Raw genomic sequence first — 115,343 nt, 5'->3', positions numbered from 1 at the left:
CAGAACAGCTAGCTATCGCTACGACAAAGGCGCACGCTACCGCAAGCGCAACAAACAACGATATGGCAACCGAGCGACGGGGTCTTTTCATCGAGCTCCAGACGATCCTGTTTACAGACTGAAATGGTAGAAAATAATAGCAAACAAAACCACACGAGTGCCCAATGGTTACAGACGTTTTACCATGCGGGGCCTTCCAGCCGACTTGGCAGAAGGCCCCGCATGCAGTGCTCACTTACCGTGCATTAAAAACGTAGTGGTCCAGGCGGTCGCACGCCTCCCTTACGCGCGAAAGCGGCAGCGCCAGATTCACGCGAATGTGGCAGGGCCCGTGGAACGGACGGCCATCCTGGTAGCCAACGCCCACGCGCGCCCCCGCGTCGAGCAACCACTGAATATCGCGGCCATGCTCGCGGCACCACTCGGTGCAGTCCAGAAACACCATGTACGTGCCCTGCGGACGCGAATAGGACACGCCCTCAAAATGCTCGTCCACGTAATTGCAGAAGTACTCGATATTGTCGGCAAGCACCTGGTTGAGCTCGTCCACCCACTCGTAACCTTGCGGCTGGTAGGCACCGATAAGCGCATGCATGGAGAGGACGTTCATCTCGTTGTAGTGAGTCTTGTTGGACACGGCGCACACGCGGTCACGCAGCGTCCCGTTGTAGACAATGTGGTAGCTGCCGACCAGGCCCGCCAGGTTAAACGTCTTGCTCGGCGCATAGAGGGCGACCGTGCGCATGCGGGCATCCTCGCTCACCGACTGCGTCGGGATATGCTTGTGTCCCGGCAGGATGATATCGGACCAAATCTCGTCCGATATCACCACGCAATCGTGCTGGCGATAGATGTCCATGGCGCGCTCGATCTCGTCGCGCCCCCATACGCGGCCGCAGGGATTGTGCGGCGAGCAGAACACCGCAGCATGGATGTGGTTTTGGGCGAGCTTGTGCTCCATGTCCTCAAAGTCCATACGCCACACGCCCTGATCGTCGAGCTTAAGCGGGCTGTGGACAATGTGATAGCCAGCGGCCCCAATGGACTTGGTAAAGCCGATGTAGGTAGGGCTGTGGACCAGCACCGCATCGCCCGGCTGAACATACGCACGCAGCGTCGACACGACACCGCCCAGCACACCGTTTTCGTAGCCGATATGTTCAGGGCGCAGGCCCTCGACGCCATTGCGGCGGCTCTGCCATTCAATGATGCGGTCGAAGTACTCGGCACGCGGGTTAAAGTAGCCAAACATGGGATGCTGAGCGCGCTGAATGATGTGCCCCTGGACCGTGGGCACCGTGGCAAAATTCATGTCGGCCACCCACATGGGAATGCGGTCGAAGCCCTCGTCGGGTGCGTTCGGAGCCATACCGGGGATCTCGCCCCAGGAGTCAACGGCGATGGAGTCCATGCCGTGGCGGTCGATAAGCGAGCTAAAGTCGTATTTCATGCTGAGCCCCCGTGCAAAGTGATTGTTTTGGTAGGCGTTATTGTCCACCAGCGTGGGCGGTTTTGGCGCGGAGTTTGGCGCTTAATTTGACGGGTGCGGACGAATGGCTGGTTAGTCTTGCGCGTCGTTGACGGCGACTACGGTTAGCTGGGTTTCGTCGACCGTAAACGATATGTCGAGCCCGGCGTAGGCCAGATGGTAGACGCGGTTTGGCTCGTGCTTGCTGCCCGCGCGGCGCGGATCTTGGCGAAGGACCTCGACCAAGCCGGGGAGCTTTGTGGGCGGGACCATATCTTGCAGCGCTCGCGGAAACTCGACGTCGAGCTCTTGCCACGGAGCATCCTCAATCCAGCCGCCGGTCGCATCCGGGTGGCAGTCCGCAAACGGAATGTAGGGCTTAATGTCGTAGATGGGCGTGCCGTCGCGCAGATCGGCCCCCAGCACATGGATGATGGGACCATTGCCGGTGAGCTCGACGCGATCGAGCTTGACGCAGGTAAGCCCAATGGAATTAGGGCGAAACGGACTGCGCGTGGCAAAGACACCCACGCGCTCGGCTCCGCCCAGACGCGGCGGGCGCACGGTCTTCGACCACTTGACGTTGGTGCCGGACCTGTCCTGCGACTTGGCATCGGCAGCTATGTCCTTAGCCGTGCCGCCGGGCGTTCCGTTTTCGAAGCGCCAGAGCAGCCATAGGTGAGAGAAGGAATCCAGACCCTCAACTGCTGCGTTGGAGGCAAATTCCGGCTCAAAGACGATGCGTCCCTGCAGATGGGGCGCCAAAAAGCTGTTGCGCGGAATGCCGAATTTCTGCGGCAGGTCGGTATGTATGTGTGCAATAGGTTCCATGCCGGTCATTGTACGGCATGGGGCGTGGGGCGTTGCGCGCAATTCTTCGCCGCGGTCCCCCGTCGTGCAACCAACGGTTGCTTGGAAGGGCGCCTGCCGCCGCGTATGCTTAAGCCATCAACCAGCAGAAAGGAACCGTTATGGCCTTTGCAGAAAAGCTCATCGCTGTCCGTCGCGCCCATCACCTTACCCAGGAGCAGCTCGCCGCCAAGCTCTTTGTCACACGCCAAGCCGTCAGCCGTTGGGAACGCGGCGAAGTCACACCGGGCATCGACATGATGAAGCTCATCGCCGCTGTGACCGGCGAGCCCCTGTCTCATCTGCTCGAAATGCCCGAGCACTATTGCCAGAGCTGCGGCATGATACTCACGCCCGACGACTGCGGCACTGATACCACGGGCACCGCGACCGATCATTACTGCAAGTGGTGCTACGACCACGGCAAGTACACCTACGACACCACGATGGAGGCAATGATCGAGGATTGTGCCCCGCGGCTGGCACAAAACACCGGTATGTCGCTCGACGAAGCCGTCTCGCTCATGGGCGCCGTTCTGCCGCAACTGGAGCGCTGGCGCGCCGTGCAGGAAAACGAGGAGCGCTACGGTGCCGAGGCGCGGGCGCGCTATGGCGATGAGGCCATCGATGCAGCAAACGAAGCACTGCTGGATATGGATCCCGAGACATGGAACGACATGAAGGAACTTGAACGCGCGCTTCTGGGTCAGCTCTCGATTGCCATGGGCGACAGCGACCCAAAGAGCAACGAAGCCCGTAAACTTGTCGCAATGCACCGTCGATGGATTGGCCTTAACTGGGGACACCAGCCCCAAGACGAAGCATACCTGGGCCTCGCCCACGGTTATCTTGCCGACCAGCACTTTATTGACTACTACGACAAGCCCTGCGGCGCCGGAGCCACGGCTTTTCTGGTCCAGGCCATCGAGTCGTCGCTGACCCGCGCATAGACCGCGGCGGCTTTGGGTATTTCAATCGAAACCTCAACCGATTGGAGACCCATGGCTACTGATCACGAGCTCACGCTGTACGTTATGACCGGCTGCCCGTATTGCATAAAGGTCAAGCGCTTTTTGGCCGATAACGGTGTGACCATCCCTGAGCGCAATATCTCGACCGACCCCGATGCCGAGCAGACGCTCATCGCCGTCGGCGGAAAACGCCAGGTTCCCTGCCTATTCATCGACGGCAAGCCACTCTACGAGTCGAGCGACATCATCGCATGGGTACAGAAGAACCTGCTCTAGCACGCGCACTCTGTCCATCCAAGGAACCCCACCGACCCAAACATGTACGCCAGCATCCAAAGTCGACATTTTTCGACATCTTTGGATGCTGGTGTACAGCTTTTGCGGGTAGTCATGGACGCTCTTAACCGGCTAATTGTTTGAGGCGACCTTTGGATTATGGCTGTTTGACGCCTCTGGAAAGGGTTTCCGAGAGGGCTGTGGTCAAAAAAGGGCAAATATGAGTACTGCTACCTGTTTAGTAGCAGCGATTTTGATCACTTCAGGAGCTATTCAACGTTCCATACGTCCGTAGACGACGCTATTTCTCCTCATATGTTCAATAAAAGTAGCTCCTAATGGGAACAAATCTCATCAGGAGCTACTATTTATAGCAAAATAAATGCAACTATAATGGCAACAGTACTCATATTTGCCCTTTTTTGACCACGACCCTCCAGAATAGCCGCTGAGGACGACACTAAATGACAAAATCCGGCACTTGGACGTTCTTATATGATTAGCCATTGAAGGACACCTAACGACTACTCCCATCCGCGACACACTGTGTCGCGAATTAAGCTGGTCCCATTATCGAAGACCAGTGAGAGCTCCTGCCCAGAATCTCGATAGCTTAATAAAGCGCTCCCCTCCGGAAGTTCAATGAGCATCCAAATTCCAGGCTGAAAAGCAAAGGAGTATCGAAGCCGTCAATGCTCATTTTCTATCGAACACGCGGGTCAAAACAAGCTAATTAGCCTGATAAACTGTTTGTTTTTTTGTCTACAAGACTGTATACAAAAAGATTATCCGTTGACCTGTGCTCGACATTATGCCGATCGATAGGAGACGCTATGGACGCTAAGCAGCTCGAAAAAATGATGGGGTTTGCCCCCGGAGAGTTGGAGAAAGCCGCAGAGGCATACGAAAAAGATGAATGGCCGAAGGGTCGCACCATCAAGCTGGGAAGGCCGTCGATCTCCGATGAGCCAAGCGTTGTTTTATCGGCACGTGTGGGCGAATCGGTCCTTGAAGCCTTTGACGCAAAAGCAAAGCGCCATGGGCAAACACGCACGGAGCGACTCAGGGAGCTCATCACGCTCGATGCAATGATTGCCTAAACTCAACTCCCCCGCCGACCCAAACATATACGCCAGCATCCAAAGTCGACATCTTTCGACATCTTTGGATGCTGGTGTACAGTTTTTGCGGGTAGTCATCGGGGACGTTCTTAAATGACTAGTCGCTAAAGAACGTCCCCGATGTCTAACTAGCCGCGGAAGCGAGCTATGGGTGCGAGTGGCTGCTCGCGAAAGACCCGCTCGACGGCGGCGCGGTATTCGTCGACCTTTTTGGTCTTACGTACGAGCTTGTGAACGGTAGCGGGGTCGACGAAAGCGCACTTGGCGTAGAACCACCACTCCTTCATACGAAAGACCGCGTTACCGCCAATCTCTTCTGCATAGGCCGCAAACAGCGTGTCGTGGAAACGCTGCAGTTCGGCTGCCGTGGCAGCAGGGCCGCCCTTGACCATGCGAGCGAGAGCGGGATTCGCAAGCAAGCCACGCCCCAGCATCACATGGCGTGTCCCGGGATAGGCCTCCACCAGCGCATCCATATCCTCAAGATCAAAAATATCGCCGTTGTATGCCACCGGAAACGGCGCACGTTCCAGCGTCTCGCCATAGAACTCTTTGCGCGGTGAGCCTGTATAACGGTCCTTCTGTACGCGCGGATGCACGATCAGCTCTGTTAGCGGCATGCGGCAATACAGATCGAGCACGCGCTCATACTCGTCGTCGTCCTCGAGCCCCAGCCTAGTTTTGACCGATACCGGCAACGGCGACCGCTCGCACACATCGCTTAAGAACGCCTCGAGCTCGTCGAGATTGCGCAAGAAACCCGAGCCCTTGCCCTTGGCGACAACCGTTCCCGAAGGGCAACCCAAGTTGAGATTGACCTCGCGGTAGCCCATGTCAGCGAGCACCTGTGCCGCCCACACAAACTCGTCCGCGTTCTTGGACATCAGCTGAGGCACCACGTTGAGCCCCTGGTTATTGGCAGGATCGATCTCCTTAAACGCCTTGCCGCCAAAGCGGTTTCCCACCCGCGGCGGCGGCAAAAATGGCGTGTAATAGCAATCGAGCGCACCGAAGCACTCCGCATGCACGCGACGGAACACATGCCCGGTAATCCCCTCCATGGGGGCCAGCGAAAGGATCATCTACTCTTCTCTCATATCAACACAACAAAGGGGCCGTCCCTTTGTCACATGCATTATGCCTTGCGCTTCAGGCGATTCACAAGGAAGAGGTAGCTACTGAACGATGACCACCCTCCAGCCGCACCCCATACAACGAGGTCTAATACTTTTCCCGAGAAGTGAACGAGTGAAAACGGGCCCCGAAGCATCTGCACTTTCGAGATGCAATTTCCTGCGGTTTTGCCAGCCAAATCCTGCGGGTTTGACGTCTAAAAATGTCGATGCTTCGGAGGCCCAAGTATGGCCGTTCACTTCTCGGAAAAGTATTAGACCTCGATTTACATGCCACTCAATGTGACAAAGTGGCTGCTCCTTTGTCACATTCGATGAAAAAGGGCACCGATGTTAGTCGATGCCCCAAAGCGGCTGCAGGTTAAGCCCTACAGCGTATGTCTAAGACGAATCGAACTATTCGTCCCAGGAGAGGTTCTTACCAGTCTTTTTTGCCAGCAGCAAGAACAGGCCGATAATAACGTTGCATGCGATGCAGAAGATGAAGACGCCCTGGAAGGAGCCGACAAGCTCATAGACCTTCATCATAACGGGCATGCCAAAGGCGCCGACAATATAGCCCACGGAGCAGATCAGCGCGAAGATGCGACCGAAATCGCGGGAGCCAAAGACATCCATAACCAAAACGGTCAGGGCAGTGCCAGCGATGACGTACATTACGTCGTTCACGCCTGCTGCGAGGATGCTGAGCGTCGAGTTGCCGCTGCTCATCATGAGCATGACAAAGGAGAGGATGGAGACAGCGAGCCAGCCCAGAATGGCCTTCGTGCTGCCGAACCTATCGCAAGTGGTGCCGACGATCGGATTGAGGAACAGATCGAAGAGCGATGCAGCGGATACCATGAAGCCGCCCACCATGGGGCTAAAACCAACCTCGGAAGCATACGTCGGGAAGAGCTGGTTCATGCAGCAAGTGAGCTGAACGAGACAGAGGAAGCCGATGCAGAAGAAGAAGGCAGGCGACTTAATGGCGCGCGCATAGCTAACGCCACGCGTGCTATCCTCGGTCGTCTCCTCGGTCTCGGTGACCGTCTCGCCCTCGACGTAGCCATAGGGCAGCATGCCCTTGTCCTGAGGCTTGTAGCGGATGATCAGAATGGAAGCTGGGAGAATGAGCACTGCGGAAACACCGGCGAGCACCAGATAACCAGTTCTCCAGCCAGCGGCCTCGATGACAGAGGTGATGACGGGACTCATGATGAGCATGTAAATCGAGTTCACTGCCCAAGCGAGACCGATTGCCAGGCCACCAGATTTTTTGAACCACTGGTCAATAACGTCGGACATAGCGACGCCGGTGGTGAAGGCGAAGCAAACGCCAATCAGGGCGCCAGCGGCGATGAACATCCAGACTTCGGTGTAGAAGGCCATGCCTGCGCCGGCAGCGAGCAAAATAAGCTCGACAACGGGGAGCCAAACCTTGCCAACGACCTTGGGAATGAGTTTTCCGACAAACGGAAGAGCTGCCGCAAGACCAATGAGCGTTGCGGTGAAGTAATACGAGAAGATGGAATAGTCAAACCCGAACTCCTCGCACACGGGTGCGACGAAGGAGCCCGCGATGACGCTATAGGATCCGGTCGTGCCGGCAGACATAAGGCCGAGCGCGATTACGAGAACCCATGCGTAAACCTTGCTGCTCTTTAACTTTGCATTTTCCATTGACGCAGCTCCTAGAGACCCAGAAGGGCACACATAACGGCCTTGATGGTGTGCTGACGGTTCTCTGCCTCACGGAAGATGACCGAAGCGTTGGCCTCAAAGCACTCGTCGGCAATCTCGAAACCCTCGGTGATGATCTCGCGATGAAGGTCGTTCTTGCACTGGTCGAGGAGCATCTTGCCAACACGGTGATCCGCGTTGTGGACAGAGGGAAGCTCATGCATGCAGAAGATGTCAGGATTGTTGGTGCGCTTGCACAGCTCGCTGGTGACGCGATAGGGGTACAGAGACTCGGCATCGCCCAACCAGGAGTTGTAGTCGTCGGGATCCAGAACCTCTTCTCCGCACTCGGGGTTGATGTAGCGCCACTCCTCGGTAACGATAACGTCAACGCCATCCAGGGCATCGAGGTCAGAGGTGATGGTAAAGGTCCTATTGGGAGCGTACTTGGCGTAGCAGGCCTCCACCTCTTCGATCATTTCCTTGCACATCTGATGACGGAGGTCGTCGGGGCCGATGGCGAGGAAGTCCATGTCGAGCATAGCGCACAGACGGCCATACCACACTGGGGCGCCGGCGCAGTTGCCAACGAAAGCCATCTTCTTGCCGCGGCTCGTACGCAGACCGCCCCATTGCTCTTCCATCGTAAGAGCGTCAGCGAGCATCTGAGTCGGGTGATCGCCGAGAGTAAGGGCATTGATGACCGGGATGTCAACCAGGTCGGCGACGTCATAGAGGAACTGCTCGTCCTTCTGTGCGCGGTAGACGATGAGATCGTACATGCCGTTAAAGACGCGCATGGCATCCTTGACGGTCTCGCAGTCACCCATGTGGGAGTTGGTCAGATAAGTGAAGCCCATGCCCAAATCATTGCAGGAGGTCTCGAATGCGCAACGAGTACGGGTCGAGCCCCACTCAAAGTTGGCGAGGACGTTTTTGCCGGGGAAGTAGCGCTGGTCGACACCAGACTTCTTCTGAGCCTTAAGGTTCCAGGCAAGATCGATGAGATAGCGGAAATCCTCGGAGGAGAGATCATGGATGTTAATGTAGTCGCGACCGCGGAGGCTGTTGTTCATGCCTATTTCCTTTCGAATTATTATCAAAATTATTGTTGAATGTGTCCCCGAGGAAAACACGGATATCCCTCGGGGAGCGGTACATGTGGCGCCTAAGCCAAAGAGCGCAGGCTCTAAGGCTCACTAACGACTGGCCGCCACGTCCTTAGTCCAGCAGTGCACGCCGCCGCCGGACAGGTTAAGCGCGAGGGAATCAATCATGATGACTTTGCGATCGGGGAAGCAGCTCTCAAGAACTGCCTTGGCCTGCTCATCCTTCTCTTTCACGACCTCGCTCATGCCCTCGTGGTAATAACGCTGGCCAAGAACGACGCCGTTGCAAATCAGGAAGTTGCAGTAGCTCGCTGCGGCGTAGAAGTGGACGGGGCCCTCGGGCCAGGGGGTGCCATCCATAAACTTGCCGCCCATTTCGTCGATGAAGCCCTTATAGAGCTCGTAATCTTCATCGCCAGGGGCGATAACGACTTCAATAGGCTCGGCGGTGGGCATACGAACGATCTCGAAGGGCTTGCCCTCCCAGTCCGTTTCGTTGCTCAGGATCTCGTAGGCTGCCTCAATGCGGCGACGAGACTCTGCTCCAGCCTTGCTCGAGGCTGCCTCTTCATCGGACACCTCGGCAAGAAGAATCTTGTTCGGAGTGATAAAGCGACACATCTCATCAATGTGAGCTGCAAAGCTCATGCCAAAGACGGGAGTTCCGTCTTCCTTCTCGTCGAGGATGCCCAGTCGATAGTCGTCGTCCTCGAGCATAGGCTGCGGAAGCCAGATAACCTTGTTGAGGTTGTAGATGCGCTTATACTCGGCCTCTACTTCCTCTTTCGTGAACTCGGGATTACGCTTGCGGCATTCCGTGTCCTCGATGGCGATCAGAGTGCCGTGACCGTCAAACTCGCGGTCGCCGCCCTCCGAAACCATTTCGGAATTGACGATATCGAAGCAACCGAGCGCAACCGCCATGTGAACGGCTGCCTTACGTGCGGACTGGCACTCCGGGGAGTTCTTGTCCCACACGCCGTAATAGGTCCAAGCGGGGTTGACCATATAAGAATGGCCCTTGTCGTCGACCATGATGCTGGGACCGTTGTCGCGGACATAGAAGTTGGAGTCTTCGAACTGCGTGATCTCGATGCGATCGAGATCAACCCCCTCCTCCTTCAGGCGCGAGCAAGCCTCCTCATAGGAGCCGGGGGTGCCGCAATTGAGGTTGACCGTAACGTCGCCATACTCGAGCAGAGCCTTGATCACGTCAACGCAGGGCTGGCGGTTATCGTAGCCCTCTGCACGGATGTAATCGGGAAGCCATGTCACATAGACGTTGGAGCGCTTCTCGAACTCGCCCGGCATACGATAGTTCTCGTACATGGTTGGTCCTTCCGTCGGGTTTCCCGCGATGCTGTCCGGCCGCGACAATAGCGGGGTTTCACCTGCTATAGTACTACTATACCTACCGTTCGGTAGATAATTTTGAATAATTGCCGCTCGCCTACTGATACATACCGTTCGCCGTATATAGTGGTCATGTTTGGACACGAATTGATGTTCCGTTGCCATCCTTAATAATGTTGGTAGTGCGGAAGTGATTTGCAATGGAGAAATGCAGCGTGAGCACAAGAAAAAAAATATTGGACGCAATGTACGATCTTGTGGCAGAAGTCGGTTATGACAAAGCGTCTATCGGAAAGATTTGCGACTTTGTCGGTATATCCAAGCCGTCGGTGTACTACTACTTTCCCTCAAAAGAGGAGATTTTCACTACGCTCTTGGACAGCATGTTTCCGACCATTGACTATCAGCGCGACTACTCGCTAATAGTCGATAGGGACGGGTTCAAGGCCGCGCTTATCGAGCTCGGCAATTCAGTTATAGGTGGCTATCGAAGCGATGAAAAGCGCCGGCGCGTGCTGGCCGAGGTTAGCGTTCAAGCAAATCGAATTCCTGCAGTTCAGGAACGTCAAGCGACGGCGACCAAACGAACCATGGATGCGCTTAAAGACATCCTTCTTCATGGTGTAGAGATTGGCGCGTTTTCCGATAGCGCCGACGTAATGCTCTACGTACAAATTCTTTATACCGTTCTGGAGGGAGCAAGCAATACGGTCGCTCAAGGTGAGGATATTGATGAGAAAGCGGTTTGGGCGGGAATAGTCGAGCTTATGTTCAAATAAACCAGCCAAGCTGAAGCGCATGTTGGCACCCATGGTGCCTGCGGGCAACCTTTAAAACGAAAACAGGGGTCGACTCCAGTCTGGCTTGGAGTCGACCCCTGTTGCATGGCAATCTATGCCGATGCAAATCGGCGCTTATTACTTTTCAGCAGCCTTATTGAGAAAGCCGGAAACGATAGCAAACGCAGCAATCATAAGGTTGCAGGCAATGCAGAAGATAAATACTCCCTGGAATGACCCTGCCATGCCGTAAACCTTCATCATGACCGGCATTCCAAAAGCACCGACGACATAGCCCGCTGAGCAAACGATCGAATAGATCCTTCCAAAATCGCGTGATCCAAAGAGCGAGAGGAGAAGCATCGGCATTGCGGTTCCAACGATGGCGAACATGACATCGTTTACACCAGCTGCAATGATGGAAACGGTCTCATTGCTTCCGCCAATGATAAGAAGCAGGAATGAAAGAATGCTGACACCTGTCCATGCGACCGTTGCTTTAATAGCGCCAAGCTTGTCGCATGTTTTGCCCACGAAGGGATTTAGGAAGATATCGGAGAGTGAAGCTGCCGAGACCATTAAGCTTCCTACGATAGGATTGAAACCGACCTCGCTTGCATAGGTTGGAAACAGCTGGTTCATGCAGCAGGTGAGCTGCGCCACGCAAAGCAAGAGGACACAGAGAATAAAAGACGGCGTTTTCGCGGCATCGCGGAGTGCCATGCCCGAAAGGACATCTTCCTGCTCATCGGCGCTGCAGCTCTCATGGGTTTCGGAGGCGGTCTCTCCGTACGGAAGCATATTGCGATCAGAGGGGTTAAGGCGAATGATAAATGCGCTTGCAGGCAAAATCATAGCTGCAGAAACGGCCGCAAGCACGATGTATCCCGTACGCCAGCCTTGCTGCTCGATGACCAGTGTAATGACAGGACTCAATAACAGCGTGCAGAGAGAATTAACGCCCCAAGCGAGGCCGATGGCGAGACCGGACGATTTGCTGAACCATTGGTCAATGACATCGGACATGCAGACGCCCGTTGTAAACGAAAAGCAGATGCCGATCACTGCGGCGGAAACGGTGAACATCCAGACCTCGGTGTAGAACGCCATTGCGGCGCCGGCGGCAATAAGGACGAGTTCAATGCAAATATGCCATGGTTTGCCGATTACTTTTGGAATGAAGCGACTCAAAAGCGGAAGCCCAAGCGCAAGGCCAAGAAGAATCGCGGTGAAATAGAAAGAAAAAGAAGTGTAGTCAAAGCCCAGATCTTCACATACTGGAGCAACGAATGAGCCGGCAATAATGCTATATGTGCCAGTTGTTCCGGCGGACATTAAGCCGAGCGCAATAACGACGACCCAAGCAAATGCGCCGCTTTCACGGAGACAATCTTTTTTGGCTGGTGTGGTGAGAGTCATGGTTGCTCCATTTCTATCGGCAATACATCCTATATGCCTACCGATAGGTATATAAACCAGAGGACTCTTCGTCAAGCATTAAGCGGGGAGAGGGAGTTCTTAACCTGCCGAACGGTAATTAGACCCCGTTTTCGCAAGGGTCTCAATGTGACAAAGGGACTGCCCCTTTGTCACATTATTCGGAGCGCAGAGCTTCCACGGGGTCTTTTTTGGATGCGCTTCGGGCCGGCAGCAGACCGGCAACGACCGTCAGCAGCACCGAAATTGCGATGAGCACCAGCGCATCCTGCACGGGCAGGCTCATCAGGTTGGGGACCTGTTTGGCCGCAAGCGCCCAGGCATTAACCGGGAAGCTCACGAGTACCACAACGACAATAGCAAAGACGCCGGCAATGAGGCCCTCGATAAAGGTCTCGGCATTGAATACGTTGGCCACGTTGCGCTTTGACGCGCCGATCGCGCGCAGGATGCCGATCTCCTTTTTGCGCTCCAACACGCTGATGTAGGTGATGATGCCGATCATGATGGAGCTCACTACCAGGCTGATACTCACGAATGCGATGAGCACCAAACTGATGGTGTTCACGATGTCGGTCACCGAACCCATGATGATGCCCATGTAGTCGGTGTACGAGATTGCCTGTTCGTCGTGGCCGGCGGCTTTGACCTGCTTGTTGTACGCATCGATATGGTCGAGTACGCGCTCCTTTGCCTCAAAGTCACGCGGGAAAATCTTGACCGAGATGGGGTCGGCCTCATCCGCATAGCCCAACGTGGTCAGATTGTTGTCGTAGGTGAGCTTCGACGCCTTGGCGTAACTCATCATGAGCGAGCTCAGGTCCTCGGCGTCCATGTTGAAGTGAAAGGCATTGGCAAAGGCGCTCGCATCCACGTGCATCGCGCTCGCCAGGCTGGCGAAACTCGAAGACATCTGCGTCGCCATCTGGTCCATGAGCCCTGCCGCGCCCGCCTTGAGCTGGGACGATACCGTCGACGCTACCTGCTCGCTGATTGCCTTCATCACCTGATCCATAGCCTGCTGCAGATACGGAGCCAGCTGCTTTTGCACATAGTCGGTCATCGCCTGTTGCAGGCGCTCGGCCAGGGCATCGCCGCCGAGCGCTTTGAGCTGGGCCAGGATTTGCTGGGCTGCCGTATCACTCTCAAGATACGCCGAGAACGCGGCGGCAAGCTTTGACGTGTCCTTAAGATCTTCGGGTGTCAGCGCCCTAAACTGATCAGACTGCAAAAAGCCCTCAAACAGCTGGTTGGCAAGCATTCCCACCTGCTGCATTTGCTCGGGCGTAAGTTCCAGACCGTCAAAGATACCCGAGAAATCTGGGGCTGGCGCTTTGGCCATGATGTCGCTGAAGTCGATGTCCTTACCAACGCCCGAAAGGTCAATGTCCAGCCCGGACAAGTCAAGACCAGACAGGTCCATACCGCTGGCCGCACCCGAGAGCGCAGACGCATCGAACGAGAACGCGCTCTTCAGCGCTGCCTCGTCCACACTGAATATGCTACCAAGATCCACGCCTTGCTTGGCCTCGCCTTGCAGCTCATCGAAAGACTTGCCCGTAAAGACATCCGTCTCGGGGCGGGCGAGTTGCTCCTGCACAATCTGCGAATCGGCGGCGCGTTCCATAAGCTGGCGAGTCAGCGCATGCGTATAGGCAATGCCCGGGGTCAATGCGCTCGCGTTGGCCGTCTCGTTAGGTCGCACCACGCCCACAATGCGCACGTCAATACCGTCGGCAACCTTGGCCGTCATAAAGTCGGCATCGTCAGACATGTCAGTCCACATGCCAGTCTCTTCGTTTTTGCGATACGCATCAGCCGGCGACAGCACCTTAAACGTGGTAGACAGCGCATCGTCGTAGGTAAAGTCGGTGCCGGTCTCGGGCGTTTCGACCCCACCGTCAGCCGTCATAGCGCTGTTTACCAGATCGTTGAGCTCATCGATGTCCAGCGCACCGATGCTATAGAGCGTGTAGTCGCCCACCGTACCGCGGCTCGAAAGCACCATCACGGCTTCGTTGGCTGACGTGGGCCAATGACCGGCGACGACATCGTACTGGCTGTCGAGCAGGCTCTGGTCGTCAATCATCTCGTTAAAGACCGAGGTTCCCATGGATTCCATGCTCACCGTTGCCGCCGAGCTCGCGCCTCCGCTCATTGCCTCGGTCATAGCGTTGGGAACAAGCCGGACGGGCTTCTCATCGCCCTTGCCGGCACGATAGACAACCGGCGATACACCGTAGCCGTACTGAATGGCGTTGACCTCTTTATCGATGCCGTCGCCACCGGCATCGAGCCATGCCTTAAAGCTTGTCATGTCGTTAGACTTAACGCTTGCGAACATATCCTTTACGGCCGTGACCACAGGGATCCTATCGGTCCCCTGAGCCTTGCCGTCGGTGCCGTCGTCGGACGAACCCTCGTTCTTGGACGTATCGTCATCCGTGGCCCTCTGTCCGCCCATCATGGACGACAGGTCGTAATCCTGTTTGGAAATGGTGAGCGGGTAGCTCGAGAGCGTATCCTCCTCGACCTTTTTGATGTAGCCGTTTACGCCGTTGGACAGCGCCAGAATCGCCGCGATACCGATAATGCCAATCGAGCCCGCAAAGGCAGTCATGGCCGTACGGCCCTTTTTGGTCATAAGGTTTCGGGCAGAAAGCCCCAGCGCCGTCACAAAGCTCATCGAGGTTTTGCGCGTAGGCTTGGCCTCGCGGCGCGTGACGTCAGCGACATCGAAAGGATCGGAATCGTCGGTGATCTTGCCATCCGCCAGGTTGACGATGCGCGTGGCATATTGGTACGCCAGCTCGGGATTATGCGTGACCATGATGACCAGGCGGTCGCGCGCCACGTCCTTAAGCAAGTCCATGACCTGTACGGATGTCGTTGAATCCAAGGCGCCGGTCGGCTCGTCTGCCAGCACAATCTCGGGGTCGTTGATCAGGGCGCGGGCAATGGCCACGCGCTGCATCTGCCCGCCCGACAGCTGACTCGGACGCTTGTTAACGTGCTCGCCCAGGCCGACTTTCTCCAACGCCTCGCGCGCACGCTGGCGGCGCTCGGCATGCCCCACGCCCGTGAGCGTGAGCGCCAGCTCCACGTTTTCCAAAATGGTCTGATGTGGAATGAGGTTATAGCTCTGGAACACAAAGCCGATGCGGTTGTTGCGATAGGCATCCCAATCGCGATCGCGAAAGTCCTTGGTTGAAATGCCATCGATGAGCAGGTCGCCGGAATCGAAATGATCAAGCCCACCGATAACGTTGAGCATCGTGGTTTTACCCGACCCCGAAGGTCCCAGAATGGCCACGAACTCGTTATCGCGAAAAGACAGGCTCACGTTATCGAGCGCCACCTGCGTAAACGACTGCGTGACGTACCTTTTGCAAATACCTTTGAGCTCCAGCATGGACGGCAACCTCTCCTGCGCAGGCACCCTGCCCGCTCTCCCCCGCCGTTCGTATTCGACGCGTTTGTCCTACTCTATCCCCATTTTTTGCCGGCGCCAGTGAGGAATGTAACGAACCGCGCCAAAAAACGAACGGGACGGTGCTCAAAAGAAGAGGTCCCGAGCGGGACCTCTATATGGTGGAGCTTATCTTGAAAGGTAGCGGACTACTTCGCACAGCGACACACGATCCTCGCTATGCTTTACGCGTTTTTTACTGCTCGCTATTCGCAATCGCCTGGTCGATAAGTTTGTTGAGTGCTGCGCGCTGCTCGGCGGAGCTGATGGCTCCCACGATTGGATCCCCTACGATGTTGCCGTTCTGATCGATGACATACGTTGTCGGGAACGAGAACAAATTTGACGTGAACTTACCGGCCTCGCTATCTGACTTGAACCAGATGTTCTTATATGTCACGCCCTTCTTGCTCAGCACGTCCTTGGCATCTGTAATCTCGCCCTTGTTGCCATCGAGCGTAAAGGAATTGACGCCCACGACCTGGCCGCCCTTCTTGGCAAGCTCCTTATTCAGGTCCTCAAGGTCGCCCAACTCACCCACGCACGGCTTGCACGTGGTGAACCAGAAGTTCATGACGGTGACCTTGTTCTTAGCGAACAGCTCGTCGCTGCTCACGTCGTTGCCATCCAGGTCTTTGCCCGTAAAGCTGGGGAACTTCGTCGCCTCGCTCGAAGCATTGGCACCAGCCGTCATGCCAGCGGCCGAAGCGTCGACGCTCTCGCCTTCGCTCGGTGTGCTTCCACAGCCGGGGAACTCCTTCTCCAAGCTCTCGAGCTTGTCCTCGATCTCCTTGATCTGCTGCGCACCGGCCTTGAGCGTCTTGAGCTCATCCGCCGTGAACTCATCCTTGGCGCCGTCGATGGTCTTGAGCAGGAAATCGCCGTAATTGCTGCCGTCCTCAATCATTACCGAGTCTTTATTTGCCGCATTGAATACCTTTTCCCACAGCGCGTTATCACTCGAAAGGATATCGTTCTCCTTTTTCATGAGCTTCGCATACAGCTCGGCGGCCTCATCGGCATTGGTCGGCTTCTGCGCAGTGAGTTCTGCGATCTTAGGATCGGAGCTCGCAGATTCGCTCGCATTGCCACTGGGCGCCGAACACGCCACAAGGCACAAAGCCAATACTGGCACCATAAACAGGGCCGCAATCTTAGAAAGCTTCATGGTCATTCCTCCGTTTTGTCGAAGCTTGTTTACTTTTTATCGGCGGTCAAGGGGAGCTTTTCCGCCGACACATCCAGGCCATAGCGATAGCTGATGGCGTCGACGGGACAGGCCCCGATGCACTTTCCGCACCGGATACATTCGGCATGATTGGGCGCGCGGACCACATCAACGTCCATCTGACAAACCTTTGAGCACTTGCCGCACGAGACACATTTGCATGCGTCAACCCGAATCCCCAGTAGGGACACCCTATTCATGAGCGCATAGAATGCGCCGAGTGGACAAATCCATTTGCAGAAGGGGCGGTAGAACAAAACGCTCAGCACTACCACGGCAATGAGAACGGCAAGTTTCCAAGTAAAGAGATGTCCCAGCGCAGATCGAATTCCGGCATTGGCAGCCGCCAGCGGAATGGCGCCCTCGAGCACACCCTGGGGACAGATGTACTTGCAAAAGAACGGATCTCCCATCCCCAGATCGTTGACCACCAGCACAGGCAGCAATACCACGGCAAATAGCAGTACAACGTATTTGATATACGTAAGCGTCTTGACCCTTTTCGTCGAAAACTTTTTGCTGGGAATCTTATGAAGCAGCTCCTGCAGCCAGCCAAACGGACACAGAAAGCCGCATACAAAGCGTCCCAGCAGCACGCCGAGCAAAATGAGCGTACCGGTGACGTAGTAAGAAAAGTTGAACTTGGATGAACCTACCACCGACTGAAACGACCCGATGGGGCACGCACCCGATGCCGCGGGGCACGAATAGCAGTTAAGTCCAGGTACGCAGACTGTTTTTCCCGCGCCCTGATAGATGCCGCCTTTGGCAAAGTTTGGCAGGTGAATGTTGGTGACCAGCGTCGCCGCCGCCTGAATGAATCCGCGAAATCGGGCCAAAACATGCGACGCAGTGTTTTCTCTTTTATCCAATTCCGATACACTCCAAGCACAGCCTAATCGCTTTGGCCAGCACGGCATCCGCCTCGCCACGCATAACACCAAAGCACACCATGGTAATTCCGACGATCAACAAAGCGACCTGTACCACGGGTTTTACCGCTTTGAACAACCCAACCACTCCTTTCGTTACGCGACCATTGGACCATATCGACTATAAAATCCGTGTTAAGCGCGATTTGGAATGTGCAAGGAGACTGTTATGCGTATTTTGATCGTCGAAGACGAGCGAGCACTGTGCGATGCAATCGCGCGCAGCTTGCGAAACTTGGCGTACAGCGTCGACTGCTGTCACGATGGACGGGAGGCGCTCGACCTGCTGGGCGTCGAAGTCTTTGACCTCGTGGTGCTCGACCTCAACCTTCCCCGTATCGATGGCATGACCGTGCTCAGGGAACTTAGGAAAACCGACTGCGAGACCAAGGTGCTGATTCTGTCCGCACGTGGCGAAGTATCCGATAAAGTCGACGGACTCGATGCCGGCGCCAACGATTACCTCACCAAGCCGTTTCATCTGGACGAACTTGCGGCAAGGATCCGCAGCCTTACCCTCAGGCGCTTCGCACAAAGCGACATAGTATTAACCTGCGGAAAGCTCCGCTTTGACACCAAGGCGCGCATCGCTTCCGTGGACAGTGAGGCTTTATCTCTTACGCGCAAGGAAACGGGAATCTTGGAATACCTGATGCTTAATCAGGGGCGTCCGGTAAGTCAAGAGGAGCTTATCGAGCACGTTTGGGATAGCAGCGTGAACAGCTTTAGCAACGCAACCCGCGTTCACATCTCGTCACTCCGCAAAAAGCTACGCAGCGCTTTGGGATACGACCCGATTCGCAATCGGATTGGAGAGGGCTACGTTATGGAGGATGGCGAATGAAAAGGCTTTCGCTGCAATGGCGCATAACGATTATGACGGCACTGCTGACGTGTGCGGCGTGCGTGCTGACGAACTGCCTGGTCGGCTATACGGGCATGCGCTACATGGATGCCATCGGCAGCAACATCTCGGCCTTTAACGCAACCGGCGAAGATTCGCCCCAGGCGTTCGACCCAACGAAAGCGACCCCCGATGACAAGGTCACGATCGTCGTAAACGACGCACAGGAGTCTTTTGGCACGACAACCTGGTACATCACGGCTGGAGTCACACTCCTTGGCGGCGTGCTGGCATACTTTGTGAGCGGCCGTGCACTCAAACCGCTACGGGCTTTTGCAGCCCAGGTTGAGCGTGTGCAGCCTGACAACCTAAGCGAAATCCGACTCAGTGAAGATGTACCCACCGAGCTACAGCGATGCAGCGTCTCATTCAACGACATGATCGCCCGGCTTGGTGAAGGGTTCTCTGCACAGCGTCAGTTTACCGGCAACGCCGCACACGAGCTGCGCACCCCGCTTGCCCTTATGCAAGCACAGATTGAACTATTCATCTCCGAGCACTCCGGTTTGCAACCCGAAACAGCCGAGTTGCTTAGCCTGCTACAAGAACAAACCGAGCGCATGTCTCGAATGACCAAGGTATTGCTCGAGATGAGTGAGCTCCGCAGCGTTCCTTGCGAGGACGGTGTTGAACTTGGTCCCTTGTCCGAAGAGGTCCTCACCGACCTTGCGCCACTTGCCGAAAATAAGGGCATAGCCCTCAATTGTGCTGGAGACGCTTTAGTAATCGGGAGCGACACGCTCCTCTATCGGCTGGTGTTTAACCTGGCCGAAAACGCCATCCGTTACAGCCGCTCCGGCTCGACTGTCAACGTCTCCATCAGCGACAGCGACAGCCACGTGCTCCTGCGAGTCGAGGACCAGGGCCCGGGAATACCCAAGCAGTACCGTGAGAGCATCTTCCAACCGTTCTTTCGTCTAGACAAATCCCGCAGCAGGGCATACGGCGGCGCAGGGCTCGGGTTAGCGCTCGTTTGGGAGATTGCAGCGCTTCACGGTGGCGCTGTAGAGGTCGAAACAAGTTCCGAAAACGGAACCGTGATGCTCGTGACCCTCTCAAAGGGGGCCACCACGTGATCCGACTGTCCAGGGGTTCCACTCGGCATTGTGAAACGCGTCCCAAAACTTGGATATGAGGAATGGGAGGCAGTTCGCATCTATGCCGAGGACGAAGTCCTGGCGGGGATTCAGGATGCGCAGAGGAAGCTTACGGCAGAAAACCCCGACAGAGTCGTGACCGTCGGCGGCAACCGCATGGTGTCGCTTGCCCTCTTCGATTACCTGCACGGGAAATACGAGAACGTTGGAATCGTCTGGATCTATGCGCATCCGGATGTATCCACGCTGAATGATGGCTACCCCAACGCTCACGCCATGGTACTTGGCAGCCTTTTGGGAGAAAGTCATCCTGGTCTTCGGCGGCGAATAACGCGAATGTCCGCAGGCAGACTCCAACCTGTGCGCGGAGAAGCTGGGCGACGCAAACAAGATTCCTCGATTCGAGCATGGAGATAAATCCGTCTATCAGTCTCATCGCATACTCAGAGGAGGATGCCAGATATAGATCCCATTGGGTAAAGTCGCCGTTCATAAAGGGAATCACTGCATTGCGCTCGGCGACTCTCAAGGCACTCAGGCTTTGTTCTATTTTCTCAGCTTCTTGTTTGAACTGTTCGCTATCCAAAATGCCCCCAAATGCCGGCTTCTCAACAAATCAGAAAAAGCATTGGCTATACTGATGCGGACAGTTCCGGGAGGGGTGCAAGAGACGGAAGGGCCGTAATGGGTGAGAAGGGCGAGCGGCCGGAGCGGGTGTTCCCCGGCAGGACAGACCCGTGGTTCATAGCGGCCATGGTGATTGTGGCGGGCGGTTTATCCGCGGCGTGTATCGCGTGTTTCCTGAGCTCGAGTCCCGCGCTCCTATGGGGCTGGCTCGCGCTGCTGCCCATCCCGGCCCTCGTGGCCCTGGCTGCCCTTCCCGTCCGCAGCAATCGCCTCGAGCTCTACGGCGACCGCCTCGTCGTCGTGTACGCTGGGACGCGTTCGGTGATACCCTACGCCCACGTGCGGGGCGTCCGGCGCACCAGGACGCTCTGGGCGGGGACGGCCAACTCGCTCGACCGCGTCTACATCGAGGCGCCCTACGACGGCGACGCCATCGTCTCGGTCAGAGACAACGACGCCCTCGTGGCGGAGCTGGGGCGCAGGTGCGGCCTTGGGCCCGGCGCCTGACGCCCCGAAAGGAAGAGAGGATGGACGTCCCGCACTGGCCCTACTGGAGGAAGTATTCCCTCGGCGGCACACAGGTCTGGTACGCGGACTGGGGCGACTGCCCCTTCGACACTGGTCTACATGAGCCCAGTTGAGTTCAGGAACGCAGGGCTGTCCCTGTAAAAAATGTTTAAGCAACCGTTGCAAATCCATTCTCCCGCGCAGAGAGCCCCGGGTAGGCCGAGCTCGCGTCGGGCATGTAGCCCATACGCCTCCGGGCGGCGGCAAGCCCGCGCCCGCCGCGCTCGCCGAACAGCTCAACCGAGCCCGAGCTGGGGCTGGCGGTGCCAGTGACGATACAGATGAGCGTTGACTTCCCGGCGCCGTTTTCGCCGATGAGCCCGTAGACGCGCCCCGCCTCGAGGGCGAGGTCGATGGGGCCGAGGACGGTCCTCCCGCGGTACGCCTTCGTGACCCCGTGAAGGCGGAGGGGCATGGCTGTCGTCATTGCGTTCCTTTCTCCTCGGATGGATTTTGGGTATGCGTCATGGGCCCCCGCGCGGGACGGGGAGCGAATCGACGCAGGCTCGAGGCCGGTTGGGTTGGGGTTGAGGTCCGGGTTCCACAGGCTTGCACAGCCCGACGGACGGGGCGTCCGGGCACGCTATGCTTAGGGAGCGGTGGGCGCCTCCGGGGCAGCAGGGGACTCGGACGCGGTGATGCCGGAGGTGTCGACCTCGCCGATTCCGGCGAGCTGCTCGATGAGGGGGAGGCCCGTCGGGTCGTCCACCTCGACGCCGCCGAGCACGATGGTGCTGTCGCGCGTGTCGATTTGGGTTGTGAACACGGCCGGGTCGAAACCCGAAGCGATAAAGCCAATGCCCGCGAGGACAACACCCGCGGCAACGAGCCCGCCCGCCACGGCGAGGTAGATCTTCTTCGCGCTGGTCATGGTACTCACTCCTTTCTACGCCGCGAGATGCGCGGCAGCGCCGCCCTTCTCGCCCTTACCCTTCCAGAAGGGCGAGGCGGCCTTCCTCGCCCAGAGCGCCGAGAGGCGCGCAATTTGTTTTGAGGCGGCCCAAGCGCCAGCACCAACGAAGAGCGCCACGCCGACGAGGCCGAGCCCCACGCCCGCCGAGGCGAGGGCGTACGGGAAGTGGCCGATGGTGACGCCGCTTACGGCAAGCAGGAGCTCAACTACGCCCACGCCCCCGAGTGCCGCCGCGACGATCCACACGCAGAGCGCCAGCACCCAGATGCAGATATAGACCGTGACGGCCACGGCGGCGAAGGCGGCGAGCAGCGGCACCCACACCGGGGAGCCCACGATGGTCAGCACCCACAGCAGCGCGGTGCTGCGCCGGCGCGTCCTCGCGATCGCGCGCGGCACGGCGGGCAGGTCGTCGAGCGTGGCCTCGGCAACCTCGCCGGGGGCGCCCATGGCGGCCACGGCCTCCTCCTCGCTCATACCGTCCTCCATGCGGTCGGCGATGGCCTCCGCATAGAACGCCTTGGTCTCCTCCACCTGCTCGGCCGGCAGGCAGGCGAGCAGCTCGCCCAACCGGCCCAGAAACTCATCGCGCGTCATGGTGCGCCCCCTCAACGTATGCGTAAATCTCCCGTACGGACGGCCACTCGGCCAGGAACTCCTCGATGCGCGCACGCCCATCGTCCGTGATGCGGTAGTACCGGCGCAGCCGCCCGTTGTGCTCGGCAGAGCGCGCCGTGATGCACCCGGCCTTCTCCAGGCGCTTGAGCAGCGGGTAGAGCGTCGACTCCGTGAGCCCCATGCTCGCCGGCACGTCCTTCACGATCTGGTAGCCGTAGGACTCCTCGCCGGAGACGGCCGCGAGCACGCAGGCCTCCAGGAAGCCGCGCTTCATCTGGGCCTCCATCCGCACACCTCCTCTCGTCATATACTATGCTATACACACTATACGATGCAAGGTATTAGACGTCAACTCTCATCGCGAAGATTCTCCGGCCCCTGCGCGCTGCGAACGTGATGTCGCGGGGCGGTTGGCATTATGTATGAAACGTCAAGTAACGCTCTTTTGATCCACTTCCACTCGGCCCCATATGCCTTGTACAACGCCCCCTTCGACCTCGGGTTCAAGAGAGCCGCTAGTCTTCCTTTATACGTTCGGCATAATCGTCGGCGATACCCACAAATTCCAGTCCCGAGCAACAGGAGTACAATTGCTGCTATTGTTGCCAGCTGTTGGGAGATGGAAGATGGACTGCGATGGCTACCCATGCGTTCCCATGCCGTTGATGTGCACCGCCTTTGTGCCGGGGCAGATTGACGCTGCGGTTGCAGGCATTTCCGACCCCGATTCGCGCGCCATTGCCACAGCAGAAGCGCTGTACTTTCGCGGGCAGGCCACCCTCGCTGCCAAGACGGCGCGCCCCTATCTTGACGCCACCGATCCCGCACTGCGCTATTCCGCATGCTTTATCTGCGGATACGCCAGCCTGTCGCTCAACCGTATCGCCGACGCCCGCCGGTGCCTTGCTGGCATCCTCGATACGCCGGCCGACGAGGAATCATCCGCTATCCACGCCACGCATATCCTGTTCGCCTCGGCCGCAAGCGTCCTGCTGCACTTGCCTTCCCCGTATTCTGCCGAAGAGTTTTATCCACTTGCGGCGCATCTGCCCGAAGGCCTGCGCCTGTTCGCCAGCTACGTGATGGCGCACGCCTTGTATCTGCGCGGCGAATACGGCCGCAGCCTGGGCATGGCGGAAAACGCCCTGATCATGAAACAGGGAAGCTATCCGATCTCGGAACTGTTCCTGCACCTGGCAGCCTCCATGGCATGCATGAGCCTCAAGGACATCGACGCCGCAAAGGCACACTTCGGAGCCGCTTGGGGCATTGCGCGCCCCGACGGCCTTATCGAGCTCATTGGCGAGCACCACGGCCTTTTACAGGGGCTCATCGAGGCGTGCCTAAAAACGCAATACCCAGACGACTTCGCGCGCATCATCGAGATCACGTACCGCTTCAGCTACGGCTGGCGGCGCATCCACAACCCTGATTCGGGCGAGGACGTGGCCGACGATCTAACGACCACGGAATTCACCATGGCCATGCTCGCCTGTCGTGGGTGGACCAACGCCGAAATCGCACGCCATATGGGAGTATCGCCGGGCACCGTCAAAAACCGCCTATCCGGCGTATACGCAAAGCTTGGTATCGGCACACGCGCCGAGCTGGTCGCGCATATGTTGCGTTAACAACCGGGCTGCCAAGCGCATCGAACGCGTTCCGGAACCCGGCGCTTCGCTCGATCAATTTGGACATTTCGACCCTTGAACGGCACTACCACCACGGGGCACCTTCTCGCAAAATTGGATTATTTCCACCGATATCTGCGGGATGGGAGCCCAAAATGCTTGATCGCCGTTCGCTACTCGTTGCCGGAGCGTCCTCACTGGCGAGCATTATGTTGCCGCGCGCGCCGGGAAGCGCAAACGCCTTCATATTGCCGTTCGCGCCCACCGAAGCCTATGCCGACGAAAAAGACCCCTTCAGGGTGCTCGTTCTCTCGCGCACCATGTTCGGTGTGGTCGTGGTCGACGTCGCCAACAAGAATACGCCCATCACGGGTGCCCAGGTCACGCTCACATCGCGCTATGCCGCAGGCAAGCAGCTCACCGCCACGACCGATGACGAAGGCACGGCCATCTTTGAGGTCGCGCCGCTTTCGGAAGGCTACGTGGACGAGGCAACGCTTCTCGACGCGTACGACTTTAACGGCGGCATCTCCATTAGCGTGGCGGGCTACCGTGATGTCGAGATTCCCCTTGCGCGTATCCAGGGCGGCACCGCCATAACCGCGCCCACGCGTCCGCTTTCCGACGGCGAGCCGTACTTTCGCCAGCTCACATTCGACGAATGGGACATCCAGTACGCCGACGCCACGTTTATGGCACTGCCGAAGGACGACGCCGGAAACGACCAACCCGACACGCACGCCTTTACCGTGCAGGCACATCTGCCACAGGGTGGACAGGCAACGCTGCACATCAACAAGGTAATGCCCGCTGCGGGTAGCTCGCCCGAAACCGTCACGCAGATTGGCCAAGTCAAGGCCAGTGCATCGGGTTCGGACAATCTGGCAACGTTCACACTCGAAGACAAGTTTCTTGACGCGGCATCGGTCCTTCTGGAAGAAGGATGCAAGCTGCGCTTTGTCCTCGACTATCAGGGCAAAACCTACACGCTCTCCTCCCCCATGGCCGTTGTCACCGCACCGGCCGCAAAGGCGGAATCCGGATCGACCACTATCGTCCCCACTACCATGGACCAAGAGATCACTCCGTTTGATTTCCCAGCGGCGTTTCCCGGCATCGGCGGCAACAAGTTCACCTGCTGGATGCCCTCGTTCCCCATTCTGTTCGATTTCTCGTTTGCCGGATACGTGCTGTTTGGCGGAGGATACAAACCAGCCAGCTATATGAACGATTCGGGCAACCCTGATCCGGAATACTGGAAGAAATCGCCGCGCGAATCGGGCGCCAAGCAGGCAAACCGCTACCTCGACGAGATGGAGGGGAAGTGGAATCAGTACAAGAGTATGAGTGCCGGTTCGGGCACCGATCCAAGAAACACTAAGCTCCTTCGCCACCATTGCACGCCGCTGTTCACGATGGATATCGCCACACAGCTGTATGGCTCGCTCGCCTACGATTGGGTGGGCAAAACCTGGGGCAACAACAACGATCCCGCATACGGCAATATTAAGGCTCTCTTCCAGGTAAGAACCGACCTCAATTGGACCGAGCAGTTCACCTTGGGACCGGTGCCCTTTTTCCTAAACGTCAACCCCTGGGTGCTGGCGAAGCTGGCGCTCGCCGTGGGTGCCCACACGCACGGCAGCGGCGCGGCGTTTTTCAAGAACATTTCGCTCGACTATTCCAACACGTCGGGCTCGTTCACCATCCAGATCGGGCTTGCCGTCACCTTTGGCGCCGGCGTTGCAGGCGTCGCCTCGTCTGCCGTGCGCGGCGCCGCATCCCTCACGTTGTTCATTGGGTACGAGAAGGCGGATGGACACCAGCTTCCGCGACTGCGCGTAGGTGCAGACGTCGATGTCGATGTGATACTCCAGTTCGTAATGTTCAAGTGGACCACCAAAGCTTGGTCGGGATCGTGGCCCACACTCCTCGATTCGTGGAATATGTCGGTGAACAACGGCGACCAGTATGTACTCCAGTGCTCTGAGCTTGCATTGGGTGGGGATACGCCTTATACGCTGGATGCCTGCTTCGGCTCGGCCGGCAACGCCGAGGCAGGTGGTGTGCCGCAGTTTATCGCATCGGCCACCATCGTCACCAACGCCGAGCTGCTCGCACGCGCCGAGGTTAATGCCACTGCCGCAAACGTTGCGCCTGTCGTGCGCGATTGGGATCAAGCGGTCACGCGCATTGAGCTCGAGGCGGATGCAGAGAGCGACGACACGGGACAGGTCGAGCATTTCGTCCACGCACTGATAGAGAACGACGAAAACGCCGCGCCGATGTATGAGTATACCTACATCGTTCAGGCGACGAACGCCGTTGCGGACCCCAACGCCAATTCTGCCGGCGTGTCGGAGGACGAGCGTGGCGGCATAAAACCCTCGAGCGACAACGTGCTGTTTACTGGCGTGCTCAGCGAAGCTCACATGAAGCTGGCAATGATCGCCGGCGTAGAATGCCTGTTCCGTATCGCCTCGGTGCGCTACGGCGACAATGGCCGCTCGCGCCTGGTGGTGCACACAAAGGCAAACGGCACGTGGTCCGCTCCCACGCCCGTGGACTTCCCCCTTGGCTTTGGCGAGGGCGACGTGGAGCGCGACGGCCTATTCGATTACGACTTCGACGTAGTGGAATATACGGACGGAAGAGAAAACCAGGACGCTTACGTGCTGCTGGTCTCGGGCGAGCGCCCCGACGGCGACAACACCTTTTTCGATGCGGCGAGCACATCCGGCATACTGTCCGTTGTGCGCCTGCGCATAAGTAATAGCGAAGTTCGCGTGATATCGCACACGTCGTGGCGCAGCATCTCGCGCGGGCGCCTGCAGGAGGACGGTTACCATTGCCTGCAGTGCCCGCGTATCACAGCGGGTAAGACGCTGGTCGACGGCCGCCTGTCGGGCGCCTATCTCCATCGCCGCGGAGCCACCTCAGAAAAGGCGCTGGGCAATGAGGCAGAGGTTGCGCTGGAGTGCTTCACCCTGTGGTCGGACGTTTCGGGCGATAGCCTGACGTTCCGCCAAGTTCTCCGCTTTCCGCAGGCACCGTCGAGTATCGAGCTGGGCGCGCCCGAGAATATCAACGGCAAAATGGTGGTGCCCGTTGCGTACGAGACCGCAGACGGTTGTGGCTGTGCATCGTACGCCGTGATCGGCCAATCCATCGCGGGTTGGGGCGTTATGTCGCCAGATGCCGCAGTACCCCACGCGGTGCCGTGGCCGCAGCACACGGGCTTTTTGGCTACCGTCAACGAGCGACTGCAGCATATTACTTGGACGCGAGGCGCATCGGCATTTGCAACGCAGCCCGTGGGTGCCGCAGGCTGTGGCCCGGCATCGTTTAGCGTAAGCAACAACGGCAGGTGCGTGCTCTATGTAGAGAACACCGACGGCAAGGTGGGACAGACCTACGACGAAGAAGGCAACCCGGTAGCAGTGATGGGCAAGCACTTCCGCATCTTCGCCAGCACCTTGGCAGGCGATCTGTTCACGGAACCGTTCGTGATGTGCGAGCTGGACCATCCCGTCGATCAGATAACGACATTTTTGACGTCGGGAGGCATGCTCTCCGCGCTCGCCACGCACATTGTGAGCGCGGAGAAGAGCGAGGCAGAGCTGCACGGCATCGAAGTGCCCCTGGTGGCGTGTGCCACTCCGACGGGCGCGGTCGCTACCTCGGGTGCGGTGGTGCCCGGAGCAGCAGGCGAATCCTTTATGGTCACGGTGCGAAACGACGGCAACACCTTGCTGACCGCCGGCACGATCGATCTGTACCGAGAGGGCTCCAGCCAGCCGTTCTCCAGCGCATCCATCGGGTTCGGAGCGAATGCACGCATGGCATCAATCTACGATCCGGAGCTCGCCGAGGATGCTTCGGCCAACGACATGGCACGCGTGAAGTACGCGCTCGAGACGCTGGGCGCACGTTTTGCGACGCACCCGCTGGTTGCCGACAATGGCAACGCCGTGCTGGCACCAGGCTGCACGGCACAGTTCCGCATGAGCTTCGCCATCCCCGAGAGTTGGAGCGACGAAGTGGGCAAACGCGTAACGCTGTATGCGAAAGCGCGTGATCTGGTGGCGCTCGATCCCGTAACGCTCGAGGAAATTCGACCAGGCGCAAACTCGGCGCTGGGTGCCGTACTGCACGAGCTTCATGTGCCCGACGCGACATGCGAACGCTCAGAAGTTCAGGTCGGCGTATGCGACAGCGCGGATACGACAGGACTTCACGACGCCCCGATGACGGTCGACGGCGATGGCGGCACGAGTGGAGGTGGCTCCGGCGGAAGCAGCTCCGGAGGCGGCAGTGGATCTGGCAGCGGCAAGAATCACGGCAATAAAAAGCGCTCCGGAAAAGCGGGCGCGCTTGCGGGCACGGGCGATGTCAACGCTCCCCTTACGGCAGCCGCCGCAGCACTCGCCGCGGCAGGCGCCGGCCTCGTCGCCTACAGCGCCCGCCGCACGGCGCTCGAAACCGACACCGCCAATGAGGCCAATTCGGATGAGCCTCGCTAGCTCCTAGTTACTTTTGTGAGAGACGCCGACTCGGCTTATCGAGCACCAAAAAGGGCTGGCCCCGATAACTCGGAGCCAGCCCTGAGTCGCCTGACATGGGAATCACAGCGTTACTTGAGCTTCAGCGCCTCCATCATGGGCACGGCGGCGTCCCAATCGATCTTCCAGCCAATCGACACGCGGACGGTTTCACCCGTTGCGGGAGCCGTCGCAAACAGCGTATGGCCGTTGTCGGGACCGGTAAAGCGCAGCCACGTTATGCCGTTGTACTCGACCTGGTCGGTTGTTGTCTCCTTGCCTTCGTAGACCTGCTCTAGGCTTGCAACCTCTTCCTCCGGCGAGCGCGGGAAAATGCTAATGTTCAGGCGTCCTCCAGTCTCGTCGTGGAAGAAGTTTGCCTTTTCGCGCTCTTCGTCGGACGAATCCAGCGTGTACCCATCGGCGGCCTCGATGCTGTACGATGCGCAGTCGATGCCCGTTAAATCTGCCTTCTCGCCAGAATCGGCCACGCCGCCGGCCGCCTTGAACTCCTTGGTCTCGCAGTCCGTGGTGTCAAAGTGCATGGCCTCATGATTCTTGGCAGGGGCGTAAGCGTCTACGAACTCGACAGTGATGGGCCCGTAGTACGCCGTCTTGGGCGCCCAGAAGTAAACATACTCAACGGTCTCGCCCGGACCGATATCTGGCCTCTCGGAAAGGTCAATTCCCTTGTGCAGATCATCGGGAGCTTCGCTTGCGACGTAGTCGAGCACAGCCGCCTTGCCGGAAGTAAACAACGGGTCGCCTGCCTCAAGATCGCCCTGAGCAGCATGCACGTTAAAGGAACTGAACGTCCTGTTCTTTGTGTTGTTGTTGGTAATCTTGATGTGCAGGTAAAAGCCGTCCTGCTGCTTGGCATCACCGCGATAGAACGTACCGTGAGCCACCGACTCATAGGTAATGCCTGCCACCTCGACCGTCTGCGACTCATAGGCCTTGGGCTTTTCCTGCACAGGCGCGCTGCCGCCCGAACCGCCAGGCGAGCCGCTCGGAGCACTACCGCCACAGCCGGCCACTGTACACGCCAGCACGGCCGAAAGCGTCACGGTGGGAATTCCTAACAGCAGTTTCTTTGTCATGGGCCTCATCATTCTCACCGCTCCTTTCGGCTTGCAGCTCATCCATTGCCCAAGGCCTTCGTCGTCCCGTGGCATCGGCTTCCACTATGAGCGTATGACGAAACACGGCGCCGGCGAAGTGACCCGTGGCCCAAATAACGACCCACCAGCGTTCCTTATGGGCCAAAAGAACTCGCACATGCACGCCCCCGGCCCATAAAACGAGACGTCTGTCCCAATGTTCGATTCGATCCAACAATCCGCACGACACGTTTTCGACAACGTATCCAACCGCAAACGCAGCAAGACGCATTCGGCCGCCTTCAAATTTACTCGGGCAGAACCGACTCGGTTTTGTCCGAGTAAACTCGAGCATAAACTGATCCATGCGATACAATTAACTCGGACAAAACCGAGTCGGAAGGAACCGAGTAAGTGGAATTTATTGGCAGGGAGCGTGAGCTCGCCCGTATTAAGAAAACGCTCAAAGCACCCGAGCAGCGCAATGTTCTCATTTACGGCAGGCGTCGCGTCGGAAAAAGTGAGCTCATCAAGCAGGCGCTAACCGATTTGTCGGACGTCGCAACGGTCTATTACGAGTGCCGCCAAACCTCCGAGGCAGACAACCTCGAGAGTCTGTCCGTCCTTGTTGCTGAAGCGCTGAGCTTTCCTCCGCTCGCCTTCACAGGCATCCGCGAGCTCATCGAATTTCTGTTTGCCCAAGCTAAAGACAAGAACATTACCCTCGTTCTCGACGAATACCCCTACTTGAGAGATGCGGTTAAAGGCTTAGACAGCATTCTTCAGACCTCAATCGACGCCCACAGGGAAGACTCACGTTTAAACATTGTCCTGTGCGGCTCCTACGTTGAGATTATGAAATCCCTCATCGAGCATGAAAGCCCCCTCTACGGGCGAATTGATCTCACGCTTGAGCTTAAGCCCATGGATTACTTTGACGCTGCGAAGTTCTATCCCGCGTTCTCGCCCGAGGACAAGGTGCGGCTCTATAGCGTTTTTGGCGGTATCCCCTTTTACAATCGCCTCATCGAGCAATCCCAAAGCGTACGCGACAACATCATCGAGCTCGTCACGGAACCTGGCGCCCGCTTAGAAAGCGAGGTGCCGTCCTATCTCAACGCCGAGATCTCGAAGATGACCAACGCCAACGAAGTTTTCGGGGCTCTCGCACAAGGCTACTCCCGTTGGGGGGACGTGCTGGCACAGTCGCACGTCTCGAGCGGTCCGGCCATGGCAGACGTGCTCGACAAGCTCATGTCACTCGAAATCGTCCAAAAGCGTGCACCCATCAACGACCCTACGAACAAGCGCAAGTCTGGCTACTTTGTAGTGGATCCGCTTTCGCTATTTTACTATCGCTATGTTTTCCGCAATGCCTCAGCGCGTCAGCTGCTCGACCCGGAAGTCTTCTATGATCGTCACGTCTTCCAAGACTTCGAGGAAAACTACGTTCCTCATATGTTCGAGGAGATCTGCCGTCAATACCTCGTGCGGCAGAACAGGACCGGCAAGATCGAACCGGCTTTCGACGCCATAGGCAAGTACTGGTACGACGACCCCGCAAACAAAACGAGCGGCGAATTCGATGTGGTAACGCAAGACCCCGAGGGCTACGCATTCTACGAAGCAAAGTTCCGCAAATCCCCCATCACGCAAAAAATGGTCGACGAGGAAATCGCCCAAGTCGAGGCAACGGGACTCAAGTGCCATCGCTATGGATTCTTCTCCCGTTCGGGCTTCGAAGCTGGCGAAAGCGATCGAACCGTCTTCATCGACCTGCCGCAGATGTTTGGATAGGACAGGACAGGTCCCTCCCGCATTCCAAGCATTCATTATCTAATCGAACGATTGTTCGATGGATTTCGTGTTGGTTGGAATCGTCTGTGGGCTGGGCTATGCTACCTTGACTATCTATATGACTAAAACGCAGCAAAGGAGCACCGAGAGAGCGAGTATGGCAAAAAACACCGCAAACTATGGTAACGACAGTATCCGCCAGCTCAAGGACGAGGAGCGCGTACGCCTGCGCCCCGCCGTCATCTTTGGCTCGGACGGACTCGACGGCTGCGCGCATGCCGCCTTCGAGATCCTGTCCAACGCCGTTGACGAGGCGCGCCAGGGCTACGGCAAGCTCATCACCCTTACCGCCTTTCGCGATGGTTCCATTCAGGTAGAGGACAACGGCCGCGGCTGCCCGCTCGACTGGAACCCCTCCGAGAAGCGCTTTAACTGGGAACTCGTCTTTTGCGAGCTCTACGCCGGCGGCAAATACAACAATAACCAGGGCGGCGACTACGACTTCTCGCTCGGCACCAACGGCCTGGGCTCATGCGCAACCCAGTACGCCTCCGAATACATGGACGTCACGGTTTGGCGCGACGGCAACAAGTACTCCCTGCACTTTAAGAAGGGCAAGGTCGTCGGTGCCAAAAAGAAGGCACTCGAGATTGAGCCCAGCGACGAGGATCGCACCGGCACCACCATTAAGTGGCGTCCCGATCTTGAGGTCTTTACCTCCATCAGCATTCCCCACGATTGGTATCGCGAGACAATGCGCCGCCAGGCCGTGGTCAACGCCAACGTGACCTTCCGCCTGCGTATCGAGGGCGACGATGGCGAGTTTTCCGAAGAGGATTTTTGCTATCCCAAGGGCATCGAGGACTACGTGCTCGAGAAGGTCGGTACCGACTACCTCACCGAGCCCTTCTTTATCGAGGCCGACCGTCGCGGTCGCGATCGCGAGGACCTGCCCGACTACAACGTGAAGATTACCGCGTGCATGTGCTTCTCGCGCACCTTCATGATGCAGGAGTACTACCACAACTCATCGTGGCTCGAGAACGGCGGTTCGCCCGAGAAGGCCGCCCGCAGCGCTCTGACCAGTGCCATCGATGCTTACATTAAGCAACAGGGCAAGTACAACAAAAACGAGAGCGGCATTAAGTGGCAGGATGTCCAGGACTGTCTGGTGCTGGTGACCAACTGCTTCTCCACCCAGACGTCCTATGAAAACCAGACCAAGAAGGCCATCAATAACCGCTTTATCCAGCAGGCCATGACGGCATTCTTTAAGGAGCGCCTCTCGACCTACCTAATCGAGAACAAAGACGCTGCCAACAAGATCATGGAGCAGGTGCTCATCAACAAGCGTTCGCGCGAGAACGCCGAGAAGACGCGTCAGAGCATCAAGACCAACCTACAGCAGAAGACCGACATGGCCAACCGCGTGCAGAAGTTCATCGACTGCCGCTCCAAGGACAAGAGCCGCCGCGAGATCTACATCGTAGAGGGCGACTCGGCAGCAGGCGCCATTCGCACCTCGCGCGATGCCGAGTTCCAGGGCGTTATGCCCGTCCGCGGCAAGATCCTCAACTGCCTGAAGGAAGACTATCCGCGCATCTTTAAGTCCGACATCATCATGGATCTCATGCGCGTGCTGGGCTGCGGCGTGGAAATCAAGGACAAGCGCATCAAGAACCTCGGTGCCTTTGACCTGGATAACCTCAACTGGAACAAGGTCATCATCTGTACGGACGCCGACGTCGACGGTTATCACATCCGCACGCTCGTGCTCACCATGCTTTACCGCCTGGTGCCCACGCTTATCGACGAGGGCTACGTGTATATCGCCGAGTCACCGCTCTACGAGATCAACTGCAAAGAGAAGACCTACTTTGCCTACACCGAGCTCGAGAAGAACGGCATCCTCAAGGAGATTGGCGATCAGAAGTGCTCCATCAACCGCTCCAAGGGTCTTGGTGAGAACGACCCGGACATGATGTGGCTCACCACCATGAACCCCGAGACGCGCCGCCTGATCAAAGTGGAGCCCGAGGACGTCACCAAGATGGAAACCATGTTCAATCTGTTGCTGGGCAACGACGAGGCGGGCCGCAAGCGCCATATCTCGGAGCACGGCAAGGAATACCTGGACCAGCTGGACCTGCAGTAACAGCAAATCGATAACGACGGCCCATAAGAAGTTCAAGAGGAAATCGTGGCAAAGAAGAAGACGAAGAACCAGCCAAAGAAAAAGCAGGTCAACGCCGAGAACGTCATCGGCCTGCACTCCGAGGTCACCGACCAGCCGATCACGCAAACGCTCGAGGTCAACTACATGCCCTACGCCATGAGCGTCAACGTCTCGCGTGCGTTCCCCGAGATCGACGGCTTTAAGCCCTCGCACCGCAAGCTGCTCTACACCATGTACAAGATGGGTCTGCTCAAGGGCGAGCGCCAGAAGAGCGCCAACATTGTGGGCCAGACCATGAAGCTCAATCCGCACGGTGACGCCGCGATCTACGAAACGATGGTGCGTCTGGCCACCGGCAATGAGGCACTGCTCGCTCCCTTCGTGGAGTCGAAGGGCAACTTTGGCAAGTACTATTCGGGTGACCTGAGCTACGCCGCTTCGCGTTATACCGAGGCCAAGCTCTCCCCCATCAGCGCCGAGATCTTCAAGGACATCGACAAGGATCCGGTCGACTTCGTCGACAGCTACGACGGCGCCATGAAGGAGCCGCGCCTGCTGCCCACCACGTTTCCCAACATCCTTGTCTCGGCCAATAAGGGCATCGGCGTCGCCATGGCATCCGACATCTGCGGCTTCAACCTCAACGAGGTCTGCACTGCCACAATGCATTACCTGCAGGATCCCGACTGCGACCTGCTCGAATATATGCCCATGCCCGACTTCTCGACCGGCGGCGAAATTATCTACCGCCGCGAGGAGATGGAGAAGATCGTCGAGACCGGCCTTGGCAGCTTCCAGATTCGCTCCCGCTGGCGTTGGATCCCCGAAGAGCGCATCATCGAGGTGTACGAGATCCCCTACACCACCAAGACCGATGTCATCATCGAGCGCATCGTCAAGCTCTCCAAGGAGGGCAAGGTCAAAGAGATCGCCGACATCCGCGACGAGACCGACCTCTCGGGCTTGCGCATCGCCATCGACCTTAAACGCGGCGTCGACCCCGACAAGCTCATGGCCAAGCTCTATCGCTCGACCACGCTGCAGGATTCGTTCTCATGCAACTTCAACGTGCTCGTCGACGGCTATCCCCGTGTTATGGGCGTGCGCCAGATCCTGCACGAGTGGGTCAAGTGGCGTATTGAGTCCACGCGTCGCCGCATCAACTTTGACCTAGGCAAAAAGTCCGAGCGCCTGCACCTGCTGCACGGCCTCGAGGCTATCTTGCTCGACATCGACAAGGCGATCGCCATCATCCGTGGCACCAAGCTCGAGGCCGAGGTCGTGCCCAACCTTATGCGCGGCTTCGACATCGACGAGACCCAGGCCGAGTTTGTTGCCGAACTCAAGCTCCGCAACATTAACGAAGAGTACATTCTCAACCGCACCAAGGACATCGCTAAGCTCGAGGGTGAGATTGCCGAGCTTGAGGAGATCCTCTCCAGCGAGGAGAACATCAAGAAGGTCATCAGCGACGAGCTGGCCGCGGTCAACAAGAAATATGTGATGCCGCGCCGCACGGGCAGGATCGAGCCCCATGAGGTCGTCGAGGTAAGCCTGGAGCCCGAGGTCGAGGAGTACCCGGTGACCATCATGCTCTCGCGCGATGGCTACCTTAAGAAGATGACGGACCGCGTGCTCAAGAAGGCGACCACGCTCAAGTACAAGGACGGCGATAAGCCCTTTATCGAGTTCCCGTCCTCCAACACGCACGAGCTGCTCGTGTTTACCAACAAGAGTCAGGTATACAAGTGCAAGGTCGCGACGTTTGAGGATACCAAGTCGGCCCAGCTGGGCTCGTACCTGCCGACCGATCTTGAGATGGAACCCGACGAGAGTGTCATCTGGGTCATCGACCCCGAGGACTACAAGGCCGACGTGCTGTTTGTCTTTGAGAACGGCCGCGTGGTGCGCGTCGCGCTTTCTGGATACGTCACCAAGACCAACCGCAAACGCCTCAAGAACGCCATCTACGGTGGCAGCAAGCTGCTGTATGCCCAGGTGCTCAACACAGATCGTGACATCGCGCTGGTCTCGAGCGACTATCGTTTGATGAACTTCAACACGTCGCTGCTCAAGACCAAGACGACCACCAACACGCAGGGCGTCCAGGCCTTTACGGCCAAGAAGGGCCGCTCGGTCACCACCGTCGGCACGACCGAGGAGATTCTTGGCGCCGGCGTCTCGGCCGAGAAGTTCACCGCGCAGAGCCTCCCCTCAGCCGGTGCCCTCATGAAGGAAAACGACATGCCGAGCCTGTTTGACTAGGTACCACGGCAACGAGACCGTTAGATACTTCGCAAAGCGACGAGGCCCGGAGCGCAACGGCATTGCGCCCGGGACTCGTCGTTTTTCTTCTCAACTATTTCTTAACGCAGATTAATTGATTTCTGCTTATTTTTCTGCGTTAAAAAATGTCAGCGTCACTGCTTCGATGCCCTTTGGTCGGTCGTTAGCAAAACTTGCAAAAATTAGCAAAACTTGCAAAAATTAGCAAAACTTGCAAAGGAGACACCATGGAGTACAGCAAGAACCCCTTTACCCCGACGTTCGGAAGTATCCCTCCCTTTCTAGCGGGTCGCGAGCATATTCTGCGTGACATCAACCGTGGTTTTATCAACGGCCCGGGAGATCCAAACCTGTCGACTATTTTTACGGGCGCAAGGGGAACGGGCAAGACGGCGCTTCTCTCGCTCCTTTCAGAAACGGCGCTTGAACACGGTTGGATCGCAGCAAATGTCTCCGCCATGCCAGGCATGCTCGAAGATATTATCGAGCGAACCAAAGAAGCCGCAGATAGCTACCTCTCACAGCCTCATGCGCGCATAAACGGCGTTCAAATTGGTCCAGTGGGCATCGATTGGACATATGCTCAAGAGGTCCAGGGCAACTGGCGCACACGCATGAATGGCATCTTTAAGCAACTCGAAAAACATGACATCGGACTTCTCATTACCATCGATGAAGTCACCGTCGATCTCGAAGAAATGCTTCAATTTGCCTCTGTTTACCAGCACTTTGTACGCGAAGGTAAAAAAGTTGCCCTACTCATGGCAGGACTGCCCTACAAAGTATCGGCGTTGCTGCGTAACGATTCCGTCTCGTTCCTCAGGCGTTCCCAATATCATCAGTTAGGACGAATCACTGACGTTGAAATTGCAAACGCGTTTCGCAAAACCGTTGAGGCCGGAGGACGTTCAATCACACCAGAAGCGCTCGAGAATGCTGTGAAGGCCGTCGACGGATTCCCCTACATGATGCAGCTCGTCGGATATCGCACTTGGGATGTTTCGGAGAACTCGCCCCAAATCAGTGCATCCGATGTCCAGCAGGGTTCCCTACTCGCACGCATGGAGCTGCGTGATCGCATTCTCGAAACGACCTATCGAGAGCTTTCCGATAAAGACATTGAGTTTTTACTCGCGATGCTGCCCGATTCTGGCCCCAGCAGAGTCTCAGAAATTGCCAAGCGTATGGGCGTCGCCAGCAACTATGCAAGCCAATACAAGCGCCGCCTCCTCGAGGACGGCGTCATCGGAGAGCGTGGGCGTGGTCTCGTTGGCTTTGACATCCCCGCATTCAGGGAGTTCCTGAGCGAGAAAGTCTCCTAGCACGCGGAGATTGTCCATAAGGACATCAACGCATGGCAATCAGTAATCCTCTTGGTAAGGGAAGTAGGCTTTCCGCCAACGCTGATTGCCATGCGTTCTTCTTGTCCTTAGGCGAGCTTGCGAGCGAGCTCTCGCACCTCTTCCAACTTGGGCGACGATGCCATGCTGTCGCGCTCGGTCATACCGCTAACGGTGACAATGCCCTGGTCCTCCCACTTGCAGTACGCACAGGTTGACTTGTACATAGCGATCGCCGCATCATAGACGCCCTCGCTGTGGCTATCGAGCAAAAGGGCCGTCTTGGTGAACGGGAAGCCCGTGGCACCGAAGGCGTACAGGCGGTCGATGGCGGCCTTCTCCTGCGCGGTGATATCAAACCAGTAGATAGGCGAAGCGAAGACAACCATGTCGGCGTCTTTCAGCGACTCGATCACGTTGGCCATGTCATCCTTCTGCACGCAAGTGCCCTCGTGGGCGAAGCAATACTGACACCCCAGACAACCAGCGATTTTCTTACTAGCAACGCGGATGACCTCGACCGTATGGCCACCCTCACGCGCGGTCTCAGCAAACGCCTCGACCATGGTGTCGGTATTGGCGCCCTTGCGCGGGCTACCGCTCAATACAACGATATTCATAAGAATCTCCCTTCTTCATGCCGCAGGCGCGCGGCATACATTTCGTTGTAACCAAAACGGATGGAGCTATTCAGTCGTCTGTAGATCGCATCTCTCGTTCGTGTTCTCTAGACACAATCTCATTGCCTGATAACTCCTCGGCCACCTTGATTCTCTCTCCGAGAATTGAACAGCAAATCGTTGCTCGCAAAGTATCGACTGTGAGAAAATTAGCTTGAGCTTTCTCCCTACTCGCATAAGCGTTCGCGTGAAAGAGCCTAGCCGCATCGGCCAGGCGCAATATAGATCCGCGGAAACCGGCCTACGAACAAGGAGCGTCTTATGTATGGACAGCATGTTGCACCGCAGACCCATAACAAACGGACTGGCCTGTCTATCCGCGACGTCAAGCGTCATGCAGACGCCAGAATCGCCGCCTTCGGAGTAAGCATTCTTGTGGCAGGACTGCTTTTGCTACCCTGCGCAGCACTGGCGACAGAAATGCCCGAAACCGATGTCGCAGCACCCATTACCTGCGACGAAGCCAACGCAGAAGGCAGCCTCACAGCTACCACCGTTGTCGACCATAACTATGACCTGGAGCTCCCTCCTGCCTTTATGTTGGTCCAGAATGAGGCGTTTGTATACGATTTCCCCGACAAACCCGAAGACTTCATCTACGGGCTTAACGACACCGTCCTTCTCTTCAAGATCGACACCGATACCGAAGGCCTTATAAAAACCGAGAACCCCAAAGAGGCCAGCGTCTCTATTGCCCTGACCATGATCGACAATCACGTTAGAGCAACCGTAGTCTTTACAGGCAGTTACGCCGACGACCAAATCCCTTACAGGCTGAACCTCAACAGCTCAGCCCACCTTGGCACACACGTTGACCGTGACTTCGACAGCGGGCAAGGGATTATGCACGAGACGCGGCACGATTACTACATCCGTTACATCTTCGACAGTGACGTGCACTTGATTGCAACCGATACGAGCGGTTCCAAACCCGATCCAAGTGTTAAACCGAGCCCAGAGGTCAAACCAGAACCGGAAACCAAGCCCGAGCCCACACCGCAGCCCAAGGCAGAAAAGCCCGCGGCAAATCCCGTTTCCACTAAGGCAGTAGCGGCGGTTAAACCAGCCAGGACCACCCTACCCGCGACGGGCGACAACGGTGCGATGGCTGTCGCCCTGAGTGTTGCCGGTGGCGCAGTTGCAGCAGTTGGTATTTCCGCAACAAGGCGTCGCAACCGCTAGCTAAAACGAATACGCCATTCACACAGGCAAACAACCAAGGTCCAACGAAAACAGTCCAGTCATCCGACTGTACCGCACTCCAGTAGTTCGCAGAGGATATCAAGGAGGTGGCCCAAGCTTCCCTTGTCGCCCTCGAGCTGTGCGACAGGCAGATCAGGTTTGGGAAGTAGAACGGCCCTTGCGCGAGGCGTGGATCGGGCAAGTTTGACTTTTATTCCCAGGGCCAAGCAGGGCCGGAGGTTTTATTGGCGGCTCTTGCGGGCGGCGCGAGTTTTGGCGAGGACGTAGGCATCGGGGTCGTCTTTGAACCAGGGGCAACGGCGCACGCCGGAGACCATATGGCAGTGGGGGCAGCCGCCCATGCACATGGGCAGAATGTGGTGCGCGGATGATTGGGCGTCCGCAGGCTGAGTGAAGCCATAACAACACTTCGTGCATCGATCAGTTTGAGCCAGCGTGCGCATGTCGGCGCCATACCGGGAAAGGAGGGCCTTCTTGTAGGGCGGACGACCCCATTGCAGTCTCCTTCCGCTCTATAACTACGGAATCGACGGCAGCCGCAGGAGAATCGCTATCGTACTCGTAGCGGTTCTCCGCCCCCTAAGCAGCGTGTCCGCTACGAAACGACCGTCTTGTAATAAGCGCCGAAGTCTGCGAGCGAGTCCATGATGGGCATCATCTGGCGGCCGAGCTCGGTAAGGCCATACTCAACGCGGGGAGGATTCTCGCCATAGTCATGGCGAAAGACCAGCCCATCGTCCTCCATCTGCCGCAGGCTGTCGGTAAGCACCTTCTGAGAGATCCCCTCAAGGTTGCGGCGCAACTCGTTGAAACGCCAAGGGCGTACGCGCAAGTTACGGATAATGAGCAGCTTCCACTTGCCGCCAATGAGCGCTACCGCCGTTGCGACCGAACACTCCGGAAGCTCCTCTTTCGCCATCACGGGAGACCCAACCTCCTCGACCATACCGGTTTCACAAAAAGGTATGCAGTTACAAATATGTGCGTACTCGTATTTGCATGCGCCTTCGCGTTGAATATAACTCGCGCAGGAGATGCCTGCAAAGTAAATCAACCCAAAGAGAGGAACCATTATGGCTAATTATGCAAAGACCCACATCGGAAATGAGAGCCGTGTCGAGCTGCACGAGGTGCTCGGGCTTACCGGGGCAGAGGTGAGTGTCAGCAATCTTCCCGCCGGCGCTGGCGTTCCGTTCGTCCATGCACACAAGGAAAACGAGGAGATCTATGGCGTGCTCGAGGGCGCGGGCTCGGTCACGATCGACGGTGAGGAAATCGAGCTTGCAGCCGGCGACTGGCTGCGCATTTCCCCCGCCGCACACCGCCAGTTCCGCGCCGCGTCCGACTCGGGCATCACATACGTCTGCATCCAGGTCAAGCAGGGGTCCCTTAATACCTTCACGGCCGACGACGCTATCATGTTCTAATTCGCAATCGATGCGCAAGGGGCCAATGAAGCCCCGCCCGTTGGCCCCTTACGCTAATCTGTTGACGCAAAGCTACCCCACATCCCAGCCGTCTTCACGCAAAAGAGGCGGAGGCACGCTTTGTCGGTTCCGGGAATAAAAGCCAAGACAGTTACAATATAATCACTTCGAACTCAGGACGTTGAGCTTTCGTTTTGTCCCAAATCCTTGCCAGCTCTGTGGCGGATGCCGAAAGCTGCAGATCGATTATCTGCGGATTGCATTAATCCATGCCTGAATATCTTTCTCAGAAGTACGGAGCATGGATTCATCGAACTGTACATCGAGGCCCGGCTTCACGATTGCGCCCTTGCAGGCTTCCTCAAAGTCCTTCAGCGCGTGTCCCAGCCAGCCTCCATTGGTGGCAAACGGATACACGATCTTCCCGGTCAGGTCAGCCCGCTCCAGGAAACTGCGCATGGCGGGCGCAAAGGTGTACCACCAGACAGGAGAACCCAGGATGATGGCGTCGTAATCTCTCCAGCCAATGTGCAGCGGCTTCAGTTCCGGGCAATAACCCTCGGCAATCTCACGCTGCCCCTGATTGACGACTTCATCATAATCGCCATCGTAGGGAACAACCGTATCCATACGAGCAATATCCCCGCCGATTTCCCTCTGGATCATCTCGGCGATGCGCTTCGTGTTGCCTCCGTAGGAGTAGTACAGAATCAAGGTTTTCATTTCACGCTTTCTCCTCATGCAAGAGGCTTTCCGCTGAACACGGGAAATGCGCTGAATTCACCATAGTTGGCGATGCGCTCCATGTTCTTGAGAGTTTCCATGTCTTCCTCGGAGATCGCGAAATCCACGTCCGCGTTGCTTTCCATGTGGGCGGGATCTGCCGTCTTGGGAAGCGCGACGGCTCCAAGCTGAAGGACATAGCGGATGCAGAGCTGGGCGGCAGATACGCCGTACTTCTCTGCCATCTTAACGATCGCCGGATTCTTCAGCGCCTCACCGTGGGCAATGGGAGAGTATGCCTCCACCTGGATGCCCTGCGCCTTGCAGAAGTCCACCAATGCCGAATCGGTGCTGGTGATGTGCAGGAGGATCTGATTGACCATGGGCATCACGCGGCAAGAGCCCAGGAGGTTCTCAAGGTCATCTTGCAGGAAGTTGGACACGCCGATTACCTTGACCTTGCCCGCCGCCCGCGCATCCTCCAACGCACGCCAGACCTCCTTGTTCTCCTCGAAATAGCGCTTCTCCACACGGAACTCGCTCCACGGCTGGGGAGAGTGGATGATCATCTGGTCGAGGTAGCCGAGCCCCATCCTCTCCAGCGTCTCATCGATGGACTTCGCCGCATCCTCGTAGGTCTTCAGCTCTGCCGCGATCTTGCTGGCGACGAAAAGCTCTTCCCGGCGAACGCCGCAGGTGCGCACGCCCTCGCCGACGCCGCGTTCGTTTCCGTAGGCCTGTGCGGTGTCGATCAGGCGATAGCCCAGCTTTACCGCCTCGCGAACGGCTTCCGCCGCCTCTGCATCGTCGATAAACCAGGTGCCCAGTCCCAGCTTGGGAACCTGAACTCCGTTTGCCAACGGATAGGTTTCATTTAAGATCATCGTTCTACTCCTCGCCCCAGATATCCTTTGCCATGCGGAAAACCGCCCACGCCTTGGGCCAGCCGCAGTAGAAGGCTGCATGGGTCACGACCTCCGCGATTTCTTCTTTTGTAATACCGTTCTTCTTTGCCGTCGTCAGGTGATAGCGGAAGCTCTCATCGGTAAGCCCCTGAGCCATCAGAGCGACGACGGTCACGAGGGAGCGGTCGCGGAGGCTGAGCTGCCCCTCTCGGCTCCAGACCTCTCCGAAGAGCACGTCATCGTTCAGTTCCGCGAATTTCGGGGCGAATTCGCCCAGGGCATCTCTGCCTGCCGTCTGCTTGACTGCCATGTTTCGTTCCTCTCTACAGCCTTGCGTACTCTTCATGGGATACCGGCTCGCACCACTCGTTCTCGCAATTCTCGCCGGGAACCTCCACGGCGATATGGCTGAACCAGCTGTCCTTCTTCGCTCCGTGCCAGTGCTTGACGTTGGCGGGGATCATCACGACGCTGCCCTCGTGCAGGCTGACGGCGGCCTTGCCCTCCTCCTGGTACCAGCCCTCGCCAGCCGTGCAGAGCAGGAGCTGACCGCCTCCTTTGTCCGCGTGGTGGATATGCCAGTTGTTGCGGCATCCCGGCTCGAAGGTCACGTTGGCGGCGAACAGGCCGCCTTCCGGATCGGTCAGCGGATTCAGGAACGAATCGCCGGTGAAGTACTGGGCATAGGCGGTGTTCGCCATTCCCGTGCCGAATACGTTGACCTTCTCGAACTGCTCTTTTTGTTCATACCTCATAATTGAAACCTCCTGCTAAGGATTATCGATTCACGCCATAGCGCAGCCAGACCGCCCCGCCGTCCATGGCCTTCGCCTCTTTCAGCGTGAAGCCAAGGGCCTTACTCTCCGAAATGCCTTCTGCGGCTCGGAAAACCGGAGGCGTATCCGGGTTCCCGTCTGCCGCCGCCGCCAACACGATGCTGATCTCATCGCACATCCCCGCTTGCAGGAACGACCAGTTCAGCACGCCGCCACCGCCCAGCATCAGGGTCTCGATGTTGAATTCTTCTTTCAGCTTGGAAAGGGCCAGGCCGTGATCCAGCTCCGTTTCTCCCGCGATGATGTACGAGATTCCCAGCTTTCTCAAAAATGCCCTGTAGGCGTTGCCGACCTGCTCTGTCAGCACCTCGACGACATGGGCGGTGGTATCCACATAGCGCAGGGTGCTGCTTTTCCACCCCAGCTTGCCGTGGGGGTCCACGGAGACATAGAACATTCCGAAGTCCGGCTGCGCGATGAAATCACCTGCCGGAACGGCCGGCGCATCTTCGTCCAGGTCCGGCTTCCTGTAGAAGGTGAAGTTGTCGTCCGTCGTCACCCTGCCGGACAGCCAGCCCTGGTGATGGTAAAAGGGCTCTTTCCCGAAGGCGATGTCGTAGAACGCATCGCCCGCCGCTCTGCCCTGCGGCGTTCCCATGTAACCGCCCATGATCTTTCCGTCCAAAGCGCACATCATGTGGCAGAAAACATACGGCCTGTTCACGTTCGATTCCCCTCCTTATGATTGACAAACATTCTGTTTGGAAGCATGCTTCCTTTGAACTTCATGTGCATCCTAGAACTTGAAGTTAACTTTAAGTCAAGGGGATTCTGGAATAATTCGGAGGGGTTTTCAGATGGTCTATACGGTGGGAGAGATGGCGAAGCTGCTGGGGGTTGCGGCGTCCACCTTGCGCTACTACGATAAGGAGGGGCTGCTGCCCTTCGTGGAGCGCTCCTCCGGTGGCATTCGCATGTTCCGGGAATCGGATATCGAATGGCTGCAGGTGATCGGCTGCATGAAGAAAGCCGGGATGTCCATCAAGGACATCCGGCAGTACATCGAGATGGCGCTGCAAGGAGACGACACCATCGATTTGCGCCTTGCCATGTTCCGACGCCAACAAGAAGTTCTGAAACAGCAGATGGCGGAATTGCAGCACACCATGGAGATGGTGGATTACAAGTGCTGGTATTACGAAACGGCGAAGGAAGCGGGTACGGTCGATGCCCCGCAGAAGATGGAGCTTGCCGAAGTCCCGGAACGCTTTCGGAAGATTCGGCAGGAGCTGCGCACTGCGCCGGGGACTGCAACAACGATATGACAAGACTGCTTAGGCAACGGCAGTCAACCGCCTTGCTCGCCTTGGGGTATACGCTGCAACCGAGCGTGGCGACCTTGAAGGTCTTGCCGTGGTAGCTCAGCTTGCTGGGGACCGCGTAGACCCGCTTGGTCTTCGCGCTGTAGGTCGGCTCGGCGAAGAGGCTCTCGATGCTGACGGTCCCCTTTGCCAGCGACAGGACCCGCGCCTCTGCCCCAACGCGAGGTGGGTCTGGATTGGCAACACCTATTTGGACGATTCCGGGAGGGACGGCCCCGCCTCCCTGAACTCGACCGGCGACATGTAGCCCAGCGTCGAGTGGATCCTGAAGTTGTTGTACCAGTGCGAGTAATCCGAGAGCTTGGCTCGGAGCTCGCGCATCCCTCCTCGGTCCTGCGGAGTGGCCGACGATCTCCCTGTTGTAGAGGTCGACGAGCAGGCAGACGTAGTTCCACGAGGCCCGACGCGCACGTAGGTCAGGTCGCTGCATATATGGGTGCGCGGCGCCCTGCCGCCGAAGCCGCGCGCGGCGACGTTCGGCACGTCGGCCTCGTTGACCGCCCCGGGGTGCACCTTGAACCTCTTCCTGCCGTACGCGTCGACCAGGCCATTCTCCCTCATGATGCGGCAGACCCGGCGCCGGCTGACGGTGACGCCCGACCTCCCGGGCGACGCCTTGATCTTGCGCGAGCCGTACCGGCCCTTGCTGGCGGCGTGCGCCGCCGCGGCCGCCGTCGCCCCCGACATTAAGGTCCTCGAGGGCCGCGTCGTCTCCGGCGACCAGTTCGTCTCGCCCACGGAACAGAAGGAGCGCATCCTCGCGACCTTCGGCGACCTGTGCTGCGAGATGGAGGGCTGCACCATCGCGCAGGGCCCTTTCCAAAGCGAAGTGTCGAGCCGAAGTGTTGAGCGTCGGCCCCGAATGTTCAATGGCCGTTGTTTTCTGCCCCTCAAGTGGTGAACTTCTCCTCGGGGCTGTTGATTCCCCCACGCGCCCCCTTCCGTTCTCTGTGTTCCCCTTATACTCCTTGTACAAGGAGGTAAGAAGTCATGGACAAGACCGCACAGGACAGCTTGGCAAAGAAGCCCGTCGACATGAGGGACAGGATTCTCGAGCATCTCGAGGCCCTCACCTCTGCCGTCTCGCTCGACGACCTTGCCCGTCTGTCCACCTCCGACATCGCCGAGACGCTCATCATCTCCAGGAGCCTGGCGAGCCAGTACCTCAACGACCTTGTTCGCGCCGGCCTTGTGGTTAAGGTGGCGGGCAGGCCTGTCCGTTATTTTCATCGCCGCGCGTTCCAGAAGCGTTTTCAGGTAAAGCTCTCTGCAAGCGAGTACGCCTCGCTCGCCGACCTCATCCAGGCGACGGGAATCGCCGATCACCGTGACTTCGCGCGTGCCGTGGGCTTTGACCTGAGCCTCAGCTCCGTTGTCGAGCAGTGCAAGGCTGCGGTTCAGTACCCTCCGTTTGGCCTACCCATCCTCTTGAGCGGCGGCGTGGGTGTCGGTAAGTCTTTCCTTTCTCGCCTTGTGTACGAGTACGGCAAGAACCAGGGCTTGCTGTCCCGCGACTCCTCCTATGTGCGCATCGACTGCGCCGGGGTCCCGGACGCCGCCTCGTTCAACGGGCTTCTTGACGAGTCGATCGCGAAATCGCGCGGGGGTGTGGTTTTTGTCAACGGCATCGAGGCACTCTCTCCCTCTGCGATGGAGCACTGCCTTGCGACGGCCCTCGGACTCGATGCCTCCCAGGATGCGCCGCGCGCTCGCCTCGTTCTTTCGACGACGCTTTCCGCCGATGACCTGAAGGTTTCCTCGGCCTACAGCAAAATGCCCATCTGTGCCCGCGTCCCCTCACTCAAGGAGCGGACCCCCGAGGAGCGCGAGGATCTCATCTTGAGCTTCCTGCGCAGCGAGGGGTGCCGAATCGGTTCTGATGTGAAGATCAGCCGCGGCGCATACCGTTGCCTCGTGAACGCGGACTTTTCCGATAACATCGCCGGCTTGCGCGCCTGCGTGACGAACTGCTGCGCCAAAGCGTTCCTCAATCGCGAGGGCGACTACGTCGTCGTTCGCCCGTATCTTCTTCCCAGCGGGCTCCTCTCCTCCGCGCAGATCGATCAACAGCCCGACGATGGCGTTCTGATCGACGCGTCCCTGGATGCCGCCGAGAGCACAGGGCCGGTCGAGCAGGCGCTCGATGCCCTGTGCTCTCTCGATGAGCGATTCTGCGCCGGGGAGCTCTCTGTCTCCGAGCTCGTCTCGCAAGCTGTCTCCGCTGTGCGCGGCGTTGAGGATCACTTGATCTTCGGCCGCGGCGTTACCTCCTCGAGGTCGCGCGCCTTCGAGCGCATCGTGGGCGCGGTCCTTGCCGACGCAGGCTCTTCTTATGGCATCGAGCTTTCGAGGAAGGTCGCTTTTCTGCTGGCCCAGGAGATTTGCCTGCAGTTGTGGCCGGGCATCGGCCTGGCTAAGCGAAAGTCTGCCTGTGCGGAGCAAATCTCCCATCTCCTCGGTGCCGTGACCTCCGAATTACCGTTTGCCTCGAGCGTCTCCGATCAGGTCGCCGCAGACGTGGAAGGGGCGCTGGGAATCTCGCTCGATCACTTCACGAAGACGCTTCTGACGCTGTGCGTCGCATCGGAGTCTCGCGACGCGAAGGCCCTTCGAACGCTCTGCGTCATCTTGTCCCACGGCTACTCAACGGCGACGAGCATCGCCGACGCGGCGAACCGTATGCTCGGCATGCATGTGTACGAGGCGGTCGACATGCCCTACGACCAGCAGCTGAAGGACATCGTCGGTCCGCTCCAGCGCCTCGTCGACCGCCATTCCTACTGCACCGGGGTTGTGTTCCTCGTCGATATGGGCTCCTTGGAGGAGGCCTATAAGGCCCTCGAGAACGTTACCGACTCCACTATCGGCGTGGTGAACAACGTCTCTACCGGTCTTGCGCTCGAGATCGGGGTCGGGCTGCTCGGCGGCAAGTCCATCGCCGAGGTTCTTGGCGATGCGACCGCCGCGTGCGTGACGCACTGCAAGGTGATCGAGCGCGTCAACCGTGAGGACGCCATCGTCTTCTGCTCCGAGTCCGGGGTCGACGCCGCGGAGAGGATACGCCAGCTCGTCTCGCAGAGCCTCCCGCGCACCATAGGCGCGCGCCTGCTCACGAGGCCCTTCAAGCAGCTCGTCGCGAACGGGTCGAACGACGCCGTTTTCTCCGAGCACCGCGTCTGCGCCGTCATTGGCACGGGAGACCCCGGGGTCGCCTCCATCCCCTTCGTCGCCCTCGAGGACATCATGTCGACGGCGTCCGCCTCTAAGGTTGATGCCGTGTTCGGCAGGTGGCTTGACGCTTCCGAGCTCTCTTCTTTCCACGAGAAGCTGCTCTCGAACATGACGCTGCAGAACGTCATCCGCTCCATCACCATCCTCGACCCGGAGCGGCTATTCCACGAGATCGAGAGCGCCGTGCACGAGCTTCAGCGCAGGACAGGCGAGAAGATCGGCAGCAACGCCATCATTGGGCTCTACGTCCACCTCTGCTGTCTCGTCGAGCGCCTTGTTACCAGAAACCCCATTGAGACCTACGTTGGCCAGGACCGCTTCGAGGAGGAGCGTGCCGATTTCATCGAGTCCTTCAGGCAGAGCTTCTCGAGCATCTCGACGCGCTATCGCGTAGAGGTTCCCGTAAGCGAGATCGCATATGTCTTCGACTACATAAGCGTGAGCGCCGCCCCGGCGCGAGAAGAGCGCCTCGGCTCCTCGGACCTCCTGCTCGACGAGTGAACTTCCCCGCGCCGCCGCAAGCTGACCGCGCGTCCTCAATAATCCGATAACCCCTTGCCCGGCGCGAATCCGGATAGCGCCGAGGCAGTACCGAACGTAAAACTTCATTTGATAGGAGCAAACATGAGTGTTGTTATGGCACGAATCGACAATCGCCTGCTTCACGGCATCATCGTGACGCAGTGGGCCCCGGTGTCGGGCGCGACCCGAGTCATGGTCATCGACGACAAGGTCGCCGGCGACGAGGTCCTGAAGTCCACTATGAGGATGGCGCGCCCCGCGGGCATGGCCGTCTCGATCATCTCCGAGGAGACCGCGCTCAAGAACTTCGCGGCGGGCAAGTACGACCGCGAGAAGGTCTTTGTCATCGCCAAGGAGCCCGAGACGATCCTTCACCTGGTCGAGTCGGGCATCGAGCTCCCGTCGCTGATCGTCGGCGGCTCGCTCGTCAAGGAGGGCGGCGTCCAGCTCACCCAGCGCGCCTATGCCTCCGCCGAGAACGTCCAGAGCTACAAGGCGCTCATCGCCCGCGGCGTCAAGGTGACGGCACAGTTCGTGCCCGCCGACAAGCCCGTCTCCGTCGCCGACCTCATCTAAGGAGGGATCATGGTCAACTTCACTATCCTGCAGGTCGTCCTTTTGACCCTGCTGGCCTTCATCAAGCACGTGGACTACTACGGCATCCCGATGATCTTCGTCAACTATGCCGTCTTCTGGGGCCTTATCACCGGCGTCGTCATGGGCGACTGGCAGACCGGCCTCGTCATCGGCGGCACCATCCAGCTCATGCAGCTCGGCGTCGCGGGCTTCGGCGGCTCGTCGATTCCCGACTACGGCACGATGGCCATCATCGCCACCGCCTACGGCGTGACCCTGGGCGCGGACACGGGCCTCGCCATCGGCCTGCCGGTCGGCATGCTCGGCATCCAGCTCGACGTCATCGTCAAGATCCTCAACGGCTTCGTCGTCGAGAAGTCCCAGAAGTTCTGCAACGAGGGTAAGTTCAATCAGATGAACGCCATCCTGTGGGTCTGCCCCGCGCTCTTCGGCCTGTGCGCCGCCCTGCCCGTCTTTGTCTCCGTGACGCTCGGCCAGCCCGCCGTCAACTGGCTCCTCGAGGTCATGCCTCAGTGGTTCCTCTCCGGCCTCACCCTCGCCGGCAAGATGCTCCCGGCCATCGGTATCGCCATGCTGCTCCGCTACATGCCCACCGGCAAGTACTTCCAGTACCTGCTCGTCGGCTTCTTCCTCTCGGCCTTCCTGAACGTGCCCATCATCGGCGCCGCCATCGTCGGCGTTGCCCTCGCGATCGCGTTCTACCAGCGTGCCGAGAGGGACACCGAGCTCGCCGCCCACGCTTCCGCAGACGCCTTCATCGGAGAGGATGAGTAACCATGGAAAACGAGAACATCACCGCCGTCGCCGAGGGCAAGCCCTCCGGCTACAAGGTCACCAAGAAGGATCTGCGCAACGCGAACTGGCGCTGGCTCATGAGCGTGTGCACCTTCAACTACCAGACCCAGCAGGGCGCCTCAGTCGCCTACGCCCTCTCGCCGGTCCTGAGGAAGATCTACACGAACGACGAGGACTATAAGCAAGCGCTCAACAACCACTTCCGCTACTACAATACCCAGCCTTGGCTCGCCGCCATCATCCTTGGCGCCTGCGTGGCCATGGAGGAACGCGACGGCCTAGCGGCGGCGGACGCCGTCCAAGACCTGAAGATCGGCACCATGGGACCGCTCGCCGGCGTCGGCGACTCCCTGCTCATGACCATGATCCCGACCATCATGGGCTCCATCGCCGCCTACATGGCCATCGAGGGCAACCCCGTGGGAGCCGGCATCTGGTTCGCGCTCATCCTGGCCATCTTCTGGGTCCGCATGCACGCCCTCGAGTTCGGCTACAAGCAGGGCGTGAAGCTCGTCACCGACTTCAGCGAGAAGCTTCCCAACCTCACTGCCGCCGCCTCCGTGCTCGGCCTCACCGTGGTCGGCTGCCTCATCGCCTCGGTCATCGGCGTCACCTGCCCGATTAGCTTCAGCTTCGGCGACGTCTCGATGGAGATTCAGCCGCTGCTCGACAAGATCCTGCCTGCCATGATCCCCGCCGCCATCACGGGAAGCGCGTATTACCTTCTTACCAAGAAGAACGCGAGCATGACGGTCCTCATCCTCGTGGTGATCGTCCTCGCGATGGTCGCCTCCGCCGCTGGCATCCTCGCCTAGCTTCGACCCAAGAGATTGGTGAATCAATGAGAAAGATAGTTGTGGCGAGCCATTCCCTTCTCGCCCAGGGCTTCAAGGACACCCTCGAGTTCCTTACGGGTAAGAGCGACGCCGTCAACGCCGTGTGCGCCTACGTGAACGACAACGGCGAGGGGCTCGACGCGGCGGTCGAGGCGGCTCTTTCGGGCACTGACGAGGTCGTCGTCCTCACCGACGCGCTCGGCGGCAGCGTGAACCAGCGCTTCTCCCGCTTCGCCTCCGACCGGATCCACGTGATCGCGGGTGTCAACCTCCCGCTCGCCATGACGGTCGCGCTCGCGCGCCCCGACGAGAAACTCGACTTCGACGCCCTCGTCGACGAGGCGCGCCAGCAGATCGTCTACGTGAACGGTGCCAGTTCCGCCGAGTGCGAAGACGACGAATAGAGGAGGTCGACGATGAGAGAGTTCCTTAAGGACGTGTGGATGCACGGCGGTGAGGAAAGCCGCGCCATCACCCCCGAGAACATCACGGGCGAGAAGGGCCGTGCCGCCATGTCGGCCAGCCACCTCGGCGTCGGCCGCAAGGGCTCGTGCTGCGTGCCCCTTGAGTCCGGCGAGACCATCACGCTCGCGGACATCGAGGGCCCCGGCATCATCCGCCACATCTGGATGACCGTCCCCGACAAGACCGCCGCCGGCAGCTTCGTCATGCGCGACCTCGTGCTGCGCTTCTACTGGGACGACGAGGAGACCCCCTCGGTCGAGTGCCCTGTCGGCGACTTCTTCTGCAACGGCTTCGGTGAGCGCGCCATCGTCAACTCGATGCCCATCTGCGTGAACCCGACGGGCGGCATGAACTGCTACTTCGAGATGCCTTTCAGGAAGCACGCCAAGGTCACGCTTACGAGCGAGCACCCCGGGTTCATTAAGTACATCTTCTACACGTTCAACTACGCGCTCACCGACGTGCCGGACGACGCCATGTACTTCCACGCCCGTTTTAACCGCGAGCGCAGCACCCGCAGGGGCGTCGACTACACCGTGCTCGACGGCGTGCGCGGTAAGGGCTACTACGTCGGCACCTACATGGCCCTGTGCGCCCTGGAGCGCTATTGGTGGGGCGAGGGCGAGATGAAGTTCTTCCTCGACGGCGACGAGGAGTTCCCCACGGTCACCTCGACGGGAGCCGAGGACTACTTCGGCGGTGCCTGGGCCTTCCTCGACAGGCCGCCCCACGCGCTGCCCGAGGCGCAGTGCTTCAACACGCTGTTCGCCGGCTACCCGTACCGCTCGACGCGCGACGCCACGCGCGACCGCTTCAGCGCGGGCAAGCCGAACCCGAACCCGATGCTCGCGACCAACGACGACGCGCTGCCCAGGCACGGCCTCTACAGGTGGCACCTTCCCGACCCGATCTCGTTCAAGGAGGACCTGCGCGTGACGTTCCAGGACCTCGGCAACGACGACATCAAGCTCTACGAGCGCGAGGACGACATCTCCACCGTCGCCTACTGGTACCAAAGCGAGCCGCACGCCGTGCTCGCCCCGTTTGCCGCAAGGCAGGACCGCGTGCCCAGGTAGGGTCGCCTCGAAACAAGCCAACGTTATGGGCGCCCGCGGTTGACCATGACTGCGGGCGTCCCTTTGTAAGGAGGATCACATGAGCGAAAAGCAAATGAGGCTCGGCGCACTCGAGGCCGGCGGGACCAAGATGGTCTGTGCCGTGGTGTCCGGCGACGGCGAGGTCCTCGACCGTATGGAGACCCCGACGCTTACGCCCGCCGAGACCGTCCCGCAGATGATCGAGTGGTTCACCGCCCGCGATGTGGACGCGTTGGGCATCGGCGCCTTCGGCCCGACCTGCGTCGACCCCGTCGACGAGCGCTACGGCTCCATCCTCCAGACGCCCAAGCTCGCGTGGCGAGGCCATGGTCTTCGCGCCGCGTTCGCCGACGCCCTCGGGATTCCGGTGGCCTACGACACGGACGTGAACGTTGCCTGCCTCGGCGAAGTGGTCTTCGGCTGCTGCAAGGGGCTCGAGGACGCTGTCTACGTGACCATCGGCACCGGCGTGGGCGCGGGCGTCATGTGCGCGGGCAGGCTCCTCCACGGCATGCTGCACCCCGAGGCCGGCCACATGCTGGTAAGGACCCGTCCCACCGAGGAGGGACGCTGCGTCTGCCCGAGCCACGCGAGCTGTCTCGAGGGCCTCGCCTCCGGCCCCGCCATTGCCGCGCGCTGGGGAAAGCCCGCGGCCGAGCTCGCGGACAACGATGAGGTGTGGGCGCTCGAGGGGGATTATCTGGGGCAGATGTGCGCGAACCTCGTGCTCATGTACTCGCCTCGCCGCATCGTCCTCGGCGGCGGCGTGATGCACCAGGAGCAGCTCTACGGCATCGTCCGCAAGAAGACCCTCGAATATCTGGGTGGCTACATCCAGACCGCCGAGCTTAAGGACATGGAGCGCTACATCTGCGCCCCGGGCTGCGGCGGCGACCAAGGAATCCTCGGCGCGGCCGAGCTGGCAAGAAGGGCGCTCGCGTAACTTGCGCTCTCTCCGCCATACAACGCGTTAAGAAAAGACGAGCGCTTCTTGCCAATTGGGCGGCAAGAAGCGCTCGTCTTTTGCATTTGTTTTTGGGACAGGACGCCCCGCCTCCGCTAGAGTCCCTGGACCGCCACGCCCACGAGGTTTGGGCCGGTGTGGACAAAGAGCGCGGGGCTGATGTCGGAGCGGACAACCTCCACCGCGTCGCCCGCATCGTCTTCGGCGCAGAACCGTCCAATGAGGAGATCCTGCGATTCGTTGTCAACAAATGGGCGAAACTCTCGTTCTTCGGCCACGATCCGACCGAGGCGAGCAAGCCCGCGAAGAACCCCAAGCGGCGCGCTCGCGAGGCAGCGAAAGCCCTTAAACGGCCCGCGGTGAGCACCAAGGCACAACAGGCGCTCGCGGCACAGCGGGAAGCGATGAAGCGGGAGTCGGCTCAAGCAAGAAGTCAGCGTCGCGCGGATGAGGCGGAGACGCGCTTCGAGCAGCGAAAGTTGAAGCACAAGCAGAAACATCGCGGGCATTGATCGCTATTTGCAGCAAGGCAAACCATATACAGCAGCGGCGCCAGTTCCACTTGAAGCCGACGCCGCGTAGACGCTGATGGTAACGGCCATGCACGGGCACGGGCGCGCCACCGCACTTCACAGCTTGTTTCTCAAGTATTTGGGACGCACACGCGGCGTTCAAAAATGCGGAGCGACTCCGCATGGCTCGAGACTGAGCCGAGGTGCCCTACTTCTCGCCCTCCAGCAGCCCCACGATGCGGTCGATGTCGACGGCGAAGCGGGGCCTTCCCTCGCGCTCGTAGCGGTCGAGGTATGCCTGGCACTCGGAGACAATGCGCTTGGTGTTGCCGTCGATGATGCGCTGGAGCGTCTCGTAGTAGGCCGAGCCCTCGGTCCTGAAGCGGCGCTGGTAGGCCTTGGTTATGGGGAACATCTTGATGTAGTGGATGCCGTGGCGGCAGCCGGGGCGCGTCGTGGGGCGGGGTGGCAACGCAAAGTACTGGTCTTTGGGCACGTTGGGGGCGATGTTGGAACGCAGCGGCACGGCGAAGTCCCTGCGCTTCCCGCGGAAACGCAGCCTCACCACCACGATGCAGGGGCGATCGCGCTTAAGCATGAGCTCGCGGTCGCCATCGGCGAGGTCGAAGAAGTCCTGGGAGATGGATACGATCTTCATCGGCTACGCCCCCTTCATACGAAGCGGGGCCCGCATCGCTGCAGGCCCCTACAGGTGGGCGATATTCTACGCCTTGCGGCACCCCGTCGCCCACGGAGGTTAAACGTACACGTAAGCCGTACTCTGAAAGCCGCGGCTTCCGGCAAGTAGTTTATACCACGAAAGGTCGCTTTCAATGCGCCTAGCTCGCAAAATAACACTCGCTGGGCCGTCACCCCTGATCTTCTCGACCGTCTCCTCCGGGCACTTATTGCGTGCCACTGGCACCTCCGTCCTTATTATCACGATAGAAATACCATGAGCGGCGTGCGGGTCGAGATTGGCTGGCGCCAAAAGAGCCCAACGGCCGTTACAGCTTCGTTAGAAACGCGCCCCACCATGGATGGTGAACCCGAAAGGTAAGGCGCGCAGGCACGGCGACTCGGCCCGCGCGCCCGGAAGAGAAAGGACGAACCCATGGGTTACATGCTCGAGACGCGCGGGCTCACCAAGCGCTTCGGCCGCGGCGACCAAGCGCAGGATGCCGTGGCCGACGTGAGCCTTCATATCCGCGAGGGCGAGGTGTACGGGCTGCTCGGTCCCAACGGAGCCGGCAAGTCGACAACGCTCAAGATGATCTGCGGAATGCTGCGGCCGACGGCCGGGGAGATCCTCTTTGCCGGGCACGCCTGGCGCCGCGAGGACCTCTACGCAATCGGCAGCCTCATCGAGGAGGCGCCGCTCTACCCCAACCTCACCGCGCGCGAGAACCTGCGCGTGCGCACCACGCTGCTGGGCCTTCCCGAGAGCCGCATAGATGAGGTGCTCGCCGCCGTGGACCTCGCGGACACCGGGAAGAAGCGCGCCGGGCGCTTCTCGATGGGCATGCGGCAGCGCCTGGGGCTCGCGCTGGCGCTGATCGCCCGGCCACGCCTGCTCGTGCTCGACGAGCCCACCAACGGCCTCGACCCCATCGGCATCGAGGAGCTGCGCGACCAGATCCGCGGCTTCGCGGCGGCGGGTACGACGGTGATCGTCTCGAGCCACATCCTCTCCGAGGTGCAGCAGATGGCGGACACCATCGGCATCATCTGCGGGGGACGCCTCGCCTACGAGGATGCGCTTCGGCCCGGGCAGGACCTCGAGGAACTCTTCATGAGCTTCTGCCGGGAAGGGCGTCGAGCGCGCGGGGAGGTGGCGGCATGACGGGCGAGAAAGGCAGCCTGCTCGCGGGCCTGCGCGCCGAGGCCCTGAAGTCGCGCCACGCGGCACCGGTTCGCCTGGCCGTGCTCATGGCGCTGCCGATGCCGCTGCTCGGCGCGATGCCCTACCGGGGCGTGCAGATCTTCAGCGCGTGGAACTACTGGTACGCGCTCTTCCTGCCCGTGTCTCTCTCGCTCGTGGTGGCGTGCGTCGCGCGGGCGGACGCGCGCACGCGGATGCGGGGGCTTCTGGGCCTGGGCTTCCCGCTCGGGCGCGCCTGGTGGGCCAAGGCGCTCTGGTGCCTCGCGCTCTGCACGCTCTCGAACCTCGTGGTCTTCGGCATCTACCTCGCGGGATCGGCGTTCTCCTCGCAGGGCCTCACGGCCGCGGGCACGTTCACGATGCTCCTCTGCGCGCTCGCCAACACGGTGACCGCGGCGTGGATGATCCCCGCAGGGCTCTTCCTCACGGCGCGGCTCGGCATGCTCGCGGGCATCTTCTGCCCGCTCGCCACGCAGCTCGTGGGTGGGTTCGCCTGGTCGCTGATGCCGCTGCCGCAGCTCTTTCCGCCGTCGGCGAGCATGGTCATCCCTACGAGCTTCATCCCCGTGCTGCCGAGCGGCGAGCCACTCGCGGCGGACATGGCGCTCGGCGGGGCGCTCGCGGCGGACGGCATGCTCACACTGGCGGGCCTTGCGGTCTGCGCGCTCGCGTTCGCAGCGCTCACGGCGGCGGGCGCGGCCTGGTTCGCGCGCTCCGAGGAGAGATGATGGCCATGACACGACTCTCCGACCCGACGCCGCGCATGACTCTCCCGCGGGCCCTGCTCTCCGAGGCCCTGCGCCTGGCGCGCTCCCCGCTCACGGCGGTGCACCTCGTCTGCGGCCTGGCAGCCGGTCTTGCCTGCGGCGAGTACTTCTCCGTTACCCGATGGGACCCGGCGCTGGGCGCGGACGCCTACGTCCAGTTCCTCGGCGCCCTCATGCCGCTCATGTCCGCCATCGTCTGTGGGCTCGCCGTGGACGAAGAGCGTGCTGCCGGGCGCCTCGCCAACCTCACGGCGGTCCCCTCGCGCGGGCGCGCCGTCGCGGCGAAGCTGCTCGCCCTTGCGGCGCTCGGCGCGGGCGCGCTGGCCGTGGCGCTCGGCGTGTTCGGGGCCGTGCTCGCCGTCGCCGGGCGCCTGCCGCTCGGGCCCGCTCCGCTTGCGGCCGCCTGGGCGGGCATCGTGCTGGGCAGCCTGCCCCTCTACGCGCTGGGGCTCAGCGTGTCCCTGCGCCTCGGCCGCAACGCCGTCATCGGCGCTGGCGCGGCGGGGATGCTCCTCGCGTTCTTCTCAGTGGGCGGACTTGCGCACGGCCTCATGACCGGCGAGCTCACCGGTGCCCTGGCGACGCCCCTGAGCTGGGTGCCGCTCGCCTGGCCCGTGCGCCTGGGGTCGCTCGGAGTGGAGGTCTTCATCGACGCCGCACGCGCGGCGGCCCCTCTCCTCACGACTGCGCTCGCTGGCCTCGTGCTCGCCCTGGCAGCCGCCGCCGTCCTTCTGGCCTGGTTCTGCCGCTTCGAGGACGGGAGGGCAGATGCGTAGGAAGCCGCTCGCCGCCGTGCTCGCCCTCCTCTCCGCAGCGCTCGTCCTGGGCGGGAATGCCCTGCTCGACGCCGGCTGGGGGTCGGCGCTGCACTCGATCGCCGAACGCGTGCTGCCCAACCCTGAGATCACCATGTGGGCGCCCGCGCCCGAGCCCGGCAGTCACGCGAGCTCCTACGCCGACGCCACCGGGGCGGGGGCGAACTACGTCTACCTGGTGGACGCGGCGGACGACAGGGGCAATGTCCGAGAGCTCCAGCTCATCTTCTTCGGACGGGAGTCGGACGGCGAGGGCTGGCTCGAGATCGAGGCGCGCGGCGGCTCGGGCGTGCGCTACCGCGCGTGCGATGCGGCCGAGGCGCCCGCGGCTGCGCGCGAGGCTCTGGACCGCTGAGCGCGGCGCTAGTACAATTTCGACGGAAGTTTCAGGAGGTCGAACATGGCGAGGATACTGGCAGTGGATGATGAGCGGGCGATCCTCGACGCGCTCGCGCGCGTCCTCGGCCGCGACGGCCATGAGGTCGTCAAGGCGGCGGACCCGACGGCGGTCCCGGGGATGGACCTCTCGCGCTTCGACCTCGTGCTCTGCGACGTCATGATGCCGGGGCTCGACGGCTTCGAGCTCGTGCGGCAGATCCGCCCGGACTTCGACGGGCCCATCATCTTCCTGACCGCGCGCGTGGCCGAGGAGGACGCCGTGGCCGGCTACGGCCTGGGCGCCGACGACTACGTCCGCAAGCCCTTCGGGGCCGCGGAGCTGCGCGCCAAGGTCGCGGCCCATCTACGCCGTGAGCGCCGGCCGCGCTCGCACGCCCTCTCCTTCGGGGAGGTGCGGATCGACCTCGGGGCGCGCGGCCTCGCCGTGGGTGGCGAGGCCGTGCCGCTCACGCCCACCGAGTACGCCATCTGCGAGTACCTCGCCCGCCACCCCGGACAGGTCATGAGCCGCGCGCAGATCCGCGAGGCGGTGCTCGGCTGGGAGAGCGACGCCGACGACGCGGCCATATCCATGCAGGTCAGCCGCGCCCGGAGGAAACTCTCCGAGGCCGGCGCCGATCCGATCGCGACCGTCTGGGGGATGGGGTACAAGTGGCAGCTCTGAGGACCGGGGCGCGAGGTCGCGGGGGCATGCCGCTCTCCTTCGTCATCGCGCGCTACTTCGCCTACGCGTTCGCGGCGGTTGCCACGGCGTGGCTCGCCTCGTTCATGGCGCTCTCCGCGGCGATCAACGCGGGCTTCGTCTACGAGGCAAGCTGGGGGCCGGCCAATACGCGCGAGGTCGCGGAGGGCCTGGCACGCGACGGCGTCTGCGGGCAGCAGGACGTGCCGACGGCGTACCGCTACCTCATCCTGAATAAGGACGGATACGTGCTGATGACAGACCTCGAGGGCACGCGGCTCGAGGACGCAACGGAAATGGCCCGTGCGGCACTCGCCGCGGATCCGGGCACAGTGGAGATTGAGGGCGGGGGCTCGGGCCTCACCTACGCCGCGTTCCCGCTCAAGGGCGGCGGGGCCTGCGCACTCGTCAGTGAGTACCTGCCGCAGTGGGTCTCGCGCGACCTCGCCGGCCTGCTTCCCAACCCGCAGAACCTCATGCTCGTCGGCGCCGCTGCGGGAAGCGCACTCGCACTCGCGCTCGTGGCGCGCCGCGCGAGCCGCGTGATCTCGCGCAAGATGGCGCCGCTCGCGGAGGCGGCGGAGCGCGTCGGCGCGGGGGAGCTCGACTTCGCGGTCGGCAGCACCAACGTGCGCGAGGTGAACGACGTCCTGGCCGCGATGGACGCCATGCGGACCTCCCTCGCCGAGTCGCTCGAGGCCCGCTGGGCCGCGGAGCGGGGGCAGCGCGAGCAGGTGGCGTCGCTCGCCCACGACCTCAAGACGCCGCTCACCGTGCTGCGCGCCAACGCCGACTTCGTGGCGGAGGAGCTGGAAGACGAGAAAGACGCCGACCTCGCGGCCGCCGCGCGCGACATAGCCGGCAGTGTCGAAAGGCTCGACGGCTACGTGCGCCTGCTCATCGAGGCCTCGCGCGGGTCCGGCGGGGCTGAGAGGGCCCCCATGCGGCCGGCCGAGCTCTGCGAGCAGGTCCTCGCCGAGGCCGCCCAGATCGCCCGGGCGCGAGGCGTGACGCTCGACGCGGCCACGGGCCCTGCTGTCGCGGGCGCGCCCGAGGCCCCGCTCGACCGAACCGCCCTGGCGCGAGCCGCCGCGAACCTCGTGGCCAACGCCGCCGAGCACGCGCGCTCGCGCGTGGCGGTCTCCTGCGACGTCGAGGGCGGCCACCTCGTCATCGAGGTGTCCGACGACGGACCGGGCTTCTCTCCCGCCGCCCTCGAACGCGGCTGCGAGCGCCTCTTCACAGACGACTCCTCCCGCTCCTCGCGCGACGGAGGCCGCCACTACGGGCTCGGCCTCCACGCCGCCTCCGAGGCCGCGAGCGCCCACGGGGGCTCCGTCTCGCTCGCCAACAGCCCCTCGGGCGGCGCGGTGGCCACCATCGCGGTCCCCCTGTGAGGGCCTGACGACTCAGGCCCTCACACCGGCGTGCCTCGCAATCAAACGTTTCCCGGATAATAATGCCCGTTGCAGGGATCGCCCTGTCTAGTCGCCATCTCGTCCGCCGCGGGAATGAATCCTTACTCCCATTCCTCCGAATACCGCCCCATGCCTTGTCATCTTGAAACACGGGGAGTAAATGGCGAAATCGCAGATGAAAGGGAATAAAAAGGCAAAGAAAAAGCCTCCATTCCAACATGGGAACGGAGGCTCGATAATTGAGTTTACTCACCAATGTCGCTGGTGGCTTTGCCGTGACTCTCGTACGAAACGAAACTCAGCGGCACAGTGCAGCACTCAAAAGTGCAGGTCAGAACCCTGTCAGCCTACTCCCACTCGATGGCGTCGGTTCTGCCGTCCCGTCACTCCAGTTACACCCAGTTTTCGGCATCGACACGGAACGCGTGCCGCCGAATGACGCGATGTCGCGTTTCGTCGGCTTCGGGGACAAAAGCTGGGACAACCTCAAAAACTTTTTTCAAACTCAGGGCTTTGAGTTTTTGTTTTTGTCCCAAAGTGCGCGGCGGGTCGCCTTTGGAGGCTCGATGGCGCCGAAAACGCCCGTTTTGAAACTCAACCGCCCTTTTGCCCGCAAGCCGCCAGCTGCAATCGCAAGTGAATTAACGCGGGTGGCTTGCGCGCCATTTGCAAACCCCAGGTCGCAGGTCTTCGCCATTCGTGAACAAAGTGAGTAGTCTCAGGTGGCTTGCTTATGAGTTGGCGAACGGGCCTTCAGGATTCAGGGCAAACATGCTGGTAGAATAGGATTCTCAAATCAATGACAGGAGACCGAGCATGGCCGAACCCCACGATAGGAAGCCGATCCTCACGATCGAGCAGCAGATAGAGCACCTCAAGCAGAAGGGCGTAGCCTTCGAACTGTGTTCCGAGGAAGAGGCCGCGGACTACCTGCGCGACAAGTGCAACTTCTTCAAGCTCGCATCCTACCGCAAACTCTTCTCGAAATACGAGGGAGGCCCGCGCGACGGCCGCTACGTAGACCTCGACTTCGGCCAGCTGCGCCTGCTCGCGGCGCTCGACCAGGAGCTGCGCCACGCCCTGCTCGGCATGACGCTCGACATCGAGCATTTCCAGAAGGTGACACTGCTTCGCGAGATGGAGGACCGTGGAGAGGACGGCTACGCCATCGTGGCCGACTACATGGCATCGCTTACCACTGCAAACAGGGAGTACCGCCTGCGCGAGCTCAAGATGAGCGGCCGCAGCCCCTACAGCTCGAGCCTCTACGCGAAGTACTCCGGCGACATGCCTGCCTGGGCCTTCCTTGAGCTCACCTCGTTCGGTACCCTCATCGACTTCGTGCGCTTCTGCGCCAGGCGATGGGGCGACAGGCGCCTCGAGGCCTCCCACTACGACCTCAAGCGCGTGAAGTCCGTCCGCAACTGCGCCGCGCACGGCTCGTGCCTGATCAACTGCTTCGCCGAGAGGGGCGCCGCCCGGGGCTCTGCGTCCAGCGGCGTCTCCCGAAGGGTCGCCGCCGTGGGAATTCCCAAGGCGACCAGGAGGAAGTGGATGGGGAATACGGCCATGCAGGAGGTCGCGACCGTGCTCGTGGCGCACTCCGGCTTGGTACCCGAGGGCTCCTCGCACTCGCGCGCCGCATCCGAGCTCGCCGAGATGTTCGCCAGGGCCGACGGCGAAACCGAGGCGCTGCCCGACAAGGGGCCCGACGCCGCAGCTCGCTCCGCGCTCGAGTTCCTTCGCAGGTTGACAGAATCGCTCGGGTTGGTAGAATAGCCTGCAGATAGCAAAACCTTCACGGTTTTAGGGGCGGACTTGCGCAAGCGACTCTGCCCTATTTTTATATTCACTCGCTATAGGAGACGGGTGATACCTGGGTCAATGACAGAACTGAGAAGCCCGGAATAATGGAGCCAGTTAGAAACCCTCGGGTTTGCGGGGCGGGATCGTGAGAGCGATTCTGCCCTATTTTTTTCCTCCGTCTGCCCCAAACCAAGTAGTTCGAAGATAGCCTGTAGGTGTCCTCGTGGGCGCCTTTTATTTTCAGGGAATCGGCCGCTTCATGAACGAGCGACCGGCTTGACCTAGATCGAACCGCCTTCATCTCCGTCTAGGCGCCGGCAATCAACATCGTGAATCCGCGCGTGCTACAATGCGGGCACCAGAGATGAAAACACAGTCCCCGTCGGGTAGTCGTGGGCGTGCGGGAGTCCGCATCAGTAACCTGCCTCCTTGGTTGTCCCTTCTCTGCATGGCCATCTACATAAAGGAGGAACCAGCCATGCAGATCAGCGTGTCGTCCACCCTGACCGTATATCACGACGGCCAATTCTGGGTCGGGCTGGCGGAGCACGTCGAGGACGGCGGATACGGCGCCGCCCGTATCGTCTTCGGCGCAGAGCCGTCCGATGAGGAAATCCTGCAATTCGTTGCAAGCAAATGGGCGAAGCTCGAGTTCTTCGGCGACGAACCTGCAGAGACAAGAAAGCCCGCGAGGAACCCCAAACGCCGCGCCCGCGAGGCGTCGAAGGCCCTCAAGCAGCCGGCGATGAGCACCAAGGCGCAGCAGGCGCTCGCGAATCAGCGGGAGACGATGAAGCGGGAATCGGCTCAAGCAAGAAGCCAGCGTCGCGCGGATGAGGCGGAGGCGCGCTTCGAGCAGCGAAAACTGAAGCGCAAACAGAAACATCGCGGGCATTGATACCGCCATCAACCCATATATAGCAGCAGGCGTAGCTTCGATTGAAACTACGCCTGCCACCTGGTGCTATAACGTTATACAGAACGTATGTTCTATACCCACTCGATGACTAACCCAGTCCGAGCACTACCGATGCGTGTCGCGTCATACCGTCTAAGAGCTGATTCGTTCAGAAAAGGTTCAGGGGGATCGTCGAGTTTATTGCACCCTCGCGTTTTACAAAAGAGAGTACAAGGCCCTTTAGCTCGAATTATTGCATTTAGAACCCCGCCGCTCATCCATCCTAGCTTGCCCAAACAGCCCTCCCGTGATGTCCATGTTCCAACGGATGGGTACCATTTATCCGGGTGCACCTGGGGCAACGGGCCGGCAGGCCCGCGCAAGGTCGCTCGCAGAACACGCAACATCAAACACGACAGAAGAGGCGAACGACAGATGCCGGACCCCGGACGACAGCACCGCGGAAGACGAGCATTCCGACCACAACCGAACAACTCCAGCTACTAGGCAGGCGCCCGCATGGGCGCCTTTTACTTTTCGGGGACTTAGCTGCCAGCTAAGGCACGCGGCTCATGGCCGTTTCGTGAAGACACGACCAGCTTGACCCACCTCGACCCGTCTCAGCTCCTGCCGTGCTCACCAATCGACATCAGGCGGTTCAATCGTCGCGCAGACGAAAAGGGACACGGTGCCGTGCGGTGTGCTCGCGCGGTGCCGCACGGGAAGATTGGAGGAACCATGGCACACACAGCCGAATGCGTCGCGCCCGAGGGCAACCAAGATCGCGACGAATGGATGACGGTGATCGAGATGCAGGAGTACATGAGGGCAAGCCGAAACAAGGCATACGACCTCATCTGGTCGGGAGAGATCGACTCGTACAGGCTCGGAAGGAAGCTCCTGGTGTCGAGGGCGTCGGTGGACGCCTACATCGAGTCGAGGAGCGGCAGGAAATGACGGCGGCGACTGCCCCGGGAGCCGCCCGCGGCCGGGCACGCGAGGGAGCCTCGAGACGAAAGGAGCTCGAGGACGACCATGACCAAGAGCATTAGCAGGAGCCAGGTGAGGCTCATCGCATCGACCAACGCGATATTCGGCGCCGACGAGGCGTGCGCGATGCTGCGCATCAGCCGCGACGCCATGTACCGGCTCGCCAAGGACCCCGACGACCCGTTCCCGATCCGCTACATCGGCGGCAAGACACGCGACGGCATCGTGCTGCACGACGAGCTCGTCGCATGGGTCGAGCGGAACAGCATCGTCGGCTCGCCCAGAAGGGGCTAGCGCCGATGGCAGCCGCAGGCCCGAAGGGGCGCGACGGCCCCTCCCCGCGCGAGTTCACGACGGTACGGCACTTCATGATGGCGGACCTGGGCCTCTCCGGCCTTCCCCTGCTCGTCTACGCGCGCATCTTCGGCTTCTGCGACGCCGGGTGCGGCTACTTCGAGAGCAAGGGCGGCCTGGCCCGCTTCCTCAACGTGCAGGAGCGCAGCGTCCACCGCGCCATCCGCGACCTGCTCGACCGGGGCCTCATCGAAGAGTGCGGCATGCACGCCCCGGCACGCGGGCACGCCACCAAACGGTACCGCATCGTGCGCGAGAGGCTGCCGCCCGGAGCGCTGGCAACCCCTGACGATTCGTCAGGGTTCCCGGCGCGAAAGGGTGACGAAATGACAGGGTTCGCCGCGAACAAGGGTGACGAACCGTCAGGGTTTGCAGCCCGAACCCCTGACGAGATGACAGGGAAACCCCTGACGATATGCCACCCAATAAGCAAAAGGGACAACAAGGACTTCAGAAGATAAGGAAGGGGCGCCCGATGGACCGAGCAGGACTCATTACCCTGGAGCAGGCCCGGGCGGCCGGGCTCTCCTTCGACGAGCCGGAGCCGAGGGCGTGCCCGCACTGCGGCGCCGCCCTCGATCCGCTCGGCGCGGTGCTGGCGGGCAGGGTCGCCTGGGTTTCCGCCGCCCCCTGCCCGTGCGAGGGCGCAGCCAGCGAGCGGGAGGCCGAGGCGCGAAGGCGCGCGGCCCTCGCCGCCAAGGAGGAGGCCGCGCGCCGGGAAAAGGCTCTCTCGCGCGCGGGCATCCCCAGGCGTTACTGGGCCGCCGAGGCCGACCGCCCCGAGTTCGCCGAGTACATGGCCTCGTTCGCGGGCAACGGGGGCGCCGGGCTCTACATACACGGGGGCGTCGGCGCCGGCAAGACGCACGCCGCCTCCGCCATGGCCAGGCTGTTCGCCGAGGCCGGCTACGAGGTCGCCTTCACGACGGCCAAGGGCATGCTCGAGCGCGTGAAGGCTACGTTCGACGAGGGCGGCACCGAGGCCGCCGTCGCGCGGTACGCCAAGTGCGACGTCCTCGTGCTCGACGACCTCGGCAAGGAGGACGCGACGGAATGGTCCGTCGGCACCGTGTTCAGCGTGCTCGACGCGCGCTACGAGGACATGCGCCCGACCATCGTCACGTCGAACTACGCGCCCGGCGCGCTGGCGGACAGGCTCGCGAGGCGCGGCGAGCGCGTCACGGCAGAGGCGATCGCGAGCAGGATCTCCCAGACCTGCAGGCCCGTCTACCTGGGCGGAAGGGACAGGCGCCGGCTCGGCTAGCTTGTGCGCTTCCCATGGAGGCGCGGACGGCTCGACCCAGCTCGACCCATCGCGGGCGGCCCCGGTCGCCGACTCAATCGAAATCGCTATACACGTCTTGGGCGGCGCCGACGCGCCAGCACGCACGCCTGCTCCGACTCGCACCGTGCCCCCATCGCGAGGACGCCGCCCGCCAAGCAACAAACGAAAGGCGGAGGGCCCATGGACGGCTTCGAGAGGATAACCGGCCGCGAGCACGACGGGCTCGTGGAGAAGTGCCAGGAGAACGGCTGGCTCAAGGTCGGCGGCTTCGACTGGCAGGACGACCCGTTCCTCGAGGAGTACCCCTACGAGTTCTCCCGCACGGACAGCGTCGACAGGCTCCGCGAGGCGCTGGGCTCGGGCAACTGGGCCATACGCCAGGGGTTCTGCTACCGCGACCTCGCGTTCATCCAGCAGGTGAACGGCGGCGACGAGTGGTGGACGCTCAAGCGCGACGGCGACGCGTGGACCGGCTTCGAGAGCTGGAGCTTCGGCGCCATCGCCCAGGAGCCCGAGCGGTTCGAGCGCGCCATGCGCGACATGTGCGAGGCGACGCCGGAGCAGTGCCGCAGCGGCGAGTGGGCCCATCTGCACGAGAAGGCTCCCGAGCCGCTGGCGCAGCGCGCCGCGTCCGCCCGCGAGGCGAGCCGCGCGCACGCCGGGCAGGAAGCCCGCGCCCCAATGGCGCGCGAGAGGGCCGTCGGGGCCGAATAGGGACGACCGGGGCGCGAAGGCGCCCCTTTTTCATCTCGACTGGAAGGGAGGCGCGGGATGGCGAGCGACTACGGGGACGAGGCGGGCGGCAAGCTGCTCGACTGGATGTTGAGAATCGGCCAGGAGGCCGGCGCCGAGGCAATGGCGCGCAGCGCGAGGGAGCTCTCCGAGCGCCTCGCGGGAATCCGCGGGACCATCGCCGGCGGGCGCGCCGAGGCCATCGCGGCCGACGGCGTGCCGACCTACGCGAAGCTCAGCCTCGAGGAGCTCTCTGGGCTTCCCGAGTACGCGACGATCAAGGAGGTCGTCTCCGACAAGCTGCGCGCCGCGTCGGTCGAGCACCACATCATCCCCGGCGAGGGCCGCGACTGGCTGCTCTTCAAGGTGGAGGACGCGCCCGAGGTCGACGAGGCCTTCCGTCAGCTCGAGCAAGAGACGGGAAAGGCCGCCGAGCGCGCAAGGGAGCGGCTCTCCGAGATAGCCGAGAGGCGCCAGGCGCCCGAGCGGCTGGCCGAGCGCGCCGAGCGTGCGCGCGAGGCTTCGAAAGCCCACAGCCAGGGCCTCGGCCGGGACCGCGGCCCGCGCCAGATCGAGGGGCTCGAGAGATGAGATGGCAGGCGGCGGCCGCGCTGGCCGCGGCGGCGTTCGCCGCGGGAGACTTCGCGGCCGCGGCAATCGCGGCGTCGGGCGCGAACCCGATCCTCGACCCGGAGGCCGCCATGGCGGCGCTCCGCGCGGGACGCGCATTCTCAACGGAGGCGCTTCCCCTGTGCGCGGGGACCGCCTGCGCGTGCGCGGCGCTCCTCGCCTGGGCGCGCTCCCTGGGGTCCAAAGGGGCCCGGCGCGACGGCGAGGAGCACGGGAGCTCCAGGTGGGCCACGCCTAAGGACATCGCGCCCTTCGGCGACGCCAAGGACCCCGACAACAACATCATCCTCACCGACAGCGCGCGCATCCGCCTCGTGAGCCGCAGGTTCGACCTCTCCACCGACACCAACGACAACGTGCTCGTGGTGGGAGGACCCGGCACCGGCAAGACACGCTACTACGTCAAGCCGAACCTCCTGCAGGCCAACGCCAGCTTCTTCGTGACCGACCCGAAGGGCACGCTCATCCGCGAGATGGGCGGCGCGCTGGCGGAGCTCGGCTACGAGATCCGCGCATTCGACACCATCGACTTCTCGCGCTCCATGCGCTTCAACCCCATAGCCTACATACGCGACGAGGCGGGCGTCATCCGCTTCGCCCGCGGCATCGTCGCCAACACCGAGGGCGAGGCCGACCACAAGGGCGACCCCTACTGGGAGAAGGCCGAGCGCCTGGTCTACACCGCGCTCACGGCCTACCTCGTCATGCACTGCGAGCCCGCCGGCCGAAACCTCGACGGGCTGCTCACGCTGCTCTCGCTCGCCGACGCACGCGACGACCCGGGCTACATGAGCCCGCTCGACATGGTGTTCCGCGAGCTGGAGACCGGCGAGCGCTACGTCAGGCGCGGCGGCGCCTCGGCGGAGGGCGGTTCGCTGCGCGGCTTCGCCGAGGAGGACGGCGCGTGGGAGTGGGTCAAGGTCCGCGAGCCGGCGCCGCCCGACGACTTCGCGCTCGCGAGCTACCGCGAGTTCCGCGTCGCCGCCGGCGACACCATGAAGTCGATGCTCTCGAGCTGCAACGTCCGCCTGAAGCCGCTGTCCATCCGTGCCGTCCGCGACCTCACCTCCAAAGACGAGCTCGACCTCGCCCACATGGGCGACGAGGGCGCCAAGGTCGTGCTCTTCGCGTCGATGAGCGACACCGACTCGACCTTCGACTTCCTGTTCGCCCTGCTCATGGATACGGCCGTGAGCGCGCTCTGCGCCGAGGCGCTAGAGGCGCACGGCGGCTCGCTGCCCACGACGGTGCACTTCGTCTTCGACGAGTTCGCCAACATCGGGCGCATACCCGACTTCGAGCGGACCATCGCCGTCACCCGCAGCAGGAACATCGCCGTCTCGATGATCGCCCAGTCGCTCTCGCAGCTGAAGGAGACCTACGGCGACAACAACGCCGAGACCATCGTGAACGCCTGCGACACGCTGCTCTACCTGGGCGGCAAGGCGAACGAGACCAACGAGGAGATCAGCAAGATGGCCGGCAAGCAGACGGTGGCGAGCGAGACGCAGAGCGACTCGCGGGGCGCCGGCTGGACCCGGACCGTGAACCGCGGCATCTCCGAGCGCGACCTCATACAGCCCGCCGAGGTGGCGCGCATGCCGCGCGAGGACGCGCTCGTGCTCGTGAACGGGTGCATGCCGCTCATGGACCGGAAGTACCGGCTCGAGCGCCACCCGCGCTCGCGCCTGCTCGAGGAGGCCGCGCGCCGCGGCCCGTTCGACTTCGCGGAGTACCGCAGGCGGAAGGATGGCGCCTCGTGACGGGGCCGCGGAGGGCGCGGGCCTCCCCCGCCGCGGGGGAGGAGCAGCAAGGAACATCGTCAACCGAAAGCAAAGGAGAGCAGCATGCTCGCAAACGTCATCAAGCTCGTGTCGGGCTGCGTGACCTTCCTCGGCGGCTTCCTGGTCGTGTGGGGAGCGGTCTCGCTCGGCCTGGCCATCAGGGAGCAGCAGGGCGGCCCGCAGATCGCGACCGCCATATCCACCATCGCCGGTGGCGCGATCATCATCGCCGCGTCGGTCTACTTCGGGCAGCTGGACACGTCCTGGCTGCCGGCATAGGGGGCGTCGCGGATGGCGCTCCGGATACCGGTCCAGAAGGACATCGGCGAGTACGAGGAGAAGATCGTCGGGAAGATGAGCCTGCGCACGCTCGCATGCGTGTCGCTCGGCTTCGGCAGCGCGGTCGGGGCGGCGGCCTTCGTCCACCTGGGCCTGCGCGCCGACGTCGCGGACGCGGCCTTCCCGATCATGCTCTGCAGCATGCCGTTCTGGCTCGCCGGGTTCTGGCGGCCCTTCGGCATGCGCGCCGAGGAGCTGCTGCCTCTCCTGGCGGCACACGAGCTTTCCCCGCAGCTGCTCGCGTACGAGCCCTGCCTCGCCGCGAGCCTCCCCGAGGGCTCGCCGCGCCCGGGCCGCCCGGGGCGGCGCGCGAGGCGCAGGACCAGGAAGAAAGGAGCCGAGCTCTATGAGCCGAGCAAGAACCAACAAGGAGAATAGGCCGAAGCGCCCGAGCACCCTCGGGCTGCTCCTCGGCGGCACGGGCGGGCGCAAGGACGCCTCGAAGGGCGCGGAGGCCGAGCGGCAGAGGCGCCGCCGGGAGCGCGACCGCTCGCGCGAGATGGCCGCCTACGTCGGCTACGACGCCATGTACAGGGACGGCATCGCCCAGGTGATGCCCGGGGTGTTCAGCCAGACGGTCGAGTTCTCCGACATCAGCTACCAGTCCGCGCGCAAGGAGGCGCGCGAGACGGCCTTCACCGTGATGAGCTCGCTGTTCAACTACTTCCCGGCGGACTCCCACGTGCAGCTCCAGGTAGTGAACGCGCCCATCCCCGCCGACGAGGTCGGCCGCAAGGTCTTCTTCGAGCCCGGGGAGCGCGCCACCGCCGGGCTCGCCGAAGAGTACAACCGGATCCTCAACGACAAGATGCGCGAGGGCGTCTCGAACCTCGTGCGCCACCGCTACCTGACCTACGCCGTGGGCGCCGACGACGTCGACGCCGCGGTGCCCAAGCTCGCGCGCATCCGGGGCGACGTGGAACAGACGCTCGCGCGCATACGCTGCTCGTCGCGCGCCCTCGACGGCGCCGAGAGGCTCGAGCTCCTTCAGGGGCAGCTGCGCCCGGGGTCGCGCTTCGAGTTCTCCTGGGACAAATTGTCCCCGACGTCGGGCGCGCGCACGAAGGACTTCGTCATGCCCTCCACGCTCGACTTCAAGCCCGAGGGCAGGTCCGACTGCTTTTGCAGCGACGGGCGCTACGGCGCGGTGCTCGCGGTGCGCAGCTTCGGGTCGGTCATCGAGGAGACCTACCTCGCCTCCATCATCGACCTGCCGCTGCCGCTCAACGTGACGCTGCACGTGCAGCCCATCGCGCAGAGCGAGGCGCTCGCGCTCGTGAAGCGCCAGATCGACTGGATGGACAAGGAGATCATCGACGAGCAGATGAGCGCCGTGAAGAAGGGCTACGACTACCAGATCCTGCCGCCCGAGCTGCGCTTCTCGAAGGAGGAGGCCGAGGAGCTGCTCGACTTCCTGCGCAACAAGTCCGAGCGCCTGTTCGTCTACACGGGCCTCGTCTACACCTGGGCCGACAGCCTCGAGGAGCTCGACCGCCGCGTCCAGCAGGTGACGAGCGTCGCGCAGGGCTGCACGATCGGCCTCGAGCCGCTCCACTTCCGGCAGCGCCAGGCTCTCAACTCGGTGCTCCCGCTCGGGGACAACCACGTCACCGTGAGCCGCTACCTCACCACGGGGCAGGTGGCCATGCAGATGCCCTTCGCGAGCCAGAGCCTCGACGAGGCGGGCGGAGGCTACTACGGGCAGTCAAAGGAGAGCGGGAACCTGGTGCTGTGCGACCGCAAGCGCCTGGCGAGCCCCATGGGCTTCGTGTGCGGCAAGCCCGGCTCGGGCAAGAGCTTCTCGGTGAAGCGCGAGATAACCAACACCGTTCTCGCGCACCCCGAGGACGAGGTGGTGATCTTCGACCCGGCCGGCGAGTACGGCAACCTCGTCGGCGCGCTCGGCGGCGCGAACGTCGAGCTCGCCCCGGGATGCTCGGCGGTGCTCAACCCCCTCGACACCGCCGACGTCGCGGACCGCGCCGACGCCGCCAAGCTCGCGTACAAGACCGACGCGGTGCTCGCGCTCTCGAGCGCGCTCATGGCCGAGGGGCGCGAGGGCCTGCCGGAGCGCGACCGCTCGATCATCGCCCGCTGCGTCGGCGAGGCGTACCGGGAGTGCGCGAGGGACGGCCGCCTGCCCACGCTCGGCGACTTCCACGCGGCGCTGCTCGCTCAGCCCGAGCCCGAGGCCGCCGACATCGCGCTGCGCTACGAGCGCTACGTGAAGGGCGCGTTCTCCTTCTTCAACGGCCAGAGCAACGTGGCGCTCGACAACCGCATCACCAACATCGACATGCACGGGCTCGGCCAGAACATGCGCGTGTTCGGCATGATCACGGCGCTCGAGATGGTGCGCAACCGCGTGATGGTCACGCCGCCGCGCCCCAACTACACATGGCTCTACATCGACGAGGTGCAGAGCCTCTTCGCGCACCCGACGGTGGTCGAGTACTTCGCCCGCCTGTGGCGCGAGGGGCGCAAGTTCGGCCTCATCTGCACCGGCATCAGCCAGAACACGAGCCACATGCTGGCCAACGCCGAGGCCCGCGACATGGTGCTCAACTCCGAGTTCTTCCTGCTGCACAAGCAGTCCACCGCCGACCTCGACGCGTGGGCGGAGATGCTCCAGCTCTCCGCCACGGAGCGCGGCTACATCGGCGACGCCGTCAAGCCCGGCGAGGGCCTGCTCATCAGCGCCGGGATCCGCGTGCCCATCACCGACGACTTCCCGAAAGGCCCGCTCTACGACCTGTGGAACACCAAGCCCGCAGAGGTCGCCGAGCGCGAGATGCGCCGGGCGGCGCGAGAGGCGGAGGAATAGGAATGGCCGGCCCGAGCGAGGGCGGCGGGATGCTCGAGGTGGTCGGGGCGCAGCGCCGCGACGTGCTCACCTCGGGCGACGTCACGGAGACCGAGCGCGACGCCCTGGGAAACGTCTCGGAGGGAGCCGGCCCGCTCGACGAGGCGGGAGGCCCCGCCGCAACGGCGAAGGAGCGCCCTTCCAGGCCCGATGCTCCGGAAGGCGGGCTCGGGGACAAATTGTCCCAACCCGCCGGCGACCGGCGCGCGGCGGCCGCGATGCGCTCGCGCGTCGAGGCGGCGAAGCTGGCGATCGCCCGGGAGGCCGTCTCCCAATTCGACGACTCGGAGGAGCTCGAGGGCGCCTCGGGCATGTACGACGCGGGGCGCGCGTCCAAGAAGGCCGCGGGAAGGCTGCGGCAGAGGAAGGCGAAGAAAGCAGCCCAAGGCAGCCGCAAGGCGGCGACCGCCCTCGGCGCCCCCAAGGGAGGCGCGCGCGGCCCCGAGGCAGCCGGCGCGACCGCCCCGGCCAGGCACCAGGCGGCCCAGGCGGCCGCGCAGGCGTCGGGCGAGGCGGCCCGCGCCGCGGGGTCGAAGGGCGCCGCCTCCGCGATCGCGGGCGCGGCCTCGGGCGCAGCGCCCGCCCTGCTCGGGGCGGTGGCCGGCATCGTGGCCTTCGTCGCCTGCGCGCTCGCCGTCGCGCAGCTGCTGAGCGCGCTGTTCGGCTTCTGGGACGACGCGGCCTCCAAGCAGGGCCTCGAGGGGCTGCCGCCCTACATCACCTACGAGATGGTCGAGGCGGCGCTCGAGTGCCAGGAGGAGTACGGGCACCCGGCGGGCTGCACCATCGCGCAGATCATCCAGGAGTCCGGCCAGGGCGACCGCATGAGCCGGCTCGCAGAGCGCGACCACAACCTCTTCGGCATGAAGTGGTGGTCGGGCTACGCGGGCTGCCCGGAGGTCGCAGGCAAGGCGAACTGGGCCACCAGCGAGGAGTACGTGCCCGGCGAGCACACCCAGATCACGGCGAGCTTCATCCGCTTCACCGGCGACGCCGAGTGCATCCGCTTCCGCAGCAGGATCTTCCTGCAGGCGGAGCGCTACTCGGGCAACGCCCTCATCCGCGAGGCGATCGAGGGGCACGACTCGGACAGGATGGCCGAGGGGCTCAAGGACGCCGGCTGGGCGACCGACTCGTCCTACGTCGAGTCCCTGAAGTCGATCATGGCGCAATGGGGCCTCTACCGGCTCGACTCCATGACGGTCGAGGACCTGAAGGACCCGTCCGCGAGCGGGAACGCGATCGTCGAGGCGGCGTACAGCCAGCTCGGCGTGCCCTACGTGTGGGGAGGCTCGACCCCCGGCAAGGCGCTCGACTGCAGCGGGCTCACGCAGTACTGCTACGCGCAGGCGGGCATCCGCATAAGCCACTACACGGGTTCCCAGTACGAGGAGCTCAGGCGCATACCGCTCTCGGAGGCGAAGCCCGGCGACATCCTCTACCGCTCGGGCCACGTGGCCATCTACATCGGCGACGACAGGTACATACACGAGCCGCGAACGGGCGACGTGTGCCGCATAGCGAGCGGCATCGGCAGCTTCAGCTGCGCGCTCACCGCGAGATAGGAGAAACCAATGCAGGGAAAGTCAAGGGTCATGGCCGCCGTCGCGGCAGGCGCGCTCGTCGTGGCGCTCGGCGCGGGCGCGGCGCGCTGCGCCATCGCCCCGCAGGAAGGCGCGCAGGATAGCCCCCAGGGGCAGGCGCAGCCCGCGGCTGCAGGCGCCGACGCGGCGACCGGGAAGGCCGCCTCGGGCGCCGAGGCGCTCTGGAACACCGTGTGGACGGGAGCCGACGACCCGACCGCCACGCTGCGGATCGTCGAGGGCGCCATGGTGGAGAGCGCCGGCGGCACCGAGCGAGCCTGGTTCTTCTCGGCAGAGGAGCCAACCGAGGCCGACGGCGTGCTCAGCGTGCCCATCGACGTCAAGGGAACCGGCGACAAGGCGGGAGGCCTGTCCCTCATCCAGGTCTCGGGCGGCGGGGACGCCCGCACCCTGGCCTGCGACCTCCTGACGCAGGCCTACGCGCCCCAGAAGGCACGCGAGGGAACGTTCTCCGTGACCGGCACCGACGGCCGCCTCTCCGAGGCGCTTGGCGCAGACGTCGCCGCCATCGAGGAGGCCGTCGCCGGGAAGGCGGCGGAGGTGTCCCCGCAGGCGGCGGGTGCCTCCTGGGACAAAGAGGTGTGGCTCGACTACGCCGGGAACGTCGCGTCGACGACCTTCACGCTCGACGACCCCGCCTCGACGGTGGTCACCGTGGTCTCGCGCGGCGGCTCGCTGGAGGCGATGTAGCCATGGGGGCGCTCAAGGCGCGACGCCGAAGGGCGTTCGCCATCTCCGCCGCGACGGCGTTCGCCCTCTGCGCGCTCCTGCTCGTCCCCGCGCAGCCGGCATACGCCGACATAGCCGGGGACGTCAACGATTGGCTGTGCGGCCTTCTGCGCGACTGCTGCAACTGGATGTTCAAGGCGCAAACGGGCGTGCTCGGGTCGATCGGCGCGAACGGGATCCTCTCGGCCGACTTCGCGCACATGCTCACGAGCTCGAGCGACCTGACCATGCACGACGTCGCCCGGGGCGTATGGCAGGTTGCCATCCTGCCGATCGGGTGCGGGGTGCTCGGCCTGGTCTTCACCCTGAAGCTCATCGAGATCTCCCAGCGCATGGACGGCAGCCAGAGCCTTCCCGGCGTCAAGGAGGTCGTCTTCCTTCTCGTGTTCTTCGCCGTGTTCCTGTTCCTCATACAGAACAGCTTCGACCTGATGGCGTCGATCTACGAGGTCTGCGGGCTCGCCATCGACCGAGTCGAGGCGCTCTTCGGCGCCGGAGGCGCGCTCGACCTGCCCGAGGTGTCCGTCGTCACCACCGACGACGACATCCCGTCGCTCATCGCCATGCTCGTCGTGAGCCTCATCAGCTGGGTCGTGGTGCTGGCGGCCTACGTCGTCGCCCTCGTGGTCTGCTGGGCCCGCGCGCTCCAGCTCTACATCATGGCCGCGTTCGCCCCGATCCCGCTGGCGTTCCTCGGCATGGACGCCACGCGCCAGATAGGCCTTGGCTACCTGAAGAGCTTCGGGGCGGTCTGCATCGCCGGCGTCATCATCCTCGTGCTGCTCATATCGTTCCCGCTCGTGCTCGGCGGGCTCACCGGGGCGAACCCCGGGACGGGTACCCCGGCCGACGCGGTCGCGAACGGGCTCACCTACGCGCTGCAGTACCTGGCCATGTGCGTGCTGCTCATCCTGGCCCTCGTGAAAAGCGGCTCCTGGGCGCGCGACATCGTGAGCGGCTTCTAGCGGAAAAGCGAGGAAGGGGGCGGTCGCCATGAGATAGGGGCACCGCGCCGGGGCACGCGTCCCGGCGGATGAAGACAAGGACCGATTGAAAACGAAAAGGAGGAAAGACATGGAAGAGAGGAAGAACGTGTACCTCTCGCTGCACAAGAGCTTCGTGCGCGAGGGCATCGAGTACACCGACCGCGCGACCGGCGAGGCCAGGACCTTCAACTCGGCGACCCTTCCCAAGGGCACCGTCGTCGACGGCATGGACGTGGGAGGCTACGAGTTCAGCCCCATGTTCGTTAACGAGAGCCGCTTCAAGGGGGCCGACTTCCGAGACATACCGCTGCTCGCGAACCGCGAGGTGTGGCTGAGGAAGACGGTGATGGGCCCGGACGGCCAGCCCGAGCTCGACGAGGACGGACGCACGGTCAAGGACACCGTGAAGGTCATGCCGGCGCAGCTCAAGGAGGCCGTTGACGCAGGGCGCTCGCGCTACCTCGCGGAGCGCGCCGAGCACGCCCGCCAGGCGAGCCGCGCCGCCGAGCACGAGGCGCCCCGCGCACAGCGAAGCGTCGAGAGATAGGGAGGCGGAAAGATGAACGCAGCGAAAGACTGCACCCTGCAGGAAAAGCTCCTCCGATGCGCCATGGCGCTCATCCTGGCGGCGGGGGCTCTGCTCGCCTCTGTGGCGGCCTCGCCCGCCTACGCCGCGCCGAGCACGGTAGACGTGTCCATCGGCGGCAAGATCCCCTACGGCGGCTTCGCCACCACGTGGATGAGCGCCGACGGCAACATCGCCTACTGCGCCGAGCCCTCGTCCCCGACGCCCGCGCCGGGCTCCTACTCGACGAGCCCCGTGCCGAGCGGCGACGTGACAGCGGCGATCTGGTACTCGTTCGGCTCTCCCGGCTTCGACGCGTCGATGTTCCCGGGCAGCTGGTACGACGGCGGCGGCTGGGACGACGCCAAGTACGCGGCGGCGAGCCATGTGCTCATCGCCTACGCCTACTCTGGGTCCGAGTCGGCTGCCACGCACGGCACGAGCGCCGAGTTCGCCTCCTGGGCGAAATCCGAGCTGATCGGCGGGACCTTCGCCAAGATGAAGGCGGGCGCCGGCAAGGTATCCGCCGGGTTCGAGGCGTTCTGCGTCAGGACCGGCGGCGGCTCCCAGACGCTCGTGAGCTTCAGCTGGTCCACGGGCGGAGTCAAGGTCGCCAAAACGGACTCCGAGGCGGGCGCGGAGCCCCAGGGCGACGCCTCGCTCGACGGCGCGAGCTTCTCCGTCGTTAACGAGACCGGCCGCTACGTGCTGGTCGGCGGCAAGTACTACGCAGACGGTGAGGTATGCGCCACGATCAAGACCGCGCCCGAGGACGGGTCGCACGTCGCCGCGACCGGCGCCGACACCCTCCCCGCGGGCAATTACCGCATCGTCGAGTCCGGCGCGCCCGAGGGCTACGACGCCAGCGACGCCTCCGTCACGTTCACCGTGAAGGCCGACGAGGTGCGCGACCTCACGGGCGAGCCCGTGACCGACGAGGTCTTCCGCGGCGGCGTGCAGGTGACCAAGTCCGACAAGGAGCTGCAGGCGTCCGAGGCGCTCGCGGGCAGCGGCCACAAGGAGGCGCCTGGCGAGCACCCCGGCCTCGACGGGATCGAGTTCACCGTCACGAACCGCTCGGCGCACAAGGTCCTCGTTGACGGCGAATGGCGCGAGCCGGGCGAAGCCGTGGCCACGCTGACCACCGCATGGAACGACGAGGCCGGCGCCTACACCGCGCAGACCACGGCCAACGCACTGCCGTACGGGACCTACGACGTGCGGGAGACGGCGACGAACGGGAGCTACCTGCTGACCGACGGCGAGCCCCGCACCTTCGAGGTCCGCACCGGCGGCGAGATCGTGAGCGCCTCCGCGGACGGCGCCGCGCTCGAGTTCCGCGACCAGGTGGTGCGCAACGACCTCGAGCTCTCCAAGAAGAGCGAGTCCGACAACGCCGGCCTCATGGTCCCGTTCGCCATCGAGAACGCGGCCACCGGCGAGACTCACGTGCTGGTCACGGACCGCAACGGCGACGCGTCGACCGCGAGCAGCTGGAACAAGCACTCGAGGGACACCAACGCCAACGACGCCCTGCTCGGCCATGAGGGCCCGATCGGGGCCGCCGACATGGACCCGAAGGCCGGCATCTGGTTCTCGCTCGGCGAGGACGGCTCCTCGGCGCCGGTCGACGACTCGCTGGCGGCCCTGCCTTACGGCGCCTACACCATGACCGAGCTGCGCTGCGATGCCAACGAGGGCCTCGAGCTCATCACCAGGAGCTTCTGGATCGAGCGCGACTCGACGGTGGCCAAGGCCGTGTGGATGGGCCTCGACGACCAGGAGGGCCCGCGCATCTCCACCACGGCAAAGGACGGGGTGGACGGCGACAAGGACGTCTCGGCCGACGCCGAGGCCAAGGTCGTCGACGCCGTCGCCTACGAGGGCCTGAAGGCCGGCGAGGAGTACGAGCTCTCGGCCACCCTCGTCGACAAGGCGACCGGCGAGCCCGTGACCGACGCCTCGGGCATGCCCGTGGGGGCCAAGGCCGAGTTCGCCCCCGCGCTCTCGACGGGCAGCCGGGACGTCGAGATCTCCTTCGACGCGAGCCTGCTCGGCGGCCGCGACCTGGTCGTGTTCGAGAGCCTACGCAAGGACGGAGCCGAGGTGGCGTCGCACGCGGACCTCTCCGACGAGGGCCAGACAGTCCACGTCGCCGTCGAGGTGGGCACGCAGGCGGCCGACGCCGCCGACGGCGACCAGGTCATCGAGGCCGGCAAGGCCAAGGTCATCGACACGGTGGCCTACAAGGGCCTCGTCCCCGGCGAGACCTACATCGCCGTGGGCACGCTCATGGACAAGGGCACCGGAGAGCCGTTCCTCGACAAGGACGGCAACGAGGTGACCGCGCGCACGCCCTTCGAGCCCGAGGCGCCCTCCGGCACCGTCGAGGTGACCTTCGAGTTCGACACCGAGGGCCTGGCCGAGGGAGACGAGCTCGTCGTCTTCGAGAAGGTCCTGGACTCCGCCGGCAACGTCGTTGCGACCCACGAGGACATCGACTCCGCCGAGCAGAGCGTCGTCGTGGACAACCCCGACACGCCCGAGGTCCCCGAGGAGCCCTACGCCAAGACCGGGGCCGACGCCCCCGACGGCACCGGCTACGCCGTGGCCGCGGGCATCGCTCTGGCAGCGGCCGCGGGCGCGGGCGGAGCGCTCGCGTACCGCAAGCGCAAGACAGCCGGCGCAAGCAAGGACGAGGCGGCCGAAGAGCCGGAAGAGTAGCGGCGCCGCATCGATACCGAACCGGAGGCCCTGGGCGCTCGCCCGGGGCCTCCCCTGCGAACGGGGGAGGACATGAACAAAGGGAAAGCCGCCACGGCGCTCGCCGTCGCCGTGGCGTTGCTGGCGCTGGCGGCGCTCGCCGTCCTGCCGCAGCCCGAGAGGAACCCGTACGAGGTACACGAGGTGCCCGCTGCGGAAGAGGACGCGGCGATGGGGACGCAAAAGGCGCGAGGCGGAATCGACTGGGACGCCCTTCCCGCCTCCGTCGTCGCATGGGTGCGCGTGCCGGGCACGACCGTCGACTACCCGATCGCGCAGGGCCGGCCGGAATCGCCCGACTTCTACCTCACGCACGACGCCGGCGGCGAAAGATCCGCATGGGGAGCTCCCTACATCGACGCAGACTGCGCGCAGGGCGCCGAGAGCCCGCTCGTCATCGTCTACGGGCACCACATGTCCGACGGCACCATGTTCGCGCCGCTCGCGCAGTACTCGTCGCGCGGTTTCGCCGAGGGGCACCGCACCATCCGGGTCTACACCCGCGAGAAGGAGATCGAGCTCGAGGTCTTCGCGGCCGACGTGGTCGACGCGAGCTCGGAGGGCAAGCGGACCGACTTCGCCGACACGGCGGCTCTCAACTCCTATCTTGGGGACAAATTGTCCCGATGCGAAGTCGTCCTGGAAGAGCCTTCGGACGTCGCGCAGGCCTGGGCCTTCGTGACGTGCAGCTACCAGACGAGCAACTCGCGCACCGTCGTCTACGCGAAGGAGGTGGAAGGATGGGATTCGCGCCCTTCGGAATAGGGCTCCTCATGGGGCTCCTCACGCTCACGGCCTACGCCTGCTGCGCAGCCGGCGACGACGACCGGGACTAGCCTTCGAAAATCGGAATCGCAACCAAGCAGAACGATCAAGCCCCTCGCTCCGATGGTCGGACGAGGGGCTTGCGCATGGTGGGGTAATCTAAGGTCATGGACAGAAAGGGAGGTTGGACATGGCGATCATCGACTGGGAAGCGGCACGCCGCCGAGACGGATACGGACCCGAACCCGTCGACGCCATCCCGGAATGCGACCGGAACGGCTCCTCACCGAAGGCCCTGGCGGCTTGGGACGCCATAAGCGACGAGGAAAAGCGAATCCTGCTCAACAACGCCTGGTGCCGCGACTGCCACGACGCCAACGCATCGTTCGCTCCCGGCTACACGCTGCGCGCCGACAAGTTCGGAATCGTGATCGAGGGCAATTGCGCGAAATGCGGCTGCGCCGTCGCCCGGTGTAGCTACTAGGTGCCATCCGAGCTCAGGGGGCAAGCGGGACGACTTCGCCGACGCGGTGGAGCTCAACGCCTACCACGGGGACAAATTGTCCCAGACGAGCAACTCCTGCGCCGTCGTCTTTGCAACATACTCAGCTGACAACTGAATCTAGTGTCCATAATGCTGTACACCGACGACGCTTTTCGCGCAGATAATGACCGATGGTTAAATCACTGATAGAGACTAAATCCATCGGTGGGATAATGGCCTTTGATTGCAAATGGAGAAAGGCAGGGACGATGGGCTTCTTCGATAAAGGCTTCGACCCAATAAAAGAGGCGCAGAAGGCTGCGGTCGCTGCAGGAAAAGGTATCGCTAGCGCTGCCGAACAGGCATCGAATGCCGCTCAAAGCGCCGCCGATCAGGCGGGACAGGCCATCGGGGACATTGCAGGCAAGGCAAAAGGTGCCGTTCAGAGCATTGGAGATGCGATCAAGGACGGTCCAGAGCCGAAGAGCTTCAAATACAACACTGAGTTTGTCGATGAGCAAGACGATGACGCATCAACCCAATCTCGAAGTCCAGCTCCCGAACATATGGCGAAAATGCTCGGCGGTGTGGCTGAAGGAGTCGCAAATGCCGCGAGCGCTGCGGCTGCCGGTGCTCAAGGCGCTGTCGCCGTCGTCGCAGGCAAAGCGGGAGAAATCGCCGATGGGATCAAGCAAGGCGTCGAGAATGCAAGGGCGAAAGAACCGGATGAGTACGAGCTCGCCGTCATCGAATACAACCAAGCCTATACAGATTTGGAGTCGGGAGGGATCGAGCTCTACCAGTCCAGACTGAGGAGCATCGACCTGCTGGACCTCGTTACCGACCTGGTGAACTCGATCGCGAACACGCCGAAGTCGTTCGTGGAGGATATCGAGGAGGTGTCCCACAAGAAGCGAAGCTTCAAGGAGTCGGAGTCCTTCGCCCGCGAAGAGCTGGACTCGGCGCGGAAATCGGCGGCCAGCGCCGGCGCCGGCGTCGCAGCGGGCATGGCCGTTGCCAGCATAGCCCCATCCGCCGCCATGTGGGTTGCCACAACTTTCGGCACCGCCTCCACGGGCGCCGCGATCTCCACGCTGTCGGGCGCTGCTGCGACGAACGCGGCGATGGCCTGGCTCGGCGGAGGCGCATTGGCCGCCGGAGGAGGCGGGATGGCCGCCGGCAGCGCTTTCCTGGCAATGGCCGGCCCCATCGGATGGGGCGTCGCAGGCGCCACGTTGCTGACCTCCATCGCGCTTTTCGTGAAAAAACAGCACAAGATCGCTGAGGAAAAGCACGAGGAGCTCTTGTCGGTAAAGAGAAACACCGAGGCTCTTAGGGAGACGTCCGCAGCAATCGTGGCGCTCAGGACAAAGACCGATGCCCTTCGCGAAGAGCTGTCCGGGTCCTTCATGTCCTCATGCCGCCTGCATGGCGCCGACTACCTTTCCATCTCCGACGGCGAGAAACTGGCCCTGGGCTCCTTGGTAAACAACGCGAAGTCCCTGGGCAGCCTCATCGTCGAGAGGGTGGCCACCCGGGACGGTGAATAGCCATGAATACAGAGAAAGTAGTCAAGAGCACTCAGGAGCAGGCCGTCGCCGCATGGATCGGCTTGATCAACCAGATGAGAATCGACGACCTCATCGAGAATCTCAACCGCCAAGATCAGAACCTCGATTCCGCAATGGAGTCCATGAACTGGGCGCTCGGGAAGATCGAGGACCTCGTCGTTGCGAACAGGGGCGGCAACAAGGGCGTCCACGGGTTCATCGCCGAGGTGGCCGAATGCGGGCTGGAGAACGCGCAGAGCCTCGTCCATGGCGATAAACCGGTAATGGAATGGGTTAATGACAACGGCCCCGCCGACCTTTTGCGCAACGGCGTCGAGATACAGGTCAAGTTCGTGAACGCCGGCGGCAAGTTCTCCCTGGATGCTGTGGCTGCCCATTTGCAGAAGTACCCCGATTTCCTCGACAAAGACGGCATCTACCAGATCCCGAAGGACCATCTCGACGCGGTGCGCTCCCTGTACGAGATGCCAAAGGAGGAAGCGGCCAAGCTGGCGTCCTCGACCGGCGGCCCGTCCTACTCAACCTGGAAGAGCATCCATGAGTTCTTCGACTCAAGCGGGTTCAGCATCGATGACCTTGAAGCCTCCAAATTCGAGTACTCGGAGGTCCAGAAGAACGCTATCGCCGACAAGATGGCCGAGGAGAAGAGCAGGCTCGCAGACGAGAGCGAGCGAATAAAGAAGGACATCTACGAGGAGCACAAGCCCACGCCCCAAGAGGGCGCGAAGGCCGCGGCGGCTGGCGCCGTTCTGGAAGCGGGAACGGCATTCGCCATTTCAATGAAGCGCCATCTCGGGAACGGAAAGCGCATCGGCGACTTGACCCAGGACGATTGGGAGGAAATCGCAAAAGATTCCGGCATGGGACTCGTCAAGGGCGGGGTTCGCGGTGGAGCTGTTTATTGGCTGAACAACTACACGGCCACGCCCTCATCTGTCGCAAGCGCGCTGGTCACTGCGTCATTCGGCGTCGCAGAATGCGCTTACAGGTTCCGCAGCGGCGAGCTTACGGAGATCGAGTTTATAGAAAGCTCAGAAATCGCGTGTCTCGATGCGTCCGTGAGCGCGTTCTCGAGCTTCGTGGGCCAGGTCATCATTCCGGTTCCGGTTCTGGGCGCCCTCGTCGGCAACGCCGTAGGCACGACCGTGTACGAATTGGGAAAGGATTTCTATGACAAACGAGAGGCGGAGCTGCTCGCGCACTATGCCCAGGAATTGAAGACCCTCGATACTGAGCTCGATGGCGAATACGCCGCATGCATCAGCGGCCTTCGTGAGAATATGAGCGCATACATCAGCCTTCTCGAGAAGGCTTTCTCCCCGAATGTCGCAATGGCTTTTTCCGGCTCCGTTGAGTTGGCGGCAAGCCTTAACGTCCCGGACGGCGAAATCCTGCACACGCGCGAGGAAGTCGATGATTTCTTCCTGAATTAGAATCAGTCAGGTTAAAGAAACAACGGCCGAGCGATACTCGATCGCTCGGCCGTTTGCCGTCTAGAACGGATGAATCTCCTGCACTACCATCATGCTCATAACAGCGAATGCTTGCCTAGGCAGGCAAACGGTCATCGTCTTCTACATCACCCACTTGAACACGGCGCGGAACAGCCAGACGAAAAAGCCCAGCGTGACCTTAAGCGCCGCCATGAGGAACCTACCAAGCCTCTTCATCGACGTCACCCCAATCTTCCTTGACCTTGCGGGCGCCCTCGTCGGCGCCCTCTTCCTTCTCTTCCGCGAGCAGCCTCGCCAGCTCGTCGGGCACGCCCGGGACCTCCGCCCTCCCCAGAGCGCGCTGCAGGTCCCTTATCTGCGACTTCAGCGGTTTTGAGGGAGGGCCTACGTGCTCACGGTAGCAGGCGCCGATCGCGGCCGCGTCGCACAGGAAGCCCCGCACCCGTGCGAACGCCTCGTCGCCGTCGAGCAGGACGCGGCGGGCGCGCCCGAGCTCGGCCTCCGAGGCCAGCATGAAGCGCCAGCCACGGGACCTGCGCGCCGCCGGGACGCCATCCGCGGGCGCGTCGGCGCGCCAGTCGTCGCGCACCTGGTGCCAGTTCGCCGTGAGCCAGAGCCCCTTCTCGGGCTCCTCCCGCATCTCGAGCTCGAACTCCGTGAGCATGTTCGCGCCGGAGAACGGCGACCCTTCCGTGAACGAGAGCGTGTCGAACAGCGTCGTCCTGCCGCCCTCGTACTCTATCCTCACCATCATCTCCGGCCCCTCTCCCTGTGCTGGTTCTGCTGGGCCCGCTGCCGCTCGGCGGCGAGGATTCGCCGCTGCTCGTCCTCGCGGCGCCCGTCGCGAGAGTTTCCTTCGGCCGCGCCGCGCCCGCGATCGTCCCCGTAGCGGGTCTTGAGCGGCATGAGCCCGTTCTCCGCCATGTAGGCGCGCGCGGCCTCGAGGCGACGGTACCCCTCGCCGCCCGCCTGGCCGCGCCGCTCCAACGTCGCCATCCTGAGCCCGAACTCTTCGATGGACTCGACGTCGAACTTCGCGCACGTCTCGAGCGCCGAGGAGAGCCTGCTCAGCTCCGAGAGGTCGTTGAGCTCGAGGGCCCGCTCGGCGGCCTCGCGGATCCGCGCGGCGCTCGCGTCCGTGGGGCGGTAGGCGCCCTCGCGCTCGAAGCGCCGGCGCAGCATCTCCTTGCCGTAGACGAACCCCAGGCGCTCGCCGGCTACCTTCTTGGACGGCTCCCCGGCAAGGCTGAACACCCAGTCGTCCCGCCGCGCCTTGGCCGAGTTGTCGGCGACGTGCACGCCCAGGGCGTCGAGGACGCCGAGGAACTCCGCCTCGTCGCGCGCCGTGGTCTTGGCGAGCGCGACGCGGGCGCGGATGTCGCCGACCCACGAGTAGCCGCCCGAGCGCATGATCTCCTTCTCGGCCCGTCCCAGGTAGACGCTCCTGCGGCTCCTGGGTCCGCCCGCACCTGCCCGCCCGCGCGCCTTCGAGGGGGATTCGGGCGCCCGGTCGTTGGAGAGACCCGACAGCCCGCGCTCGCGCGCCATGTCCTGCAGGTCTCGGTTGAGGTCCTCGGGGTGCTGGGTCTGCATGCGGTAGCCGGTGCGGAAGTTGGCGTTGTTCACGACGATGTGCGCGTGCGGTATGCCGCGGGCGTTATCGTCGTGGTAGACGATGGCGATCTCGTGGTCGCCGAAGTGCTTGAGCGCCCACGAGCACGCGAGCTCGCGCAGCGCAGCCAGGTCGATGTCGTCGTCGGGGTCCGGCGAGAGCACGAAGTGCTTGAACGTGCGCGCGGGCTTACCCCTCCAGGGTGCGTCCGTGCCGAACGCGGCGCGCGTGGCATCCATCTCGGCATCCCAGGCGCAGGCCTCCTTGGCGTCTTCCCCCAGTGCGCCGGCGTCGCGCTCGTCGTAGCTCAGGTTGAACAGGTCGCGCGCCAGGGCGCGACCTCCCTTCTCGAGGTAGCGGCGAATGCCGCCCGTCGAGCCGTGGCCGCTTATCGGCTTCAGGATCGGCATGGCGAGCCCTCCACGAGCGAGTCGGCGCCGATGCGACCGAGCTCCGCCGCCATCTCTCGGGCCGCGGCGTTCACGTCGGCGAGCTCGCGCTCGATCGTCGGGATGCTATCCGCGACGAGGTCGCGGTCGACGTGCCCGTGGCGGGCGTGGAAGTTGATGAGGTTCATCGCGTGCACGGCCTGGTTGTAGTGGTAGCCCCACTTCGTGAGCTCTCGCGACATCGCCCACAGGGCCCTGCGGTCCACGAGTATGCGGTGCTCGTCTCCCGCGTTGGCCTCCGTCGACAGCGGTATGCGAACGAGGTAGCGCAGGTACTCCGACTTGCTGAGGCCGGCGCGCTCGCACCGCTCGCAGAGCGCGTCGTAGTCGCCTCCCTCCATGCGGAACGTGACGCGGCGCTCCTTGCCTTTGGCGGCGCCGGCTTCCTCTTCCATGGCGGATTCCTTTCCTCGGGCCCGCCGTACGGCGGGCGCGTCTCTCTAGGGGCGCGGGGGATCCCCCGCAGGCGGCGGCCCGGCTCGGGCGCCGCCTCTGGGACCGGGCCTCGCGAAAGCGGGCTCCCCAACGGCCCGCGGCATGACGGGTCCGAGGCCGCCCGGTCCCCAAGTGCTATGGACGCCCGACGCGATGTCGGACGCCATAGGCTACTTGCTGGATTTCGAATGCGAGGCCCTTCTTCGGACCTTCCGGGCTCCTGCGCCCGCCTCCGCGTAGGGCGCGGTCATGAGCGCCATCTCCCGCAGCAGCGAGAGGTCGGCAGCGCTCGGGCTCTCGGGCGGGCTCTCGAGGAAGTCGGCCACGAGCCTCGCGGCCTTCGCGATGCGCCCGTCGGGGCCGGCCTGCGTTTTGCTCTCGCTCCTCACGTAGTCGGAGAGCTCCCGCTTGGTGCGCCGCCAGGGCTCCATCGCGGCGTGCATCTCCGCCTGGCGCTCCTTCGGCATGCCCGCGAGCGAGCGCACCGCCTCGGCGCTGAGGTTGCCTCGGTCGGCCTCGGCGGCCCACTCGGGCGAGAGGTCCTCGGCGATCCTGCGGGCAAGCCTCTCCTCGCGCGCGATGGTCTTGCCGGAGACCTTGCGGCCCGTCTGCCGCTCGATGATGGCGGCCTTCACGTCGTCGACGCGCATGCCGGAAAGCGACGGGTCCTCGGAGCGCAGGCGCACGGCGTCGCCCCTGAGCGCCTCGGTCGCGGCGGCGCGCTCGGTCACGGTGAGCGCGCGGGTGAAGTAGTTCGCGGCGTGGAGCAGCGTCACCGCCCGCTCGTCGTCGATGCCCTCTATCACGCGGCAGGGCATCCTCTCGTAGGCGGGGTCGTCCTTGGCGAGCAGCGCGTAGGCGGCCTTGCGGCGGTGCCCGGAGACCATCTGCCACGAGCCGTCTCCGACCTTGCGCACCAGCGGCAGGTCGGTGAGGCCGTCCTGGCGTATCGACTCGGCGAGCTCGGCTATGCCGGCCGGGTCCATGGAGTACGCGGCGTTCGCCGGGTGGTCGGCGATGTCGGCCACCGCGATCTCGGACACCGGGTAGCGCCCGCGGGTGCGGGACGCGCCGTCGAGGAGCCCCGTGATGGTGAATCCCGCGGCCACCTGGCTAGGCGAGCTCACGGTACACCTCGTCGGCGAGGGCCTCGTAGTCGCGCGCGGGGCGGCTCCCCGGCTCGAAGGCGGCCACCGGCTTCCACTGCCAGCTGCCCTCGCAGACCTTGCTGCTCGCGTGTATGACCGTCTCGAACTGCTCGTCTGGGAAGAACCCGTCGAGCACGGCCGCGCCCGTGGTCTCGGCGTTGGTCATGCGGCCGGGCACGCAGGTGCGCAGTATCTTCCATCTGGGCGTGGGCATGCGCAGGGCGTCCGCGATTGAGCGCGTCGCCTCCACGGTGAGCGCCGTGCCGCGCATCACGGTGGAGTCGAGCTTCACGGGGATGACGACCATGCCGCCCTCCGCGGCGGCGAGGTAGGCGTTGAAGGCGAGCCTGCGCATCACGGGGCTGCAGTCGATGAGGCAGACGTCGTAGGAGCCCGAGGCGTCGTCGAGCGCGAACTTGAGGCGCTGCTCGCGCAGGAGCATCTCGTTCTGGTCGACGAGGTCGATGGTCGAGGCCACCACGTCGAGGTTCTCCCCGGCGGCGTAGGCGATCTCCTCCACGGGCGCGCCGCCGTAGAGCAGCTCGACCGATGTGCGCCGCTCGGAGGCGGCCCGGTCGTAGAGGCCGAAGAAGTCGGTGGCCGACGCCTGCGGGTCGAGGTCGACGAGCAGGGTCCGAAGGCCCCGGGCGGCGAAGATGGCCGCCAGGTTCACGGCGGTCGTCGTCTTGCCGACGCCGCCCTTGTAGTTGGAAATGGCTATCGTGCGCATGGGTCGCGTCCTCTCTAGCGTGGGGCGCGCCTCGCCGCATCCGGTCCGGCGCGCCCCGAGTCTCGGAGCGTCGGGACAAAATCGTACGGATTTGTCCGACAAGCGGAGTGTACCACGAAAACGTACGGATATGTACGCTTTCGTGGTACAGGGGCCGAGTTTCGGGGAAACCCGGCCCCGGGAGCCCGGGGCCGGGCGCGCCGCCTAGGAGAGCGGCTCCATCTCGCCGAAGCAGTTGACGTGGTGGCGCAGGAGCGCGCGGTTCTCCTTGACGACCATCATCGCCACCTCGTCGAAGCGGACCGGGGTGTCGGCGTAGTCGTCGCCGTTGCCGGCGAGCCACGTCGCCGCCAGCGCCTCGCGCAGCCCGCGCGCCCTGTGGGCCTCGGGGAAGCCGTCCGTCCCGATCCGGGCCGTGGCGTCGACGAACACCAGGGTCCCGTCCTCGTCCACCGCCACGAGGTCGATCCCGCCGATACCCTCGGGCCCCTGCCAGGCCTCGTCGACGATCTCGTAGCCCTTGCGCTCGAGGAAGGCCTTGACCGCGCCCATCGCCTTTTCCTTCATGTCGTTCATGTCTTGCTCCTTAGACTCTGAGGCCCGCCCCTGTGGCGTGCCTTGCGTCGCGTGAGTCGCATGCAGCGCGGGCGTGCCGGCAAGGGAGGAAGCGAAGTCGGACGTGGTTGTAGAAATCTCCCGACGTCAGTTTTTCGCGTTGTTCGCGCGCGCAGCGCATGGGGCGAAGAACCCGAAAAAGTGTCGCGGCCCTTGCGGGCCGCCTGCCGGCGTGCGACCCTGCGCGTCCAAGGAGCGCCGGGGCGGGTTTCGGGTCGGAGGGGCGGAGGCGTGCGGCATGGAACCGGCCATGGGCGCCGAGACCCTCCGGGCATGGGATGCGGCCCGTCGGCGGTTGCCGGGGCGCTCGCGAGGGTTACGTCGGGACGTCGCGTGGAGGACGGAGGCGCGTTTCCGAGTCGCGGCGCCGCTACCCTAATCGGGACGGCCTCTCCCGTGCCGCTTGCGGCCGATGTGCGCACGAGATCGCTGGCGGTGAGGCTTTTCGTTGCGCGGAACGGCTACGGTGCTGCGCGACACGTCCGTTTGCTTATGTGTGATAAAGAAGCAATAGAAGTGCAAAAAATTTTGCCGTTCCTATCCGACACTTGGCCATTGTGTCGGATAGGTCGGGCGGTTATTCGGGCAAGTCAATCTTGCCGACAAAGCTGTAATAAATCTCAATGTCCTGCCTGCGGGTGCCGTTCTCATCATAGCTGCACTCATGCACCACAATTTTCTCGATCATTTCCCGCAAGAGAGTGGGGGTCAGTTCTTCAAAGGCAAGGTGCTTGCGGACAATGCCCATAAATTTCTCGGCGTTGACGGTAGGTATCTTTACATTACCTTCTGAAACATATGGCGCACCTTGTCCAGGCGGCTGTTTGGACGGCGGGGCTGGATGACTGGCTTGCCGACAGCGGCCTGATACCCTTTCAGTTCTGTAAGGCATACGCTCTGCCCGTTGGTGTAAAAGGCCAGATCAGTACGGTATGCCTGTATACAGCGGGCGGGAATCTCGCCAGTAAAGACAACTTCATCCTTTTTTACCTGGACCGTTTCGATGGTGGCACAGTATTTCGGTGCATCATGATAAGCCCTGGAAAGATATTCCCGGGGCGCATAGAGGGTGAAGGAGAGATAAGGTTCCAGCAGTTGCGTCCCTGATTCCTTCAATGCCTGTTCCAATACAATCGGGGCCAATGAGCGGAAGTCCGCCGGCGTGCTGACCGGACTGTAATAAAGCCCGTATTCAAAGCAAATCTTACAGTCCGTTACGTTCCAGCCGAACAAGCCCTGCTCCAGCCCGTAACGGATACCATCCCTGACAGCGTTTTGAAAACTCTGGTTCAAGTATCCCAGCGAAACCCGGCTCTCGTATTGTACACCGGAGCCAAGCGGGAGTGGTGTAACAGACAGTCCGATGGATGCCCAAAACGGGTTGGGCGGCACCTCGATATGGATGGTGTGGCTGGCTGCTTTGAGCGGCCGCTCCATATAAATGACGGTGGGTTCCTTTACCACTGTTTCAAGCTTGTATTTTTCCGACAGCAAAGCGGAAACAACCTCCAACTGCACCCGGCCCAAAAAAGAAAGAATGATCTCATGGGTGATGGAATCCACCTCGCAGCGCAAAAGCGGGTCAGTATCCGCAAGTTGCGTAAGAGCGTCCAGCAGCCGTTCTCTTTGCGCTGCCGTTTTCGGCGCAATCGACGTCCGCAGCATGGGGAGGGGGTCCTCACGCCACCTTTTACGAGGGAGCCGGGTTGGGTCCCCTAATACATCGTTTAACCTCACGCTGTCGCTGGGAAGGATAACAATTTCACCCGGATAAGCGGTGTCTGTCCGAACAATTTCCCCTTTGGATGGAATACGCATCTCTGTGATTTTCAGCTTTTCTCTCCCGGCCAGAGCCACCGTATCCCGCAGGCGCAGCGTTCCGCTGTATAGCCGCAAATAGATGAGCCGCTGGCCACAATCTGTATACTCCACCTTGAAAACGCTGCCGCATAGGGCGTCGCTCCCCTGTTCCCCAATCGGTTGGAACAGCCCTGTCACCGCATCCATCAACGGTTGAATGCCAAGGCCCTTTTTGGCGCTGCCATGATAGACCGGGAACAGGGAGGCGTCTTGAACCCGCCGCTGTTCCTCCTGCGCAAGTTCTTCCCGGCTGATTGGTTCTCCTGCGATATACTTTTCCAATAATTCATCGTTATTTTCGATGACCGCATCCCATGCTTCTATGTCGGTATTTTCCTCCAGGACTATTTCCGGGGACAGCGACACCGTCTGCTTGATGATAATATCGGCGGAGAGCTTATCCCGAACAGACTGATACACGCCCTGCAAATCAACGCCAGCCTGGTCGATCTTATTGATAAAGATAACGGTGGGAATGTCCATTTTCCGCAGGGCATGGAACAGAATACGGGTCTGGGCCTGCACACCATCTTTAGCGGAGATCACCAAGATGGCCCCATCTAAAACAGCCAAAGAGCGGTACACCTCCGCCAAAAAATCCATGTGGCCGGGCGTATCCACAATGTTGACTTTACATCTGTGCCACTGGAAGGAAGTGACTGCCGCTTGAATGGTAATCCCACGCTGCCGCTCCAAAAGCATGGTGTCCGTCCTCGTTGTCCCTTTTTCGACGCTCCCCGGTTCTGAAATGGCTCCGCTGGCATATAGCAGGCTCTCCGTCAAGGTTGTCTTTCCAGCGTCTACATGGGCAAGAATCCCGATATTGATAATGTTCATGTCTATCCTCCATACAAGGCCCAAATGGGCGCAAAAATCCCCAGCGGCTAATACTTTTACCGCTGGGGATCATGACTTCGGACAAACAGAAGTATGACGGCTTACATGAGCCGCTGTCCGTCACGATATTTACTAAAAAGGCAAAAGTATTCTTAAATTGGGTACAAAAACTAAGCCCCTGCAAGGGGCAATCATTTTTGCGCCCATTATCAAATTTTATTTAAGAATACCTTGCCGCATATTTTTTACTCCTTTTCTGGATTAAATCATTGTATCACATCAGTTTTAGGAAAGCAAGTACCTAAAAGAAATTTTTCTTCCCCTTATATGTAACAATCATACCGGCTTCCTAGCGTTCAGAATGTTTTCTGCTGTCTGCTGTGGTGTTTGGTTGGAATTGTCCAACCAAAAGCCGATCCGTGGTGTTGTCTGCATTTTACTAAATACAAATTCAATGTATACAGAAAGATATAAGGAGTGGGAGGGATTCCGCCGTAGTTGGCATTGTAGGAAAATCCAAAAGTTTAGATTTTCCCACAATGCTTATCTTTTGGTCTTTGGTTCGGAATAGTGTAGTGCTGGCGGTCTATCTCTTGTTTTCGGTTGCTTGCTTCCTTACCGTACATGAGCATTGAGAGAAGGAGACAAGCAGATGTTGGGTTACGAAGAAAAGATATAGCGCCTCGAACTGCTCGACGCGGTGGCAGATGCCGGGAGGCTGGCGAGGGGCCTGGACCAGCTGCTCGAGTCCCTGGCTCACGCCGACCAGCTGGACCCGCTCGACGTCGAGGGGGTCCTGGCCCTGAGGTCTATAAGCGAGAGGTGTGCCGAGCGCATCGGCGACGCGGCGCGCATCCTGGAGGCTCAGAACGAGGTCCTCTATGCGGAGGAGCGGGCCAAAGTCAAACCGCGCGATAACTGAGGAACGAAACCCGGTCCGGAAACTGTTCCTTGATTCCGGCCGGATGATCTTCTCCGCCGCCCGGTGTCGCATTGTGTCCGAGCGGCTGATGTCCCCCTATTCCCAGTGCCGCGGCGTACCGCTGCGTTATAATTCAGAAAACGCATTTGTATTGCATTTCGAGGGATAGAGGCGCGAATGTCTAACGGCTATAAGGAGCTCATCAAGGGTAACCCCGGCGAGACCGAGATCAGGAGCTTCCTGGTAAACGGCGACCAGGTATCTGTGACCCTGCGCATCCCCGACACCCTGCGCGACGCGGCGAAGGAGGAGGCTGCCCTTCGCGGCATGAGCTTCTCCGCCTTTGTGCGCACTTGCATGATCGAAGAGCTCGCGAAGAAGGGACAATAGCCCGTGACGGAGCCAATGCACGACATCTCGGTCGAAGGCTTCATAGAGTCCTTCGACCGCCGATACCCGACTTTCATTCTCAAGACGTTGCTGTGCGACCGCACTACGGGGCGCAACATCATATGGGCCGACAACGAATACGAGGCCCTAGGCGACGGCTACATGGGCGATGACGAGATGACCGTCGAGAAGATCACGGGCATGAACTCCGGCGTCATCAAGCCGCGCATCGCCAAAGAGCAGGAGAAGCAATCCCAGCGCACCAAGAGCCGCGCCGAGGTGTTCACCCCGTCATGGCTGTGCAATCAGATGAACAACGACTTGGACGAGGCTTGGTTCGGCCGGCGCGATGTCTTCAACACCGAGATCGTTGCGGATGATGGCGCCAATACATGGACGCCGACTAGTGATCCAATCGAATTTCCAAAGTCAAAGGGACACGACTGGCGCGCATACGTGGAGGCTACGCGGCTCGAGATCACGTGTGGCGAGGCGCCGTTTGTGTGCTCGCGCTACGACACCGTGACGGGAGACGAGCTACCCGTAAGCGAGCGCGTAGGCTTCCTTGACCGCAAGCTTCGCGTTGTGACCGAGAAGACCAAGACTCGCAAGGAATGGGTGCGCCGGGCCCTCGACGCGCTGCGCGCGACGTACGGCTTCGAGTACCAGGGCGACAACCTGCTTATTGCTCGCGTCAATGTGCTCGAGACGTTCGTCGAGCATCTCCGCAATCGCTGGGGGTCGGGCCCCCAACAGGACGAGCTCGAGCAGGCGGCATGGATCGTTTCCTGGAACTTCTGGCAGATGAACGGCTTCACAGACGCCGTGCCCACCAACAAGATGGGCGCCGAGGTGGAGTCGACCCTGGGGACGTTCGAGGAGCCCGAGCCGGAGCCGATGCAACCGTCGCTTTTCGACCTGTTCGATGACGTATTCCCCGACGAGACAACCGAAGAGACCAAAGAAGAGGAGCCAAGGGAAACGGTTCCCCTCTGCGTGATATACGACTGGCAGAACGGCGAGCCCTTCGAGTTCGCCGCATTGAAAGGTGAGGCAGCAATTATGGGAAAGAAGTTCTATGCGGTAATCGGTAATCCCCATATCAGCTTTCAGTGGCGGAACAAGATTCTGGCAATAAGACCTATGCACCGCCCATCTATCACGAGTTTATGGACTCGGCGTTCAAGGTTTCCGACAAGGTGGAGCTTGTCACTCCCGCTAGATTCCTATTTGACGCCGGCTCAACCCCAAAGGCCTGGAACAGGAAGATGCTTAACGACCCCCATTTCAAAGTGATGAGCTATAAAGCGGATGCGTCCAGCGCCTTTCCGAATACCGACATCAAGGGCGGTGTTGCCGTTACCTATCGAGATGCTGATCGGGATTTCGGTGCGATAGAAGTGTTCACACATTTCGATGAGCTTCGTACCATCAAAGAGAAGGTTGTAAAACATGGCATCCAACCCCTCGGCGATATCATCTTCGCGGCCGATAGCTACCACTTCACTGAAGCCATGCACGAAGACCATCCCGAGATTCGTTATGTTGACGACGACCATGGTCTGTTGAGCAAGAACCACGACTATGACCTTAAGACAAACGTTCTCGACAACCTTAACAATGTAGTTTTCTTTGACGAGATGCCTGGCGACGGAGATAGTTGCATCAGAATCTTTGGCAGAGGTCGCGCCGGAAGAGCTTACAAGTTCATTTCCGCCAGATATATCGCTCCGCATCCGAACCTCGACAAATGGAAAGTACTTGTTCCTGCCGCCAACGGATCGGGCGCGCTTGGAGAAGTGCTTTCTACGCCCTTAATAGGGCGGCCCTTAATAGGGCATACGCAGTCCTTCATAAGCATTGGCAGTTTCAATTCCGAAGCGGAAGCTACGGCTCTCCTCAAATACATAAAATCGAAGTTCGCTCGGACCATGCTCGGAATTCTGAAGATTACGCAGCACAATCCCGCACCAAAATGGAAGTATGTCCCCCTACAGGACTTTACTTCTGACTCCGACATCGATTGGTCGCAGTCTGTTGCTGACATCGACCGTCAGCTCTATGCGAAGTACGGCCTCGACGACGAGGAGATTCAGTTCATCGAATCCCATGTGAAGGAGATGGACTAGCAATGGCGAGCATCGACATCTCCCAGATCATCGAGACCACCGCTCCCGCGGTGCCGCAGATCTATGCCTACACCACGCCCGAGATCGTCCGCCACAACGGCTGGACCAAGATCGGCTACACCGAGCAGGACGTGCGCGAGCGAATCAAACAGCAAACGCACACCGCCGACGTGCAGTGGCATCTGGAGTGGAGCGGCAACGCCACGTGGGAGCACCGTGCGGGCACGTTCCATGACACCGACTTCCACGCCTACCTCGAGAAGCAGGGCGTCGAGCGCGAACCCAAGAAGGAATGGTTCAAGATTAGCGGCGAGGAGTCTCACCAGCAGTTCTACCGGTTCCGCGACACCGACGGCGTGCTGGACGCACCCGGCGCTGCCTCCTACACCCTGCGCGCCGAGCAGCAGCGCGCAGTGGAGCAGACGGGAGCCTTCGCCCGCGCCCATTGGGACGAGGGCGGCGCGCACGGCGGCGAGTTCCTGTGGAACGCCAAGCCGCGCTTCGGCAAGACGCTCACCGCATACGACCTGTGCCGCAGTATCGGCGCGCAGAAGGTGCTCATCGTCACCAACCGCCCTGCCATCGCCAACTCCTGGTACGACGACTACGTGAAGTTCGTGGGCTTGGAGGGCGGCTACCGCTTCATCAGCGGCGTGGACGCTCTGACCGGCAAGCCCTACTGCCTCAGCCGCGAGGAGTACCTGCGCGCCATCCGCAACGACCCGGAAGGCCCCAAGGGGTTCATCGAGTTCGTGAGCCTTCAGGACCTCAAGGGCTCCATCCGCTTCGGCGGCGTGTACCAGAAGCTCGACGAGGTGGCCGACCTCACCTGGGACGTGCTCATCATCGACGAGGCACACGAGGGCGTGGACACCTTCAAGACCGACGTGGCATTCGACCACATCAAGCGCCGCTTCACGCTGCACCTCTCTGGCACGCCCTTCAAGGCCATCGCAAACGAGAAGTTCGCCGACGACGCCATCTACAACTGGACCTATGCCGACGAGCAGCAGGCCAAGCGTGACTGGCCTGCCGACTCTGAGCAGCCGAACCCCTACGCCAACCTCCCCAAGCTCAACCTGCTCACCTACCAGATGAGCGACATCGTCGAGCAGGAGGCCCGCGGCGGCATGGAGATTGATGGCGAGCAGACCGAGTTCGCCTTCGACCTCAACGAGTTCTTCTCGACCAAGCACAACGGCGGCTTCGTGCACGACGCCGACGTGGATAAGTTCCTCGACGCGCTCACCACGCAGGAGAAGTTCCCGTTCTCGACACCCGGGCTGCGCGACGAGCTGCGTCACACGTTCTGGATGCTCAACCGCGTCGACTCCGCCCGCGCCCTCGCCAAGAAGCTGCAGGCGCACCCCGTCTTCAAGGATTACGAGGTGGTACTCGCTGCTGGCGACGGCAAGATCGACGCCGATGACGAGAACGAGAAATCGCTCGACAAGGTACGCCGCGCGATCAAGGACCACGACAGGACCATCACCCTTTCGGTCGGCCAGCTGACCACGGGCGTGACCGTGCCGGAGTGGACCGCCGTGCTCATGCTCTCGAACATGGCGAGCCCCGCACTGTACATGCAGGCGGCCTTCCGCAGCCAGAACCCGTGCCTGTTCGACCTGGGCGGCGGCAACTACGCGCGCAAGGAGAACGCCTACGTCTTCGACTTCGACCCGGCGCGCACGCTTACTATCTTTGAGCAGTTCGCCAACGACCTGTACGGCGAGACCGCGCGCGGCGGCGGCGATGTCGAAACGCGCGAGCGCCATATCCGTCAGTTGCTGAACTTCTTCCCCGTCTACGGCGAGGACGAAGAGGGGCAGATGGTCGAGCTCGACGCCGAGCAGGTGCTCAGCGTGCCGAGGCGCATCCATGCCCGCGAGGTGGTCAGGCGCGGCTTTATGAGCAACTTCCTGTTCCAGAACATCGCGAGCGTCTTCCGCGCGCCGGCAGAGGTCGTGGAGATCATCCAGCGCTTCGATCCCTACGAGCAGGGCAAGGCACAGAACGCCGAGAAGAACAAGGTCGAGATCGATGAGGGCACGGCCGACGAGCTCTCCATCAACGACGAGGGCGAGGTGGAGATTCCCGACGAGCAGGTCGCAGGCAAGGCTGCGGACATCTTCGGGCCGAAGGTCTACGGCGACATCGCCGTCGAATTCTCAGGCCACATGGACGACATCGCGAAAGCCCACGAGGCCGATGACGACGATCGGGTGATGCTCGACAACCTCAAGGAGGCCTTCAAGCAGAGCGTGACCGCGCCTCTGGTACAGGCCGCCAAGGAGAGCTACGGCAGCGAGCTCAAGCCGCGCCAGCAGCAGCAGATCGAGCGCAAGGTCCAGGCGGACGCCGACATCCAACTCAACCGCCAGGTCGGCGACTACCAGATTCAGGCGCGCCGCATCGAGCAGTCGCGCAAGGACGAGCTCAAGGCGGCGACAAGCGAGACCGAGCGCGCCGAGGTGAACAAGCGCCATGACGAGCAGAAAGCGGAGGCGTTCCAGACGCTCGCCCAGAAGCTCGAGGACTCCCGCGAGGAGCTCGTGCAACGCGCCGGCGAGACCGTGGTGCGCGAGGTGGAGACGGCGAAGAAAGAGGACGAGAAGCAGGGCATCGAGGACAAGGTGCGCGCTCATCTGCGCGGCTTCTCGCGTACCATCCCGTCGTTCCTCATGGCCTACGGCGAAGAGGGCACGACGCTCGCGAACTTCGACACCGTGATCCCCGCTGACGTCTTCCAGGACGTCACGAGCATCACCGTTGATGAGTTCCGCTTTTTGCGTGATGGCGGCGACTACACCGATGGCGAGACCGGCGAGGTAAAGCGCTTCGTTGGGCACCTCTTCGACGAGGTCGTATTCAACGACTCCGTGAGCGAGTTCATCAAGCTGCGCGAACGCCTGGCCAATTACTTCGACGAGTCCCAGACAGAGGACATCTTCGACTACGTGCCGCCCCAGAAGACCAATCAGATCTTCACGCCGCGCAACGTCGTGGTTCAGATGGTGGACCTCTTCGAGAAGGAGAACCCGGGCTGCTTCGATGACCCGAGCCACACCTTCGCCGACCTGTATATGAAGTCTGGCCTCTACATCACCGAGATCATCAAGCGCCTGTACCGAAGCGAGGGCATGAAGGCCGCCTTCCCGGACGACCGCGAGCGTTTGGACCACATCCTGGAGCATCAGGTGTTCGGCATCGCGCCCACCAAGATTATCTACGAGATTGCCACCCACTTCATCCTGGGTTTCCACGACGAGGTCGGCCAAGGATGTGACTCTAACTTCGAGCTCGCGGACGCCGCGGAGCTCGCCAAGGAGGGCACGCTGGAGGCATACGTCGAGCGCGTCTTCGGGCCCAAGCTGGGCGAGGCGTAGCGCGTGGCGGAAGTAGTCGACAGCAAACAGGATGGGCGTGCAGAGGCTGCGCGAGCGGCGGTGAGTGCGGCACGGCGTGAGGATACCGAACTTTGCGCCCGTCTAGTCTTTCGCGTCTCGCGCAATGAGCTAAGGCGCGTGGGGATCACCACGCCCATCGCTCTCTACGATGAGCTGAAGCAGGTCTTCTGGAACGCAGACGAGGGCGTCACCCTGGGCGACCACCTCTCTGTCGGGTTCGGCAAGGTCGACCGCCGCCGTCAGGTGCGCGCCTTCGCCGAGCGCCATGCGGACGAGCCCAGAAACGTCGCCGCGAAAGCCTACGAGCGCGAATACGGCTTCAGCGCAGGCATCGCCGCGATATGGCTCGACCTGTTCGCCGAGCCCGCGGACGTGAGCTTCTCGGAGTGGCTTGGCGTCGAGGTCGCTGAATGCCCGACGGGCGCCCCGGCCTCCCGTGCGGATGTGCCCGTAGCGCACGACACCGAGCGCGAGGCACCCACCCTCGAGGGCTTCCTTGCCCGGGAGCTTGCCGGCCGCATCTGCGACGAAGGCCTCGTGCGTCGGCGCTTCGCCTTCGAGTTTCCCGACGATCCGCCCGAAGCGCTCGACCGCGGCATCGAGGATGCGGGCTACTACGAGGACCGCGGCTTGCTCTTCCGAGAAGGGAGCACCCCGAACGACCACTTCACGCGGCTGCTGGCCGAGCATCCGTCTTTCGCGAAGGGCGACGCCGGCTTCGAGAACGCCGTGTGGCAGCACCCCGCCTTCCGCCAGGTGCTGCGCCAGGCGCTTTCGGACCACCGCTTACTTCTCTACGAGGGCGACAGCTACATCTCGTTCTCGCGGCTGCACGACGTGCTAGGCGCGCGCATGGCGGACATCGAGTCGTACGCGCCCGCGGTGAGCGTGGATGCGCCCGAAGGCGAGCCCTTCACCGTGGCGAGCCTGCGCGCGGGCGGCGCCACTCCGCATCCGCTGTACGGGCTGGACATGCCCGACGACTTCTACGAGGGACTGCTCGACGCGGGAGGGCTCCTGCGCAGCTGCACGCTCGCCGGAACCAAGGTGTTCGTCGCCGGAGGCGAGGGGCGGCTTTCCGCAGCCGACCTCATCGAGTGGATCGTCGCCCACCATGAGGGAATCGAGCGCGATGACCTGCCGAGACTGCTCGCGAACGATCTGGGCATCACGTGCCCGGCACCGCTTCTGACGACGACCATTTACAACTCCGACGTCTACTACGACGACATCGGGGACGCATATTACTCATCCATGGAGGCATGGAAGAAGGAGGCACGAAATGAGCTTGCTTGAGGAAGGGATCGCGACTGGCAACGTCCTGCCGACGGGTCGCAAGGAGAAGCACTCCATCGACAACGTGACGCGCGACTTCGACATCTACCGCATCAAGTGCGATCTGCTGTTCTACAACGACCAGAACGACCGCATCGCCACTTGGGTAAGCGAGTACAACTCCGCGCAGGGCGCGGATCTGCTCGCCCTTGGCCGCGACGAGTACAACGGCGTCATCGAGGACTTCATCGTCGAGAGCAACCCCGGCGCGCTCAGGAAGACCGAGAAGAGCATCGCCCTTCGCGGCCAGCTTAGGCCGGGCATCGTGCTCAACGACGGACGCGTCATCGACGGCAACCGACGCCTGACCTGCGTCCGCCGCCTCGCGCGGGCGAACAACGAGGCGGGCTGGTTCGAGGCCGCCATCCTCGACGACGCCACAGGCAGCGACCCCAAGCGCATCAAGCTGCTCGAGCTCGCCATCCAAATCGGCGAAGAGGAGAAGGTGGCGTACGATCCCGTCGACCGCCTCGTCGGCGTATACCGCGACGTGGTTAAGAACCACCTCATAGCCCCTGCGGAGTACGGCAACGCGACGGGCATGACCGAGGCGGAGGTGAAAAAACTCGTCGACCGCGCCCAGTACATGGAGGAGTTCCTCGAATTCTGCCAGGCCCCCGAGCAGTACCACCTCGCCCGCGCCCTCAAGGTCGATGGCCCCTTGGGCGAGTTCAGCCGCGTGCTGAAGAAGTACGACAACAGGCGCGACAAACAGCTTGTCAAACGACTCATGTTCGCCAACATGGTGGTGCAGCCCGAGGGCGACATCACCCGATACGTGAGAGACTTCGGCAGCGTGGCAGGCACGGATGCGGAGGCCGACTTCAAGGCCGCCGAGCTGCAGGCCATGTCCGAGCTCCTCGAGAAGATGGGTCCCGACGCCCTCACGCGCGAGAAGGTGAGCGAGCTGCGCTCGGACGGCAACCTCGTCGACGGCTTCAAGCGCGCAGGCGACCGCGCAAGAGAGACCGTGCGCCGCGTCAAGCTCATGGACACGCCCGCCAAGAAATCCGCCGACTGCCTCTCCGAGCTCGAGAAGATCCTTCCCGAGATGCTCGACGTGCTGGGACCCGACGAGCTCGAGAAGGTGCGCCGCAACCTCGTTGCCGTCGCCGACAAGGTGGAAGAGCTGATCGGTGAGATCGATGAGCGCGCCTAGGGCCGTCGTCTGCTACGACGAGGCGCGCCCCGGCATGTACCTGCGCATCGAGGGGCAAGACATCGCCTCGTTCATGGCCTCGGCCGCATGGCGCGCCTGGCTGTACTACCCGGCGAGCGCCGTCGACGGCACCGATCGCGACCGCATCCTACTCGACGGCGGCATGGGCCTTCGCGAGTGCCAGGACATGCTCGAGGCGATCATGGAGGCCGACGGCCACGGCGTCGAGGTCTCGGTTGACCCGAGCTTCGGCGCCTTCGTGAACGCCGGCGAGACCTACATCCGCGAGCGCTCCGAGGTGGGGTTGGCCATCAAGGCGCAGACCGCCGAGGGCATCGCCGACGACCCCCAGCTGGGGCCGCGCTTCCGGGAGTTCCGCGACGTAGTGAACGCCTCGATGGTGCGTCCCCTGCGCGACCGGCAGATGCTCGACGCCTTCTTCATGGCGACGGTTGGGCGCGCGGCCGACTTCTCGGTGCCCGGCGCCGGCAAGACCGCGACGGTGCTCGGCGTGTTCGCCTACCTTCGCCATTTGGGGCTCGCGCGCCGCATCGTGGTGGTTTGCCCCAAGAACGGCTTCGAGTCGTGGGAGAAGGAGTGGGTCGCCACCTTCGGGGATAAGCTGCCTTTGAGCTGCTTCTCGCTGGGAGACCCCGCCATAGCGGCGATGTCGACCGAGCGCAGGCGCAACGCGCTGTCGCTCGACAGCGGCGCGTGCAACCTGTTCACGTTCAACTACGAGTCGCTCTCGGGCTACGTGCGGGAGCTGCATGCCATCATCCCCGACCAGACCCTGCTCGTCTTCGACGAGGTGCACCGGGTGAAGGCCATCGGCGGCAGGCGCGCGGAAGCCGCGCTCGAGGCGGCCGACGGCGCGAAGTTCGTGATCGCCCTTACGGGAACGCCCATCCCGAACACCTACCAGGACATCTACAACCTGCTGCACATCCTGTACCCCGAGGACTACGACACGTTCTTCGGCTACGAGCCGGGCGAGCTCCGCGCGCCCGATGCGGACCTCCAGGCAAGCCTCAACGACAGCCTGGCGCCCTTCTTCTGCCGAACGAACAAGGACGAGCTCGGCGTGCCGCGCCCGGAGCCCGACGAGATCGTGGAGGTCGAGGCGACGCCCGATGAGGACACATTGCTGCGAGTCCTGTACGCGTCTTGCCCCAACGCGCTCGCGAGGATCATACGCACCCTGCAGCTCGAGAGCGACCCCGAGATGCTCTGCTCTGCAGTGGACCCAGGCGACCTCGAGTACGTGCTCGACCAGGTCGGCGATGACTACTCGGATATCGACTACGTCGACTTCTCGCAGACGTTCTACGAGGCCATCGAGCGAAGCCGCCCGAGCTCGAAGCTCGTGGCGTGCGAGCGGCTCGTGGAGCGCATCGTCGCCGAAGGCCGCCCCGTCATAGTATGGTGCATCTTCGTACGCAGCATCAGCAACCTCCGCCGCGACCTCGCCGCCATGGGGATTCCGGCAGAGGCGATCTACGGCGCCACGCCACAGGAAGAGAGACGCGAGATTCTGGACGACTTCCGCGCGGGGCGCTTCAGGGTGCTCGTGACCAACCCGCAGACGCTTGCCGAGTCGGTCTCTCTGCACAGCGTCTGCCACGACGCGGTGTATTTCGAGTACAGCTACAACTTGGTGCACCTGCTGCAGTCAAAGGACCGCATACACCGTCTGGGCCTGCCCGACGACCAGAAGACGCGCTACTACTTCATGCGCGAGAAGTTCATGCGCGACGGCAGGGAGCTATCCCTCGACGCCGTGATCTACGACCGCTTGAAGGAGAAGGAGCAGACGATGCTCGACGCCATCGACCGCGGCTGCCTTGAGGGCGGCTACCTCGATGACGAGGACCTGCGTATCGTCTTCGAGCGCCTGCTGGGAGAAGATGCCAAGAGCCTGGAATACTAAGAGGCCGAACGGCGCACTGACGATATTGGCTCATAAGTAACAACTGCGAAGGAAAGATAGGGCTTTAAGGATGGATGCAGGAAAATCTACGATAAGCGGCGTGTTCAACGGATCGCGCCTGCTCGAAATACCTTTCTACCAAAGGGCGTACGTCTGGGGAGAAGAGCAATGGGAGCGCTTCCTCGGCGACATGGAGTTCGTCACGGCTTCGAAGCGACCTTATTTCCTGGGCTCGATCATCCTGAAGCAAGCCTCCTCCGGCAACACTTGGTCCGAGGTGTCCGAGGTTCGCACAGTCATCGACGGCCAGCAGCGCCTCACGACCATGGTCATCTTCTTCAAGGCACTCTGCGCGAGAATCGACGCCGATAGGCTGTTCGAGCGAGATTTCGTCCTGGAGACCGGCGAAGTCGCCTTGAGACATGGCAAGTACGACCGGCAGGATTTCGAGAAGGTCGTCAGCGCCACGGGCTGCGAGCCTGTCGAGGGCTCCTCGTCCATCGTCCTTGCCTACAACTATTTCCTCAAGAACATCGACCCAGAGAAGGTCGACAGGAACACGATCAAGTCGAACGTCCAGTTCGTCTGCATCGATCTCACCGAGGGCGAGGACGAGCAGCAGATATTCGACACCATCAACTCGCTCGGGGTGCGCCTGACGACGGCGGAGCTCCTCAAGAACTACTTCTTCAACCGCGAGAACGAGCAGGCGTTCAAGGAGTGCTGGGAGGACGTCTTCGAACCCACGGCGGAGAAGAGGGAGTATTGGGAGCAGGAGGTCGTTACCGGGCGCATCAAGCGCACGCTCGTCGACCTGTTCTTCGACGCGTTCCTCCAGATCCTGGTTCAGGACAAGAAGCGCGGCGTCACGACCGAGGACAAGCTCTTCTATTCGCGCACGTCCAACCTCTTCCAGTCCTACAAGGACTTCATCGGCAGGTACTGCAACGGAGACAAGGACGAGATCCTCGACAGCATGAAGGCGTATGCCGAGGTGTTCGAGTCCACGTTCGACCCCGGCTACTGCGACGCGGACATCCCCTCCGCTCCCGGCGTCGAGCGCCTGAACGTGCTGATATTCGGCCTCAAGAACTCGACGCTCATCCCGTACGTGCTCTACGTTCGCAAGAACGCGGAGTCTTCGGGCGAGGAATCCGAGGTCTTCGCCCTGCTTGAGAGCTACATCGTCCGCCGAACGCTGGTTCAGGCGACCACGAAGAACTACAACAGGCTGTTCACCTCGCTGATCCTGAACGAGGTGAAGGACGCGGAGACGCTGAGGAAGGCTCTTGAAGCAAACGAAGAGGCGACGACGTACATGCCCGGCGATGACGAGGTTCGAAGGGCGTTCGAGGAATCGTGTCTGTACAACCTTCAGTCCAAGGGCGTTCTCTATCTGCTGGAAAGCGCCATTCGCCCAGGCATGAGCAGCACGGCCCTGCTCGGGTTCAACCAGTACACCCTCGAACACATGATGCCCAAGAAGTGGCGCAACAAATGGGGAGCCCTCGACGATGAGGCTGCCACGCGAAGGGACAGGAAGCTCCTCACGCTCGGCAACCTCGCCATCATCACGCATTCGCTCAACGCCTCCATCCGCGATGCCGATTGGCCCACCAAGAAGCAGGGAAAGGGATACAAGGACGGTCTTGCCCTCTGCGCCGCCGGCCTTGCGACCATGGCCGGCGCCCTGGAGAAGGAGTCTTGGGACGAGGGCGATATCGCCGATCGCGCCGAATGGCTTGCGGACAAGGCGTTGGAGGTCTGGCGTTAAACCTTACATGCGCCCCATCTCGAAGATGCTTGCGGTGTCGGAGCCCGCATCCATGACGGATGTTGTCGGCTCTTCCAAATGCGAGGTTTGCGGTGGCGCTTCCGTCACTGGTGCCTCAACCCCCTCGCCGAGCGCCAGGAAGAACCTCATCACGAGCTCGATCCTCTGCTGCAGGGACTCGCTCAGCTCGCCGTAGGAGGCCGCCAGCCGTACTTCCTTGGACAACTCCGCCATCGAGTCCTTCAACGCCTTCTGCACGCTTACAGAGGGCCTCACCTCGACCTGGGTATCGGTGAGCTTGGCGATGATGTAGTCCTGCCTGCTCATGCCGCTCCAGGCTGCCATCTCGCATATGAGCTTGTGCTCCTCGGGCGTGCAGCGAAACGCCATCGTCTTGCTGCGCTTGCGGGCGCTGTTCTCGCACGGCATCTTGCTTACCCCCTCGCCCCGTCGAGCGCGGCGGCCATCTCGTCCTGCTTCGTGGGGAACAGGTGCGCGTAGCGGTAGGTGATGTCCACCGCCTCGTGGCCCATGCGCTCGGCGATGGCCAGCGCGGAGAAGCCCATCTCGATCAGCAGGCTCACGTGGCTGTGGCGTATGTCGTGTATGCGGATGCGCTTCACGCCCGACGCCTTGCACCCGCGCTCCATCTCGTGGGCCAGGAAGTGCTTGGTCACGGCGAACAGGCGCTCGTCGGGGGCGACGTCGTCGCGCATCTCGATGAAGTCCGCCATCTCGTCGCGAAGGAAGGCGGGCATGACGATCGTGCGCACCGACTTGGGCGTCTTGGGGTCGGTCACGGTGTCAACGCCGTGGAGGCTCTGGTACGACTTGTTGATGCGCAGCCGCGAGCTATCCAGCATGAAGTCGGACGGAGTGAGCGCCAGGAGCTCGCCGCAGCGTATGCCCGTCCAGTACAGCAGCTCGAAGGCGTGGAACGACAGCGGTTTGTCCATGACCGCCTCGCTGAACCTCAGGTACTCGTCCTTGGTCCAGAACTGCATCTCGCCGCCCTTCTTCGAGCCTATCTTGTCGACCCTGCGCACCGGGTTGTCGGTGAGGCCGTAGTAGCGCTCGGCGTGGTTGAAGATGGCGTTCAGTTGGTTGTTCACCGTGCGCAGGTACGTCGGCGCCCAGGGCTTCCCGTCGGCGTCCCGGTGCTCGGTGAGCTCGTTTTGCCACCTGATGAGGTCGATCGGCCTCACGTCGCACATGCGCATGTCTCCGAAGAACGGTACGAGCTTGTCGTTGATGATGTACTCCTTGGTGATCCACGTGTGCTCGCGTACGCGCGGCTTCACCTCGGAGGCGTACACCTCGACGAACTCGGAGAACGTCATGTCCATGGCCCCGCCGTTAAGGCTCTTGAACTGGCTCTCCCACACTGCGGCCTCCACCTCGGAGGAGAAGCCGCGCTTCGTCTTGTGGCGCTTCGAGCCGCGGGCGTCGCGGTAGTAGCACTGCACGTAGAACGTGCCGTTGTTGCCATCCTTGTACACGGGCATGTCAGTCCACCTCCGGGAAGTACAGGGCGTCGAAGACGTCGCTCCGGACGCGTCCGCGGATAACCACGCGCCCGCGCGCCTCCTGCTCGGCGTTTATCTTCCTGATCACCTCGTAGGCGCTGCCTTTCTTGATCCTCAGCAGCTCCGCGACCTCGTCGGCGTCCAGCATGTGCGGCCTCGGCGTCTTCGCCACCTTCTCGTCCATGGCTCCTCCAATCAATGGCGTACGAATACGTACGGTTTACAGATTCAGAGTAAACGTACGTATCTGTACTGTCAATAGAATTGCGTACATTTACGTACGCTGATAAGATGTGCTGATACGTAATTCCAGGAGGAGGGCGCATGTCCGTAGGCAAAAACATAAGGCGGTACCGCAAGTCGCGCGGCATGACGCAGGCTCAACTCGCCGAGGCCGTCGGCCTGACCGAGGGGGCCGTGCGCCACTACGAGAGCGGCATCCGCGCCGTCAAGCCCGAGCTGCTCGAGTCCATCTCCGCGGCGCTCGGCGTGTCCGTCAACGCCCTCAAGGACTATGGCGTCGAGACCGCGGGCGACCTCATGTCGCTGCTCGTGCGGCTCGAGGACTCGTTCGGCATCGTTCCCTCCGCCGACGGCACGGGCCTCTCCCTGAACCCCAAGGCTCCGCACGCGCCCAAAGCCGCGACGGCGATCGAGCTGTGGGCAGAGAAGCGCGCGCAGCTCGAGAACGGCGAGATCGACGCCGACGAATACGAGGACTGGAAAGCCTCGCTGTAGCGGCTCCCCGCATTTCGCAACCAGCGCAACCGAATCAGGACGCCAAGCTAGGCGGTGAGCGCCGCTCACGCCTGCGTATGTTGAGTTTTTACTCCCCATTGCATGCAAAGGCATTTTCGGCGCACCTGGGGAGTAAATGACGCGGTGGCTTACATGGCGGCACACGGCGGTACCCCGCGGCATTTCCCCTGATTACTCCCGCTTTCCTTGAGACGGTGAGATTCTTTACTCCCCATTAACGACCTGGGAAAACGCCGCACAGAGACCGTCAAAAGGCCTATTGAGTTCGATTTGAGTTTCAAAGGACCTAAAACGGCCCCTTTTCGTTCTCGGGGACAAAAATCGCGCGTCTACTCACTCGGGATAAATCCTTACTCCCATTCCTCCGAATACCGCCCCGTGCCTTGCCGTCTCGAAACACGGGGAGTAAATCGCGAAATTGCAGGTGAAAGGGAGTAAATAGCCAAAGAAAAAGCCTCCGTTCCGACGCGGGAACAGAGGCTCGATAATCGGATTTACTCACCAATGTCGCTGGCGGCTTTGCCGTGACTCTCGTACAAAACGAAACTCAGCAGCACAGTGCGGCACTCAAAAATACAGGTCAGAACCCTGTCAGACTACTCCCACTCGATGGTCGCGGGCGGCTTGGACGTGATGTCGTAGCACACGCGGTTGGCGCCAGGAACCTCGGCAACGATGCGGCCAGAGATGCGGGCCAGTACGTCATAGGGCAGCTTGGCCCAGTCGGCGGTCATGGCATCGCTGGACTCGACGGCACGCAAGATGATCGGGCGCTGGTAGGTACGCTCATCGCCCATAACGCCGACGGACTTAATGTCGGGCAGGACCGCAAAGTACTGCCAGCAGCTGTGCTCGGAGTTGCGCTCGCCGGTCTGCTCAAACAGACGCTGGTTGTAGGCGTCGAGCTCCTCGCGCACGATAGCGTCGGCGTTCTTGAGAATCTCGAGCTTCTCCTTGTCGACCGCACCGATGATGCGGATGGCCAGACCCGGGCCCGGGAAAGGCTGGCGGAACACGATGTGACCCGGCAGGCCCAGTGCCAGACCAAGCGCGCGGACCTCGTCCTTAAAGAAGTGGTCGAGCGGCTCAATGAGGTCGAAGTGTACGCCCTCGGGGAACGGGATCAGGTTGTGATGGCTCTTGATGGTGGCCGTCTTGCCGCCCGTCTTGCGAGCGCCGGACTCGATGATGTCGGGGTAGATAGTGCCCTGAGCCAGGTACTTGACCGGCTTGCCATCGGTCTCGAGCTGCTGCGCCACGGCGAAGAACTCTTTCCAGAACTGCGTGCCGATGATGCGGCGCTTCTCCTCGGGCTCGGTCACACCGGCCAGAAGCTCGGCATAACGGTCCTCGGCGTGGACGTGGATAAAGTCGACGTCAAACTGCTTGGTGAAGACCTCCTCAACCTGCTCGGGCTCGCCCTTGCGCAGCAGACCGTGGTTGATGAACACGCAGGTCATCTGCTTGCCCACGGCGCGAGCGCCCAACGCAGCCACGACGGAGGAGTCGACGCCACCGGACAGGGCCAGAATCACGCGGTCGTCGCCGACCTTCTCGCGGAACTCGGCCGTCATGGTCTCGACCAGGTTGTCCATGCTCCAGTTGGGCTCCAGGCCACAGATCTCAAACAGGAAGTTGCTCAGCAGCTGCTGACCGTACTCGGAATGCTTGACCTCGGGGTGGAACTGCGTGGTGAAGATCTTGCGCTCGACGCACTCCATGGCGGCAACCGGGCACACGTCGGTGCTGGCGGTAACGGTAAAGCCCTCGGGCACCTCGGAGACGGCATCGCGGTGGCTCATCCACACGGTCTGCTCCATGGGCGTGGAGTTAAAGAGCTTGGCGCCTGCCGTGCGCGTGATGGTGGCGCGGCCATACTCGCCCACCTCGGAGTGGCCGACCTTGCCACCGAGCGTCACGGCCGTGATCTGATGACCGTAGCAGAAGCCCAGGACGGGAAGGCCCAGGTCAAAGATGGCGGGGTCGATGGACGGAGCGTCCTCGGCATACACAGAAGCCGGGCCGCCGGAAAGGATGAGCGCAGAGGCGTTCATCTCGCGAATCTCGTCGGCCGAGATGTCGCAGGGAACGATCTCGGAATACACGTTGAGGTCGCGGACGCGACGGGCAATGAGCTGACCGTACTGCGCACCAAAGTCGAGTACGAGGACCTTTGCGGAAGCCTTTTGATCCATGGTTTCCCCCTCTTGTTGGCGGGGAGCCGGTGCCCACCCGCGTGAATGAACGAAAATAACTCCCATAGTGTACACGTTTATATGGGGTTTCTCGTCCCTCGCAGCCATCAGCGCACGGCAAACGCACGACCTGGGCCCCTATTTGACGGCAATTGAAGTGTTACCAAACGTTACAGCTGATGTAATACGTTTGAACATTCGGCGCCCTGTGCCACAATACTGCCGAACGACTCCGCCTCTGTGGCGGCAAATACGATAGGAATACCAGCATGAAGCGCATCCTTCTCATCGCCACGGGCGGCACCATCGCATCGACCGAGGACGGTAACGGCCTCTCCCCCGCCCTGACCGGCGAGGAGCTCGCCCAGAGCGTCCCCGAGATTTCGGGCCTCTGCGAGCTCGACGTGGTGCAGCCCATGAACATCGACAGCACCAATATGCGCCCGAGCGACTGGATGCGCATCCGCGATGTCATCGTCGAAGGCTATGCCGATCACGACGGCTTCGTAGTCCTTCACGGCACCGACACCATGAGCTACACCGCGGCAGCGCTTTCCTATCTGATTCAGGACAGTCCCAAGCCCATCGTACTCACCGGCTCGCAAAAGCCCATGGGCAACCCCTTTACCGATGCCAAGCTCAACCTGTACCAGAGCCTGCTCTATGCGCTCGACGAGCATTCGCACGACGTCTCGATCGTGTTTGGCGGCGTCGCCATTGCCGGCACGCGCGCCCGCAAGCAGCGCACCATGAGCTTTAACGCGTTCATTAGCGTCAACTATCCGCCCATTGCCTACATCCGCAACGACCGCATTGTGCGCAACGGGCTTCACGGCACGCATCAGGGCGAAAACCCGGTGCGTTTCTACGACAGCATCGACCCGCGCGTGTTTGTCCTTAAGCTCACGCCCGGCGTGAACCCGGGTATCCTGGACGCCCTGGCCGATAGCTACGACGCCGTAATCCTTGAGACCTTTGGTATTGGCGGTATTCCCGAGTTCGGCGAGTCCGGCGAATCATTCCAGGAGGCGATTTTCCGCTGGGTCGATTCGGGCCGTACTGTCGTTATGACCACGCAGGTCCCCGAAGAGGGCCTCGATTTGGGCGTTTATGAGGTCGGCCGTGCTTACGCGGATCATCCGGGCATTCTGCGCGGCGACGACATGACCACCGAGACGCTCGTGGCCAAGACCATGTGGGCGCTCGGCCAGTCACGCGATGCGGCCGAGATTCAGCGCCTGTTTTACAGCCAAGTCAACCACGACCGCATCCCGATGGCGTAGCTAAAACAAAATCCGCCTCTTTGGGCCTTGTAGGGCACGTGGTACCCCTCGGAACGTGCAAAAAGCGGAGTTTTCAGCATCCGCCCCTTCCGGGAACGTTAAAACCGCTGGCTGTAAATTGCCTTTCGACTCGAAAGACTCGTTCCGCGCGCTTGTTATTCCTCATATTATTGAATTTTGTGGATAATCCAAAACATTTCGCGTCGTATTTGTGGCCCCGGCTGCCGTCAAATTATTGAGGGATGCTGAATACTCGCGTTTTTGCACGCCGCCGTCGGGGGGACCCGTTCAACAAACGGCAAATCTAGCAAAAAAAGGCTACTCGATACCCTCGAGAAGCTCTGACACCGTCATGCCGAGTGCGGGCGCGATCTTAAATAGAACCTTGAGCGTGAAATTTGCCGTCCCATCTTCGATTCGGTCGAGGTAGGGTCGGCTGATTCCTGTCGCCACACAAAAATCAACCTTGGAGATACCAAGGTCTCTGCGTGTCTCTTCGACCCGCCTGCCAAGAATCTGTTTCGCACGTTCGTCCATGCAGCCGAGTTTGAAATGGAGCCGAACAAAAACGTAAACTATAGTTTACGTTTTGCCGAATACACAGGAGTTTTCTATGTCGGCTTGCTCGATTTGTATGCGTCAGAAATCACGTTGCGCAGACAGCGCGCAGCCCAAGCTTGTCGTCGTTGAAGCCGAAAACCTTTCCCCGGATGAACGAACAGCCTTTACGTTGCTATCAAGCCGTGTTGCGACCGCGCTGCTCCCCGATCCGGCGAGAGGCGAGCTCTCCGCTCAATGCCAGACGTACGGCTGCGCCCTTGACCAGGCCGCAGTAATTGCAACCAGCCAACGCGGTCTGCCCCTTCTCCTGGAAGCCGGTATCGCACTCGCCCTCCGCGGCGCCGGATACGAAAACGAGGCCGCCGCCGACATGGTCTTTAAACCACGATCGAGCGGCGGCCTCGCAGCAGCCATTGAATATGCGTGCAGGCTCGTTGCCTAAAAGGACAAGCTAGAAACCAAAGCCAAAGCCCGTTCCGGTAATCGCCGAGTACATAAAGTAAACGTTGATCACGTTGAGGAACACACCCGTGATGCAACCGTTGCGCAGGTAGCGCTCGCACACGATGCGTGCCATGGCGGCGGAGCCATCATTGTTTTTAGCCTGGCGTCCTGCCGTAAAGTACGTCGCCACGCTCAGCAGCAGGTTGAGCACCGGCAGTGCCAGCAACTCGTAGCTCTTGCCCCAGCGCGTCACCTCGCCAGCGGCATTAAACTTCGTTGCCACCTCGGGACCAATGTTGGGGATAACACACGCTGCGACCACCAGCGGAATCACCGCAAGTACGAGCAGCGCAATACCCATGTAGCCGGCTTTTTTGCCATATTTAAACATATGCGTCGTCCTTACACGTTAAAGCGGAAGTGCACGACGTCGCCATCGGCCATGACATAGTCCTTGCCCTCAATACGCAGCTTGCCGGCAGCCTTGGCACCCTGCTCACCGCCGAGCTCGATGTAGTCGTCGTAGCCAATGACCTCGGCCTTAATAAAGCCGCGCTCAAAGTCGGTGTGGATGACGCCGGCGGCCTGCGGGGCGGTCGCGCCCTGACGAACCGTCCAGGCCTTGACCTCCATCTCGCCAGCCGTAAAGAACGACTGCAGACCAAGCAGCTTGTAGGCAGCCTGCGCAAGCACGTCCAGACCGGGCTGCTCCAGGCCCAGGCTCTCCAAGTAGTCGGCCGCATCCTCGGGATCGAGCTCGGAAAGCTCGGCCTCGATCTTGGCGCAGATCGGCAGCGGCTTGACGCCATCGATGGGAGCCAGGTCCTCGTTGAGCATGTCCTCGTCCACGTTGGCCACATACAGGATGGGCTTCATGGTGAGCAGGAACAGGCCCTTGGCGGCGGCGCGCTCCTCGTCGGTCATCTCCATGGACGCGGCGCGCTTGCCCTCGTTGAGCCAGGCGAGTAGGCGCTTGGCGACCTCAAACTTGGGCATGAGCTCCTTGTCGCGCTTGGCCTCCTTCTCGAGCTTAGGCAGCTGCTTCTCGAGCGTGCCCATGTCGGCCAGGATAAGCTCGGTCATGATGGTGTCGGCGTCACCGGCGGGGTCGACAAACTCGCCCGTGCGGCCCACCTCGCGCATAACGTTGGGGTCCTTAAAGTAGCGCACGACCTCGCAGATGGCGTCGGTCTCGCGAATGTTGGCCAGGAACTGGTTGCCCAGGCCCTCGCCCTCGTTGGCGCCCTTCACCAGGCCTGCGATGTCGACGAACTCGACCGTCGCCGGCACAATGCGGCCCGGGTTGACAATGTCGGCGAGCTTTTGCAGGCGGCTATCGGGCACGTCAACGATACCCACGTTGGGGTCGATCGTGGCGAACGGGTAGTTGGCGGCAAGGCCGGTCTTTTTGGTAAGCGCGGTGAACAGCGTCGACTTGCCCACGTTGGGCAGGCCCACGATACCGATGGAAAGGGACACGACAGCTCCTTTTGGTACAGGTACTTCAAACTGCATAAGTATAGCGCCGCCGCAGCATCCGGGCGAATCCGGACACCGCGACGGCGCAAATGAAGCAGAGATGCGTGAGAGTTCGAGGCAGCAGTCCTTACTTAAGCTCGGGCCAGAAATCCTTGTTGGCCTCGATGAGCTCGTCCAGGATCTGCTTAGCAACGCTCGCCGAAGGAATGGTCTTGGAGAGCGTGAGTGCCTGCCAGAGCTTCTGGTAGCTGCCCTCGACCCAAGCCTGGACAACGAGCTTCTCGACGGAAACCTGCTGCTCCATGAGGCCCTTCTGGAACTGCGGAATCGGGCCCTGGCAGATCTTCTCAAAGCCGTTGGAACCGACGATGCAAGGCACCTCGACCATGGCCGTCGGGTCGAAGTTGGGCACAGCGCCATCGTTGGGGACGATCAGCAGGAAGCGCTCGAGCGTATTCTCGGCCAGTGCGCAGGCAAGGTCGACGATGTAGTTGGCATGTACATCTGGCTCAAAGCCGCCGTCTTTAGCCGTACCCTTGGCGATGATGTCGCGGCAAGCGCCAAAGACCTTCTTCTCGCGGCCGTCCATAACCTCATTGGCGCGAGTGTAGTTGGGGTCAGACGTCTCGACGACATAGTCCGGGTACAGGTAATACTTGAGGTAGGTATTGGGAATCGTCTCGGGATCGACAGCATAGACATCCTTGGCCTTGCCGAAGGTGTGAATCCAGCTCTCCTCGACATGCTGCTCCTTACCGGCCTCGTGCTCGATGCCGTCCAGGTAGCCGTTCTTAGCCATGTGCTCCTTAATCTGCGGCATGAGGTCGTTGCCGTCCTTGTCGTAGATTTTGCTCCACCAACCAAAGTGGTTGAGGCCGTAGTAGCTATACTGCAGCTCGCGACGATCCTTGATGCCGCACATACGGCTCATCTTATCCATGAGGTCGATCGGCATGTCGCAGATGTTGATGATGCGGCTGTTGGGGCGCAGCACGCGGCAGGCCTCGGCGACGATGGCCGCGGGGTTGGAGTAGTTGAGCATCCAGGCGTTGGGGCTGTACTTCTCCATGTAGTCGAGGATCTCGATGACGCCACCAATGGAGCGCATGCCGTAGGCGATACCGCCGGCACCGCAGGTCTCTTGACCAACGCAGCCGTACTTGAGAGGAATCTTCTCGTCAAGCTCACGCATAGCGTACAGGCCAACGCGGATGTGAGCGAGGACAAAGTCAGTACCGGTAAAAGCGGTCTCGGGGTCGGTGGTGTAGTTAAACTCAACCTCGGGAGCGTTCTCGTGGAAGTAGATCTCGCAGGCCTTGGCCACGGTCTCCTGGCGCTCGGCGTTGTTGTCGTAGAAGGTTACCTTGTTGACCGGGAAGCGGTCGCGCTCCTCAAGCAGCATCAGGGCAATGCCCGGAGTGAAGGTAGAGCCACCGCCGGCAATGGTCACGGCATAGTTTTTCTTGGACATGATGTCCTCCTCATTCTGGCCGCTTGCTCAATCCATCCCCGCACGCGGCCTGTACGGTTTGGAATTGTTACCTAGAAGTGAAGTTTTTTATCTCTAGAATCGGCCCTGCGGTGCATACCGGCTCTGCAAGGCCGATTGTTTCGATGGACGATGGTTTACAGAAGACTCTCGAACTTCAGAAGACTCTCGAACTTCTCGCGAACCTGCGGGACGGTAAGGCCGATGATGACCTGGATTGACTGACCTTGGACCACCAAGCCATGCGTACCGATCGCCTTGAAGGAAGCCTCGGGTGCAACGACGCCCTTGTCCTTGACGTTAACGCGCAGACGGGTAGCGCAGTTAGTTACATCGATGATGTTATCCGCGCCACCGAGCAGATCGAGGATTTTCTCGGCAAGCACCAAGCGCTCATCATCTTTACTCTGGGCGACCGATTTGCCAGCAGCGGCATCGCCCTGCTTTTGCTTGTAGTCGGCCTTGGACTTGAGCTCGACCTCAACATCGTCATCCTCGCGACCGGGGGTCTTAAAGTCGAACTTGACGATCAGGAAACGGAAGACCACGACCCAAAGGGCGGTAAAGCACAGACCGACAAGGATGGAGATGGCGTACTGCAGACCGTGTGCGGCCCAAAGGGGCAGCCAGTCCCACGAGAGCATCGAGATGATGCCGCCGTCGAAGATGCCCACGACGCCAAGGAGGTTTTGAGCCATGCAGCCAAGCGCTCCGAGCACGCAGTGGACGACGAACAGGCCGGGCGCGATGAACAGGAAGGTGAAGTCAAGCGGCTCGGTAATACCGCAAAGCATAGCGGTAAGGGTGACGGGAATGAGCAGAGCCTTGACGCGCTGCTTGCGCTCGGGTTTGGCGGTCATATAAAACGCAATGGCGACGCCAAGAGAGCCGAAGACTTTAGTCCATCCAGGGCAGGTATAGGCAGCCCAGGGTGCGGCATCCTTAAGAGCAATGCTCGGATCGGCAGCCAGTTGGGGCAGGATGTTAGCCCAAGCAGCAAAGATGCCGCCGTTGACCGCCGCGTTGTCGTAATAGAACGGCGTATAGATAAAGTGGTGCAGGCCTGTAGGAATCAGCACGCGCTCGAAGAAAGCAAAGACGCCCACGCCAAACGTACCGGCGGAAAGGATGAATCCCTGGAAGGCGGCGATAGCAGCCTGAACATGCGGCCATACCAGGCAGGCGATAAGAGCGACCGGAACCATAACGAAGAAACCGATCATATAGATGAACACGGAGCCCGAGAACACGCCCAGCCACTCAGGAAGTTCGGTGTCGAAGAACTTGTTATGCAGCATCGTGGCGATACCAGAGATAATGAGCGCGCCCATGATGCCCATGTCAAGCGTTTTGATGCTTGCGATAGTGGCAAGACCAGTACCGCTGCCCGCCTCGACAGAGTAGTCAACCCCAAAGACAGGGCCCCACTGCCCCAAGATTGTGCTTACAAAGTAGTTGAAGGTAAGGTAGATGGCCAAAGCCTCCATGCAGCAGCGAGCGTTCTGCTTGTTCGCGAGCGAGATTGGCAACGCTACGCAAAACAGCAACGGCATCTGGTTAAAGAGCGTCCAACCACCCTGGAGCAGCACATTCCAGCAATCAAACCAAAGATGGCCCGCAGTGGCCATCTCGCCAAAGATCGCCTCGGTGGTAAACAACGTACCCAGGCCAACGACAATTCCGGAAAATGCGAAAAGAATTGCAGGCGTGTACATTGCACCGCCGAAACGTTGTATCTTTTGCATCATGACGGGGAATCCCCCTCTCTTCATTCGGAGCGACTGCGGTTTTGGCTTCACTCGAGACCGCAGACGCGCCGTTTGCGTGTACCTCGTGCAATAGGACGGGTGGGCCCGCTTCCCTGACTTCTTGCGCTTCTATTTTTATCATATCACTTATCTAGACAAGTTAGCATAAATACTACGGTCGGTAAACGGTCGATTATTGGCCGTAAACGGTATAAGTCCACTATTTTGCCTGCTAAAGCTGATATAGCTGATGACCACAATTCATATTTCTTTTCTACTTGTCTAGATATGCTTGTCTATATCTGTGTACATGCCTATACTTCATTACAACATTCACCGCCACGTTAAGGAGTCACCATGAAAAGCGCGGTCTTCTATGGAAAGCACGACCTCAGAGTCGAGGAATCGGCAAAGCCGACCGTGGGCAAGCGCGACGTTCTGATCAACGTCAAAGCTTGCGGCGTCTGCGGTACCGACGTTCATATCTACGAAGGCGACAAGGGTGCAGCCGACGTTACCCCGCCCACGATCCTTGGTCATGAGTTTGCGGGCGTTGTCGAGGCCGTGGGCAGCGACGTCGCTGGCTTTAAACCGGGCGATCGCGTGTGCATCGACCCAAACCATCCCTGCGGCTGCTGCGAACCCTGCCGCGACGGAATCAACCACTACTGCGAGCATATGACCGGTTACGGCACCACCGTTAACGGCGGCTTTGCCGAGTACTGCTCCGTCGATATGCAGCAAGTCTACAAGTTGGGCGATCACACCAGCTTTGAGCAGGGTGCTATGACCGAGCCCGTCGCCTGTTGTCTGCACGGCATCGATATGTGCAACATCAAGCCCGGCAGCACAGTTGTCGTTATCGGCGGTGGCATGATCGGTCTGCTCATGATGCAGCTCGCCAAAAACGCCGGCGCCACCAAGGTTGTCTTGCTCGAGCCTGTCGAAGGCAAGCGCGAGGTTGCGCTCAAACTCGGCGCCGACCTGGCAATTGATTCCATCCACGAGGACGTCCCGGCCCGCCTGAAGCAGGAGGGCGTCGGCAACGTCGACGTTGTAATCG

General features: G+C 61.6%; 106 protein-coding genes and 1 pseudogene (2 of these 107 cut by a window edge). 64 read left to right on the top strand and 43 right to left on the bottom strand.

Features of this window, described 5'->3' with window-relative positions:
* The 3 genes from AAA069_RS01330 to tsaA all read right to left on the bottom strand — a co-directional run.
* A protein-coding gene (locus AAA069_RS01330) for a transporter substrate-binding domain-containing protein (protein ID WP_349127350.1) crosses the window boundary here: on the bottom strand, nt 1–91 show its start. 779 nt of this gene lie to the left of the window's left edge; only the first 91 of its 870 coding nucleotides appear in the window; its start codon is at nt 89–91; its stop codon lies beyond the left edge, outside the window.
* Nucleotides 92–235: 144 nt separating this feature from the next.
* A complete protein-coding gene (locus tag AAA069_RS01325; RefSeq protein WP_349127349.1) occupies nt 236–1,450 on the bottom strand; it encodes an aminotransferase class I/II-fold pyridoxal phosphate-dependent enzyme in 1,215 nt (404 codons plus the stop codon).
* Between the two features lie 111 nt (nt 1,451–1,561).
* A complete protein-coding gene (gene tsaA, locus AAA069_RS01320) occupies nt 1,562–2,299 on the bottom strand; it encodes a tRNA (N6-threonylcarbamoyladenosine(37)-N6)-methyltransferase TrmO (RefSeq protein ID WP_349127348.1) in 738 nt (245 codons plus the stop codon).
* Between the two features lie 140 nt (nt 2,300–2,439).
* On the opposite strand from tsaA, the gene AAA069_RS01315 reads away from it, so the two are divergent.
* From AAA069_RS01315 to AAA069_RS01305, 3 genes are all read left to right on the top strand, one after another.
* Entirely contained in the window at nt 2,440–3,267 is an 828-nt protein-coding gene (locus AAA069_RS01315; RefSeq protein WP_349127347.1) for a TipAS antibiotic-recognition domain-containing protein, read from the top strand.
* Between the two features lie 51 nt (nt 3,268–3,318).
* Nucleotides 3,319–3,564 (top strand): glutaredoxin, encoded by a 246-nt coding sequence (locus AAA069_RS01310; protein ID WP_349127346.1) that lies wholly within the window; start codon nt 3,319–3,321, stop codon nt 3,562–3,564.
* Between the two features lie 833 nt (nt 3,565–4,397).
* Nucleotides 4,398–4,664: a ribbon-helix-helix protein, CopG family gene (locus AAA069_RS01305; protein ID WP_022094524.1), complete on the top strand. Its 267-nt coding sequence runs from the start codon at nt 4,398–4,400 to the stop codon at nt 4,662–4,664.
* A 149-nt stretch (nt 4,665–4,813) separates the two neighbouring features.
* On the opposite strand, the gene AAA069_RS01300 is transcribed toward AAA069_RS01305, so the two are convergent.
* The 4 genes from AAA069_RS01300 to AAA069_RS01285 all read right to left on the bottom strand — a co-directional run bounded on the left by AAA069_RS01300 (nt 4,814) and on the right by AAA069_RS01285 (nt 9,918).
* Complete coding sequence (locus AAA069_RS01300) at nt 4,814–5,767, bottom strand: tRNA-dihydrouridine synthase family protein (protein ID WP_195544214.1); 954 nt, start codon at nt 5,765–5,767, stop codon at nt 4,814–4,816.
* A gap of 447 nt (nt 5,768–6,214) precedes the next feature.
* A complete protein-coding gene (locus AAA069_RS01295) occupies nt 6,215–7,480 on the bottom strand; it encodes an MFS transporter (RefSeq protein WP_022094931.1) in 1,266 nt (421 codons plus the stop codon).
* A gap of 11 nt (nt 7,481–7,491) precedes the next feature.
* Nucleotides 7,492–8,556 (bottom strand): ornithine carbamoyltransferase, encoded by a 1,065-nt coding sequence (locus AAA069_RS01290; RefSeq protein ID WP_006234575.1) that lies wholly within the window; start codon nt 8,554–8,556, stop codon nt 7,492–7,494.
* Nucleotides 8,557–8,679: 123 nt separating this feature from the next.
* Nucleotides 8,680–9,918 carry an agmatine deiminase family protein gene (locus tag AAA069_RS01285; RefSeq protein ID WP_148346582.1) on the bottom strand — a complete coding sequence of 413 codons (1,239 nt, stop codon included), beginning with the start codon at nt 9,916–9,918 and terminating at the stop codon, nt 8,680–8,682.
* A 239-nt stretch (nt 9,919–10,157) separates the two neighbouring features.
* On the opposite strand from AAA069_RS01285, the gene AAA069_RS01280 reads away from it, so the two are divergent.
* Nucleotides 10,158–10,721 (top strand): TetR/AcrR family transcriptional regulator, encoded by a 564-nt coding sequence (locus tag AAA069_RS01280; protein WP_022094929.1) that lies wholly within the window; start codon nt 10,158–10,160, stop codon nt 10,719–10,721.
* Nucleotides 10,722–10,859: 138 nt separating this feature from the next.
* Here AAA069_RS01280 and AAA069_RS01275 read toward each other — a convergent pair whose 3' ends face one another.
* The 5 genes from AAA069_RS01275 to AAA069_RS01255 all read right to left on the bottom strand — a co-directional run bounded on the left by AAA069_RS01275 (nt 10,860) and on the right by AAA069_RS01255 (nt 17,866).
* Nucleotides 10,860–12,140 (bottom strand): MFS transporter, encoded by a 1,281-nt coding sequence (locus AAA069_RS01275; protein WP_117840391.1) that lies wholly within the window; start codon nt 12,138–12,140, stop codon nt 10,860–10,862.
* A gap of 175 nt (nt 12,141–12,315) precedes the next feature.
* Complete coding sequence (locus AAA069_RS01270) at nt 12,316–15,570, bottom strand: ATP-binding cassette domain-containing protein (protein ID WP_349127345.1); 3,255 nt, start codon at nt 15,568–15,570, stop codon at nt 12,316–12,318.
* Between the two features lie 253 nt (nt 15,571–15,823).
* On the bottom strand, nt 15,824–16,795 hold the full coding sequence (locus tag AAA069_RS01265; protein ID WP_196031519.1) for a TlpA disulfide reductase family protein: 972 nt from the start codon (nt 16,793–16,795) through the stop codon (nt 15,824–15,826).
* Between the two features lie 29 nt (nt 16,796–16,824).
* Nucleotides 16,825–17,727, bottom strand: a complete 903-nt coding sequence (locus tag AAA069_RS01260; protein ID WP_196031521.1) for a 4Fe-4S binding protein — start codon at nt 17,725–17,727, stop codon at nt 16,825–16,827.
* Nucleotides 17,720–17,866, bottom strand: a complete 147-nt coding sequence (locus AAA069_RS01255; protein WP_035136962.1) for a CD1871A family CXXC motif-containing protein — start codon at nt 17,864–17,866, stop codon at nt 17,720–17,722. Before AAA069_RS01255 ends, AAA069_RS01260 begins: the two co-directional genes overlap by 8 nt.
* A gap of 90 nt (nt 17,867–17,956) precedes the next feature.
* Here AAA069_RS01255 and AAA069_RS01250 point away from each other — a divergent pair, with 90 nt between their 5' ends.
* The 3 genes from AAA069_RS01250 to AAA069_RS01240 all read left to right on the top strand — a co-directional run bounded on the left by AAA069_RS01250 (nt 17,957) and on the right by AAA069_RS01240 (nt 20,922).
* Nucleotides 17,957–18,631, top strand: a complete 675-nt coding sequence (locus AAA069_RS01250) for a response regulator transcription factor (RefSeq protein ID WP_196031523.1) — start codon at nt 17,957–17,959, stop codon at nt 18,629–18,631.
* On the top strand, nt 18,628–19,767 hold the full coding sequence (locus tag AAA069_RS01245; RefSeq protein ID WP_196031525.1) for an ATP-binding protein: 1,140 nt from the start codon (nt 18,628–18,630) through the stop codon (nt 19,765–19,767). The genes AAA069_RS01250 and AAA069_RS01245 overlap by 4 nt, the downstream gene beginning before the upstream one ends.
* Nucleotides 19,768–20,472: 705 nt before the next feature.
* Nucleotides 20,473–20,922 carry a PH domain-containing protein gene (locus tag AAA069_RS01240; RefSeq protein ID WP_161155268.1) on the top strand — a complete coding sequence of 150 codons (450 nt, stop codon included), beginning with the start codon at nt 20,473–20,475 and terminating at the stop codon, nt 20,920–20,922.
* 169 nt (nt 20,923–21,091) lie between these two features.
* Here AAA069_RS01240 and AAA069_RS01235 read toward each other — a convergent pair whose 3' ends face one another.
* The 4 genes from AAA069_RS01235 to AAA069_RS01220 all read right to left on the bottom strand — a co-directional run bounded on the left by AAA069_RS01235 (nt 21,092) and on the right by AAA069_RS01220 (nt 22,799).
* Nucleotides 21,092–21,397 carry an ATP-binding cassette domain-containing protein gene (locus tag AAA069_RS01235; RefSeq protein ID WP_161155269.1) on the bottom strand — a complete coding sequence of 102 codons (306 nt, stop codon included), beginning with the start codon at nt 21,395–21,397 and terminating at the stop codon, nt 21,092–21,094.
* Nucleotides 21,398–21,571: 174 nt separating this feature from the next.
* The gene (locus tag AAA069_RS01230; RefSeq protein WP_161155314.1) at nt 21,572–21,853 is read right to left on the bottom strand and encodes a hypothetical protein; all 282 of its coding nucleotides are present in this window, start codon (nt 21,851–21,853) and stop codon (nt 21,572–21,574) included.
* A 15-nt stretch (nt 21,854–21,868) separates the two neighbouring features.
* Entirely contained in the window at nt 21,869–22,507 is a 639-nt protein-coding gene (locus AAA069_RS01225; protein ID WP_343000931.1) for a DUF1700 domain-containing protein, read from the bottom strand.
* Nucleotides 22,479–22,799: a PadR family transcriptional regulator gene (locus AAA069_RS01220; RefSeq protein ID WP_006234594.1), complete on the bottom strand. Its 321-nt coding sequence runs from the start codon at nt 22,797–22,799 to the stop codon at nt 22,479–22,481. Before AAA069_RS01220 ends, AAA069_RS01225 begins: the two co-directional genes overlap by 29 nt.
* Before the next feature lie 340 nt (nt 22,800–23,139).
* On the opposite strand from AAA069_RS01220, the gene AAA069_RS01215 reads away from it, so the two are divergent.
* Nucleotides 23,140–24,144, top strand: coding sequence for a helix-turn-helix transcriptional regulator (locus AAA069_RS01215; RefSeq protein ID WP_230318628.1), 1,005 nt, complete (start codon nt 23,140–23,142; stop codon nt 24,142–24,144).
* A gap of 155 nt (nt 24,145–24,299) precedes the next feature.
* The gene (locus AAA069_RS01210) at nt 24,300–28,667 is read left to right on the top strand and encodes a hypothetical protein (RefSeq protein WP_196031527.1); all 4,368 of its coding nucleotides are present in this window, start codon (nt 24,300–24,302) and stop codon (nt 28,665–28,667) included.
* A gap of 110 nt (nt 28,668–28,777) precedes the next feature.
* Here the strand turns inward: AAA069_RS01210 and AAA069_RS01205 are convergent, their stop codons facing one another.
* Nucleotides 28,778–29,785, bottom strand: a complete 1,008-nt coding sequence (locus AAA069_RS01205; protein ID WP_196031528.1) for a hypothetical protein — start codon at nt 29,783–29,785, stop codon at nt 28,778–28,780.
* Between the two features lie 414 nt (nt 29,786–30,199).
* Between AAA069_RS01205 and AAA069_RS01200 the strand changes: the two genes are divergently transcribed.
* The 4 genes from AAA069_RS01200 to AAA069_RS01185 all read left to right on the top strand — a co-directional run bounded on the left by AAA069_RS01200 (nt 30,200) and on the right by AAA069_RS01185 (nt 37,366).
* Nucleotides 30,200–31,582 (top strand): ATP-binding protein, encoded by a 1,383-nt coding sequence (locus tag AAA069_RS01200; protein ID WP_349127344.1) that lies wholly within the window; start codon nt 30,200–30,202, stop codon nt 31,580–31,582.
* Between the two features lie 157 nt (nt 31,583–31,739).
* Entirely contained in the window at nt 31,740–33,737 is a 1,998-nt protein-coding gene (locus AAA069_RS01195) for a toprim domain-containing protein (RefSeq protein WP_117820832.1), read from the top strand.
* Between the two features lie 45 nt (nt 33,738–33,782).
* Nucleotides 33,783–36,023: a DNA gyrase subunit A gene (locus AAA069_RS01190; RefSeq protein WP_196031530.1), complete on the top strand. Its 2,241-nt coding sequence runs from the start codon at nt 33,783–33,785 to the stop codon at nt 36,021–36,023.
* Between the two features lie 248 nt (nt 36,024–36,271).
* Entirely contained in the window at nt 36,272–37,366 is a 1,095-nt protein-coding gene (locus AAA069_RS01185) for an ATP-binding protein (RefSeq protein ID WP_035136953.1), read from the top strand.
* A gap of 107 nt (nt 37,367–37,473) precedes the next feature.
* Here AAA069_RS01185 and AAA069_RS01180 read toward each other — a convergent pair whose 3' ends face one another.
* Nucleotides 37,474–38,004: a flavodoxin family protein gene (locus AAA069_RS01180; protein ID WP_349105018.1), complete on the bottom strand. Its 531-nt coding sequence runs from the start codon at nt 38,002–38,004 to the stop codon at nt 37,474–37,476.
* Nucleotides 38,005–38,325: 321 nt separating this feature from the next.
* On the opposite strand from AAA069_RS01180, the gene AAA069_RS01175 reads away from it, so the two are divergent.
* Nucleotides 38,326–39,246, top strand: a complete 921-nt coding sequence (locus tag AAA069_RS01175; protein ID WP_349127343.1) for an LPXTG cell wall anchor domain-containing protein — start codon at nt 38,326–38,328, stop codon at nt 39,244–39,246.
* A gap of 616 nt (nt 39,247–39,862) precedes the next feature.
* Here AAA069_RS01175 and AAA069_RS01170 read toward each other — a convergent pair.
* Nucleotides 39,863–40,189, bottom strand: a complete 327-nt coding sequence (locus AAA069_RS01170) for a helix-turn-helix domain-containing protein (RefSeq protein WP_349114719.1) — start codon at nt 40,187–40,189, stop codon at nt 39,863–39,865.
* 151 nt (nt 40,190–40,340) lie between these two features.
* Here AAA069_RS01170 and AAA069_RS01165 point away from each other — a divergent pair, with 151 nt between their 5' ends.
* Nucleotides 40,341–40,694 carry a cupin domain-containing protein gene (locus tag AAA069_RS01165; RefSeq protein ID WP_349127342.1) on the top strand — a complete coding sequence of 118 codons (354 nt, stop codon included), beginning with the start codon at nt 40,341–40,343 and terminating at the stop codon, nt 40,692–40,694.
* A 246-nt stretch (nt 40,695–40,940) separates the two neighbouring features.
* Here the strand turns inward: AAA069_RS01165 and AAA069_RS01160 are convergent, their stop codons facing one another.
* Genes AAA069_RS01160 through AAA069_RS01140 form a run of 5 tightly spaced genes read right to left on the bottom strand, consistent with a single transcriptional unit; the run spans nt 40,941 to nt 43,822 of the window.
* Nucleotides 40,941–41,417: a flavodoxin gene (locus tag AAA069_RS01160; RefSeq protein ID WP_349127341.1), complete on the bottom strand. Its 477-nt coding sequence runs from the start codon at nt 41,415–41,417 to the stop codon at nt 40,941–40,943.
* 14 nt (nt 41,418–41,431) lie between these two features.
* A complete protein-coding gene (locus AAA069_RS01155; RefSeq protein ID WP_349127340.1) occupies nt 41,432–42,301 on the bottom strand; it encodes an aldo/keto reductase in 870 nt (289 codons plus the stop codon).
* 4 nt (nt 42,302–42,305) lie between these two features.
* On the bottom strand, nt 42,306–42,632 hold the full coding sequence (locus AAA069_RS01150; protein WP_006234615.1) for a carboxymuconolactone decarboxylase family protein: 327 nt from the start codon (nt 42,630–42,632) through the stop codon (nt 42,306–42,308).
* 13 nt (nt 42,633–42,645) lie between these two features.
* Entirely contained in the window at nt 42,646–43,077 is a 432-nt protein-coding gene (locus AAA069_RS01145; protein ID WP_349127339.1) for a cupin domain-containing protein, read from the bottom strand.
* Between the two features lie 22 nt (nt 43,078–43,099).
* A complete protein-coding gene (locus tag AAA069_RS01140; RefSeq protein ID WP_349127338.1) occupies nt 43,100–43,822 on the bottom strand; it encodes a RibD family protein in 723 nt (240 codons plus the stop codon).
* A gap of 133 nt (nt 43,823–43,955) precedes the next feature.
* Here AAA069_RS01140 and AAA069_RS01135 point away from each other — a divergent pair, with 133 nt between their 5' ends.
* Entirely contained in the window at nt 43,956–44,423 is a 468-nt protein-coding gene (locus AAA069_RS01135; RefSeq protein WP_349127337.1) for a MerR family transcriptional regulator, read from the top strand.
* Nucleotides 44,424–44,666: 243 nt separating this feature from the next.
* Here AAA069_RS01135 and AAA069_RS01130 read toward each other — a convergent pair whose 3' ends face one another.
* Nucleotides 44,667–45,101 carry an IS3 family transposase gene (locus AAA069_RS01130; protein ID WP_349127395.1) on the bottom strand — a complete coding sequence of 145 codons (435 nt, stop codon included), beginning with the start codon at nt 45,099–45,101 and terminating at the stop codon, nt 44,667–44,669.
* Between AAA069_RS01130 and AAA069_RS01125 the strand changes: the two genes are divergently transcribed.
* The 9 genes from AAA069_RS01125 to AAA069_RS01085 all read left to right on the top strand — a co-directional run bounded on the left by AAA069_RS01125 (nt 44,995) and on the right by AAA069_RS01085 (nt 53,499).
* A complete protein-coding gene (locus AAA069_RS01125) occupies nt 44,995–45,381 on the top strand; it encodes a hypothetical protein (RefSeq protein WP_349127336.1) in 387 nt (128 codons plus the stop codon). The genes AAA069_RS01130 and AAA069_RS01125 overlap by 107 nt on opposite strands.
* Nucleotides 45,382–45,470: 89 nt before the next feature.
* Complete coding sequence (locus tag AAA069_RS01120; protein ID WP_349127335.1) at nt 45,471–48,212, top strand: PRD domain-containing protein; 2,742 nt, start codon at nt 45,471–45,473, stop codon at nt 48,210–48,212.
* Between the two features lie 123 nt (nt 48,213–48,335).
* Nucleotides 48,336–48,809 (top strand): PTS sugar transporter subunit IIB, encoded by a 474-nt coding sequence (locus AAA069_RS01115; protein ID WP_117736586.1) that lies wholly within the window; start codon nt 48,336–48,338, stop codon nt 48,807–48,809.
* A gap of 9 nt (nt 48,810–48,818) precedes the next feature.
* The gene (locus AAA069_RS01110) at nt 48,819–49,604 is read left to right on the top strand and encodes a PTS sugar transporter subunit IIC (RefSeq protein ID WP_055287014.1); all 786 of its coding nucleotides are present in this window, start codon (nt 48,819–48,821) and stop codon (nt 49,602–49,604) included.
* A 2-nt stretch (nt 49,605–49,606) separates the two neighbouring features.
* Nucleotides 49,607–50,440 carry a PTS system mannose/fructose/sorbose family transporter subunit IID gene (locus AAA069_RS01105; RefSeq protein WP_055287013.1) on the top strand — a complete coding sequence of 278 codons (834 nt, stop codon included), beginning with the start codon at nt 49,607–49,609 and terminating at the stop codon, nt 50,438–50,440.
* A 26-nt stretch (nt 50,441–50,466) separates the two neighbouring features.
* Nucleotides 50,467–50,865, top strand: coding sequence for a PTS fructose transporter subunit IIA (locus tag AAA069_RS01100; RefSeq protein WP_055287011.1), 399 nt, complete (start codon nt 50,467–50,469; stop codon nt 50,863–50,865).
* 12 nt (nt 50,866–50,877) lie between these two features.
* Nucleotides 50,878–52,002 (top strand): glycoside hydrolase family 172 protein, encoded by a 1,125-nt coding sequence (locus tag AAA069_RS01095; RefSeq protein WP_172676343.1) that lies wholly within the window; start codon nt 50,878–50,880, stop codon nt 52,000–52,002.
* A gap of 79 nt (nt 52,003–52,081) precedes the next feature.
* A complete protein-coding gene (locus AAA069_RS01090) occupies nt 52,082–52,966 on the top strand; it encodes an ROK family protein (protein ID WP_349127334.1) in 885 nt (294 codons plus the stop codon).
* Nucleotides 52,967–53,124: 158 nt separating this feature from the next.
* Nucleotides 53,125–53,499 (top strand): YjdF family protein, encoded by a 375-nt coding sequence (locus AAA069_RS01085; RefSeq protein ID WP_349088512.1) that lies wholly within the window; start codon nt 53,125–53,127, stop codon nt 53,497–53,499.
* Between the two features lie 208 nt (nt 53,500–53,707).
* On the opposite strand, the gene AAA069_RS01080 is transcribed toward AAA069_RS01085, so the two are convergent.
* Entirely contained in the window at nt 53,708–54,157 is a 450-nt protein-coding gene (locus tag AAA069_RS01080) for a hypothetical protein (RefSeq protein ID WP_349127333.1), read from the bottom strand.
* A gap of 456 nt (nt 54,158–54,613) precedes the next feature.
* Here AAA069_RS01080 and AAA069_RS01075 point away from each other — a divergent pair, with 456 nt between their 5' ends.
* The 28 genes from AAA069_RS01075 (at nt 54,614) to AAA069_RS00940 (ending at nt 82,043) form a co-directional block, all read left to right on the top strand.
* The gene (locus AAA069_RS01075; protein WP_055250122.1) at nt 54,614–55,342 is read left to right on the top strand and encodes a lantibiotic protection ABC transporter ATP-binding protein; all 729 of its coding nucleotides are present in this window, start codon (nt 54,614–54,616) and stop codon (nt 55,340–55,342) included.
* Nucleotides 55,339–56,109 carry a hypothetical protein gene (locus AAA069_RS01070; protein WP_349127332.1) on the top strand — a complete coding sequence of 257 codons (771 nt, stop codon included), beginning with the start codon at nt 55,339–55,341 and terminating at the stop codon, nt 56,107–56,109. Before AAA069_RS01075 ends, AAA069_RS01070 begins: the two co-directional genes overlap by 4 nt.
* 5 nt (nt 56,110–56,114) lie before the next feature.
* A complete protein-coding gene (locus tag AAA069_RS01065; protein ID WP_349127331.1) occupies nt 56,115–56,924 on the top strand; it encodes a lantibiotic ABC transporter permease in 810 nt (269 codons plus the stop codon).
* Entirely contained in the window at nt 56,917–57,318 is a 402-nt protein-coding gene (locus tag AAA069_RS01060; RefSeq protein ID WP_349127330.1) for a hypothetical protein, read from the top strand. Before AAA069_RS01065 ends, AAA069_RS01060 begins: the two co-directional genes overlap by 8 nt.
* A gap of 45 nt (nt 57,319–57,363) precedes the next feature.
* Nucleotides 57,364–58,026 carry a response regulator transcription factor gene (locus AAA069_RS01055; RefSeq protein ID WP_195448542.1) on the top strand — a complete coding sequence of 221 codons (663 nt, stop codon included), beginning with the start codon at nt 57,364–57,366 and terminating at the stop codon, nt 58,024–58,026.
* Nucleotides 58,027–58,052: 26 nt separating this feature from the next.
* Nucleotides 58,053–59,441 carry a HAMP domain-containing sensor histidine kinase gene (locus AAA069_RS01050; protein ID WP_349127329.1) on the top strand — a complete coding sequence of 463 codons (1,389 nt, stop codon included), beginning with the start codon at nt 58,053–58,055 and terminating at the stop codon, nt 59,439–59,441.
* Between the two features lie 260 nt (nt 59,442–59,701).
* Nucleotides 59,702–60,178, top strand: coding sequence for a hypothetical protein (locus AAA069_RS01045; protein WP_349127328.1), 477 nt, complete (start codon nt 59,702–59,704; stop codon nt 60,176–60,178).
* 100 nt (nt 60,179–60,278) lie between these two features.
* Nucleotides 60,279–61,241, top strand: a complete 963-nt coding sequence (locus AAA069_RS01040; protein WP_195625200.1) for an Abi family protein — start codon at nt 60,279–60,281, stop codon at nt 61,239–61,241.
* A 505-nt stretch (nt 61,242–61,746) separates the two neighbouring features.
* Nucleotides 61,747–62,166, top strand: coding sequence for a YjdF family protein (locus tag AAA069_RS01035; protein WP_349127327.1), 420 nt, complete (start codon nt 61,747–61,749; stop codon nt 62,164–62,166).
* Between the two features lie 738 nt (nt 62,167–62,904).
* Nucleotides 62,905–63,123, top strand: a complete 219-nt coding sequence (locus AAA069_RS01030) for a helix-turn-helix domain-containing protein (RefSeq protein ID WP_075279314.1) — start codon at nt 62,905–62,907, stop codon at nt 63,121–63,123.
* A gap of 78 nt (nt 63,124–63,201) precedes the next feature.
* Nucleotides 63,202–63,450: a helix-turn-helix domain-containing protein gene (locus tag AAA069_RS01025; protein ID WP_101677788.1), complete on the top strand. Its 249-nt coding sequence runs from the start codon at nt 63,202–63,204 to the stop codon at nt 63,448–63,450.
* Between the two features lie 5 nt (nt 63,451–63,455).
* Complete coding sequence (locus AAA069_RS01020) at nt 63,456–63,971, top strand: hypothetical protein (protein ID WP_349127326.1); 516 nt, start codon at nt 63,456–63,458, stop codon at nt 63,969–63,971.
* A 14-nt stretch (nt 63,972–63,985) separates the two neighbouring features.
* Nucleotides 63,986–64,774 (top strand): ATP-binding protein, encoded by a 789-nt coding sequence (locus AAA069_RS01015; protein WP_349127325.1) that lies wholly within the window; start codon nt 63,986–63,988, stop codon nt 64,772–64,774.
* A gap of 201 nt (nt 64,775–64,975) precedes the next feature.
* Nucleotides 64,976–65,509, top strand: a complete 534-nt coding sequence (locus AAA069_RS01010; RefSeq protein WP_033500213.1) for a hypothetical protein — start codon at nt 64,976–64,978, stop codon at nt 65,507–65,509.
* 57 nt (nt 65,510–65,566) lie between these two features.
* Nucleotides 65,567–66,118, top strand: a complete 552-nt coding sequence (locus tag AAA069_RS01005; RefSeq protein ID WP_349127324.1) for a hypothetical protein — start codon at nt 65,567–65,569, stop codon at nt 66,116–66,118.
* Nucleotides 66,115–67,920, top strand: coding sequence for a VirD4-like conjugal transfer protein, CD1115 family (locus tag AAA069_RS01000; RefSeq protein WP_349127323.1), 1,806 nt, complete (start codon nt 66,115–66,117; stop codon nt 67,918–67,920). Before AAA069_RS01005 ends, AAA069_RS01000 begins: the two co-directional genes overlap by 4 nt.
* An 84-nt stretch (nt 67,921–68,004) precedes the next feature.
* Nucleotides 68,005–68,220 (top strand): hypothetical protein, encoded by a 216-nt coding sequence (locus AAA069_RS00995; RefSeq protein ID WP_006234636.1) that lies wholly within the window; start codon nt 68,005–68,007, stop codon nt 68,218–68,220.
* 12 nt (nt 68,221–68,232) lie between these two features.
* Nucleotides 68,233–68,658: a PrgI family protein gene (locus AAA069_RS00990; RefSeq protein WP_349127322.1), complete on the top strand. Its 426-nt coding sequence runs from the start codon at nt 68,233–68,235 to the stop codon at nt 68,656–68,658.
* Nucleotides 68,627–71,104, top strand: a complete 2,478-nt coding sequence (locus AAA069_RS00985; RefSeq protein ID WP_101677782.1) for a VirB4-like conjugal transfer ATPase, CD1110 family — start codon at nt 68,627–68,629, stop codon at nt 71,102–71,104. Before AAA069_RS00990 ends, AAA069_RS00985 begins: the two co-directional genes overlap by 32 nt.
* 2 nt (nt 71,105–71,106) lie before the next feature.
* The gene (locus AAA069_RS00980; protein ID WP_349127321.1) at nt 71,107–72,708 is read left to right on the top strand and encodes a glucosaminidase domain-containing protein; all 1,602 of its coding nucleotides are present in this window, start codon (nt 71,107–71,109) and stop codon (nt 72,706–72,708) included.
* A 30-nt stretch (nt 72,709–72,738) separates the two neighbouring features.
* Nucleotides 72,739–73,437: a hypothetical protein gene (locus AAA069_RS00975; RefSeq protein ID WP_349127320.1), complete on the top strand. Its 699-nt coding sequence runs from the start codon at nt 72,739–72,741 to the stop codon at nt 73,435–73,437.
* A gap of 2 nt (nt 73,438–73,439) precedes the next feature.
* Nucleotides 73,440–74,441 carry a conjugal transfer protein TrbL gene (locus AAA069_RS00970; protein WP_233541041.1) on the top strand — a complete coding sequence of 334 codons (1,002 nt, stop codon included), beginning with the start codon at nt 73,440–73,442 and terminating at the stop codon, nt 74,439–74,441.
* 109 nt (nt 74,442–74,550) lie between these two features.
* Complete coding sequence (locus AAA069_RS00965) at nt 74,551–75,009, top strand: DNA gyrase (RefSeq protein ID WP_101677781.1); 459 nt, start codon at nt 74,551–74,553, stop codon at nt 75,007–75,009.
* Between the two features lie 12 nt (nt 75,010–75,021).
* The gene (locus tag AAA069_RS00960) at nt 75,022–77,751 is read left to right on the top strand and encodes a VaFE repeat-containing surface-anchored protein (protein ID WP_349127319.1); all 2,730 of its coding nucleotides are present in this window, start codon (nt 75,022–75,024) and stop codon (nt 77,749–77,751) included.
* 72 nt (nt 77,752–77,823) lie between these two features.
* Nucleotides 77,824–78,555 carry a class B sortase gene (locus AAA069_RS00955; RefSeq protein ID WP_349127318.1) on the top strand — a complete coding sequence of 244 codons (732 nt, stop codon included), beginning with the start codon at nt 77,824–77,826 and terminating at the stop codon, nt 78,553–78,555.
* A 190-nt stretch (nt 78,556–78,745) separates the two neighbouring features.
* Nucleotides 78,746–79,039 (top strand): hypothetical protein, encoded by a 294-nt coding sequence (locus AAA069_RS00950; protein ID WP_349127317.1) that lies wholly within the window; start codon nt 78,746–78,748, stop codon nt 79,037–79,039.
* Between the two features lie 269 nt (nt 79,040–79,308).
* On the top strand, nt 79,309–80,589 hold the full coding sequence (locus AAA069_RS00945; protein WP_349127316.1) for a hypothetical protein: 1,281 nt from the start codon (nt 79,309–79,311) through the stop codon (nt 80,587–80,589).
* Nucleotides 80,590–80,591: 2 nt separating this feature from the next.
* Nucleotides 80,592–82,043, top strand: a complete 1,452-nt coding sequence (locus tag AAA069_RS00940; protein ID WP_349127315.1) for a hypothetical protein — start codon at nt 80,592–80,594, stop codon at nt 82,041–82,043.
* A gap of 220 nt (nt 82,044–82,263) precedes the next feature.
* On the opposite strand, the gene AAA069_RS00935 is transcribed toward AAA069_RS00940, so the two are convergent.
* The 8 genes and pseudogenes from AAA069_RS00935 to tet(W) form a co-directional block, all read right to left on the bottom strand.
* Nucleotides 82,264–82,818: a hypothetical protein gene (locus AAA069_RS00935; protein WP_349127314.1), complete on the bottom strand. Its 555-nt coding sequence runs from the start codon at nt 82,816–82,818 to the stop codon at nt 82,264–82,266.
* On the bottom strand, nt 82,815–84,086 hold the full coding sequence (locus tag AAA069_RS00930) for a relaxase/mobilization nuclease domain-containing protein (RefSeq protein ID WP_349127313.1): 1,272 nt from the start codon (nt 84,084–84,086) through the stop codon (nt 82,815–82,817). Before AAA069_RS00930 ends, AAA069_RS00935 begins: the two co-directional genes overlap by 4 nt.
* On the bottom strand, nt 84,074–84,520 hold the full coding sequence (locus AAA069_RS00925) for a CopG family transcriptional regulator (RefSeq protein WP_015540324.1): 447 nt from the start codon (nt 84,518–84,520) through the stop codon (nt 84,074–84,076). Before AAA069_RS00925 ends, AAA069_RS00930 begins: the two co-directional genes overlap by 13 nt.
* Before the next feature lie 210 nt (nt 84,521–84,730).
* Nucleotides 84,731–85,687: a ParB/RepB/Spo0J family partition protein gene (locus AAA069_RS00920; RefSeq protein WP_101677773.1), complete on the bottom strand. Its 957-nt coding sequence runs from the start codon at nt 85,685–85,687 to the stop codon at nt 84,731–84,733.
* A complete protein-coding gene (locus AAA069_RS00915) occupies nt 85,674–86,438 on the bottom strand; it encodes a ParA family protein (RefSeq protein WP_075279298.1) in 765 nt (254 codons plus the stop codon). Before AAA069_RS00915 ends, AAA069_RS00920 begins: the two co-directional genes overlap by 14 nt.
* A gap of 204 nt (nt 86,439–86,642) precedes the next feature.
* The gene (locus AAA069_RS00910; protein ID WP_075279297.1) at nt 86,643–87,014 is read right to left on the bottom strand and encodes a YraN family protein; all 372 of its coding nucleotides are present in this window, start codon (nt 87,012–87,014) and stop codon (nt 86,643–86,645) included.
* A gap of 616 nt (nt 87,015–87,630) precedes the next feature.
* A pseudogene (locus AAA069_RS00905) lies at nt 87,631–87,822 on the bottom strand (DUF4368 domain-containing protein); the annotation flags it as partial.
* 8 nt (nt 87,823–87,830) lie between these two features.
* Entirely contained in the window at nt 87,831–89,750 is a 1,920-nt protein-coding gene (gene tet(W), locus AAA069_RS00900; RefSeq protein ID WP_075843486.1) for a tetracycline resistance ribosomal protection protein Tet(W), read from the bottom strand.
* A gap of 1,099 nt (nt 89,751–90,849) precedes the next feature.
* Here tet(W) and AAA069_RS00895 point away from each other — a divergent pair.
* The 7 genes from AAA069_RS00895 to AAA069_RS00865 all read left to right on the top strand — a co-directional run bounded on the left by AAA069_RS00895 (nt 90,850) and on the right by AAA069_RS00865 (nt 102,796).
* On the top strand, nt 90,850–91,062 hold the full coding sequence (locus AAA069_RS00895) for a YlcI/YnfO family protein (RefSeq protein WP_172596416.1): 213 nt from the start codon (nt 90,850–90,852) through the stop codon (nt 91,060–91,062).
* Between the two features lie 1,112 nt (nt 91,063–92,174).
* Complete coding sequence (locus AAA069_RS00890; protein ID WP_198666434.1) at nt 92,175–93,191, top strand: Eco57I restriction-modification methylase domain-containing protein; 1,017 nt, start codon at nt 92,175–92,177, stop codon at nt 93,189–93,191.
* 2 nt (nt 93,192–93,193) lie between these two features.
* Nucleotides 93,194–96,577, top strand: a complete 3,384-nt coding sequence (locus AAA069_RS00885) for a DEAD/DEAH box helicase family protein (RefSeq protein ID WP_349127312.1) — start codon at nt 93,194–93,196, stop codon at nt 96,575–96,577.
* Between the two features lie 138 nt (nt 96,578–96,715).
* Entirely contained in the window at nt 96,716–97,894 is a 1,179-nt protein-coding gene (locus AAA069_RS00880) for a hypothetical protein (protein ID WP_101677771.1), read from the top strand.
* A complete protein-coding gene (locus tag AAA069_RS00875) occupies nt 97,881–99,092 on the top strand; it encodes a hypothetical protein (protein WP_349127311.1) in 1,212 nt (403 codons plus the stop codon). The genes AAA069_RS00880 and AAA069_RS00875 overlap by 14 nt, the downstream gene beginning before the upstream one ends.
* Nucleotides 99,079–101,022: an SNF2-related protein gene (locus AAA069_RS00870; protein WP_349127310.1), complete on the top strand. Its 1,944-nt coding sequence runs from the start codon at nt 99,079–99,081 to the stop codon at nt 101,020–101,022. Before AAA069_RS00875 ends, AAA069_RS00870 begins: the two co-directional genes overlap by 14 nt.
* A 70-nt stretch (nt 101,023–101,092) precedes the next feature.
* Nucleotides 101,093–102,796: a DUF262 domain-containing protein gene (locus AAA069_RS00865; protein ID WP_101677769.1), complete on the top strand. Its 1,704-nt coding sequence runs from the start codon at nt 101,093–101,095 to the stop codon at nt 102,794–102,796.
* 3 nt (nt 102,797–102,799) lie between these two features.
* Here AAA069_RS00865 and AAA069_RS00860 read toward each other — a convergent pair whose 3' ends face one another.
* Genes AAA069_RS00860 through AAA069_RS00850 form a run of 3 tightly spaced genes read right to left on the bottom strand, consistent with a single transcriptional unit; the run spans nt 102,800 to nt 104,506 of the window.
* The gene (locus AAA069_RS00860; RefSeq protein WP_099432718.1) at nt 102,800–103,225 is read right to left on the bottom strand and encodes a hypothetical protein; all 426 of its coding nucleotides are present in this window, start codon (nt 103,223–103,225) and stop codon (nt 102,800–102,802) included.
* A 5-nt stretch (nt 103,226–103,230) separates the two neighbouring features.
* Nucleotides 103,231–104,301: a site-specific integrase gene (locus tag AAA069_RS00855; protein ID WP_101677768.1), complete on the bottom strand. Its 1,071-nt coding sequence runs from the start codon at nt 104,299–104,301 to the stop codon at nt 103,231–103,233.
* Between the two features lies 1 nt (nt 104,302).
* Nucleotides 104,303–104,506 carry a hypothetical protein gene (locus tag AAA069_RS00850; RefSeq protein ID WP_006681531.1) on the bottom strand — a complete coding sequence of 68 codons (204 nt, stop codon included), beginning with the start codon at nt 104,504–104,506 and terminating at the stop codon, nt 104,303–104,305.
* 140 nt (nt 104,507–104,646) lie between these two features.
* On the opposite strand from AAA069_RS00850, the gene AAA069_RS00845 reads away from it, so the two are divergent.
* A complete protein-coding gene (locus AAA069_RS00845) occupies nt 104,647–105,060 on the top strand; it encodes a helix-turn-helix transcriptional regulator (protein WP_129423098.1) in 414 nt (137 codons plus the stop codon).
* Between the two features lie 617 nt (nt 105,061–105,677).
* On the opposite strand, the gene guaA is transcribed toward AAA069_RS00845, so the two are convergent.
* Nucleotides 105,678–107,276, bottom strand: coding sequence for a glutamine-hydrolyzing GMP synthase (guaA, locus tag AAA069_RS00840; protein WP_035136929.1), 1,599 nt, complete (start codon nt 107,274–107,276; stop codon nt 105,678–105,680).
* A 269-nt stretch (nt 107,277–107,545) separates the two neighbouring features.
* Here guaA and AAA069_RS00835 point away from each other — a divergent pair, with 269 nt between their 5' ends.
* Nucleotides 107,546–108,559 (top strand): asparaginase, encoded by a 1,014-nt coding sequence (locus AAA069_RS00835; protein ID WP_117848079.1) that lies wholly within the window; start codon nt 107,546–107,548, stop codon nt 108,557–108,559.
* Nucleotides 108,560–108,877: 318 nt separating this feature from the next.
* Here AAA069_RS00835 and AAA069_RS00830 read toward each other — a convergent pair whose 3' ends face one another.
* Nucleotides 108,878–109,096, bottom strand: coding sequence for a helix-turn-helix transcriptional regulator (locus tag AAA069_RS00830; RefSeq protein ID WP_035136926.1), 219 nt, complete (start codon nt 109,094–109,096; stop codon nt 108,878–108,880).
* A gap of 76 nt (nt 109,097–109,172) precedes the next feature.
* Between AAA069_RS00830 and AAA069_RS00825 the strand changes: the two genes are divergently transcribed.
* Complete coding sequence (locus tag AAA069_RS00825; protein ID WP_349127309.1) at nt 109,173–109,562, top strand: hypothetical protein; 390 nt, start codon at nt 109,173–109,175, stop codon at nt 109,560–109,562.
* A gap of 9 nt (nt 109,563–109,571) precedes the next feature.
* Here the strand turns inward: AAA069_RS00825 and AAA069_RS00820 are convergent, their stop codons facing one another.
* From AAA069_RS00820 to AAA069_RS00805, 4 genes are all read right to left on the bottom strand, one after another.
* Nucleotides 109,572–109,955, bottom strand: a complete 384-nt coding sequence (locus tag AAA069_RS00820) for a DUF1648 domain-containing protein (RefSeq protein WP_349127308.1) — start codon at nt 109,953–109,955, stop codon at nt 109,572–109,574.
* 11 nt (nt 109,956–109,966) lie between these two features.
* Nucleotides 109,967–111,043, bottom strand: coding sequence for a redox-regulated ATPase YchF (gene ychF, locus AAA069_RS00815; RefSeq protein WP_055309950.1), 1,077 nt, complete (start codon nt 111,041–111,043; stop codon nt 109,967–109,969).
* 127 nt (nt 111,044–111,170) lie between these two features.
* Complete coding sequence (locus tag AAA069_RS00810) at nt 111,171–112,514, bottom strand: 6-phospho-alpha-glucosidase (protein ID WP_117798057.1); 1,344 nt, start codon at nt 112,512–112,514, stop codon at nt 111,171–111,173.
* A 155-nt stretch (nt 112,515–112,669) separates the two neighbouring features.
* The gene (locus AAA069_RS00805; RefSeq protein ID WP_349127394.1) at nt 112,670–114,277 is read right to left on the bottom strand and encodes an alpha-glucoside-specific PTS transporter subunit IIBC; all 1,608 of its coding nucleotides are present in this window, start codon (nt 114,275–114,277) and stop codon (nt 112,670–112,672) included.
* Nucleotides 114,278–114,637: 360 nt separating this feature from the next.
* Between AAA069_RS00805 and AAA069_RS00800 the strand changes: the two genes are divergently transcribed.
* Nucleotides 114,638–115,343, top strand: partial view of a zinc-dependent alcohol dehydrogenase family protein gene (locus tag AAA069_RS00800; protein ID WP_349127307.1) — the 5' portion only. 320 nt of this gene lie beyond the right edge of the window; 706 of the gene's 1,026 nt are visible here — the first part of the coding sequence; it begins with the start codon at nt 114,638–114,640; the stop codon falls past the right edge of the window.

Origin of the sequence: Collinsella sp. CLA-SR-H006, assembly GCF_040097075.1 — a bacterium.
Classification (GTDB): Bacteria; Actinomycetota; Coriobacteriia; order Coriobacteriales; family Coriobacteriaceae; genus Collinsella.
Note: the sequence above shows the minus strand (reverse complement) of the source record. Positions and strands in the feature narration are given on the sequence as shown.

Coding starts and splice junctions, on each gene's coding strand:
- AAA069_RS01150 (WP_006234615.1), bottom strand. CDS start 42,632: ATGGCAGTCAAGCAGACGGCAGGCAGAGATGCCCTGGGCGAATTCGCC.
- AAA069_RS01305 (WP_022094524.1), top strand. CDS start 4,398: ATGGACGCTAAGCAGCTCGAAAAAATGATGGGGTTTGCCCCCGGAGAG.
- AAA069_RS01180 (WP_349105018.1), bottom strand. CDS start 38,004: ATGAATATCGTTGTATTGAGCGGTAGCCCGCGCAAGGGCGCCAATACC.
- AAA069_RS00845 (WP_129423098.1), top strand. CDS start 104,647: ATGTCCGTAGGCAAAAACATAAGGCGGTACCGCAAGTCGCGCGGCATG.
- AAA069_RS01285 (WP_148346582.1), bottom strand. CDS start 9,918: ATGTACGAGAACTATCGTATGCCGGGCGAGTTCGAGAAGCGCTCCAAC.
- AAA069_RS01240 (WP_161155268.1), top strand. CDS start 20,473: ATGGGTGAGAAGGGCGAGCGGCCGGAGCGGGTGTTCCCCGGCAGGACA.
- AAA069_RS01030 (WP_075279314.1), top strand. CDS start 62,905: ATGGCACACACAGCCGAATGCGTCGCGCCCGAGGGCAACCAAGATCGC.
- AAA069_RS00990 (WP_349127322.1), top strand. CDS start 68,233: ATGGCGCTCCGGATACCGGTCCAGAAGGACATCGGCGAGTACGAGGAG.
- AAA069_RS00865 (WP_101677769.1), top strand. CDS start 101,093: ATGGATGCAGGAAAATCTACGATAAGCGGCGTGTTCAACGGATCGCGC.
- AAA069_RS00935 (WP_349127314.1), bottom strand. CDS start 82,818: ATGATGGTGAGGATAGAGTACGAGGGCGGCAGGACGACGCTGTTCGAC.
- AAA069_RS01185 (WP_035136953.1), top strand. CDS start 36,272: ATGGAGTACAGCAAGAACCCCTTTACCCCGACGTTCGGAAGTATCCCT.
- AAA069_RS00950 (WP_349127317.1), top strand. CDS start 78,746: ATGGCGATCATCGACTGGGAAGCGGCACGCCGCCGAGACGGATACGGA.
- AAA069_RS01295 (WP_022094931.1), bottom strand. CDS start 7,480: ATGGAAAATGCAAAGTTAAAGAGCAGCAAGGTTTACGCATGGGTTCTC.
- tsaA (WP_349127348.1), bottom strand. CDS start 2,299: ATGGAACCTATTGCACACATACATACCGACCTGCCGCAGAAATTCGGC.
- AAA069_RS01050 (WP_349127329.1), top strand. CDS start 58,053: ATGCCGCTCTCCTTCGTCATCGCGCGCTACTTCGCCTACGCGTTCGCG.
- AAA069_RS00870 (WP_349127310.1), top strand. CDS start 99,079: ATGAGCGCGCCTAGGGCCGTCGTCTGCTACGACGAGGCGCGCCCCGGC.
- AAA069_RS01040 (WP_195625200.1), top strand. CDS start 60,279: ATGGCCGAACCCCACGATAGGAAGCCGATCCTCACGATCGAGCAGCAG.
- AAA069_RS01120 (WP_349127335.1), top strand. CDS start 45,471: ATGGACAAGACCGCACAGGACAGCTTGGCAAAGAAGCCCGTCGACATG.
- AAA069_RS00875 (WP_349127311.1), top strand. CDS start 97,881: ATGAGCTTGCTTGAGGAAGGGATCGCGACTGGCAACGTCCTGCCGACG.
- AAA069_RS00985 (WP_101677782.1), top strand. CDS start 68,627: ATGAGCCGAGCAAGAACCAACAAGGAGAATAGGCCGAAGCGCCCGAGC.
- AAA069_RS01300 (WP_195544214.1), bottom strand. CDS start 5,767: ATGATCCTTTCGCTGGCCCCCATGGAGGGGATTACCGGGCATGTGTTC.
- AAA069_RS01105 (WP_055287013.1), top strand. CDS start 49,607: ATGGAAAACGAGAACATCACCGCCGTCGCCGAGGGCAAGCCCTCCGGC.
- AAA069_RS01065 (WP_349127331.1), top strand. CDS start 56,115: ATGACACGACTCTCCGACCCGACGCCGCGCATGACTCTCCCGCGGGCC.
- AAA069_RS00940 (WP_349127315.1), top strand. CDS start 80,592: ATGAATACAGAGAAAGTAGTCAAGAGCACTCAGGAGCAGGCCGTCGCC.
- AAA069_RS01160 (WP_349127341.1), bottom strand. CDS start 41,417: ATGAAAACCTTGATTCTGTACTACTCCTACGGAGGCAACACGAAGCGC.
- AAA069_RS01205 (WP_196031528.1), bottom strand. CDS start 29,785: ATGACAAAGAAACTGCTGTTAGGAATTCCCACCGTGACGCTTTCGGCC.
- AAA069_RS00850 (WP_006681531.1), bottom strand. CDS start 104,506: ATGGACGAGAAGGTGGCGAAGACGCCGAGGCCGCACATGCTGGACGCC.
- AAA069_RS01275 (WP_117840391.1), bottom strand. CDS start 12,140: ATGACTCTCACCACACCAGCCAAAAAAGATTGTCTCCGTGAAAGCGGC.
- guaA (WP_035136929.1), bottom strand. CDS start 107,276: ATGGATCAAAAGGCTTCCGCAAAGGTCCTCGTACTCGACTTTGGTGCG.
- AAA069_RS00805 (WP_349127394.1), bottom strand. CDS start 114,277: ATGCAAAAGATACAACGTTTCGGCGGTGCAATGTACACGCCTGCAATT.
- AAA069_RS00860 (WP_099432718.1), bottom strand. CDS start 103,225: ATGCCGTGCGAGAACAGCGCCCGCAAGCGCAGCAAGACGATGGCGTTT.
- AAA069_RS01210 (WP_196031527.1), top strand. CDS start 24,300: ATGCTTGATCGCCGTTCGCTACTCGTTGCCGGAGCGTCCTCACTGGCG.
- AAA069_RS01195 (WP_117820832.1), top strand. CDS start 31,740: ATGGCAAAAAACACCGCAAACTATGGTAACGACAGTATCCGCCAGCTC.
- AAA069_RS01315 (WP_349127347.1), top strand. CDS start 2,440: ATGGCCTTTGCAGAAAAGCTCATCGCTGTCCGTCGCGCCCATCACCTT.
- AAA069_RS01010 (WP_033500213.1), top strand. CDS start 64,976: ATGGACGGCTTCGAGAGGATAACCGGCCGCGAGCACGACGGGCTCGTG.
- AAA069_RS00835 (WP_117848079.1), top strand. CDS start 107,546: ATGAAGCGCATCCTTCTCATCGCCACGGGCGGCACCATCGCATCGACC.
- AAA069_RS00995 (WP_006234636.1), top strand. CDS start 68,005: ATGCTCGCAAACGTCATCAAGCTCGTGTCGGGCTGCGTGACCTTCCTC.
- AAA069_RS01220 (WP_006234594.1), bottom strand. CDS start 22,799: ATGGAGGCCCAGATGAAGCGCGGCTTCCTGGAGGCCTGCGTGCTCGCG.
- AAA069_RS01165 (WP_349127342.1), top strand. CDS start 40,341: ATGGCTAATTATGCAAAGACCCACATCGGAAATGAGAGCCGTGTCGAG.
- AAA069_RS01005 (WP_349127324.1), top strand. CDS start 65,567: ATGGCGAGCGACTACGGGGACGAGGCGGGCGGCAAGCTGCTCGACTGG.
- AAA069_RS00820 (WP_349127308.1), bottom strand. CDS start 109,955: ATGTTTAAATATGGCAAAAAAGCCGGCTACATGGGTATTGCGCTGCTC.
- AAA069_RS00910 (WP_075279297.1), bottom strand. CDS start 87,014: ATGAACGACATGAAGGAAAAGGCGATGGGCGCGGTCAAGGCCTTCCTC.
- AAA069_RS01230 (WP_161155314.1), bottom strand. CDS start 21,853: ATGACCAGCGCGAAGAAGATCTACCTCGCCGTGGCGGGCGGGCTCGTT.
- AAA069_RS00970 (WP_233541041.1), top strand. CDS start 73,440: ATGGGGGCGCTCAAGGCGCGACGCCGAAGGGCGTTCGCCATCTCCGCC.
- AAA069_RS01155 (WP_349127340.1), bottom strand. CDS start 42,301: ATGATCTTAAATGAAACCTATCCGTTGGCAAACGGAGTTCAGGTTCCC.
- AAA069_RS00885 (WP_349127312.1), top strand. CDS start 93,194: ATGGCGAGCATCGACATCTCCCAGATCATCGAGACCACCGCTCCCGCG.
- AAA069_RS01055 (WP_195448542.1), top strand. CDS start 57,364: ATGGCGAGGATACTGGCAGTGGATGATGAGCGGGCGATCCTCGACGCG.
- AAA069_RS01265 (WP_196031519.1), bottom strand. CDS start 16,795: ATGAAGCTTTCTAAGATTGCGGCCCTGTTTATGGTGCCAGTATTGGCT.
- AAA069_RS01245 (WP_196031525.1), top strand. CDS start 18,628: ATGAAAAGGCTTTCGCTGCAATGGCGCATAACGATTATGACGGCACTG.
- AAA069_RS01110 (WP_055287014.1), top strand. CDS start 48,819: ATGGTCAACTTCACTATCCTGCAGGTCGTCCTTTTGACCCTGCTGGCC.
- AAA069_RS01070 (WP_349127332.1), top strand. CDS start 55,339: ATGACGGGCGAGAAAGGCAGCCTGCTCGCGGGCCTGCGCGCCGAGGCC.
- AAA069_RS01235 (WP_161155269.1), bottom strand. CDS start 21,397: ATGCCCCTCCGCCTTCACGGGGTCACGAAGGCGTACCGCGGGAGGACC.
- AAA069_RS01270 (WP_349127345.1), bottom strand. CDS start 15,570: ATGCTGGAGCTCAAAGGTATTTGCAAAAGGTACGTCACGCAGTCGTTT.
- AAA069_RS00945 (WP_349127316.1), top strand. CDS start 79,309: ATGGGCTTCTTCGATAAAGGCTTCGACCCAATAAAAGAGGCGCAGAAG.
- AAA069_RS01060 (WP_349127330.1), top strand. CDS start 56,917: ATGCGTAGGAAGCCGCTCGCCGCCGTGCTCGCCCTCCTCTCCGCAGCG.
- AAA069_RS01100 (WP_055287011.1), top strand. CDS start 50,467: ATGAGAAAGATAGTTGTGGCGAGCCATTCCCTTCTCGCCCAGGGCTTC.
- AAA069_RS01095 (WP_172676343.1), top strand. CDS start 50,878: ATGAGAGAGTTCCTTAAGGACGTGTGGATGCACGGCGGTGAGGAAAGC.
- AAA069_RS01020 (WP_349127326.1), top strand. CDS start 63,456: ATGGCAGCCGCAGGCCCGAAGGGGCGCGACGGCCCCTCCCCGCGCGAG.
- AAA069_RS00975 (WP_349127320.1), top strand. CDS start 72,739: ATGGCCGCCGTCGCGGCAGGCGCGCTCGTCGTGGCGCTCGGCGCGGGC.
- AAA069_RS00830 (WP_035136926.1), bottom strand. CDS start 109,096: ATGGACGAACGTGCGAAACAGATTCTTGGCAGGCGGGTCGAAGAGACA.
- AAA069_RS01035 (WP_349127327.1), top strand. CDS start 61,747: ATGCAGATCAGCGTGTCGTCCACCCTGACCGTATATCACGACGGCCAA.
- AAA069_RS00965 (WP_101677781.1), top strand. CDS start 74,551: ATGGAAGAGAGGAAGAACGTGTACCTCTCGCTGCACAAGAGCTTCGTG.
- AAA069_RS00930 (WP_349127313.1), bottom strand. CDS start 84,086: ATGCCGATCCTGAAGCCGATAAGCGGCCACGGCTCGACGGGCGGCATT.
- AAA069_RS01090 (WP_349127334.1), top strand. CDS start 52,082: ATGAGCGAAAAGCAAATGAGGCTCGGCGCACTCGAGGCCGGCGGGACC.
- AAA069_RS01080 (WP_349127333.1), bottom strand. CDS start 54,157: ATGAAGATCGTATCCATCTCCCAGGACTTCTTCGACCTCGCCGATGGC.
- AAA069_RS00895 (WP_172596416.1), top strand. CDS start 90,850: ATGTCTAACGGCTATAAGGAGCTCATCAAGGGTAACCCCGGCGAGACC.
- AAA069_RS00955 (WP_349127318.1), top strand. CDS start 77,824: ATGAACAAAGGGAAAGCCGCCACGGCGCTCGCCGTCGCCGTGGCGTTG.
- AAA069_RS01135 (WP_349127337.1), top strand. CDS start 43,956: ATGGTCTATACGGTGGGAGAGATGGCGAAGCTGCTGGGGGTTGCGGCG.
- AAA069_RS01250 (WP_196031523.1), top strand. CDS start 17,957: ATGCGTATTTTGATCGTCGAAGACGAGCGAGCACTGTGCGATGCAATC.
- AAA069_RS01075 (WP_055250122.1), top strand. CDS start 54,614: ATGGGTTACATGCTCGAGACGCGCGGGCTCACCAAGCGCTTCGGCCGC.
- AAA069_RS00960 (WP_349127319.1), top strand. CDS start 75,022: ATGAACGCAGCGAAAGACTGCACCCTGCAGGAAAAGCTCCTCCGATGC.
- AAA069_RS01310 (WP_349127346.1), top strand. CDS start 3,319: ATGGCTACTGATCACGAGCTCACGCTGTACGTTATGACCGGCTGCCCG.
- AAA069_RS01145 (WP_349127339.1), bottom strand. CDS start 43,077: ATGAGGTATGAACAAAAAGAGCAGTTCGAGAAGGTCAACGTATTCGGC.
- AAA069_RS00855 (WP_101677768.1), bottom strand. CDS start 104,301: ATGCCCGTGTACAAGGATGGCAACAACGGCACGTTCTACGTGCAGTGC.
- AAA069_RS01175 (WP_349127343.1), top strand. CDS start 38,326: ATGTATGGACAGCATGTTGCACCGCAGACCCATAACAAACGGACTGGC.
- AAA069_RS00825 (WP_349127309.1), top strand. CDS start 109,173: ATGTCGGCTTGCTCGATTTGTATGCGTCAGAAATCACGTTGCGCAGAC.
- AAA069_RS00925 (WP_015540324.1), bottom strand. CDS start 84,520: ATGGAAGAGGAAGCCGGCGCCGCCAAAGGCAAGGAGCGCCGCGTCACG.
- AAA069_RS00810 (WP_117798057.1), bottom strand. CDS start 112,514: ATGTCCAAGAAAAACTATGCCGTGACCATTGCCGGCGGTGGCTCTACC.
- AAA069_RS01025 (WP_101677788.1), top strand. CDS start 63,202: ATGACCAAGAGCATTAGCAGGAGCCAGGTGAGGCTCATCGCATCGACC.
- AAA069_RS01015 (WP_349127325.1), top strand. CDS start 63,986: ATGGACCGAGCAGGACTCATTACCCTGGAGCAGGCCCGGGCGGCCGGG.
- AAA069_RS00980 (WP_349127321.1), top strand. CDS start 71,107: ATGGCCGGCCCGAGCGAGGGCGGCGGGATGCTCGAGGTGGTCGGGGCG.
- AAA069_RS01115 (WP_117736586.1), top strand. CDS start 48,336: ATGAGTGTTGTTATGGCACGAATCGACAATCGCCTGCTTCACGGCATC.
- AAA069_RS00915 (WP_075279298.1), bottom strand. CDS start 86,438: ATGCGCACGATAGCCATTTCCAACTACAAGGGCGGCGTCGGCAAGACG.
- AAA069_RS01290 (WP_006234575.1), bottom strand. CDS start 8,556: ATGAACAACAGCCTCCGCGGTCGCGACTACATTAACATCCATGATCTC.
- AAA069_RS01215 (WP_230318628.1), top strand. CDS start 23,140: ATGGACTGCGATGGCTACCCATGCGTTCCCATGCCGTTGATGTGCACC.
- AAA069_RS01325 (WP_349127349.1), bottom strand. CDS start 1,450: ATGAAATACGACTTTAGCTCGCTTATCGACCGCCACGGCATGGACTCC.
- AAA069_RS01000 (WP_349127323.1), top strand. CDS start 66,115: ATGAGATGGCAGGCGGCGGCCGCGCTGGCCGCGGCGGCGTTCGCCGCG.